Consider the following 115,343-nt stretch of genomic DNA (forward strand, 5'->3'; position numbering starts at 1 on the left):
ACGGTCAAGACCGTATTAATCGAACGTGTAAAGGTTTGCTGCAAACTCAGATTCACGATGTGTTCCAGATCGGCAAATGACTTCGGCTTGCGTTTTTTCATCTGCTCGCGTATCCGGTCAAATGTAACGATCGTATCATTTATCGAGTAACCGATTATGGTGAGAATAGCGGCGATAAAGGTTACGTCAACCTCCAGCCTTGTAATGCTGAAAAACGCGACGATAAAGAAAGCGTCATACAGCAGGGATACAATCGCGGCGATAGCCATTCTGTACTCGAAACGGATTGACACGTAAATAATGATGCCGATTGATGCAATTGCCACGGCATATAAGGCATTACGGGCCAGTTCTTTTCCGACTGTCGGCGATACCGTGCTGACATTCGGTTCAGCTCCGTATTTATCCTTAAAGTACGTTTTGATTTCAGCGATCTTTTCTTTAGATGGCTCTCCGACAAACCGGGCTGCGGCAACATGGTTCTCTTTACCCGAGAGCACGATGTTTTCCGGATCCATGCCGAGAGAGTCAAAGTCTTTTTCAACCTGCTGCGCCGTCAAGGCATGATTGCTCTGCACGTCAATCCGCGCACCGCTTGCAAAATCGATTCCCAGGTTGAGCTTAAAGACCAGCAAGATGATAATTCCCGCAACGGTTACAACGCTTGAGAAAATAAAGAAGTATTTTCGTTTGCTCGTGAAATCCCATTTCTGGAATGCCGTATGCGGTTCAGTATTTTCGTCGGTCTTCTGAATGTCCATAATGTGTTTTTTCTTGACGCCGAACCAGCCTTTTTTCCGGTCAAGCCATCTGCTTTCCACAAGAAGGGCGAGCAGGAATCTTGAAAGGAAGACAGCTGTAATAAAGCTTGTCAGTATTGACAAAATCAGCATCGTCGCAAACCCTTTTACAGAGCTTGTCCCGAAAATAAAGAGCACGACCGCTGCGATGATCGTTGTGATATTCGCATCGAAGATCGTCGCAAATGACCGTCTGTTCCCTGAACGGAAAGCCGAGCGGACGGATTTGCCGAGTTTCAGCTCTTCTTTTATCCGTTCATAGGTGATAATGTTGGCGTCAACCGCCATCCCGACACCCAAAATGAGCGCCGCAATACCCGGTAAAGTCAGCACAGCCTGCATCCAGTCAAACACTTGCAGCGTAATATACACGTATACAGAAAGCGTAATGACCGCTATGAGTCCCGGCAGTCTGTAATAAAGCAGCATAAATAAGAAAACAATTGCAATCCCGATGATGCCGGCCTCAACCGTATCATGTAAAGCCTGCTGTCCGAATTGCGCCCCTACTGAAGTAGAGTATTTTTCGGTCAGTTTCACAGGCAGTGCGCCCGCGTTTAAAATATTGGCCAAGTCCTTTGCTTTTTGAACGGTGAACTGGCCTTCAATCGTGACATCCTTTGTATTTAATTCCTGGCTCACATTCGGAGCGGATACATATTTCGGATGTTTTTTGCCGACTTCTTTTTTAAATGAATCGCCTTTTTGATAATCGAGCCAGATGACGAGCTGATTATTAGGCGCCATTTTCTTGACCTTTTTCGTCACTTCTCCGAACTTGTCCGCATCCTTCAGTTTCACGCTGACAATCGGTTCGTTCGTTGTCGGATCAAAAGTTTGCTTCGCGCCGTTTTCCACGAGATCAGAGCCGTTTAAAAGCTCTTTATCATTCGTGTCCCTGAATGAGAGCTGCGCTTCCGTTGAGAGAATTTCGCGCGCCCTGTTCTGATTCGTGACGCCCGCCAGCTGTACGCGGATGCGGTTGTTCCCTTCAATCTGAATGTTCGGCTCGCTTACGCCGAGAACGTTAGCCCGGCGGTTCAGCGCCTGCACCGTGCTGACGAGCACGTCTTTTGTGATTTTATCGCCTTTTTTGACGGGCTGCACGTCGTACAGTACTTCAAACCCGCCGCGTAAATCCAATCCTAACGTAATATTATTGGCAGCCGGTTTTGTAAAATACCCCAGCCCTGTGCCGATTAATAATACGATCAGGAAAAACGCAATCAAGCGTCCTTTTTTCATTATGTATTTCCTCCTTAAACCTATGCCGTCAAATCATTATCTCAGCAGTTCATCCAAAGCTTCCTGACCTTCATCGCTTTCCAGCCAATTAGACGACTTAAAAGCTTCAACGGTTGCATAGTTCATAAAATCGCCAATTTTAACTGATAAAATATCGCCGGCCAATTCATACAGCGGCATTTCCGTTTTCTGTTTCCACTTTTTATGTATGAGGTATGACCATAAACTCTCGTGTTCAACATCATCGTATCCAAGAATTTTGAACTCTTCAAGTTTACTGTACAAAAAAGGCCGCAAATGATCCTTATACATTTCGGCGGGATGCTTCTCCATGGGCGCTCGCTCCTTTTTCCCTTTTTCTCGAAGACTTGTCATGCTCGGACGACATCGGCGCATATCTTTATTGTATATGATTCCAGGTAGTTTGAGAAGGCAGGGGTTATAAAATGGCAAAACAGACTTTTTTAAGGGGCACTCTTATTCTCATCGCAGCCGGGATGATTACAAGAATGCTCGGCTTTGTCAATCGGGTGGTCATCGCCCGGTTTATCGGTGAAGAAGGGGTCGGATTGTACATGATGGCTGCCCCGACATTTTTCTTGGCCACCACTTTGACCCAATTCGGCCTCCCTGTTGCCATCAGCAAGCTTGTCGCTGAAGCAAGCGCCCGGGGGGACCGGCAGAAAATGAAACACATTTTAGTGATGTCGCTTACCATCACCGGGATATTAAGTCTCATCTTTACGCCGCTGTTTTTATGCTTTGCGCCGATTATGGCGGAAACGATGCTGACTGATCAACGCACGGTTTACCCGCTTCTGGCGATTACGCCCGTCGTGCCGATTATCGCAATCTCCAGCGTGCTGCGCGGTTATTTTCAGGGCAGGCAGAATATGAACCCGCTGGCATTTTCCCAAGTGCTTGAGCAGATTGTGCGGATTTCACTTGTCGCGGTCTGCACGACAGTGTTTCTGCCGTACGGGATTGAATATGCCGCAGCCGGAGCCATGATTTCGTCTGTCATCGGAGAGCTCGCCTCTCTTATTTATTTATTCATTTGTTTCAAAGCTAAAAAAACAATCAGAATCAGAAAACAATTTTTCAAATCGATTGCAAATGGAAAAGAGACCTTCCGTCAGCTGATGAGCGTATCGCTCCCGACAACCGGAAGCCGATTCATCGGAAACTTGTCTTGGTTTTTTGAGCCTATTGTCGTCGCGCAGAGCCTTGCGATTGCAGGAGTCGCCACCGCTGCTGCCACCAGCCAGTACGGGGAGCTGACCGGATTTGCCATGACGGTTTTGACGCTGCCCAGCTTTATAACCTATTCTCTGTCAACGGCCCTTGTTCCTGCGATCAGTGAAGGAATGGAGCAAAAAAAGCTGCAGGTTGTCGAATACCGTCTGGAACAGGCGATGAGGCTGTGCCTTTTAAGCGGGGGCATTTCGGTGGTTATTTTATTCTCTTTCGCTGATGAGCTGATGTCCGTCATGTACGGATCGACCAATGCGGCCGTTTTTATTAAAGTCATGGCGCCGTTTTTTCTGCTCTATTATTTTCAGGGGCCCCTTCAAGCGGTGCTGCAGGCGCTTAATTTAGCCGGAGCCGCCATGATGAACAGTTTTATCGGCGCCGCTGTTAAAACAGGCCTTATTTTTGTGCTGGCGACCAGGCCTTCTCTGGGCATTATGGGCGCGGCATTGGCGATTGTGACGGGAATGGTGCTCGTCACCCTTCTCCATGCGGCCACTGTAAGCAAAGTGCTTCCGATCAGCATTAAAATAAAAGAATACGCGCTCTGTTTTGCAGTCATATTCATCTGCGGTTATGTGAGCCGATTCATAAAGCGCGCCGTTCATTTTTCAGGGTCAGAGGCTGTTAATCTTACAGGCTGGATTGCCATGACCGTCATACTATATATCGTGCTTCTGCTGTTATTCAGGCTGATTAAAAGGGAGGAGCTGATCCGGATTCCGGTCATCGGACGGTTTGTGACGCGGTAAATCCGGTTTAAGGCTCCCCTTTTTCATTTTTGATATCAATAAAAAAAGCCCCGTCTGTAAACGTGCAGAATGATATTTCCGAAAGATCCTGATATCCTCTTTTCGCTAAGTTTTTTTCGAGCCAGTGTTTATCTTTCCCGATTCGGTCTAAATGCTCGTTTTGAACGATTCCATCGACGATGAGCGGTGTTTCCAGCTGCTTATCCTTATTGTTTTTCTTTTTGACGATTGACAGTTTTCCTGATGACTCTAAAATGGCATATGATACGTCAGAAATCCTTTCGATGTTATTCTCCCTCAGCTGCATGAGAAGATCGTCAAAATTGTAGCGCTGCGATCTCATCGCCCGTTCGTCAATTTTCCCCTGTTTTATAATAATGGTGGGTTTTCCGTCAAGCAGCTGCCGTATTTTTTGGCTTTTGAGCGAGACAAAAGCAAGGCTTACTTGAATAATCATTAAAATGACAATCGGCACAATGGTATGCAAAAGCTTATCTTCTACATTTTCAATTGCCAATACGGCAATCTCGGCAATCATAATGGAAACGACAAGGTCTAAAATGCTCAGTTCTCCGATTTCCCGTTTTCCCATCAGTCTGAAAATCACAAGAATGATAAAATAAAGCACTATCGTACGAAACGTAATAATGAAAATATCTCCCATATCGCACCTCCAACGGTCATAGCATTTGCGATCCGCTCTGTTTTATGTAAGAAATGAACTGAACATGATGCTTTTACGTCTAATCCGAACATTCAGAGAATACATTTAGAAAAAGACAGGCTCCGGCTTGTCATATGTCAGGCCGCAGAGCGGAGAGGAGATCAAAATGGAAGAAACGAAACAAGTGGGTAAAGGCGTCTTGTACGGCTTAGTGGCTATCTTTGCAGTGATGCTTCTTACGAGTCTGGCGATTTCACTGCTGCTGACGGTTACGTCAATGGAAGAGTCATCTTTCAGCTGGCTGGTCACCGCGCTTTCTTTTCTTTCTTTATTTGCCGGCGGTTTTATTTCCGGCGGCAAAGCAAAAGAAAAAGGCTGGATGATCGGAGCGTTAACCGCCGTTTGTTTCTCATTAATCATCTTGCTTTTTCAATATTTAGGGTTCGGAAAATCATTTACATCCGGTCAGCTTTTGTTTCATCTCGGCTTTTTGGGAGTCAGTATGCTGGGCGGGATTTTCGGAGTGAATTTGAAGGGAAGCAGATCAGCGTAATAAAAAAAGAGCGGAGAATCCGCTCTTTTTTAGTATGTATGAGCTTCGCTGTTATTCAGCAGAAGCTTCTCTGATTGCGCGGCGGTCAAATGTTAAACGGGTGTTATCACCTGTTTTAATGACGACCTTGCTTTCATCAATTGATTCAACAGTGCCGTGCAATCCTCCGATTGTCACCACTGAATCTCCTTTTTTCAGCTCTTCCTGCATCTGGCGTACGGCCTTCTGCTGCTTTTGCTGCGGACGGATGAGCAGGAAATAAAGCACTGCAAACATCAAAATAATAGGAACGATTGTGCCTAAAGTACCCATCTGTTTCCCTCCTTTCAAAAATGGTTTTATTTAGAAGCTTTTCGCATTTGGCTTATTATAGCCGTAACGCTCAAAGAACTCTTCTCGGAAATCACCAAGACGATCCTCTCGGATAGCTTGTCTGACCTGCTCCATTAAGTGTAACAGAAAATGAAGGTTATGGTAAGTTGTTAATCGAATTCCAAACGTTTCATTGCAGCGGATCAAATGTCTGATGTAAGCGCGGGAGTAATTTTTGCATGTATGACAGCTGCACTCTTCGTCAATCGGTCGGAAATCGCGCTCATATTTGGCGTTTTTCATGTTCAGACGCCCTTCATTCGTGAACACCGTGCCGTTTCGGGCGATCCGGGTCGGCAGCACGCAGTCAAACATATCAACGCCGCGGATGGCGCCGTCAATTAAGGCATCCGGAGAACCCACACCCATTAAATATCTCGGCTTGTCCTTCGGTAAAAGCGGAGTTGTAAACTCAAGCACTCTGTTCATGACGTGCTTGGGCTCGCCGACAGATAATCCGCCTATGGCATAACCCGGAAAATCAAGTGAAACCAGGTCTTTGGCACTTTGTGTCCGCAAGTCTTCATACTCTCCGCCCTGTACGATTCCGAACAGCCCCTGCTCATCAGAGCGCCCGTGCGCCTCCAGGCAGCGTTCCGCCCAGCGGCTGGTCCGTTCCACAGAGCGTTTCATGTAATCATACTCTGCCGGATACGGAGGACATTCATCAAAGGCCATCATGATATCAGAACCGAGGGCGTTTTGAATTTCCATCGCTTTTTCCGGAGATAAAAACAGCTTGTCTCCGTTTAAGTGATTGCGGAAATGTACGCCTTCTTCTTCTATATTACGAAACTTGCTCAATGAAAAGACCTGAAAACCGCCGGAATCCGTTAAAATCGCGCGGTCCCAGTTCATAAACTGATGAAGCCCGCCAGCTTCTTTTACAATGTCATGTCCGGGGCGGAGCCATAAATGGTACGTATTGCTTAAAATAATACCCGCATCCATAGATTTCAGCTCGTCCGGAGACATCGTCTTTACCGTAGCAAGCGTGCCGACCGGCATAAATACAGGCGTCTCAAAGGAGCCGTGGGGCGTATGAACTCTGCCCAGGCGCGCTCCCGTTTGTTTGCATTCCTTTATAAATTCATAACGTATCGGTTGTTCAGCCACTTTGTATGAGGCCTCCTGTCATTCAAATTAGATAATCAGCATGGCGTCGCCAAAGCTGAAGAAACGATATTCCTCTTCTACCGCATGACGGTAGGCGGAAAGTACATGCTCTCTGCCGGCAAGTGCAGAAACAAGCATGATTAGCGAAGATTTCGGCAGGTGAAAATTGGTGATCATGCCGTCAATCGCTTTAAATTCATATCCCGGATAAATGAAGATCGACGTCCAGCCGCTTGAAGCGGTAAATACGCCGTCATGCTCGCCGGCAATGGTTTCAAGGGTGCGCGTTGATGTCGTCCCGACCGACACGATGCGCCCTCCCGACTTTCTGATCTCGTTTAAAGAGGCGGCGGTTTCTTCCGTCATTTCATAAAATTCCGCGTGCATGTTATGCTCTTCCACATCATCCGCACTGACTGGGCGGAATGTCCCGAGTCCAACGTGCAGGGTGATAAATTCAATCCGCACACCCTTTTGCTTCAGCTCGTCCAGAATCTCTTCCGTAAAATGAAGTCCGGCAGTCGGAGCTGCGGCGGACCCGATTTCTTTTGAAAAGACGGTCTGATACCGTTCTTTATCATCAAGCTGCTCTTTAATGTAAGGAGGAAGCGGCATTTCACCGAGCGATTCAAGCACTTCGTAAAAAATCCCGTCATACCGGAATTCTATTTTCCGGCCGCCGTGATCAAGTTCCTCCGTGCAGACCGCTGTCAGCCGGCCGTCTCCAAATGTCAGGACCGTTCCTTTTTTTACGCGTTTCGCCGGCTTTACAAGCGTTTCCCATGTGTCATTCTCTTCCTGTTTTAACAACAGGAGCTCCACTTTCGCTCCCGTATCTTCTTTTGTGCCGAATAATCTGGCAGGGAGCACACGGGTATTGTTCAAGACGAGACAATCCCCTTCTTTAAAAAAGCTGACAATTTCTTTAAATGAACTGTCCGTCAGCCCGCCCGTCTGTTTGTCAAGCACCATCAGCCGCGATGCGTCACGCTCTTTCAGCGGCACTTGGGCAATGAGGCGTTCAGGCAGTTCAAAATCAAATAAATCGACTTTCATTATTTCACCTTTATTCTGTCTATTGTTATTTCATTCTGCCGAAAAAATTGAGCAGGATGGATAGTATCACACTGATTACAATACAAGTAACAACGGGAAAGAAAAATGTGACATTTCCCTTTTTAACGAAAATATCTCCGGGCAGCCGTCCGACAAAGTGCCAGACTGCGCCGGCAATAAGCAAAACAGCACCGAGAACCATGAGAACCTTCGGAAAATCAGTCACAGGCGGGCGCCTCCAATCGAAAATGCTCATACACTGCCGGGGTCACGACCCGTCCCCTCGGCGTCCTCTGAAGAAATCCGATCTGCAGCAGATACGGTTCGTACACATCCTCTATTGTATGCGGTTCTTCGCCGATTGTCGCGGAAATCGTATCAAGGCCGACCGGACCGCCGCTGAATTTTTCAATCATGCCCATCAGCAGCTTGTGGTCAATATGATCAAGGCCGAGCGCATCGACTTGAAGACGTTCGAGCGCGTCGTGAGCGATTTCTTCCGTGATGCGGCTGTCGCCGAGCACCTGGGCAAAATCTCTCACCCTTCTGAGAAGCCGGTTTGCAACCCGCGGCGTTCCCCTTGACCGTCTGGCGATTTCCAGAGCCGGCGCTTCTTCGATATCCACTTCAAATACTTCAGCCGTTCGTGACACGATATCTGTCAGCTCTTCCTGCGTATAGTATTCAAGGCGCGACAGCACCCCGAACCGGTCTCTGAGCGGTGCGGTCAATAATCCCACTCTGGTCGTCGCTCCTACCAGCGTAAAAGGCGGAAGGTCAAGACGGACGGAGCGGGCGGACGGGCCTTTACCAATGACGATATCAAGGCAGAAATCCTCCATCGCCGGGTAAAGCACTTCTTCAATTGAACGGTTCAGCCTGTGAATTTCGTCTATAAACAGCACATCACCGGGTTCGAGCGCCGTCAGAATGGCTGCCAAGTCTCCCGGCCTTTCAATGGCCGGCCCTGACGTTGTCCGCATCTCCACACCCATCTCATTGGCCACGATCGACGCAAGCGTTGTTTTTCCGAGACCCGGAGGCCCGTATAAAAGAACGTGGTCAAGCGTTTCCTGCCTCATTTTCGCCGCATCGATAAACACGCGCAGATTTTCTTTCACCTTCTTTTGGCCGATGTACTGGGCGAGATTCTGCGGCCTGAGGCTTTGCTCGATTATTGATTCATGGCTGTCTGCTTCACTTGAAACGAGCCGTTCATCCATGAACATCACCTTACTTTAATAATTTTTGCAATGCTTTTTTCACATATTGATCTGTTGAAAGCACCGTTTCCTCTTTTAAGTGAGGAAGCACTTTTTTAATTTCTTTTTCGGCGTAGCCGAGAACCCTGAGCGCTTCAAGCGCCTCGTCAAGCGCCGTTTCAGCCTCTTGTTTTTCAATGCGCGCTTCATGATTGAACAGGTTGTCAATCATTTCAGGCACGACATCGGCCAGTTTGCCTTTTAAATCAAGAATAATCTGCCGCGCTGTCTTTTTGCCAACACCCGGAAATTTCACCAAAAAGGCTTCATCTTCCTGTTCAATCGCTTCGATGACGGCTCCCGGATCACCGGAACCGAGAATGGCGAGCGCCCCTTTCGGCCCGATGCCGGTGACGTTCAGCAGCTTTGTGAAAAGCGCTTTTTCTTCCCTGGTTGAAAAGCCGTACAGAGAAAAGGCGTCTTCTTTTATATGATGATACGTAAAAATGGTCTCTTGATTGCTTACCTTATAAATAAACGGATTCGGAGTGAAGACCTGATAGCCGATTCCGCCGTTTTCAATCACGATGTATTGGGGAGATACGTAATCAATCGTCCCCTTCACGAATTCAATCACACCTATTCACCTCTTTGACTGCTTATCATTGTAACACAAAAACAGCCAAAGTCTTATAGAAAAGTTAACGTATGTTCGCTTTGCCACCTTCCGTTCAGAAAAAAAAAGACATGTGTCACATGTCTTGCGTCAAAGTCAGCCGCTGTAAGTCTTAATATGATCGATCACGCTTTCAAACTCCGCTTTTGTCCTGTACGGTATACCGTGTTCCAAATGCTTTTGCAATCGGCTTTCCAACCGCTCTAAATCAATTTGAAAGAAAGACTGGATCGGCTCCGACAGCGATCCGGGACGGCCGTGAAAAGTGGAAATCACTCCTCCGTCCGTGACACCGATATAACCGTTTACCTTACTGAGCGGAGAAATATCATCAACATGCTTACGGAAAAGGACGAAACCTTTTTTCTGCTCAACGAGCGTCCAGCCGGCGTATGCGGCCCAAAAGTCTTCCATCGCCAAAACGGTTTCATCCGTATGTTCGATGCCGACATCACCGTCAAGATAAACCTTTTCCAGCTGGACGTGCACCCGAAGCGGCCCGTAATGCTCGACCTCTGCCCCGTATGCACTGTTTCCTCCGCAAATCAGGACTGCAGCTGATAAGATAAGCATAAATAAAAGACGCCCACCGCAAATTCGTTTCACCAATAACACCTCTTTATTCAATCAAACTCTTGATGCTAGTTTGACCAAAGATGCCGGTGCTTAACCGTTTTCTTTCTTTTGACGGTTTCGCCGAAAAAAAAGCAGCCCTCTTATGAAGGCTGCCCCGCTTTATTATGCCCGGCAGGCTGATATCAGTTTCATCTGTCCGGGCGTCAGTTTGAGTCGGTATCCTCTTACAGTCAAATACACAGTTTTTGTCCCGCAGCTTTTGTCGCGCTCCGTTTTTTTCATCCCGGCTCCTCCGTTACATTTTATTTTGCTTTTATGTTAACAGCGCAATATAAAGAGCGTTTTAAGACTATGTAAAGAAATGATGAAAAAATACTGCCGGATGAAATCATCCGGCAGTCCCGTCTAACGGCTGTTTTTGTTCATGTCTTGAAGCTTTGTAAAAGTGGCGTTATCAGTAAATACTTGAATTGCGCGGCCGTCCGCGAATTTTTTGGCTGCATGTTTGACATGTTTATCATCATTTTTCGTAAAAGGATGATTTGTTCTGACGGCAATGACGACTCTCGTGTCAGTCACGACGACCTGACTATCCTGTACGCCTTTTACTTTTTTCACGCGGTTTGCAATTTTTGCCGCCATTCTGATGTTTTCGGCATTGTCATACCCATTATAAGACATAGCGGCCGGCGGCGTATTGGCGTTGCGGCCGTTATATGTGCCGTCCGTTGTTAACGGAACCCCGTTATTCGGCGCATTTCGGTAAGACACGTTTGTCGTATCCCGGCGGCCGTTTCGGTTTTCCATCATTTCGGAAACAGGTCCTTGATGGTCCATTCCGTACTGGCGTCTGCCGTTATCATTGTCATTTGAATAATACCCGACCGGACGTGTTGTCTGATTGTAGCGTCCGTCATTCATGGCATTATTTGCTCCGCATGCCGTTAAACTTGCAGTCACGGCTAAAACGCCTGCGATCGTCATCAGTTTTTTGCCCAATGGAAAAACCCCCCGTGGATTCATCGCTGTGTGAGCGTTTTCCGCTCATGTTTAGGATGTGCGGCCGGCGGCGGGTTTAAGCTTGTCAGTTATGTCCATTCTTCTTCGGACATAAAAAAAGGAACGACATACATCGTCCCGACAGATTAGTCTTCATCTTCCTCCGGCCGTCCGAATACTTGATTTGGACTCGGCTGATTCGGCGCGGCATTGGGATTTGCTCCGCCGTAAGGCATAAAATATCCGGCATTTGCGCCCATATTCGGATATGGCTGCACAGGTATATTGGCGTGATGGTGATGTGAGCCATGATGATGTGAACCGTGGTGGTGATGATGGTGATGATGCGAATCATTGCAGCCGCAATCATCGTCCTTAAATTTTCCATCGTGATGAGGCTCGTTTGCGTAATGTGATGAATAGCCGCCGTAATACGGCATATGTCCGTATGGAGCACCGCCGAAACCAGATGTAAAACCATCAAAATGCTCTGCATTTTCATGGGCCTGGTTTTCATATTCACCGTAACCAGCTTGCGGCCCAAATCCCGGATGATGGAATCCGTGATGATGGAATCCGTACGGTAACGGCATCGGCATTACCGGAAAGCCTCCATAACCTCCTCCAAAACCGCCGAAACCTCCGCCTACCGGGAAGCACGGATGGCATAATCCCGAACCCGGCAGCATCGGTGTCACCGGAACAGGACAAGGACAAGGCATGCACGGAATCGGATAATGCATAAAAGGCGGTTCAACGGCCGGCATATTCGGAAACGGGACATTCGGGATGTTTGGCATGTTCGGCAGATGATAAGCTGCGTTTTCTTCTTCCATCTTTCCGGCTTCAGGCGCCTTTGGCATATTCGGGTAATTCGCGTTTTCCATGTTGATCATTTCCTCCTGTTGTGGAATGTTATTGTCATGCTCTTTTTCTTTCGGCTCGACAAAATGTGTCACCGGTTCCTCCGGCTTAGGAGGCGACCACGGCTGAAACAGCTGATTGGTCGGATAATACTGATTCATATCAGCTTCCGGCAGCACATTTTCATGCTTTTCAGAGATCGGCGGCACATACGGAATTGACGGCTTTGGTTCTTCCGGTATGGTGTCTTCGATATCCACAACTGATTTCGGTTTTTCTTTGGCATATGGATGCTCATGCTTATGCGCAGACGTTCCGAAGTTTGCCTTTGGTTCTTTTCTGACCGGAACGGCTTCTGAAGGCACCTTTATCTTCATTCCAGGCATAATTAAGTCTGGATTGCTCAGCTGATTATTCAATTTCTTTAATTCTTCAAAATCAACTCCGTATTTTTCAGCTATTTTCCAGAGCGAATCGCCTTTTTGAACGATATGAATTTTCAACGTTTTCCCCTCCTATGCACAAAACGTGAACGGTACATTTGTCATTACAATACGTTTCTTCACACTATATGCAGGCGAGCTGGGCATGATGATAAAAAATTTGGAAAGGAGGGGAGTTTTTTATTTTTACGTATGGCTCAGCATTCTGTTCAACGCACGAAGCGCTTCTGTCCGAACCGCTTCCGGAACCTTAATGACACCCTTCGGCTCGCCTTTTTCAAGCTGCTCAAGCGACCACAATAAATGCGGAAGGTCGATTCTATTCATTGTCAGACACGGACACATATCCGGATTCAGTGATTCAATCTGTTTATCCGGGTGCGATTGAATGAGGCGCTGCACAAGATTCATTTCCGTGCCGACAGCCCACTTGCTTCCCGGCTCAGCTTGTTCAATCGTATCAATAATGAATTTGGTAGATCCGCTGTCATCACTTAGCGAGACCACTTCCCGCGAACATTCCGGATGAACGATAATGCGGATGTCAGAATCCCGCTGTCGCAGCTGAGAAATATTTTCCGCTGTGAATTTTTCGTGTACGGAGCAATGTCCTTTCCAAAGGATGACCTTAATGTTTTCCGGGTGGTCGGTAAGCAATCGGTTCTGAGCCGGATCCCATACAGCCATTTCTGTCAGCGGAATGCCGAGGTCATATGCTGTATTTCTGCCTAAATGCTGATCCGGCAAAAATAAAATTCTTTCCTTTTGTTTAAAAGCCCATTCCAGCACGCTCCGGGCATTCGAAGAAGTGACGGTTGCTCCGCCGTGCCGCCCGACGAATGCTTTAATTTCCGCCGTCGAGTTAACATATGTTAACGGAATGATGGTGTTACCGTACAGCTCTTGAAGCTCTTGCCATGCTTTATCTGTCTGCTGTATATCAGCCATATCAGCCATCGAACAGCCGGCACGCATATCGGGCAAAATGACGGTTTGGTTATCATCAGTCAGCATATCAGCCGTTTCCGCCATAAAATGCACGCCGCAAAACACAATATATTCCGCATCTTTATTTTTTTCGGCTACTTGGGCAAGCTGCAGGGAGTCACCGGCAGTATCGGCAAATTGTATCACTTCATCTTTTTGATAGTGATGTCCCGGAATGAACAGACGTTTTCCGAAGGACCGTTTAATCGCGGCGACCCGCTCCTCCATTTCTTCGGTACTCAAGTTTTTATAATGATTCGGCATCATTTCAGCTGATGCAGTTAATACGTCAAAGATAGACATTATGAAAAATCCCCCTGTTCCGCCGCCGCAACATCCATGCTGATATCGGCGCTTTTTACTGAATGAGTCAGAAATCCGAGTGAAATATATTGTACGCCTGTTCCTCTATAAGCAGGCAATGTGTCGAGCGTTATGCCTCCGGATGCTTCCGTTTTGATATGGGCCGGTGTCATGGCTGCAAAACGCCGGACGGTCGCAGGCGGACAGTTGTCAAACATAATAACGTCTGCGCCCGCTTCTATTGCCTCCAGCAGCTGCTCTTCGGATTCGATTTCGACTTCTGCCGCAAGCATCTGCCCCGCCGCTTTTCTTGCCCGCTCCATTGCCGCCTTTATCGATCCGCAGGCGGCAATATGATTATCTTTAATCATGATGCCGTCATATAGGCCGAAGCGGTGATTACAGCCGCCGCCGATCCGGACGGCGTATTTTTCCAGCATTCTGAGCCCCGGTGTCGTTTTTCTCGTATCGCAAAGCTTAATGGACGGATCATCAAGACGCCTTTTGGCCTCATCCGTCATTGTCGCAATGCCTGACATTCTTTGTATAAGATTCAGGATGACACGCTCCCCCGTAAGAAGAGCCGCCGCCGGGCCTTCCATTTCAGCAAGCACGTCCCCTTTTTTCATCCGTTCTCCGTCTTTTTTCAGAGAGCGGACGCGGATATCGTTGTTTAAAAGTTTCCATCCTTCACGGATAACGGCTTCTCCGGCAAACACACCGTCTGTTTTTGCGATAATCTCGGCCTTACATTGCTGATCCGAAAAAATCGCTTGTGACGTTACGTCACCCGTTCCGATATCTTCCTGAAAAAAATGTGTCAGCATTTGCTTCAGCTGCAGAATGTCCATATTTCCCCAATCCCTTCGTTTTTTCTGATAACTGTTCCTGATGTTGAATGAATGATTTGTTTTCCATGCCACTCTTTCTCTGTCCCGGGAAAATCAGCGCGAAAATGGGCGCCTCTGCTTTCCTCCCGGATAAGAGCAGAAGATACGGCGAGTTGTGCGGTCTGCCATAAGCAGGACAGCTCCGCTTGTTCCGTTGTGATATTCTTCACATTCATATGATGAACAGGTACTTTGTTAAGCCAGGATGCCAGCGCCTGCATGTTTTCTTTATCTCTGACGATGCCCGCTCCGGCTGTCATTTTGGCTTGGAGTATGTGAAGCGTTGTGTCCGGCACTTGTAAGATGACGTCAGATTTTTTCGAAGCTTTTTTATATCTTCCGTTTAACGGTGTTTGAATGATATGTTCCGCACACCTTTGTCCGCTTGCCAAAGCTTCCAGCAGCGAGTTGCTCGCAAGCCGGTTTGCCCCATGCAGGCCTGTGCAGGCGGTCTCGCCTATGGCGTAGAGATCAGGCACAGACGTTTTCCCCCATGTATCGGTTTTTACTCCGCCCATTAAAAAATGCATCCCCGGGGCTATGGGAATTCCGCTTTCAATATCAACGCCGGCTGTTTTACAAATTTCTGTTATGGTCGGAAAACGTTTGTTAAAATCGGCGATTCGGCTGCAATTCATGTAAACTGGATTTTCTTTCATTATTTCTTCGAAAATCGCCCGTGAAACGACATCCCTCGGCGCCAAATCTTCAAGCGCGTGTCTGCCCGTCATGATTCTGCGGCCTGAACGATCCGTTAAATATCCGCCTTCCCCTCTCACAGCTTCAGAAATCAGCCCGTACACAGTCCCGTTTTTCACAAGGAGGGTCGGATGAAACTGGGTGAACTCCATATCCGTGATCTCTGCTCCCGCACGTAAGGCAAGAGCGATGCCGTCTCCCGTTATGGCGGAATCATTTGTATGATACTGATACAGACTGCCGCAGCCGCCTGATGCAAGCACTACGCAATCCGCTCTTCTGTAAGAAACGGAGCCTGAAGCATCCTTTACGGCAACGCCCGCGCACCGTCCGTGTTCAATCAGCAGCTCAACAGCCGTTTCGTGTTCAATAATCCGTATGCCGTCCTTCAGCTGCCGAAGCAGATACTCAACCAAAATCCGCCCGGTCGCATCTCCCCCGGCATGCAGAATTCGTCTTTTGGAATGAGCGCCTTCCCTGCCGAGACAAAATGTTCCGTCTGATTTCGTATCAAATGGAAATTGACTTTCTATCAGCCTGTTTATCATGCTTTGTCCGCTTTGCAGCAAATCCCGCACGGCTGTCACGTCATTATGGCCGCAGCCCGCATACAGTGTATCGTTCACATGGGAGTCAATGGAGTCATCTTCTGCATATGAAACAGCAATCCCGCCTTGAGCATAATGCGAATTGCTGTTTGTTACGTTTCTTTTCGTTATGACGGTCACTTGGTATGACGGAGGAAATGCAGAAGCACAGGCAAGGGCCGCCGTCCCCGAACCAATGATGATAATTGTTTTTCCAGACATAATCACCCTCCTGTTATATTTACACCTGTCTTGACACCTATATTTACACAAGGATAAAATAAACTCAAGCTTTTTTTAACATAAACGGATAGGAGACGGCTTGTATGATTTATCTTGATTATGCGGCGGGAGCGCCTTTAAGCCAAAAAGCCGCGGAAGTCTTTCAGCATCTCAGTACAGAAGTTTTCGGAAATGCAAGCAGCCTTCATGATGCCGGAGGGAGAGCGGCGGATGTGCTGGAATATTGCAGACAGTCTGCAGGAAAATTGATCGGCGGAGCGGCAGACGGCATTTATTTTACAAGCGGCGGCACGGAAGCGAACATTCTGGCCGTCCAATCATTGCTGCATGGCCTTCCCTCTCACAAAAAACATTTTATTACGACCGCAATGGAACACCATTCGATCCATAATGCCGCGGCGTTTTTAGCTGATCAGGGAATTGAAGTCACTGTCATTTACCCCGACAGAAACGGCCTTATAACCGAGGACATATTGGCGGCTCATATCCGTCCTGACACGGGGCTTGTTTCTATACAGCACGCCAATTCAGAAACCGGTCTCATCCAGCCAGTGGATCGCCTGGCCGCTTTTCTTCACCATCGAAACATTTTGCTTCATTGCGATTGTGTTCAAAGTTTCGGCAAACTGCCGATTGATGCAGATCAGACGGGAATCGACGCCCTTTCCGTCTCCGGTCATAAAGTATACGGCCCGAAAGGCACCGGGGCTGTTTACATTCGGCCCGGCGTCAGCTGGAAGCCGGTTTATCCGCATACCGTGCATGAAAACGGGTTCAGGCCCGGTACCGTGAATGTACCGGCCATAGGCGCTTTTACCGCTGCTGCGGAGTATACAGTGAAACACATGGCGGAACACCGTGAGCATGCAGAGAGGCTGAGGAAATATTTTTATGAACAAATTCGGCTTCAGGGCCTCCCTATTACATTTTCGGAGGAAGAAACCGGCGGTGAATGCCTGCCCCACATTGTCGGGTGTTTTTTTCACTCCTTTGAAGGACAATATGTTATGTTAGAATGTAATCGTAATGATATTTGCATCTCAACCGGGAGCGCATGTTCCGCCGGCAGTCACGGCCCTTCTTCAGCTATGAAGGCGCTGAGAAAAACCGAACGGGAAGCGCGGCAGTTTTTCCGGATCTCATTCGGAAATGAAACAACATGTGAACAGCTCGATATGCTGATACATACATTTACGGCGCTATGGGAGCAAAAGAAAGGAGAATCAGCAATTTGACAGAAGGAACGAAGCTTACGGGGGCGAAAAGACGAGACATGCTGCTTCAATGGCTGAAAGAAGCCGGCTCACCATTAACAGGGGGCGAATTGGCCAAAAAAGCAAATGTCTCAAGACAGGTGATCGTGCAGGATATATCACTCTTGAAAGCAAAAAGCGAACCGATTATCGCAACGAGCCAAGGCTATTTATACATCAGCATGAATGCCGGCGGCGAAAAAAACGCCGAACGGATTGTCGCCTGCCTGCACGGCCCGGAGCGGACGGAAGAAGAGCTTGAACTCATCGTCGATGAAGGGGTCACCATAAAGGACGTCATCATTGAACACCCCGTATACGGCGATTTAACCGCTGCCATAAGAGTCAGCACACGGAAAGAAGTTAAACAATTCATGGATCACATTAACTCGACAAATGCCGCTTACCTTTCACAACTGACAGGAGGCGTGCATCTCCATACGTTAAGCGCACCGACGAAAGAGCGGATTGATCAAGCCTGCCAAGCCTTAGACGAGGCGGGTATATTAATAAAAGATTAAAAAAAAGCCCCCAGAAGGGCTTTTTTTATATCGAATAGGATTGATATGTTCCCAGAAGCTTGACCCGGCAGCCGAGGGCTTCCATCTCTTGAACGGCTCCGGGAATGAGCACCTGATCCATCGCCTGTTCAATATCAATGATAAAGAAATAGTTGCCGAGACCCGTTTTTGTCGGGCGCGATTCGATCTTTGATAAATTCAGGTTTCTCCATGAAAAAGCGGACAGCACCCTGTGCAGTGCGCCTGATTGGTCATCTTGGGGAAGCGTCACCATCATCGTCGTTTTCGATCTTGATGACAGTTTTGCATTCACTTCAAATGAGACGTCTTTTTCAGGCGAAAGAATGACGAATCTCGTGTGGTTATCCTGATAATCCTGAATATCCCGTTTCACGATGCTCAATCCGTATGTAGCAGCCGCCATTTCATTCGCAATCACGCCGATCGGAAGTTCCGGATGCTCACTCACATACTTAGCAGCCGCACCTGTTGACTTCGCATACTCATAAGGAACAGACGAAAAATGCCGATGAAGAAATTTGTGGCATTGCGCAATCGCATGTGAATGAGAAAAAATTTTCTCAAGCTTTTTCCACTCATTTTCTCTCGAAGGGTGAACGAGCAGGTGCTGGTAAATCGGCAGCGTCATTTCCCCCACAATCGCAAGAGGCTGCTCATGAATCAAATAGTCAATCGTTAAGTTAACCGATCCCTCCAGCGCGTTTTCCAAAGGAACAAATGCAAGATCCACTTCTCCCGCAACCGCCGCATCCATGCACGCAGGTATTGTATGATAAGGTGCTTGTGTCACGCTGTTTTGAAAGCAGGAACTGACTGCTAGATGTGTAAATGTGGCTTCTGGCCCTAAATAACCGACTCTCATGTTTCTCTTCTCTCCTTACGCGCCTGACCCTAAGATCTCAACTTTTTCTATAAAATCAAATTTTCTCAGTTTATTCATTAACGTATGAATGTTTTCTTCCATTGCGGATGTGCTGATTGAGAGCGTGACATTCGCCCTGCCCTGAAGCGGAATCGACTGGTGAATGGAAAGCACGTTGCTTCCTGAGTCAGCCACCGCCTGCAAAAGCTGGGACAACGCGCCTGACCGATCCTCCAAATGAAAGAAAAGTGTGATTATTTGTTCTTTGACCATCGTGTAAAAAGGGAAAACCGCATCTCGGTATTTGTAAAAAGCGCTTCTGCTTAAATCAACTTTCTGCACGGCATCTGCAACCGATTCAGCCTTTTTTCTGTCCAGCAGTTTTTTGACTTCAAGGGTTTTCCGCATCGCATCAGGCAGAACGTCTTCACGCACTAAATAAAATGTCTCTTCTTTCACCTGCACCCCTCCCTCTTACATCAGAGAGCCTGCATCGCAAGCTCTCCGTCTTTTTAATCAATAAATTCAAATTCAAATTCCAGAAGCCGGATGATATCGCCATCTTTAGCCCCGCGTTCTCTGAGCGCTTCATCAACGCCCATTCCGCGCATCTGTCTTGCAAAACGCTTGACGGATTCGTCACGGGAGAAGTCAGTCATTTTAAAGAGGCGTTCCAGACTGTCACCTGAAAGCACAAACGCACCGTCCGGATCACGGGTAATGTTAAATGGAATTTCTTCATCTTCCATCGTGTACATCACGCGGTTTTCCGCCAGTTCTTCTTCATCATACAGCGGGAATTCAGGCGTTGTTTCCAGCTGGTTGGCGACTTCAAACAGAAGATCGCGGAGCCCTTCTCTCGTCACCGCGCTGATCGGGAAGACAGGATGGTCATCCCGAAGCTTTTCTTTAAACGCTTTAAGATTTTCAGCCGCTTCTGGCATGTCCATTTTATTCGCAACGATAATTTGCGGACGCTCCGTCAGCCGCAGATTGTATTCACTGAGCTCCTGATTAATGGTCACATAATCCTCATACGGATCACGGCCTTCCATCGCTGACATGTCAATGACATGAACGATGACGCGCGTCCGTTCGATATGGCGGAGAAATTGGTGGCCTAAGCCGACTCCTTCGTGCGCTCCTTCAATCAGGCCGGGCAGATCCGCCATGACGAAGCTTCTTCCGTCATCCGTTTCCACCATGCCCAGATTCGGAACAAGCGTTGTAAAATGATAATCGGCGATTTTCGGCTTTGCCGATGAAACGACAGACAGAAGCGTAGATTTTCCGACGCTCGGGAAGCCGACGAGACCTACGTCTGCAAGCACCTTCAGTTCAAGCACGATATAGCGCTCTTTTCCGGGCTCTCCGTGCTCTGACAGCTGCGGTGCCGGGTTAGCCGGTGTCGCAAAACGAGTATTCCCGCGTCCGCCGCGTCCGCCTTTTGCGATGACGGCGCGCTGTCCGTGTTCAGTCAGATCGGCAATGACCTGTTTTGTATCGTCATCCGTAACGACTGTGCCGGGCGGAACTTTAACAACCATATCGTCCGCGTTTCTGCCGTGCTGGTTTTTAGACATGCCGTGCTCGCCGCGTATCGCTTTGAAATGGCGCTGGTACCGGAAGTCCATAAGCGTGCGCAATCCTTCATCAACCTCAAAGACGACGTCGCCTCCATTCCCTCCGTCACCGCCGGCAGGACCGCCTTTCGGCACATATTTTTCACGGCGGAACGCAACCATTCCGTTACCGCCGTCGCCGCCTTTTACATATACTTTCACCTGATCTACAAACATAATATCCTCCGTTCTAAACCGTAAAAAACCGCTAGTTCATTCCAATTTCGGCCACACATTCATGGCCGGTCAGCTCAAATTGCATGACATCAAAGTCCTCATACCGCGATTTGCGAAATTCATCAAACACATCTGCATTCGCAATCGTTCCATGAAAATCGAGATATACAATAAGCTGTCTGTCAGGGTGATCCGTCTGCAGCGATACGGTCAGATGATTTTCACTTTCATTGCTTACCGCCAGACCGAACAGATGAAACAGTTTTCTCATCAGGTTCGACAGCTTTTGATCATATGCCGATAAATCTTTAATTTCTCCGAGCACTTCGTATTCGAGCCTCATATAACGGGACTTCCAATTAAATGTAAGAAAGTCAAACGCCAAGTGCGGGGTTTTCAGGTTTGAGAGCTTTGACTCGTGCTTTGCATCTATGACCATTTCGTCGATTATTTCAACGACCCTGTCATACTTCTGCAAACTTAAGTTTCCTTTTATCAGCTGCAGCTTATTCATCCAATCATGACGGAAATGGCCCATTAATTGGATCAGCTCATTAATCAGAGCCGCATCGCTTACAGGTTCTTCTTGTTTCTTCGATACATCCTTCATTTTCGCACTCCCAATCGTTTAATTTCTTTTTAGGAGTCTTGATAAGTGTGTACTATGAATTATAACAGAGAAGGCTTTGTTAGAAAAACACTTGTTTTTCCTGGTTCATCATGTTCCTTTTTCGGATCGCATGCACTGCGGATGCCAGGCAGAAACATTTTTGGTATCACTGCTTGGGGAACATATCCAGTGGGTATGAGAAGCTGATGTCCTCATTCAAGGCGGGGTTCACTCACGCATCCTCTGCTTTTCATTCTTGATGTTACTCCGCTTACTGCAAAAAAAACTCCAGTCAACGACCGGAGTTTTTTGTGTCATTATTGAGCTACAGGATATACGCTCACTTTTTTGCGGTCACGGCCGAAACGTTCGAATTTAACAGTTCCGTCGATTTTTGCAAAAAGAGTGTCATCTCCTCCGCGGCCCACGTTTTCACCTGGGTAGATTTTCGTTCCGCGTTGACGGTAAAGGATAGATCCGCCTGTTACGAATTGACCGTCTGCACGTTTAGCGCCTAAACGTTTAGATTCAGAGTCACGTCCGTTCTTTGTAGAACCTACACCTTTTTTAGAAGCGAAAAACTGAAGATCTAATCTAAGCATGTAACTCACCTCCTATATTTGGTTTGCAGTCAACCGTAAGTGTTCACTGTAATCCCGCTCGATCGTTTCAAGAGAAACAATCATGCCTTCAATCAGCAGCTGCGCTTTTTGCAAAGCTTCCTGATCAGCGGCTTCAGGGAATTCAAAGTAGAAATAACCCCCGTCCTCGCCTATATCAAGAATCGGTTCGAGAGGAGCCAGCGCGATAACCGCATTGACCGCCCCGAAAACGACAGCCGTAACCCCGGCGCAAACGAGATCTCGTCCATGTTCAGCAAAATCGGCATGTCCCGTCATTTCAAAGGACAAAATGCCCCCGTCATTTCGGGATCTTCGAATTGTTGCCTCAATCATGCTTACGCGTTGATTTTTTCGATTGTCAATTTAGTATAAGGCTGACGATGACCTTGTTTTTTATGAACATTTTTCTTTGCCTTGTAACGGAAAACAGTGATTTTTTTCGCACGGCCTTGTTTTTCAACTTTAGCTGTAACTGTCGCGCCTGCAACTGTTGGGTTGCCGACTTTCACGCTGTCTCCGCCAACAAACAATACGTCTTCAAACGTCACTGTTTCACCTGCTTCAGCAGCAAGTTTTTCGATGTAAACAGTTTGACCTTCTTCAACTTTGATTTGTTTTCCGCCTGTTTTAATGATTGCGTACATTCTCTGCACCTCCTATTAGACTAAGACTCGCCAGCAACAGGGGGCTTTAAAGCTCTTATCACCTGTCCCGAGCGGTTGTAGCATTGGTGCTACATATCCATAACATTAAAAAATATATCAGACCTAAAGAGATATGTCAATCTATTTCTAGTAAGGCAGCAGCAGGTCTTCCATGGAGGAATCTGTCCGTTTATCGGCAAAATATGCATGAAGCACTTCATTTTCATCAAGCTGGCTGAGCTTCTCGCCGGCTTTTTCTATGATAATGGGATGCTTGCAGCCCCGTTTAAATTCGGCCATGACATGCTTTACTTTGGCATCGGCTGCGACAGTCAAAGGATGCAGCATGGCGACATCGCGGTTTTTACCGTAATATCTCTCTAAAAGAAACCTCAGCTGAATATAATGCCGCTTGCGGTATTCATCCCATAAAGAAGCGGCGAGAAAGACGAACAGCACCCATGCGCTGACCTGGAGGGGGACGGCCAGAACAATCCAGCAGCAGAGCAAAAGCGCAAAAACGGCTGATGTCTGCAGGCTGAGGAGATGCGCTTTTTGAAAAGCCATTTGTTTAGTGAAGTATAAAAACACGAACTTTCCGCCGTCAAGCGGCCAGATCGGCAAAAGATTGATGAAGAGAATAGAGAGATTATAAAAGGTAAACATCTCAAATGTCTGCTGACTTGTAAAGCCGGACATAAAAAGGAGCCAGGCTGCCGCCTGAAGCCACACATGCTGGAGCGGGCCCGCCAGAATGACCGCGAATTCCTCTTTAAGCGGCCGGTTTCCGTGCTCCTCCACCTCAACCGTCCCGCCGAAAGGGAGCAGAAAGACGCGTTTAATGCGCCACGAAAAAAACACAGCCAGAGCAGCATGCCCCAGCTCATGAACGGATACGACCAGCAAAAGACACAGCAGCGCTTTAATGTGCCCCGTCAGAAGACCAAGCCCCATGATAATCCAAAGAAAAGGATGGACATGAATTTTGAAGAGAAGGCTGAGCCATTTATTCATCAAATGTGATCACCTGAATCGGATCTATGAATTTATCGCCATCCTGAATCGCGAAATAATACTGTCCTTTACTTTTATCGTTAAGCTTGATTGAACCGATCTTTTTTCCTTTATCGACAAAGTCATACAATGATACGTCAACATCTTTGAGCCGGCCGTAAATGCTGCTTGTATTGTCGGCATGCTGCACCTTCACCGTCAGCCCTGTTTTTTCATCTTTGCTCACTTCCGTAATGTAGCCTTCTTTTACGCTGTCGATGGCTTCACTGGCTGTTTCAACAACGACGCCTTCTCCGTTATTCTGAAAGTTTTGCTGGATTTTCCCCGCGGCGGGAACAGCCATATCCTGGCTGACCGCTACCTGACCGTCCTTCTTTTTCGTTCCCGGGGTGAGAAAAGCGAGCGGGTTTCCGAATGAGGATACAAACCAATGATTCACGGCAGCAAACTGAAATTCTTTTTGAAAGGTTTGTGCAATCGCCGGTTTAATCTGACTCAGCGGCAGTTTGTCAGTTTTATAGGCGATAGCGGAAATCAGTACGAGACAGGCGGCCAGCAGGCATTTCAAAATAATAGAATGAGCATTGATCAACGGATGCCGTCCGTTAAATTCGGGCGGATGTTCCGTTTGATATTCATAGTCCGGAAGGAGCCTGTGCTTTTCCTGCTCCTTGACCGTCTGCCATGCGGGAGGCTTCTGCGGTCGGGCATTTTGAACGAAAGTCCGTTTTGGTTCAGGGCGCGGTTTTCTCCTTTTGGCCAGTCTTTTTCTAATTTCATCAGCTCTGTGACTCATCGCCATCATCCTTTGCAATCGTTGGGTTTGTACATCCTATGCCTTGTCCATTGCAAATATGCGCCCTGTTGAACAACAAAAAAGACCTGATAAGCTGGGCTTTATCAGATCTTTGTATTCCAGTATATTTATGAACGCACGCCGAAAAACGACTTGATTTTCGCCATCATCCCTTTTTGCTGCTCTTCAAGCACCTGCAAAGGAACGGATTCTCCTAAAATACGCCGGGCGATATTGCGGTAAGCAATGCTGGCGCGGTTTTTAGAATTCATGGCAATCGGTTCGCCGATATTTGAAGCTCTGATCACTTCATCATCGTCGGCAACGATTCCGAGGAGATCAATAGACAGATGATGAACAACCTCATCCACATCCATCGTGTCACCGTTTTTCATGAGGTGATTTCTGATGCGGTTCACGATGAGGCGCGGCGGTTCAATATCTTCCTGCTCCAAAAGTCCGATAATGCGGTCAGCGTCCCGAACCGCTGATATTTCCGGCGTCGTCACCACAATCGCCTTATCAGCTCCGGAAACGGCATTTTTATAGCCTTGTTCAATTCCGGCCGGACAATCGATAATGACATAATCAAATTCCTGCTTGAGCTCCTGCACAAGCGATTTGATCTGCTCAGGGACAACAGCCGTTTTGTCGCTTGTCTGGGCAGCCGGCATTAAATGAAGCAGATCATCAAAACGTTTGTCCTTGACAAGCGCCTGATGCGTCTTGCATCTGCCTTCAATTACATCTACTAAGTCGTAAATAATTCTGTTTTCAAGACCCATTACGACATCAAGGTTGCGCAGTCCGATATCTGTGTCTACCAGACAGACGCGCTTCCCTAAAATGGCTAAGGCGGTACCGAGGTTTGCAGATGTTGTTGTTTTACCTACTCCGCCTTTTCCCGAAGTTATTACGATAGCCTCACCCAATTTCACATTCCTCCCTCAAGCCTTGTTAGATCAGGTCTTAAATGAGCCAATTGTTGAAGGCGTTCAATGACCATATTTCCGTCAGTATCTAAATAAGCACATTCCATGTCGTTCCCTTTTTGAATGTGGTCTGGGGAGCGATTTAACACATGATTGATCCTCAATTGTGTCGGCATCATTTCGGATGCGGCGATCACAGCCCGGTTATTTCCGTTATAACCCGCATGGGCAATCCCTTTTAATGAACCGAGAACAAATATATTTCCTCCGGCTCTGATCGTACCGCCGGGATTCACATCTCCGATTAAAAGCAAATCTCCCGTTACGTGAAGCACCTGACCTGAACGGATGATTTTAGAAACAGAAACAATTTCCTGCTCCTCTTTCATCCGCTGCGCTTCTTCTTTGGCGATGACTTCACTGTCAATTGAATGCACGACTAAATCTTTCTTTGACGCGATCAGATCAGTCAGCTGCTCTGCCTGTTCCTGATACAGATACCGATGCCCGAGTTTGATATGAACACTGATTTTTTGGCCTTTGCCATCAGTATATTGTTCAATCGACAGCATATTTTGAAGACCATCGAGAAGCTCATCAAAAGAACACGCATCATCCAGATGCAATGTTAAGCCGTTTTTTGTTCCTTTTATTGTTACATATTGCTGCTTTTTGGTCTTCATCAATGTTCACCTCAACAACATACTCTTTTCGTCAAAAAAAGATAAAATCCTTTTTACTCATCTCTTAATTCTTTCTTCAGACTTATATAAAACAGCCTAAAGGGCAGGACTAATATAATGGCTCCCGCAATATTCAGCACAGCGGTCGGCAAAAACCGCTGAATGACAAAGTCGTTAAACGTCATTGTGCCGCTGCGGATTAACGTCTGAATGCCGTAAACGTAAAATTCAAGCACACATACGCTCAGCACAGCGACCAGAATGACCATCAGGGCATTTGTCTGCAGCACTTTAAACGCTTTGGCCGCCAGGTAGCATAAACCGGCAAAACCAAACATATAAACGCCTAAAACACCCGTATAATTGATGTCATAAAGAAGTCCGAAAATGAGACCGTAGATCACCGCATGCTTTTGGTTGATATAAGCGGACATAAAAATCAGCGCAAGCAAAAGAAAATGCGGAACGACCTGCTGCTCGTCGGAAACGAAAGGAAAATGCACCAGATCTGTATAGATGCTTTCCGCACAAAAGACCAAAATCATAATCAAAGGGAGAAGGAAACGTTTCACGATCCTTCCTCCCCTGTTGCTACGCTTCGATTGACAACGATGACATGGTCAAGATCATACAAGTTGGCAGCCGGTTTAACGTAAGCGATTTTCGTCAGGCCGTAAGCATCTGATTCGACATCGGTTACTTCGCCGACCGTCAGCCCTTGAGGAAATACGCCGCCCGTTCCGGAGGTCTCCACAAGGTCGCCTTTTTTCACTTCGCGTTTTTCATCCGGTTCAAGGATGGTCATTTTCAGGGTCTGTTTCTTTTTATCATACCCCTCAATTAAACCGTAGCCTTTGCTTCCCTTTTTGCCGGAGATTTTGGTGGCCACTCTGTTATTGCGGTCAACATCGCTCAGCAGCTGAACGGCTGATGTGAAACTGTTGAGTCCGCTGCTTTTGATCTTCCCGACAAGCGCACCCTTTTCGTTTGTGACCGCCATGTCCTTGGCCACTTTCTGCTTTGTTCCTTTATTGATCATGATCTGCTTGTACCATTGATCAGGATTTCTGGCGATAACGGTCGCTAAAATCGGATCATAGTCGGAAATCGATTTGACATGTCCGAGTTCATCACGCAGCTTCTTGTTTTCATCTTTGAGTTCTTGGAGCTTCGCTTCATATTGTGTCTGTCCGTCCAGCTTTTGCCTTAAGCGTTCGTTTTCTTTGTACGTGTTTTTCAGGTCTTTTATGTCCCCGAAGAACCCTGCAAAATATTCGGCAGGCGTGTGAAAAATATTTTGAAATACTCCCGTCGTATCACCGATCAGCTTTTCAGGCCAGGTGGTATTACGGCCGTTCTTCAGCGAGAATCCAATCATAGCCACCAATATGATAATACACAGAAGTAATAGCATTAACCGTTTGTTCGGCATCGTGATACACCTCTTCTATTTAACTCCTGATTATCTTGTTTTTCCTTTGAAAAGATGGATGTGCTCCAGTGCTTTTCCAGTGCCGATCGCAACACAATCCAGCGGATCTTCAGCGATAAGTACAGGCATTTTCGTTTCGTCGCTGATGACTTTGTCGAGATTGCGGAGCAGGGCGCCTCCCCCGGTTAACACAATACCTCTGTCCATAATGTCAGCGGCCAGCTCAGGCGGTGTTTTTTCAAGCGTGCTCTTCACCGCGTCAACGATTGAAAGAACTGTATCACGCAGGGCATTTGCAATTTCTGTTCCCGTGATTTCGATCGTTTTCGGCAGACCTGTCAGAAGGTCGCGGCCGCGGATTTCCATTGACGCATTTTCTTCACCGGTTTCTGCTGAACCGATTTCCATTTTAATGGCTTCCGCCGTACGGTCACCGATCATCAGATTATATGTTTTTCTGATATAGCTGATGATTGAGTCGTCCATTTCGTCACCGGCTACGCGGATTGACTGAGACGTGACAATGCCTCCTAATGAAATGATCGCCACTTCAGTTGTTCCGCCTCCGATATCAACGACCATGCTGCCCGTAGGCTCCCATACAGGAAGATTCGCGCCGATTGCTGCTGCAAACGGTTCTTCAATCGGATAAGCGTCGCGTGCGCCCGCTTGTCTTGTCGCGTCAATGACCGCCCGTTCTTCAACGGCAGTAATACCTGACGGCACACACACCATAACGTACGGCTTTCTCGCAAATAATCCTTTATTTTTCACAGCCTGATTAATGTAATATTTCATCATTGTCGCAGTTGTTTCATAATCAGCGATAACGCCGTCTTTCATCGGACGGAGCGCAACCACGTTGCCCGGAGTTCTTCCGATCATGTTTTTCGCATCGTTACCGACCGCAACGATCGATTTCGTATCCGTTTGCAGAGCAACGACTGACGGCTCTCTCACAACAATTCCTTTACCTTTAACAAACACAAGCGTATTCGCAGTTCCCAAATCTATACCAAGGTCTCTTGTACCAATTCCGAACATATGTATGTATCTTCCTTTCTTAAAGCAAAAATACCCTAAAGGGAAAAACTCATAAAATCTATTATATCTTAAATCAACGAAAAAAAAAGTGTTACAAATATCCTTTTTCCTTTAAACTCACAAATTTTTTGTCACCAATGACCAAATGATCGAGCAGCTCGATGCCGATTAAATTTCCGCACTCAAAAAGCCGCCTGGTTACCTCTATATCTTCCCTGCTCGGTGTAGGATCTCCTGAAGGATGATTGTGAACGCAAATGAAGGATGCGGCGGATCGTTTGAAAGCTTCTTTAAACACCTCCCGCGGGTGGACAATAGATGAATTCAGACTTCCGATAAAAACGGTGCGTTTATGAATGACTTGATTTTTAGTATTTAAATATAAACAGACAAAATGCTCCTGGGATAAAAAGCGCATGTCCTCCATCACATACTTCGCGCCGTCTTCGGGAGAACGGATGACCCGGTGCTCCCCTGCGGCTGTCTTATGAATACGGCTGCCCAGCTCAATTGCGGCAAGAATCTGAACGGCCTTCACCGTGCCGATTCCGGGAATGCTGGAAAGCTCCTGAGCAGAAGCGCCTTTTAACAGGCGAAGCCCGTCAAACGTCCGCAGCAGCCGGTGAGAGAGGTTCATGACGGACTCGTGTTTCGTTCCCGTCCGCAGCAGGATGGCAAGCAGTTCATTGTTAGACAGATGTTCGGCTCCGAAGTGCAGAAGCCGCTCTCTCGGTTTTTCATTTTCGGGGAAATCTCTTAATTTTAACGGCAGATCACGGATGATCAACCCCTCCTTGTTCCCCTTCCCGGTTTGAACATCAAGCTTTTATATTAAATTCTTTCAGGGCTCTCATTGTTTTAGCGACAGGAAGCCCGACGACAGAATAGAAATCACCGTCTATTTTTTTCACTAAAAGCGCGCCTTTTCCTTGGATGCCGTATGCACCTGCTTTATCCATCGGTTCTTTAGTTTCAATGTAGAGCTGTATTTCGTCTTCACTGAGCGGCCAAAACGTCACTTCCGTCGTGTCACAGAACGTTTCTTTCCGGTCATGCGTCTGAATGCTGACCGCCGTAATGACTTGATGGCTTCGGCCGGAAAGCCTCCGCAGCATGTGTGCCGCTTCTTCTCTGTCACGCGGTTTGCCGAGGCACTCGCCGTCTATGCACACCATCGTGTCAGCGCCGATAACGGCTGCATCGGGATTTTCGGCCAATACAGCACCGGCTTTTTGCTCGGCCAAACATTGGACGTTTTCTTCCGGCGAAAGGTTTCGATTTAATTTTTCATCTGTGCGGCTCGCAATAATGCTGTAAGGAATCTGAAGAAGATTAAGGAGTTCTTTTCTTCGCGGAGATTGTGATGCGAGTATTAAGCGTTTCGTCATGATTGTCATCCTTTCAGGGTTTGCTTAAGAAAAAAAAGATACTTGTCTATCCTACCAAATCAAACGGGCAACCACAATTTCAGAAAAATAACTTTTTGATGACAAAATAAAAAATCCCGCCGGATGACGGGAATTGAGAGATTATTATTTCACAACGCTTAAAAGCTGTTTTTGAGCTTTCCAGCCGGATTCGGAACCGGACGTTTCCAGTTCTTTCAGCGCTTGAAGCACGGCCTCTTTCTGCTTTTTGTCAGCTGCGTCTGCGCCGTCTGCGGCCTTGGCTGCTTCAGCCACATCCGTTTTTGAAATATCTTTGCCGGTAATCGCTTTGGCCGAGAGCTCAGATGCTTGTTTAAAAGAGCCTTCCAATCCTGAATCGACCGCAAAGCTGAGCTCTTTTCCGCCCCAAGCCTCAAAATCATGGTCTATCAGTGTCTGGCCCAATTGCTGTGATAAGCTTTTTTCCGCTGCAAGACCCGCGATCACATATGTGTACCCGTCTTCTTTTGCCAGAGAGACAGCCGAGTATCCTTTTTCAGTCAGCTGGTCAACAAGCGTTTGCGCTCCTTTTTCTGATGAAAATTTTCCGGCCTGCACCGCAAATGTTTTATAGTTTCCGTCTGACTGTTCCGCTTTTCCTGTGCCGCTTGTTTCTGATTTATCTTTTGAAACGTCTCCCGCTTTCACCGTCTGTCCTTGTGAACCTTTGTCAGCGGAGGCGGGGGCGGAGGCTTCTTTACTTCCCGACATATTTAAGGCGACAAGGCCGAGGCCGGTGCCTAAAACAGCCGCAACGGCAATTGTCGTGACCGCTTTTTTAACTGGAGAAGACGGCTGCTTCTTTTTCGGAAAATGAGGACCCGTGTTTTTCTTCTGGTATGGCGGGACGACTTTCGGATCGTCTTCAAATACCTCTTGATTCTTCTCATCATCCCAATTGAAATCTTCTTCTTTCGGATCTTCATGAGATGCTGCAATCTCCTGCTCCGCCTTCTTTGTTTCTTCCCAATTTGAAAATGTGACGGTTTTCTCCCCGCCTTCATTCACACCTTCTTGTCCATACATCGTTTCTTCTTTTCCGTTAATTGTTACTTTAAGGGCATTGTTTTTGGCTTTGCTGTTCTTTTTGCTTTTCCTTTTTTTCAACGTCTCTTCCCCCTTGCATTCGTCTTGGCCGTACCTTGAACTGATCATGGTTCACACTTTAGCATAGGCGTAAAAAAAAAGAACAAGACTTTTGTCGTCTTGTCCAAAAAACGTTCGCCAAATTTTTCAATCTCCGCCTGAAGCGAGTGTGATGTAAAACGCGAACAGCTCTTCACCGTATAAGTAACTCACGGCGCTCCCGGCTGCGATGGCCGGCGCAAACGGGAAAGGCTGCTTTTTACCAATCCTGCCTCCCGCTGCGGCGCACATACCGTATACGGACCCGATTATAACGGAAAGAAAGAATGCAATAAGGACGAGCTTCACGCCGAGCGCAAGTCCGATCACTCCAAACAGCTTCACATCACCTGCGCCGATGCCTCCTTTACTGACAAACATGATAAAAACAAGCAGAGCAAATCCGCAAACAGCTCCGGCAAACCCCGCATACCATGAATCCAGCGGAGAAAAAATACGGCCGGCGATAAAAAGCGGAAGAAAAAACAGCAGAACCTTGTCAGGAATCAGCATATATTGCAGATCCGTCACAGTAACAATCATCAGCAGAGACAAAAATAACAGCGCGATTAGCAGCTCTTTTGAGAAACCGAAATGGATACCGGCAGCCGTGAATAAACATGCCGTCCAGCATTCCGCTGCCGGATACATCACTGACAGCTTCGCACGGCAGTGTCTGCACCTTCCTCTTTGCAAGATATAGGAAACAACGGGCACAAGCTCCCCCCAGGAGAGCGGCAAGCCGCAGAACGAACAGGATGAGCGCGGCGAAATAACCGAGATTCGAAGCGGAATACGGCATGCGACTGTATAAAAAAAAGAACCGAAAATCAGACCGAGAACAAACAGAATGAAAAGCATTCAGACCACACCTTTTCTATCAATCTGGCTCAGATTGTAGCATAGAAAAATACCATGCCTGAAATGGCTGAAAATGTGTTTTCTCATAAAAACACCCGGCAAAACCGTAAAATGGCTTGCCGGGTGTTCCAGGGGCTGTCAAATCAGCCGCTTTCTCATTTCTGAAATAAAATATAGAGAACCGGTAATGATGATGACATCATCCGCTCCGTCTTTTTGTTCTATCCACTCTTTCACACTGTCCGGGTTCTCATCAAAGGTCTTATCCGCAAGACCGCTTGCATTGTAAAGGTCTTCGGCGCTTGCGGCACGCGGAAAGTCAAATGACGCAAAATGAATGGAATCTGCTTCGGTTTCAAGCTTTTTAATCATTTCCTGATACGGTTTGTCTTTTAATGCGCTGAATACGACATGGACACTTTTATCAGCAAATCGCTGCCTGACCGTTTCTGTCAGCGTATCAACGCCTTCTTCATTATGGGCGCCGTCCGCAAACACTAAAGGGCGGCTTTGAAGCCGTTCAAACCGGCCCGGCCATGAAGCTTTTTTCAGACCGTTTCGCAATGCTTCTTCAGAAATGGCAGTGATTTTCAGGCGATTCAGCCATTCAGCGGCCAATATCGCCAAGGCCGCATTCTGCCTTTGATGAATGCCGATCAGCGACGTTTGAACGTCCTCATAACATTTCGTTTCCGTTTCCAGCGAAAAGCTTTCGCCGGACGGAAGCGCCGCACCATTAAACAGTCTGCATGTTTTATATAGCGACTGGCACGGAGCCTGCTTTTCTTCGGCCTCCGCTTCAATAACGCCGAGTGCTTCCGGCTGATTGACACCCGTAATGACCGGAGTGGCATTTTTAATAATACCGGCTTTCTGCCCGGCGATCTCCTCGATGGTATTGCCTAAAATCGCCATATGGTCATGTCCGATGCTTGTAATGACCGACAAAAGCGGTTTCACAATATTGGTTGAATCGAATGTGCCGCCGAGCCCCGCTTCAAAAATGACAAAATCGATATCATCCCGCTTCGCAAAATATAAAAATGCACACGCTGTAATGATTTCAAATTCTGTCACCGTTCCGGCATCGGTTTTATCAATCTCATCGACTATCGGTTTGATTTCATTAACGAGCGCTCTCCATTCCTCATCAGAAATCGGCGTGCCGTTTACGCTGATACGCTCATTGAACGTAATGATGTAGGGAGATGTGAATGTGCCGACCGTATAACCGGCTTCTTGAAGCACGGAACGGATAAAAGAGACGGTGGAGCCTTTGCCGTTTGTGCCCGCGACATGAATGGCGCGGATGTTCTTTTCCGGATGTTCCAATTTTTCCATCAGCCTTTCCATACGGAGAAGGCCCGGCTTAACGCCGAACTTAAGTCTGCCGTGAATCCAGCTGATCGCTTCTTTGTACGTATTAAACAATGAAATCCCCTCTTTTATACAACAAGGCGGTTTCTTAGGAAACCGCCCCGCTGTTTTATCAGCCTTTCAGCTCTGCGATCCGCTGCCGGACAGCTTCGCGTTTTGCCGTGTAGTCTTTCTCTTTTGCGCGTTCTTCTTCAATGACTTGCTCAGGAGCTTTTTTGATGAATCCTTCGTTGCCGAGTTTTTTCTGAACGCGTTCGACTTCTTTTGTCAGCTTGTCGAATTCTTTTTGCAGACGGGCGATTTCCTCATCAATGTTAATCAGCCCTTCAAGCGGCAGAATCACTTCCGCTCCGGTGACGACAGCTGTCATCGCTTTGTCTGCCGCGGTGATATCCGTCCCGATTTTCAGCGTGCTCGGATTCGTGAAACGCTCAACGTAAGAACGGTTCTTCTCAAGGCGTCCGGCAATATCTTCCGTAGATGTTTTAATGTAAAGTTCAACCTGCTTGCTCATCGGCGTGTTAACTTCGCTACGGATATTGCGGACAGAACGGATTAATTCAACAAGCAGTTTCATATCCGCCGCTGCCTCTTTGTCCGTATGTTCCGGAACCGGAACAGGCCAAGAGCTGATCGTGATTGACTCGCCTTCATGAGGAAGGTGCTGCCAGATTTCCTCTGTTAAGAACGGCATAAACGGGTGCAGAAGACGCATCGTCTGGTCAAGCACGTAAGCAAGAACAGAGCGGGTTGTTTTCTTCGCCGCTTCGTCTTCCCCGTACAGCGGAAGCTTCGCCATTTCGATATACCAGTCGCACACATCGTCCCAGATAAAGTTGTACAGATGGCGTCCGACTTCTCCGAATTCATAACGATCCGCAAGCTGGGTTACGTCTTCAATCGTTTCATTCAGTCTTGTAAGAATCCACTTATCAGCAACTGATTTTTCACCAGACAGATCAAGTTCGTCACACGTCATGCCGTCCATGTTCATTAAAGCAAAACGGGAGGCGTTCCAAATTTTATTTGCGAAATTCCATGTGGATTCCACTTTTTCATAGCTGAAACGGAGATCCTGTCCAGGTGAGCTTCCGGTTGCCAGGAAGTAGCGCAGTGAATCCGCTCCGTACTTATCGATGACATCCATCGGATCAACGCCGTTCCCAAGGGATTTACTCATTTTTCTGCCCTGCTCGTCACGGATTAAGCCGTGGATCAGCACGTCTTTGAACGGGCGCTCACCTGTAAACTCAAGACCTTGGAAAATCATCCGGGATACCCAGAAGAAGATGATGTCATACCCTGTCACAAGCACATCGGTTGAGTAATAACGCTTAAAGTCTTCAGCATTTCCATCAGGCCAGCCCATTGTAGAAAACGGCCACAGCGCGGAGCTGAACCATGTATCAAGCACGTCTGAATCCTGTTCCCAATTTTCGCTGTCCTCAGGCGCTTCAAGGCCGACATACACTTCTTTTGTTTCTTTATGATACCAAGCCGGAATGCGGTGGCCCCACCAAAGCTGACGGGAAATACACCAATCACGGATGTTTTCCATCCAGTGCAGGTACGTTTTCTCGAAACGGTCAGGAACGAAGTGAACTTTCTCTTCTTTCGACTGAAGGTCAACCGCCGCATCGGCCAGCGGCTGCATTTTGACAAACCATTGTGTGGACAGATACGGCTCAACAACGGCGCCGCTTCTCTCACTGTGTCCGACTGAATGCATATGGTCTTCGATTTTAAAGAGAACGCCTGTCTCCTGAAGGTCTTTGACGAGTTTTTTGCGGCATTCAAACCGGTCCATTCCGTTATATTGCAGCGCTTTTTCATTCATTGTTCCGTCTTCATTCATGACGAGAATCCGTTCTAAATTGTGGCGGTTTCCGAGTTCAAAGTCATTCGGGTCATGGGCAGGCGTGATTTTAACGGCTCCTGATCCGAATTCCATGTCTACGTAATCATCGCCGACGATCGGAATTTCGCGGTTTGTAATCGGCAGAATCACCGTTTTTCCGATTAAGTGCTTGTAGCGCTCATCTTCAGGATGAACCGCGACAGCCGTGTCGCCAAGCATCGTTTCCGGACGGGTGGTCGCGATTTCAATTGAGCCTGAACCGTCTGCTAACGGATAGCGCAAATGATAAAACGCGCCCTGTACGTCTTTGTAAATCACTTCAATATCGGACAAAGCCGTTTTTGTGGCAGGGTCCCAGTTGATGATATATTCGCCTCTGTAAATCAAACCTTTTTCGTACAATTTGACGAATACCTCTCGCACGGCTTTGTTCAGCCCTTCATCAAGAGTAAAACGTTCGCGCGAATAATCGAGCCCGAGCCCCATTTTGGCCCATTGGCTGCGGATGAAATCAGCGTACTCTTCCTTCCACTTCCACGTTTCTTCAAGAAACTTTTCGCGGCCAAGGTCATAGCGGCTTGTACCCTGTTCGCGGAGTTTCGCTTCGACTTTTGCCTGAGTGGCAATCCCGGCGTGATCCATCCCCGGAAGCCAGAGCACGTCATAGCCCTGCATACGTTTCATACGCGTAACGATATCTTGCAGCGTCGTATCCCACGCATGACCGAGGTGCAGCCTGCCCGTCACGTTCGGCGGCGGAATGACGACAGAATACGGCTGTTTCGTTTGATCGCCGCCCGCTTCAAAATATTTTCCTTTCAGCCAAAAATCATAGCGGCCTTTTTCAATCGCAGACGGATCATATTTTGTCGGCATTGTTTGTTCGTTTGTATCCATGATAACCCTCCAGCATGTTTAGAAATGGCTGAGCAACTAAAAAAGAGCCTTCATCCTGATAAAGGACGAAAAGCTCTTTCGCGGTACCACCTTTTTTCATGAACAGATATGTTCATGCACTTAAACGGATAACGGGTGCGGCCCGAATTTCTCTACTGTATGTTCAAGAAATTATGCTCCCGGGCGACCTTCCAATGAGACGGCATAAGAAGCCTTTCAGCACAGTAGCTTCTCTCTCTTCATGCGTCTTTCTTGTACTCTTCCCGTTCAAAGCAGGTGTATTTATATCAGCTCATGATCTTATTTATTATGTTCTTTATTATAGTAAAAGTGTTTTTGTTTCGTCAATCATCTTTTCCAAAAACCGCTGCCGTCATACATAAATGGGCATGCACCCCGCCCTTTCCCTCACATACGATACAAAGAAAGGCGAATGTAAGGAGGAATTGCCGTGAGAAAAAAATTCAATTCTTATTCGCTCCCCCCGTGGGCCAGACAGGTCCGCCTTGTATCAGCGCAAGTCATTATACCGATTACGATCTTTCAGGGGATCAGGACGATTTTCTTTCCGACGACTTTTGACGTCCTGCTGCTTGCCATCCTGCTGTTTTTAGCATGCGCCCTGCATTTGGAATGGATATAAAAAAACGAGTCCCGCTATGAAGAGGACTCGTTTTCCGCCTTTCTTTTTTTCTCCTGCTCAATCTGATACACCTTCATGAGAAAAGGTTCAACATTTTTCATCTGCCAAAACGCTCTTAATAACTGCGTGCACTCTTCTTTCTCAGAACCCCTTTGGGCGGTTTGATACCGTTTCAGCACTTTGTACATGCCGCTCGGATAAGCCATATAGCTGAGGAACAGGCTGATTTCCGCTTCACGGAGGGGGAATGATTTGTGATACGTATAAAACCATTCAAGGCACTCCGGACACGCTTTCGGATAGCTTCTGAACATTCTGGAGTAAAAGCCGAGCAGATCATTTTGCGGAGGTCCGAGCCCGGCTTTCTCGAAATTTGTAAAAAAGCCCGTTCCCACATCATTATATAGAAAATGGCGGCTCGATAAGCTGCCGTGATTGATCACCGCTCTCGTTTTGTCATGATCCTTTGCCGCGTCAAACCATTCTTCCAGACGTTCAAGAGCAAAATTAACGGCTGAAACCGTTTCTGTAAGATACGTAACAGCCTGCAATTCAAAAGGAGAAAGGTACCACTCTTTTTCCGCCCGGTCGGCAAATTGTTCATAGACGAGCTTATCATTTTCCCAATCTCTTTTCGTCAGTTCATAAAAGCCGCTGATGTCTTCAGTCCGGATTTGGATGTCCCTCACGGTCGCGGAATGGAGCTTCGCCACCTCTTTAAAAAGGTAAACATGTTTTTGATCCCGTTCTTCTTCCTGATCGTACTGAAGCCAGGGCATTAAATAATAAGACGCCTCCGTCCGGCTTCCCGCAAAAAAATCGCCTGCATGCGTGCGGTAGATCGGAACAAATGAACGGTAGCCTTTCTCCTCAATCTCAATCATATAGTCCGTAAATTCACTGCTGCGGGCCGGCTTGAGCTGTTTCAAAGCAAAAATGCCGTGGTTTGAGTAGACTTTCCATACATGCGGGCTGACAGGCTCAATATACTCGGCCGCCAGCCCGTATTCCTGAAGCACTGATTGGACTGCTTCCATTCCATTCACCACATTTTTACGGCCTCTTTGTGCTTACGCATGGCTGTTATTATATTCAGGTATATACAGAAGCTGACCTTCTTCCAGCTCGTCATCAAACGATAAAGCATTCGTTCTGATGAGCTGTTGGGATGTGATGTCATATCGTTCACACACCCGGTCGATTGTATCTTGCTGCTGTACGATGCAGATTTTCATTCTTGAAAACTTTTCTTCTTCTCTGGTAAATAATTTCGTCAAATAATGAGAGTTGTCATTTTCCCTCTGCTCCGTTTTCGGTGCCGCTTCTTGATTCTCTCTTGCTTTAAGCGGCTCAGATGCCGCCGGTTCCTCAGGAGGCAGTTTGGAAAACTGAAAGGACAAATCAAGAGGCTCCCCGGTTTCCTCCTCCGGCTGCGCCATCTTCCTCACCTCAACTTCAAATCCTTCATCAGCCTGAGCTTCTTCCTCAAGAAACTTAGGTGCGCTGTAAAACTCCTCTTCCCGCGGTTCCGGAACGAACTCGCGATAAGCGGGCGCCTGCTCTTCTTCAAAAACCGCAGGCTCATCTTCGGCTTCTTCCGCCTCCTCTTGATCACTCTGACGGAGAAGCGGTTCAGCCTCAGGCTGCTCTTCTTTTTGAAGGACGGGCTGTTCCTCAATCTCTGCTTTATCGGCATGCGGGGTCAGAGTAAAAGCAGGGGAAAACGGTTCAACATCATTTGCTGTTTCTTCAAGCATTTCCGCTGAATCATCCTCAGATACAGGTTCACTCCTCTCAGCCGCCATGATTGCAGGCTCCTCAAGCTCCTCAGCCTCTTCCGGCTCTTCTTCCTCCAGGATGGCAGCGGGAGGGGGAGGCTCAGTATATGAGACAGGTTCCGGCGCCTCTTCCAGCCTCAGAACAGGGGCAGGTTCTTCAGTTTCCTCAGCCTCCTCTTCTTCCTCTTCCTCCTGCCTGAGTATAGGCGGAGTCTCTTCCTCATTCTCCCCGGCTTCTTGTGCCGCTTCTTCTGATACAGCCAGGGGTTCTTCATCTTCAGGCAGAGGTTCTTCAGGCCTCTGGCGTATCACTAATTCAGGTTCGTTTTCTTCCTCAGAGCAATGGTCAGCAAGATTGATCATTTCTTCTCTGGCAAATTCAGGCGCCACATACAGAGGGATCTCCGGCTCTTTTGGCTCGGATTCCTCAAGCAGCCCTTCAATTGCCAAATCAGCCTGAATGGTTAAAATCCTTGAATCCGTTAACTGATAATCAAAGGCATCAATAAAAACGAAAACGTCATTGAGGTGGCTCACTTTGTTTTTCGGAATCGTGATGTCCACCGGGAAGCAATGAAGGAGCTCAGCCGTGCCATCCTCCCTCGCCCTCACTTCCTCTACATGTCTCAGCTCTCTTCCAAGCTCTTCGAATTGACTGCTGTGATCTATGTTGTACTCGCCAGTAAGTTCTAATGATCCTTTAATTGAGACATAATCATTTACTTCCTGCACCCTGATATCCGGGTCTAATGAAATCGAAAGTAATTCAGAAACTTCCTGTCCTTTTTGGAAACAGATTGATTCTTCAACAGAAAATTGCAACCGGTGATTATGCGGCAAGTTCATATCCTCCTTTCATCTAATCCTTACAATTAGATGTCACTAAAGGTGTATGCCGCAATATGGATAAATATGATAAAGGAGGCATTGAAAAAAGCCGATACAAGACTTGCTTGCATCGGCTTTTCGGTATCAGCGGCTGATCGTCTGGAACACTTTCTCAGCGGCTTGAATGGTTTTTTCGATATCCTCCATTGTATGCGCAGTGGAGAGAAACAATCCTTCAAATTGAGACGGCGGCAGAAATACGCCTGCGTCAGCCATCCCTTTATAATATTTGGCGAACAGCTTTAAATCAGATGATTTGGCTGTTTCATAGTTAATGACAGGCTCGTTTGTGAAAAAGAATCCGATCATTGAACCCGCACGGTTAAACGTGTGCGGAATCCCATGTGCTTCAGCGGCTTTTGAAATGCCTTCTTCAAGCATATCGCCTTTTTTCACAAATTCTTGATAAGATTCAGGTGTGAGCTGCTGTAACGTCTCAAGTCCCGCTGTCATGGCAAGCGGATTTCCTGACAAGGTTCCCGCTTGGTAGATCGGACCGCTCGGAGCGATTCTTTCCATGATTTCGGCTTTGCCGCCATACGCACCGACAGGAAGACCGCCGCCGATGACTTTGCCGAGACAAGTTAAATCAGGCGTCACGCCGAAATATCCTTGCGCACAGTTATAGTCCACGCGAAAACCGGTCATAACCTCATCAAAAATGAGCAGCGCGCCATTTTGTTCCGTAATGTCACGAAGCCCTTGTAAAAACCCTTCCTGCGGCGGAACAACGCCCATATTGCCGGCTACCGGCTCAACAATGACTCCGGCGATATCTTCACCGTACTCCCGGAATGCGAGTGCAACGCTTTCCAAATCGTTGTACGGAACGGTAATCGTATTCATCGCAATCCCTTCAGGTACGCCCGGGCTGTCCGGAAGACCGAGTGTCGCCACTCCCGATCCCGCTTTGATCAGCAGTGAATCACCGTGGCCGTGGTAACAGCCTTCGAATTTTAAAATTTTGTTGCGGCCAGTATATCCTCTTGCCAGACGAAGGGCGCTCATTGTCGCCTCTGTGCCGGAGCTGACCATCCGCACGATTTCAACAGACGGCACACGGTCAATGACCAATTTGGCCAGTTCGTTTTCCACTTCAGTGGATGCCCCGAAACTTGTCCCGTTTTCTGCTACTTTTTTCAGGCTTTCAACGACGCGGTCATTGGTGTGGCCCAAAATGAGCGGTCCCCAGCTCAGCACATAGTCAATATATTCATTGCCGTCAATATCAAAAATTTTCGATCCTTTGCCGCGCTGCATAAAAATCGGATCCATATCAACTGATTTAAACGCGCGCACCGGACTGTTCACTCCGCCCGGCATCAGTTTCTGCGCTTCTTTAAAAGCGGCTTTTGATTTTTCATAGCTTCTCATCTGCCTCAGCTCCCGTCAAATGAAATCGTTACTCAGCAAGCCATTTTGCTGCGTCTTTTGCATGATACGTCATAATCAGATCAGCGCCTGCACGTTTCATGCTCGTTAAAATTTCAAGCACCATTTCTTTTTCTTTAATCCAGCCGTTCTGGGCTGCAGCTTTCACCATGGAATACTCCCCGCTCACATTATAAGCGACCAGCGGCAGGTGATGGCGGTTTTTCACATCACGCATAATATCTAAGTATGACATAGACGGTTTGACGATTAAAAAGTCAGCGCCTTCTGCAGCGTCTGATTCTGCCTCACGAAGCGCTTCCAGGCGATTGGCCGGATCCATCTGATAAGTTTTTCTGTCGCCGAACTGCGGCGTGCTGTCAGCCGCGTCGCGGAACGGACCGTAAAATTCACTTGAATATTTCACTGCATAAGACATGATCGGAATATTTGTGAACCCTTCTTTGTCAAGCGCTTCTCTGATCACTGTGACGAAACCGTCCATCATATTTGAAGGAGCGATGATGTCAGCGCCTGCTTTGGCCTGGCTGACGGCTGTCTGAGCCAGCAATTCAAGCGACTCGTCATTGAGGATTTCTCCGTCTTTGACGACACCGCAATGGCCGTGGTCCGTGTATTCGCAGAGGCATGTATCAGCGATGACGATCATTTCAGGATAATGCTTTTTAATTTCAGCAATCCCTTTTTGCACAATGCCGTGATCGTGAAAAGCCTGTGTTCCGCAGGCGTCTTTTTCTTCAGGCACGCCGAAAACGATGACCGATTTAATGCCGAGTGATATCAGCTCAGCCATCTCATCCTTCAATAAATCAAGGGATACATGGTAAACCCCCGGCATGGAAGAAACTTCTTTTTTTCCTTCAAGCCCTTCAACGACAAATAGAGGGTAAATAAAATCTGAAGGGTGAAGACGTGTTTCTCTTACTAAATCTCTCATCGCAGCGTTCGCGCGCAAACGGCGGTGTCTGTTAAATGTTTGATTCATCATTATCTATCCTTTCCCGACATGCTGCACATGACGTCCAGCATGCCTTCAATCGTATAAGTGTCAGGCACATGGGATGAGATCCCGTATTCCAATAGGGCTTTCTCTGTCAAAGGGCCGATGCTGATATAGCTCGCACCGCTGTTTTCCCACGCTTTTTCTCCGTTTCCGACTGCATGCATAAACGTATGCACCGCCGATGAACTGGTAAATGTAATAAAATCAAAATGAGAGCGGGATGCAGCCTGTCTCAGCTCGTCCATGCCTTGTTCATCCTGAATGGTATTGTACAATACCCATTCCCTTATTTGATAGCCAAGCGGCTTAAGCTCCGCTTTTATGACATCGCGTGATAAATTGCCCTTTATCACTGAAATGGGTTCGGCAGCTGATGCATGCCGTTTTAATGTATCAGCCAGACATTCGGCCACATACTCGTCAGGCATCGCATCCGTCCCGGCTCCCCGCTCTTTCAAGGCGCGCGCAGTCTTTTCACCGACGGCAGCGATTTTTTTCCGTCCGGAAAGCGCAAGACCGTGCCGATCAAGGTAGGAAAAAAAGAACCGGACGCCGTTTACGCTTGTAAACACAAGCCACCCCGGCTCAGAAAGGTCTTCCCGGAGACTGTCCGCGCATTCATCCGGGAGCGCTTCCTGAAAAGCGATCAGCGAAGCGGAAACAGCCGTTCCGCCGAGCGCCTCCACTTTTTTTCGAAACGGAGCGGCCTGTCTTTTGTTCCGGGTGACAAGCACGGTCTTTCCTTGTAAAGGAAGGTCATTTGCCATCCTGATCGAGCTCCTGTTTCACGCTGTCGATTAAGTCTTTCGCTCCTTTTTCAGACATCATCGCCGCACAGCGTTTCCCGATTTCTTCCGGATCATGTCCCGCCGCTGTTTCTTTATAAATCGTCTTTCCGTCCGGAGATGCAACCAGACCGACCAGCTCAACTTCATCCCTGTCATTGACGGACGCATACCCGGCAATCGGCACCTGGCAGCCGCCTTCCATCGCGTGTAAGAAAGCCCGTTCGGCTGCCACCGTGCGCTGCGTATACTCATCGGTGAATTGCGCAAACAGCTTCAAAAGCTCCTCATCCGACTCTCTGCATTCAATGGCAAGAGCGCCTTGGCCGACCGCAGGCAGACAGCGGTCCGGTTCGAGGAATTCAGATACGACATCATCTTTCCAGCCCATTCTTGAAAGACCCGCAGCAGCTAAAATAATCGCATCGTAATCCTCCGTCTCAAGCTTTTGAAGTCTCGTATCTATGTTTCCTCTGATCCACTTAATAGTAAGATCAGGACGCTCAGCAAGAATCTGGGCGCTTCTTCTTAAACTGCTGGTGCCGATAATGCCGCCTTCTTTTATGTCCTCCAGCTTTTGATGCCCCTTCGAAATCAGCGCATCACGCGGATCCTCACGTTTTGGTATGCAGCCGATGACAAGACCATCAGGCAAAACAGCGGGCATGTCTTTCATGCTGTGGACCGCCATATCAATCTCCTGATGCAGCAGCGCCTGTTCAATCTCTTTGACAAACAAACCTTTGCCGCCCACTTTTGACAGTGTGACATCGAGGATGCGGTCGCCTTTTGTGACAATCTCCCGGATTTCAAAGTTATAGGAAGGATTCAATTCCTTCAGTTTGTTAATCACCCATTTTGTTTGGGTCATAGCCAGCTTGCTCCGTCTGGAACCTACCTTAATCGTTCTCATTTTCTTTCCTCCCGAATCTGTTTGGGCGCGTGACGTTAACTGAACCAATGGAATTGCGACAGGCTTCCGAGCAGGAAGTAATTAATCATCAGCACGAGAAAACATGCTGAATTCCATAACGCCGCCACTTTTCCCTGCAGTTCCTTAATCATTCTGATATATAAATAGTAGCTGTATAAAAGCAGCACAATAAACGAGCCGAGCACTTTTGAATCAAACCAGTACAGCGTTTCCAGAGACACATACGCCCAGATCACGCCTAATATCAGGCTTAACAGCAGCATCGGGACCCCGATGACATTTAAAACGTAAGCCATATAATCAAGTTTTGACAAATCTTCAATTCTCAACAGCCATTTTCCCCATTTTTTCTTCTTTAATAAAGAATATTGAAACTGATAAAGAAGCGAAAAGACAAAAGAAAGGGAAAACGCGCCGTATGAGAGAATCGCCATTGTAATATGAATGACCAAAAGCTCTGAGACCAGCTGGCCGGAAAAGGCGGCCGAATGCTGATCCGTCGGTGAAAATGTATGGATCGCAATCATCGAGAAACCGATGACATTCGTGAAAAACACGATAAAATCAACCCGCAGGATCTGCGTGACAACAAGTGAGAGCGTGACAAGCACCCACGCATAAAAGTAAAGGGCCTCTGTAATATTTAAGACCGGAAATCTGCCCGTCTTCCACATAAAGTAAGAAAGATAGACCGTTTGCAGAGTCCAGACAATAGAAAGCAACCAGAAGGCCATTTTCCCAGCCTTCCGGTTGTGTTGAAGAAAATCTATAAAGTAAAAAAGGACGCTTATTGCGTAAATCACAATTGTCGCTTCATTAAGCCTTGCCATTGCTGTATCAATCATACAGCGCTCACTCACTTACAAGCGGACGCAAGCCCGTTTTTGTTTCTGCCTTTTGAAGCGAATGAACCGTCTGGCGGTTATCCAGGCTTTTGTCCAGCTGACGGCCGGTTTCATCCTCAATATCGAAAATCTGCATAAACAGCTTCAGCTTTTCCTCAGAATCCGCTTCAGCCGCAAGCTCTTTCGCTTTCAGAATCGGATCGCGCAGCATTTGGTTAATGATGCTCTTCGTATGTTTGCTGAGAAGCTTTTTCTCTCTTATCGTCAGATGAGGCAGCTTGCGCTCAATGCTCTGCATCGTATCGGACTGGATAGACAGCGCCTTTTCACGAAGCGCCGAAATGACCGGCACAACGCCGAGCGTATTAAGCCACTGCTTAAACTCAACAATTGCCGCTTCAATGAACAGCTCGACTTTTTCAGCAGTTTCACGGCGTTCTTGTAAGTTGGCTTCAACGATTCCTTCAAGGTCGTCAATATCGTACAGAAAAACACCTTCAAGATCGTTCAGCGCAGGGTCAAGGTCTCTCGGAACAGCGATATCCACCATAAATAATGGGCGGCCCTTCCGCTGTCTGCCCGCTCTCTCCATCATATCTTTAGACACGACAAAATCACTTGCGCCTGTCGAGCTGATTAAAATATCAGCTTCAGCAAGTGCATGTTCAAGCTGGTTTAAGCTGCGCGCTTCTCCGGAAAAACGGTCAGCAAGTTCTTTTGCCTTTAAAAACGTTCTGTTGATGACCGTTACTTTTCCTATGCCCTGGCCGTGCAGGTTTTCTGCGGCAAGCTCGCCCATTTTTCCCGCACCGATAATCAAAATGTGCTTATTTGACAGAGAGCCGAAGATTTTTTTCGCGAGTTCAACGGCCGCGTAACTGACGGATACGGCATTGGCGCCGATATCGGTTTCAGCATGCGTGCGTTTACCGACGGTCACTGCCTGTTTAAACAGCTCATTGAAAATGGTGCCGATTGTCTTTTCTGTCTGCGCTGTTTTAAAGCTCGAACGGACCTGGCCGAGGATTTGCGTTTCTCCGATGACCATGGAATCCAAACCGCACGCCACTCGGAATAAATGCTCAATCGCCGCGTCGCTCTCATAAAATTTCAGAAACGGAGACAGCTCTTCTTTCGGCAGAGAAAACCATTCGGATAAAAATGTCTTTATATAATAACGGCCGGTATGAAGCTGGTCGACCACCGCATAAATTTCAGTGCGGTTGCAGGTTGACACGATAATGTTTTCAAGAACGCTTTTTTCTTCTTTTAAACGGAGCATCGCTTCTGCAAGCTCATCCGGCTGAAAACTTATTTTTTCGCGTATTTCAATAGGGGCGGATTTATAATCTACTCCCACAACAAGAATATGCATAGCCTTTCATGCACCCCCGTACATCGCATTTTATTTATAATCATTCTAACATAGAATTTATTATTTATAATGATTATAACATAGTTTCTTCGTGAAAATGTGAACAGATTTCAAACATGTTATGCTATAGTATAAAAAGCTTCGTTTCCTCTGTAATCATCATACTAAAAATCCTTTACTGCGGGTAGGTGACAGGATGAAAAAAACATCAATTTTATTACCGGGACTTCTGCTTGCCGCTTCGTTATTCGCTTGGCTTCAGAGCGGACAGGTTCACCTGTTTGCAAATCAGGGAGAATGGCCGGTGCTCCTTATGCTTTTGGGCGCCGTACTCTTGTATCAGGGCAAAAAGGAAGCGGCGGGATCTCACGTCCTAATCGGCATGCTTTTGTTCGGTATAGGTTTGCATTTTTTCGCCAAACCTGAACTCTCATGGTGGCCGGGAGATTTTGAAATGCTGCTCTTTATATTCGGGTTCTCCTTATTTGCGGCTGCCAGAAAAGAATATGTATACGAAGCGGCTGCCATGATTGGTTTTTCCCTCTTTTTATACTTCTTTAAACAAATTACGGCGTGGCTGGAGTCCGTCCACATTCCGACCGAACATTTCAAAACATACTGGCCGTATGTTTTCATCGGAATCAGCCTTTTATTATTGTTTATCAAGCGGAACAAAACTATACGATAAAACCCAAAACGCACTGCGTTTTGGGTTTTTCATTACCGGCTGATCATTTTTTTAATGGCTCCCCACGCCTCATCTTTTCCTTTTTTTGTTTCAGAGGAAAATAAAATCAGTTCATCTTCAGGGTCCATATCAAGCGTCTGCTTGACAACCTTTAAGTGCTTGTCCCATTTTCCTTTTGGAATTTTATCCGCTTTTGTCGCAATGACGATGACGGGAATGCCGTAATACTTCAGGAATTCATACATGTTCACGTCTTCAGCAGACGGCGCGTGTCTGAGGTCGACAATCTGCACGCAGGCTTTCAGCTCTTCACGGGTCGTCATATAAGTTTCAATCATTCTCCCCCATGCTTCCCGCTCGCTTTTGGAAACTTTCGCAAACCCGTACCCGGGAACGTCGACAAAATGCAATTCATCATTGATGATGTAAAAGTTTAAGGTCTGTGTTTTCCCCGGTTTTGATGACGTTCTGGCCAGGTTTTTCCGATTGATTAATGAATTGATAAAAGATGACTTTCCTACATTTGATCTTCCCGCCAGCGCGATTTCCGGAAGCCCCCCAACAGGGTACTGCTCAGGTTTGACCGCGCTGATCACGATTTCTGACTTTGTGACTTTCATTTCTTCTCTCCTACTAAGGCATGTTCCAACACGTCATCGAGATGAGACACAAATATAAATTTCAGTCCTTCTCTGACGCTTTCAGGAATATCCTCTATATCTTTTTCGTTATCTTTAGGCGCAATAATCGTGGTCAGGCCCGCTCTGTGCGCGCCGAGCGCCTTTTCTTTCAGTCCGCCGATCGGAAGCACGCGGCCCCGCAGCGTGATTTCCCCGGTCATACCGACTTCGCGTTTTACCGCACGGTCCGTTAATGCCGATACGAGCGCAGTAGCCATCGTAATTCCCGCAGAAGGGCCGTCTTTAGGCACCGCTCCTTCAGGGACATGGATATGAATGTCATACTTCTCATGGAATTTCGGGTCGATTCCGAGCTGCTCCGTTTTCGAGCGGACATAACTGAAAGCGGCCTGCGCGGATTCCCTCATGACATCTCCGAGCTTCCCGGTCAGAATCAGCTTTCCTTTTCCCGGTGACAGTGACACTTCGATTGAAAGCGTATCTCCGCCGACCGTCGTGTACGCCAGACCCGTGACAACTCCGACTTGATCCTCGGTTTCCGCCTGTCCGTATCTGAATATCCGTTTTCCGAGATAGTCGGCCAGATTTTTCTCTGTAACGGTAATGCGTTTTCTCTCTTCAGAAACAATGGCCTTTGCAGCCTTTCGGCAAATGGCCGCAATCTGGCGTTCAAGCGTTCTCACGCCGGCTTCCCTCGTATAGTAGCGGATAATGTCAGTAATGGCCTGATCCCGAATCTGCAGGCTGCTCTTTGTGAGCCCGTGCTCTTTAATCTGTTTCGGAAGCAGGTGATCCTTTACGATCTCCAGCTTTTCGTTCTCAGTATAACCTGACAGGCTGATAATCTCCATTCTGTCTCTGAGAGGGCCCGGTATGGAACCAAGGTTATTCGCAGTCGCGATAAAAAGCACTTTCGATAAATCGAACGTCTCTTCAATATAGTGGTCGCTGAATGTGCTGTTTTGTTCCGGATCCAGCACCTCAAGCATCGCCGAAGACGGATCGCCTCTGAAATCAGATGACATTTTATCAATCTCATCGAGGAGAAAGACCGGATTTTGTTTGCCGGCTTTTTTCATTCCCTGGATAATCCGGCCCGGCATCGCTCCGACGTATGTACGCCGGTGGCCGCGGATTTCAGATTCATCGCGCACTCCGCCCAGTGAAATTCTCACAAACCGGCGTCCCATGCTCGTACTGATTGATTTTGCAAGAGATGTTTTTCCGACTCCCGGCGGTCCGGCCAGACAAAGAATCGGCCCTTTCAGCGTTTTCGTCAGCTGTTTCACGGCCAGATACTCCAGAATCCGTTCTTTCACTTTCTCTAAACCGTGATGCTCTTTGTCTAAGATTTCCCCGGCTTTTTTAATATCCAGTTTATCTTCTGTTTCATCCGACCACGGCAGGGCGATGAGCCAGTCAATATAGTTGCGGATAACAGAGCTTTCCGCTGAGCTTGAAGGCACTTTTTCGTAACGGCTCAATTCCTTAAGCGCCGTTTCTTTGACACGCTCAGGCATGCCCGCTTCTTCTATCTTTTCCGTGAGCGACTGAACTTCACCGGTTTTACCTTCTTTGTCGCCAAGTTCCTTTTGAATGGCTTTCATCTGTTCACGCAAGTAGTATTCTTTTTGGGTGCGCTCCATCGAACGTTTGACGCGCTGACCGATTTTTTTCTCAATCTCCAGCACTTCTTTTTCATTATTAATCGAACGGATGACCTTATTCAGACGTTCTTTAATATCCGCCGTTTCTAAAATGTCCTGCTTGTCCTTTAATTTCAGCGGGAGATGAGAAGCGACGATGTCCGCCATTCTGCCGGGCTCTTCAATATCAGTCACAGCCGCATACGTTTCTGCGGAGATTTTTTTTGAAATTTTTATGTACTGGTCAAAATGGTCCAGCAGCGTCCGCATAAGCGCCTCATCTTCTACGTCTTTCGAATCGTCCTCATGCATCAGCTGTATATCGACCGAAGTATAATCTTCTAGTTCGGTGTATTCAAGGATTTGCGCCCGCTGAATACCTTCTACAAGCACTCTGATCGTACCGTTGGGCAGCTTCAACATCTGTTTGATTTTTGTATAAGTGCCGACGGTGAAAATGTCGTCTTCACCCGGTTCGTCTATCGAAATATCCTGCTGAGTGGCTAAAAAAATCATATGATCATGCATCATTGCCTGTTCAAGAGCCTGAACCGACTTGTCCCGGCCTACATCTAAATGTAAAACCATCGTCGGGTATACCAATAAACCTCTTAAAGGGAGGAGCGGGATGCTGCGTTTTGTATCTTCTGCCATATGACTGACACCTCCGTGACTTTAGTATGAACCATTATAATACAACTTTTTCATCGTTGTACAATTCCGGGATCGGGCTTTAACCGGCTTACCGCCTGCCCAGTATATAAAACAGTCTCTTCGTAGTATACCCTTTCTTTCTGTTCTGAAAAAGGAAAAGATGTCCTCCATAAAAAAACCCCATTATAAAAATGGGGTTTATACGGATTCTTTATTCATTTGGATATCAAACGGTTTTTGTTCTGAAGGCGGATCAACCAATATGGCGTCAAGTACTTCCTGGAACGTTTTTACCGCCTTAATGGTGATTCCGTCTATTCGTTTCAGAATGGACTGCTGATTTTCGTAAGGAATAATGACGGTTTTAGCTCCGGCCTGTTTCGCGGCTTTAATTTTCGGGATGACGCCGCCGATCGGTTTGACAAGACCCGTCAGGCTGATCTCTCCCGTCATCGCCACCGTATGGTCGATAGGGATGCGGTGGATCGCGGAAAAAATCCCCGCAGCCATCGCGATACCTGCTGACGGTCCGTCAATAGGGCCTCCGCCCGGAAAATTGACATGAATGTCATAGTCCGAAGGTTTGATGCCCATTGTACGAAGAACCGTCAGAACGTTTTCCACCGATCCCTTCGCCATGCTTTTGCGGCGGATCGACTTCGATTGGCTGCCGATGCTCTCTTCCTCTGCAATCCCCGTAATATTCAGGCTTCCTTTGTCCTGTGCAGGCGTGACATTCACTTCGATTTCCAGCAATGCGCCGCTGTTCGGCCCGTATACGGCAAGTCCGTTCACGATGCCGACTTGCGGTTCATCGGCGATTTTCTGCTCGTTTTTAGGTGTGAGCTGACTGGAATGAACAACCCATTCTATATCTTCTGTCGTAATTTCTTTTCTGTCTTCGGTTACCGCCATGCCGGCAGCAATCTGAATCATATTGACGGCTTCACGGCCGTTTCTCGTATATGCGGTCAGTACATCGAGAGCCTCATCAGAAATCTCTTTCTGAATTTTGTCGGCCGCTTTTTTCGCTACGGTTTTAAGCTCATCCTTTTCCAGCTCACGGAAAAACACTTCAAGGCAGCGCGAACGGATGGCGGGGGGAATTTCAGTCGGCATTCTTGTCGTCGCTCCGATCAAGCGGAAATCCGCGGGAAGCCCGTTTTGAAAAATATCATGAATATGATTCGGGATTTGCGTATTTTCCTCACTGTAATACGCACTGTCTAAAAAGACTTTCCGATCTTCAAGCACCTTCAGCATTTTATTCATCTGAATCGGGTGAAGCTCACCGATTTCATCAATAAATAGGACGCCGCCGTGCGCATGAGTCACAGCCCCCTGCTTCGGCTGCGGAATGCCCGCCTGACCCATCGCTCCCGCTCCCTGATAAATCGGATCATGCACCGAACCGATAAGCGGATCGGCAATACCCCGTTCATCAAATCGCGCGGTCGTCGCATCAAGCTCAACAAAAACGGCCTGATTTTGAAATGGTGACTGTTTATGCTTTTTCGCTTCTTCCAATACCAGACGCGCCGCAGCCGTTTTGCCGACTCCGGGAGGCCCGTAAATAATCACGTGCTGCGGATTCGGACCGCAAAGCGCAGCTTTTAACGCTTTAATCCCATCCTCCTGGCCGACAATATCCTGAAAGCTTTTCGGCCGCACCTTTTCTGATAAAGGTTCTGATAAACTGATGGCGCGCATTTTGCGAAGCTGTTCCATTTCTTTTTTTGATTCTTTATCTATCGTCACTTTTTGTGTACGCTGGTTTTTGAGCAGATTCCAAAAATATAATCCGATGACTATCCCGAAAAACAGCTGTACAAATAATGCGATCCCTGTCCAACTCATGCTGGTCCCTCCTGAAAACGATTTATGTATCCAATTCATTCCTCTGTCCGCTAGTATCTCCCAGCAAAGCCCGGAATAAACATTTTCAGAAGGGTCGGGACAAGAAAAAAACCTCCTGATCAATTCGAGTCAGGAGGTTTTGTCATGTTATGCTGATGTTTTATCTTGGCCGACAACTGTGCCGTCTTTTAATACAAGACGAGGCGCTTCACCGTCTGCGACTGTCGATCCGGTAATGACACATTTTTCAATATCATCACGGGACGGCAGATCAAACATAACGTCAAGCATGATGCCTTCAATGATAGAACGCAGGCCGCGTGCGCCTGTTTTACGCTCGATCGCTTTTTTCGCAATTTCAGATAATGCCTCGCCTTCAAATTCAAGCTCAACATCATCAAGTTCTAACATTTTCTTGTATTGTTTGACGAGTGCGTTTTTAGGTTTAGTCAGAATTTCAACCAGTGCCGTTTCGTCAAGCTGCTCAAGGCTTGCAATGACAGGAAGACGGCCGATGAATTCAGGAATCAGACCGAAACGAAGCAAGTCTTCCGGAAGAACTTTAGAAAGCAGTTCTTCTTTTTCCAGGTCTGCCGCTTTATTATCTGAGCCGAAACCGATGACTTTTTGTCCGAGACGGCGTTTGATGATTTGTTCAATGCCGTCAAATGCACCGCCGCAAATGAACAGAATGTTCGTCGTATCGATCTGAATGAATTCCTGATGAGGATGTTTGCGTCCTCCTTGAGGCGGCACGCTTGCAACCGTTCCTTCAAGAATTTTCAGCAGCGCCTGCTGAACGCCTTCGCCTGATACGTCGCGTGTAATGGACGGGTTTTCAGATTTTCGCGCTACTTTATCAATTTCATCGATGTAAATAATGCCTTTTTCTGCTTTTTCCACATCATAGTCTGCAGCCTGAATCAGCTTGAGGAGGATGTTTTCTACGTCCTCACCGACATATCCGGCTTCAGTCAGAGATGTAGCGTCCGCGATCGCAAACGGAACGTTCAGAATACGCGCAAGCGTCTGAGCGAGAAGTGTTTTCCCGCTTCCAGTCGGCCCGATTAATGAAATATTACTTTTAGAAAGCTCAACATCATCCACTTTACTGTTGGAGTTGATGCGTTTGTAATGGTTGTATACCGCAACCGCAAGTGATTTCTTCGCCTGATCCTGTCCGATGACATATTCATTCAGAATCTCACGGATTTCCTGCGGCTTCGGAACGTCTTTAAATTCGACTTCTTCTTCTGTACCGAGCTCTTCCTCTACGATTTCTGTACAGAGCTCGATGCATTCATCGCATATATATACACCCGGTCCTGCAACCAGCTTACGAACCTGATCTTGCGTTTTTCCGCAGAACGAGCATTTTAATTGTCCTTTTTCCTCGTTGAATTTAAACATTCTTTCACCCCTTAATCTTGTCTCACTTTTTCTTTTACCTGAAGGGCAAAAGAAAACGGTTCTTGCTACGATCGAGTATGTATTGCATTTTACCATACTTTCCAGTAAGACGGTAACAATGTGTTTCGCGCTTGCACATTCTATATGTATGACAAAAAACAGCCCGGCAATGACTATCTTGCCCCAAGAAAAAGAGTTATATCATAATTGTACAAAACAAGGCACGAAATAATCGCGCCCTGTTTCATTATGTCTATTATTATGAACCATATTAACGGTTTTCTACAAGAAAATCAATTGCTTTTCGAACTTTTAAATCTTCTTTCATCGCGTCAGTTGAACCGATTGCCTGCTTGATGTTTTCAACCGGCATGTTGTAAGCTTCAGCCATTTTAGTCAGCTCAGCTTCAACTTCTTCGTCAGTCACTTCAAGGTTTTCAGCTTGAGCGATCGCTTCAAGAGTCAGGTTTGATTTTACGCGTTTTGCGGCATCTTCTTTCATTTGCTCTTTTAACGCGTTTTCATCTTGACCTGAGAATTGAGTGTAAAGCTCAAGGTTCATGCCTTGCATTTGAAGACGCTGTTCGAATTCTTTCAGCATGCGGTCAAGCTCAGTGTCGATCATCGCTTGAGGAACATCAGCTTCAGCGTTTTCAGATGCTTTCAGCACAAGCTCTTCACGCAATTTAGCGTCAGCTTCGTTTTCTTTCGCTTCTTCAAGGCGTTTTTTTGTTTTCTCAGTTAATTCAGCAAGCGTTTCAACTTCTTCGTCAACGTCTTTTGCGAATTCGTCGTTAAGCTCAGGAAGCTCTTTCGCTTTGATTTCATGAATTTTCACTTTGAAGACAGCCGGTTTGCCTGCAAGATCTTCAGCGTGGTACTCTTCAGGGAATGTTACTTCAACATCCTTTTCAGCTCCTGCTTCAAGACCAGTCAGCTGCTCTTCGAAGCCCGGGATGAATGAACCTGATCCTACTTCAAGTGAGTAGTTCTCAGCTTTTCCGCCTTCAAATGCTTCTCCGTCAACAAAACCTTCGAAGTCAAGAACGACTGTATCGCCGTTTTCAACAGCGCCTTCTTCTTTTACGACAAGCTCAGCCTGACGCTCCTGAAGCGCTTTAAGTTCGTTTTGTACGTCTTCATCAGTAACGGCAGTGTCATCTTTTTCGATTCCTAAGCCTTTGTAGTCGCCAAGTTTCACTTCCGGTTTTACAGTCACTTTTGCAGTGAAAATTAAGCTTTCGCCTTTTTCGATTTTTTCAACATCGATTTCAGGACGGTCTACAGGCTCAATGCCGGCTTCTTCAACCGCTTTAGGGTATTCTACAGGAAGTAAAATATCTAAAGCATCCTGGTAAAGAGCTTCAACGCCGAAACGCTGTTCGAATAAACCGCGCGGAACTTTCCCTTTGCGGAATCCAGGAATAGAAACCTGTTTTACTACTTTTTTAAATGCATCATCAAGAGCTGTTTTGAACGTTTCCGCATCAACTTCAACTGTTAATACGCCTTCGTTGCCTTCTTGTTTTTCCCATTTTACAGACATGTATTTCCCTCCAAAAATCTATTCAGGTTGTGTCGGTCTTCCATTCTAAAGCAATCCGCGGCTTTGTCAAAGAAAAAACCGCTTTGAATCAGAATCATTATGTAATGAACTGGCAGCCTGTCCAACCGTAATTCTCATTTCAGTTAAACCGCTATACATAAATACAACCACTATATTATAACATAACGCCTATCGCTTTCAACTATATGGCGTGATTTACAAATAAGAAATTTCTTCAATATCCTTAATCATCGTGCAGGCTTCTTCGAGTTCGCGGCTGTCAAACTCGTACATCATATGAAGTTCCTCCGGCTCAATGTCAATGCCGTGCATCTCGTAACCGACCTTATGAAGCGCTGCAGCCCATAAATCAGCGCTCAAAAGCTTCGGCATAAAAGGGTGCAGGACGTACAGATGCCTTCTCCACAGTTCCTCAACGGCGGCGTATAATGTAGGGTTTTCATTGCCCAGCGTTTCATCAAGCACCCGGAGAACGCGGTGCAAAATCGGCGCCGCATCAGGCTGAATTGTTTCACTCGGTATCGCGGTCATTGAATCGCCGAATTTTGTAATATGGACCGGCTTGCTGTAATCGTGCTCCGCCATCAGCGTCAAAATCATCGTCTTGATAAGCGGATGCGCGCCCGGATCTTGCAGAATCGTTTTTAAAAGACCTGTGTATTTCGCAATATTGCGGTCTTTGAGAGAATGGATCAGGTTCATTTGTTCAGCGGGGCTGTTCAGCACTTTTTCCGCATCAAGAACGTCTTCATATTCCTCCTCCCACACCTCGTCCTGCTGATCGGGATCGGTCATTTTGCGGCTGAATTCGAGCAGCCGGTAGAATTGCTCCGCACTTTCTGCGGGGAGCTGGTTTTCTTCCAGCACAGCTTCAATTGTGCTTTTGACTTCTTCATATTGTTTCAGCTGAATCAAAATGGTCATGTACACCTGCAGCACGGTAAAATAATGGCCGTACCCTTCGTTCAGCATTTTCTCGCAAACTTGTTTTGCTTCTTCCAATTCCCCGAGCTCCAGAAAACAAATCGCCATGCCTAAATGTACGTCGGACTCGGTATCACCGTGGCTTACCGCCTCTGAAAACAGTTCGAGGGCCTCCTGGTACTGTTTATCCTTCATGGCGGCCATCCCTTTATCAACCAAGCGTTCTTTCAGACGGGGGAAAGGAATGATATCAGCTTTTTTCTTGTCATGCGTCATACTCTATTTCCTTTCAGGCGCTTATTTTGTTCAAGTGTATCAACACGCGTCATGAAACACAAGAAAGGATAACGCACATGGCAAAAAAAGCCGCCGGATAAATTCCGGGCGGCTTTTTTCAGGCTTGAAGCCAAGAACTTCTTTTCGATTCAAACTGCTGAATGTCGTCCTCCAGCAGGAGCGTTAATGAAATTTCGTCATAGCCGTTAATCAGCATTTCCTTCCAGTGCGGATCGACTTCAAATGAAATTTCTCTTCCTTCACTGTCATGGATGAGCTGGTATTCCAAATCAACCGTCATATTAAGAGACTGATTTTCATATTGACCGGCGAGTTTTTTCCATTGATCATACGGCATACGGATAGGAAGCATTCCGTTTTTAAAACAGTTTTGATGAAAAATATCGGCAAATGACGGAGCAATGATGATTTTGAATCCGTAATCATCCAGCGCCCAAGGAGCATGCTCACGGGATGATCCGCAGCCGAAATTCTCTCCGGCAATTAATATGGACGCGCCCTCATAGACTTTGCGGTTTAATTCAAATTCAGGATCAGGCTCACCGTTCTCAAGGTATCTCCAATCAAAAAACGCGAATCTGCCGTATCCGGTTCTTTCAATTCTTTTCAGAAACTGTTTCGGAATAATCTGGTCAGTGTCAACGTTGATCCGGTTTAAGACGGCCGCTTTTCCGGTATGCGTTTTTAAAGGTTCCATCTTTTCGCACACTCCTTACACAACTGTTTTTTCTTGATAAAACTTTCTTACATCGACGAAATGCCCGTGAATGGCTGCCATTGCGGCCATAGCAGGACTGACAAGGTGTGTTCTCGCGCCTTTTCCCTGTCTGCCTTCGAAGTTGCGGTTGGATGTGGAAGCGCATCGTTCCCCTTCAGGCACGACATCATTGTTCATACTGAGGCACATGCTGCAGCCTGATTCTCTCCATTCAAAGCCCGCTTCAAGAAACACACGGTGCAGCCCTTCTTCCTCCGCCTGCTGTTTCACGCTTTGAGAGCCCGGCACCACAATGGCTCTGACGCTGTCGGCGACTTTTCGGCCTTTGATCATATCAGCAGCCTGGCGAAGGTCGGTCATCCGCGAATTTGTACAGGAGCCGATAAACACATGCTCGACTTTAATCTCTTCAATTTTTTGATTCGGTTCAATCCCCATGTATTCGTAGGCGCGGATGGCCTCTTTTTTATCGTCTTCAGAATCAATGGTTTCCGGCGCAGGTATTTGGGCATCGACCGGAAGAACCATGCCTGGGTTGATGCCCCAAGTTACCATTGGAGAAATCTCGCTGCCGTCTAACACGATGGAATGATCGTATACGGCGCCCGGATCGGTTTTTAACGCTTTCCATTCTGCGGCGGCTTTTTCAAATTCCTCGCCTTTTGGCGCGTATTTACGGTTTTTACAGTATTCAATCGTCGTTTCATCAGGAGCGATCAGTCCCGCACGGGCTCCCGCTTCTATTGACATATTGCAGACCGTCATGCGTTCGTCCATAGACATGTTTCTGAATACTTCCCCGGTGTATTCAATGACATATCCGGTACCGAATTTCACCCCGTATTTTCCGATGACCGACAAGATGACATCCTTCGCGGTCACTCCTTTTTGGAGCGTTCCGTCAACGCGGATTTCTAGCGTTTTCGGCCGCTGCTGCCATAGTGTCTGTGTGGAGAGAACATGCTCCACCTCACTTGTGCCGATACCGAAGGCAAGCGCCCCGAATGCGCCGTGAGTCGATGTATGACTGTCTCCGCAAACGATCGTTTTCCCCGGAAGTGTCAGACCAAGCTCAGGTCCGACTACGTGAACGATCCCCTGGTCTGCGCTGTGAAGATCCGCAAGACGGACGCCGAACTCCTCGCAATTTCTTTCAAGCGCGGTTACTTGGCGCTTTGCGACTTCATCTTTAATGTCAAAACGGTTGACGGTCGGAATATTGTGATCCATCGTCGCGAATGTATTCTGCGGCCGTCTGACTTTTCTTCCCTTCTGCCTTAATCCTTCAAACGCCTGAGGAGACGTCACCTCATGAATTAAGTGCAGATCAATATAGAGAAGGTCGGGTTTTCCTTCACCGCTTTTTACAACATGCCGATCCCAAATCTTTTCGATGATTGTTCGAGGCATCATCTTTGTTTCCTCCCTCTACCTATGAACTAAGACCGCTTTCTTTAAAGCGTCACACTATAGATTGTGTATTTGCGCCGGCTATTGCGGCTTTTACTTTTTCAGTAATGTCATGCGTTCCGGCATATTGGCCGTCCCGGGCGATATCACGTGTACGGCTGCCGTCTGCAAGCACCTTTGCAACCGCCTTTTCTACCGCCTGCGCTTCGTTTTCAAGCCCGAAAGATGTTCTCAAAAGCATCGCCGCTGATAAAATCGCCGCAAACGGATTGGCCATCCCTTTACCGGCGATGTCAGGCGCAGATCCATGCACCGGTTCAAACAAGTGAAGACCTGAACTTGATAGACTGGCTGATGGCAGCATGCCGAGCGAACCTGTCAGCATGGAGGCTTCATCACTTAATATATCGCCGAACATGTTTTCAGTTACGATGACGTCAAACTGGTTCGGAGCATAGATGAGCTGCATCGCAGCATTATCGACAAGCATATGTTCAAGCGTCACATCAGGAAATTCTTTTGCGATTTCATCTGCCGTTTCACGCCACAGCCTGCTTGAGGAAAGCACATTCGCCTTATCAACTGACGTCACTTTTCCTTTTCTGCCGGCTGCCATTTTAAAGGCTTCTCTGACAACGCGTTCGATTTCTTCTTTCTTATAAAAGAGGGTATCGACCGCTTCTTTTTCTCCCGCTTCATTGACATACTGTCTGCTCGGCTCTCCGAAGTAGAGGCCGCCCGTCAGTTCCCTGACGATTACAAAGTCAACGCCGCTGATATATTCTTTTTTCAGCGGAGATGCCTCAGACAGGCTTTCAAATACGGTCACCGGACGCAGATTGGCAAACAGGCCGAGTTTTTTTCTGATGCCGAGCAGGCCTTTTTCCGGTCTGAGCTCCGGAGGATTTTGGTCCCATTTCGGTCCGCCGACTGCACCGAGCAGGATGGCGTCAGACCTCTCGCAAAGAGCCACCGTCTCCTCAGGAAGAGGGTTTTGATGGGCGTCAATAGCCGCTCCCCCGATCAGCCCGTTTTCAAATTCAAATTCATGTCCGAATTGTTCGGCAACGCTTTTCAATACATCTGCCGCTGATTCCGCCACTTCCGGTCCGATTCCGTCACCGGGAAGCAAAGCAATGCGTTTTTTCAAATCAAACGTTCTCCTTTCTATTACGAGCCGACCGCAGTCCGTCTCTTTAATCCGTCTATATTGCAATCCAGCACTAATTGACGGTTCACAGCATTCAAATATGCTTTTGCAGAAGCTTCCAGAACATCCTGCGCAATTCCCCGCCCTGATGATTCTTTTCCGTTCACGGTCACTCTGACGTAAACCTGAGCCAGCGCGTCTTCGCCTTTTCGGTTGGATTGAATGCGGTAATCTATCAGTTCAATATCTTTATCAATACAGCGCCCGAGCGTGTTATAAACGGCTTCTACGCTGCCTGCCCCTGTTGCCGCCTCTTGCATCAGCTGTTCGTTTTCCTGATTTTTCAAAGAGACTGTTGCAGTGGGCACCTGAGACGTCCCGTAATGCACTTGCAGAGACAAAAATTCATAGCCGATTTTTTTGTCCGTCACTTTTTCTTCTAAAATAAGAGAAATCAAGTCATCATCGGTGATTTCTTTTTTCTTTTCGGTCAGTTCTTTAAACATCGTAAAATATTTATTGATCTCATCACTATCAAACTGGAACCCAAGCGTATTCAGGCGGTCTTTGAACGCATGGCGTCCGGAATGCTTTCCGAGCACGAGCGCATCCGCTGTCACACCGACAAGTTCCGGTGAAATAATTTCATATGTTGATTTTTCTTTCAGGAAACCGTCTTGGTGAATACCCGACTCATGGGCGAAAGCGTTATCTCCGACGATCGCTTTATTGCGGGGAACGGCCATTCCCGTCAGTTTGCTGACAAGATCACTCGTCCGCTTCAATTCATGAAGAGTGAGAGATGAATCAGCTTGATACGCGTCATTTCTGACATGAAGCGCAACGGCGATTTCTTCAAGCGCGGCGTTCCCGGCTCTTTCTCCTATGCCGTTAATGGCGCATTCAATTTGATCAGCGCCGTTCTCAATTGCCGAAAGTGAGTTGGCAACCGCCATTCCGAGATCATCGTGGCAATGAGCTGAGAGCTTTACCCGGCTGATATTCGGAACGTGTTCCTTCATATATTTAAAGATGTTTCCGTATTCCGCCGGCGTCAGGTAGCCTACAGTGTCCGGCAGGTTGATGACGCTCGCGCCGGCATCAATCACTTCTTCTACGATTTCAGCCAAAAACGGAAGTTCGGTGCGGCATGCGTCTTCTGCTGACCATTGAACGATCGGGAAACGTTCTTTTGCATACTTCACCATTTCAACCGCTTTTTCCTTAACCTCTTCCCTCGTCATTTTCAGCTTATGCTTCAGATGAATGTCTGAGGTGGCGATAAAGATGTGAATCCGCGGGCTGACCCCGTCTTTCAGCGCTTCCCAGGCTGCGTCGATATCACCTTTGACAGAACGGGCAAGCCCTGTTACCGAACAATTTTTAATCGTTCTTGCGATTTCCTGCACGGCTAAAAAATCACCTCGGGATGAAGCGGGAAATCCCGCTTCAATAATGTCCACCCCGAGTCTTTCAAGCTGCTTGGCTATCGCCAGTTTCTCCCGCGCATTAAGGTTGACCCCGGGAGATTGTTCACCGTCACGAAGGGTCGTGTCGAAAACGTTAATTTTGCGCAACGGAGACCACCGCTTCCTTCTTTTTACCTTGTTTGACAAACGGCATCATTTCACGAAGCTGTCTGCCGACCTTTTCAATCTGATGCTCGTTTTCACTTGCATTGATCGCATTGAAGCGAGGACGGTTCACTTGGTTTTCCACGATCCATTCTTTTGCGAATGTACCGTTTTGAATATCCGTTAATACTTGTTTCATAGATTCTTTTACCTTCGCATCGACTACGCGCGGTCCTGATACAAAATCTCCCCATTGAGCCGTATCGGAGATAGAGTATCTCATGCCCGCCAAGCCTTCTTCATACATTAAGTCTACGATCAATTTCAGTTCGTGCAGACACTCAAAGTATGCGAGTTCAGGCTGGTATCCGGCTTCTGTCAGCGTTTCAAAACCTGCTTTGACAAGCGCTGTTAAACCTCCGCAGAGAACAGCCTGCTCACCGAACAGATCCGTTTCCGTTTCTTCCTTAAATGTTGTTTCAAGAACTCCGGCACGCGCCCCGCCAATTCCTTTTGCGTAAGCAAGAGCCGTGTCTTTCGCTTCGCCTGATACATCCTGATAGATGGCAAACAATGCCGGTACGCCGGCGCCTTGTTCATATGTTCTTCTGACAAGGTGTCCCGGTCCTTTAGGGGCGACAAGGAAGACATCTACATCAGCAGGAGGCACGATCTGATGGAAATGGACGTTAAATCCGTGTGCGAATACCAATGATTTGCCCGCCGTCAATTCATCTTTGATTTCAGCTTCATATACTTTTTGCTGCTGTTCATCCGGAAGAAGAACCATAATGATGTCAGCCTGGGCAGCCGCTTCTCTTACAGAAAATACTTGGTGGCCGTCTTCTTGGGCCTGTGTAAATGATTTGCCTTGTCTGACGCCGACAATGACATCAATTCCGCTTTCTTTTAAGTTCAGCGCATGTGCGTGACCCTGTGAACCGTAACCGATAATCGCTACTTTTTTACCTGCCAATACGTTCTCTTTGATATCACCGTTATAATATACTTTTACCATTTTAATCTCTCCCTTTTTTGTGTTATACAATAGAAATTGTTTTATTGGATGACGCCTTTTGCTGGGTTCCCCTCGCAAAAGCCGTTGTGCCTGTTCTCGCGATTTCTTTAATGCCGTAAGGTTTGAGAAGCTCTATAAGGGCTTCGATTTTATCAGACTCGCCAGTGACCTGAACGACGATGCTGTCCTTTGAGACATCAACGACGGAAGCTCTGAACGGCTCAATGATTCCATTGATTTCCGTTCTGGTCGGCGGTGCAGAAACAACTTTAATCAGTGCAAGCTCACGCTGTACAATTGATTGGTTTGTAATATCCGTCACTTTCAGGACGTCAATTTGTTTGTTAAGCTGCTTTGTCAGCTGCTCAACGTCGTTTTCGCCTTCCACATGGACGACAAATGTAATTCTTGAAACACCGCTTGTTTCCGTGTGGCCTACAGTGATGCTTTCGATATTATAGTGTCTTTTTGTAAACAGGCCGGTGATCCGGTTTAATACCCCCGAGCGGTTGACCACCGTTAATGTGATAATGCGTTTCAAGGTTTCACCCCCACCATTTCATGAAGTCCTTTACCCGGCGCAATCATCGGGAATACTTTTTCGCTTTTGGCGACCCGGACGTCAATAACGGCCGGCTCTTTTGATGAAAGCGCCTTTTTCAGCTCTTCTTCCGCCTCTTCTTCTGATGTAATCCGGATGCCTTTAATGCCGTAGGCTTCTGACAATTTGACAAAGTCAGGCTGCGCCGAGAATTTGGATTCAGAGTAGCGTTCTTCATAGAAGATTTCCTGCCACTGTCTGACCATGCCCAGACATTCATTGTTCAAAATAATCACTTTGACCGGAAGATTCAGCTGCCGGATGACATCTAACTCCTGCAGGGTCATCTGAAAACCGCCGTCTCCGAGGATGGCAACGACCGTGGCGTTACGATCAGCCAGCTGCGCTCCGATAGCCGCCGGAAGGCCGAAGCCCATTGTGCCGAGCCCTCCCGAGGTCACCCACTTATCAGCCTTTCGGAAAGGATAAAACTGAGCCGCCCACATCTGGTGCTGACCGACATCCGTCGCCACAATCGCCTCTCCGTTTGTGAATTGGTGAATATACTCAATCAGCTTTTGGGGTTTTAAGCCCTCTTCACTGTCGTCTGTATACCAGAGCGGATATTCTTCTTTCCATTCGGAAAGCTGCTGTTTCCATTCAGCTGACTGTCCCTGTTTTCCGTTTTGCTTCAATAGTTCCTGAAGGACGATTTTACTGTCGCCGACCACCGGGATCTGCGTTTCGATAATTTTTCCGATTTCAGCCGGATCAATATCGATGTGCGCCACTTTGGCCGATTTTGCAAAATGCTTCAGATTTCCGGTCACACGATCATCGAACCGAGCTCCGATGCTGATCAGCAAGTCACAGTGGTAAAGCGCCATATTCGCTGTGTATGTGCCGTGCATTCCCGCCATTCCCAGAAAGAGAGGATGGTCTGCCGGGAAACCGCCCAGACCGAGAAGCGTGTGGGCTACCGGTATTTGCTGCTGTTCGGCATAATTTTTTAAATCTTCTGAAGCTTTACCGTGCAAAACACCCGCTCCGGCTAAAATAACCGGCTTTTTCGCACTGCTGACAGCTTCTACGAGCTTTCGGATCTGCAGATAGTTAGGCTCTTTTACCGGCTGATAACCCGGAAGATTGATCTCATGATCATATCTGAATTCCCCTTCAAATGCTGCGACATCCTTCGGAATATCAATTAATACCGGACCCGGTCTTCCCGTCGTGGCGATATGGAAAGCCTCTTTGATCACACCGGGAAGATCCTCCGGACGGCGGACCTGATAGCTGTGTTTCGTAATCGGCATCGTAATTCCTAAAATGTCGGCTTCCTGGAAAGCGTCGCTGCCGATGACTGAAGTGGCCACCTGGCCGGTAAACACTACGAGCGGCAGTGAATCAATCATCGCGTCCGCAAGACCGGTCACTAAATTTGTCGCTCCGGGTCCTGAAGTAGCGATGACAACCCCCGGCTTCCCCGAGACTCTCGCATACCCTTCGGCCGCATGAATCGCGCCTTGCTCGTGCCGGGGCAGGATGTGAACCAATCCTGATTGATAAAGCTTATCGTAAATCGGAAGAACGGCTCCCCCCGGATATCCGAAGATCATTTCGACTTTTTCTTTCTTTAATGATTCAATCAGCATCAGAGCCCCGTTCATTGTCTTTGTACAATCGGCAGACGTAGTATCCGCCTGTACATTTGTGCCCATTTTCAGTTCCTCCTTTTCAATGTTCCCTTCTAAAATCAAATTCATAAAACGCAGCGCCGGCTGACGCAAATAAAAAAGCCTTCCCACCCACATTCAGCCAAGCATTTCATGCGATAGCCAAAAGGGGCGAAAAGGCTTTGCTTTCCGCGGTACCACCCTTGTTTACGGTCATATGAAGACCGTCTCATGGATAATTACTATCCGTTTTGATAACGAGTAAACGTTGCGTTCACTCGGCCGAGTCCTACTCTTCACATTTCAGACCGGCACTCTGAGGTGAGTTCACTTTGCTTTGTTTTTACCGGCTCTCAGCGTTACCGGCTCTCTGTAAAAAACTTCTGCAAAGCTACTTATCCTCTTCTGCGCTTTTTATTATGGCGGCTCTTTTATTTAAAAAAAGAACCCTCATTTGTTTGTTTTTCAGTGTTTTATGATTTTTCTTTTTAGTGTGAATCATTTATTTATTTTTGTTTGAACTCATATTACGCCCGTTTGCAGACAGTGTCAACAGCATTTTTATAATTATTAGACAATTTAGATTAATCAATCTACTTTGTATACGCTTTCATTACTGGTACAAAGGGATCTGTAAATGTTAAAAGTTTTTATCATTTTTTTGTTAATCTCTCAAGATTACATGAAATTTTTCCGTTCTTATACGATTATGTCACATTTTATTACACAATTTTTCATGTTCTTTTCGGTCTGCTTGTCAGATATTCCGTTCAGATTGAACAGGCTCTTTATACAGACATACGCATACACTGTTCTTATCTCGTGAAGAAATGAGTGATGTCATGAATAAGATGTTATCAGGCATGCAAGGCCTGCCTCCCGGATTTCCGCCTTTACCGGTTCTGCCGCCGCAGTCTTATTATCCTCCGGCACCAATGCATACAGCTCCGTTTCAGGGCGGCCCTTCTTTTCAGCAGGGATTTCCATCATACGGATACGGACAGCAGACCCCGCAAAGCTCGCTGTCATTCGCCGGGCAGCAATTCGTCCCATACCCTTATACAAGCGGGTACTACGGTCAAACCTTCAGTGATGTCGGCGGAAGCCTCGGCGCAGGGTCCCATCCCGGCGCGCTCGGGGGCGGTTTCAGCGGCCATGCCGGGGGCTTCAGCGCTCCGAGCGGATTCAGATAATATAAAAACCGGTCTCCCACGGCCGGTTTTTTCTTACTTACAGTGTATAACGGTCATTCCATTGATTCATTTCCTGCTCCGTATCGTAATCAGCCTTTGAAACCTCAACAATGATTAAACCGCATTGAGTCATTAAAAATTGTTTCAGTTCCTCAAACAGCTCGTCTTTTCCGCAAAAGATCGTTTCTATCCTGTCATTTTTATATGCAAATGCGTACTTCAAAAGCTAATTCCTCCCGCTGTCTTTCTATCAACTATTAACAAAATAAATAATAGAAATCAGATATTTTATCACTCAAGGGCGCCTTAAGTATCTTTATACATATATTTCTTACGGTAAATATTTCATTAAGTTTCATTTATATTAAAATTTCTTTACAATTTTCATTAAATACAGGACTTTTATTTCATAAAACAAAAACAAATACAAAAAAACCTCAAACCCATTGTCAGGGCTTGAGGTTTTTTATTATACGTCCCAGGAGAGATTCGAACTCCCGACCGACGGCTTAGAAGGCCGTTGCTCTATCCGGCTGAGCTACTGGGACATGAAAATCAAATCGTACTGCTGATCATTTTACCATGATGTCAGCGAATTGACAATATGGTCATCCGATAAAAAAGGCCAGCGTCATCAGTTTTCACTCTGATGTCACCAGCTCTTTTTTTTGTACGTCCCAGGAGAGATTCGAACTCCCGACCGACGGCTTAGAAGGCCGTTGCTCTATCCAGCTGAGCTACTGGGACAGGTTTTGCTTTATGTATCAGCGACAAGATTTATTATATACAGGTTCATATCATAAGTCAATATTTTTTTAGAAACTTTTGATGGGGAAGAAAGAAATCTCCCCCATCAAATGTTAAAAGCTGATTGTATTCCCCAAGTCCTTCAATTCCTGACCCGTTTCGTCGTAAAACGTCACAGTGCCTTCACTTTCTGTAAGAGTAAGAATGGCATAGCTTTTCACATTGCGGACTCTCGGAAGGCGAATGCTGCCAGGGTTAATCAAAAGCTTGCCCCGAAGCACTTCACTCCCGGCAATATGCGAGTGGCCGAAGCAGACGATATCCGCCCCAAGCTCTTCCGCCCGGTAAAAAACAGTTAAAAGTGACTGTTTAATGCCGTGAAGATGTCCGTGTACGGCCAGAATTTTCTTTGAACCGGCGTCCAGCAGGAGCTCCTCCTGAAACCCGACGCCAAAGTCGCAATTGCCTTTCACCGTGTGATACGGCACAAGCGCGGGATGTGCGGCATCAAGCTCTGAATCACCGCAATGAATCATCAGATCCGCTTCGGCTTCGTGCCGCTTCGAGATCGTCTCCAATTCGTCTTCGAGGCCGTGACTGTCACTTATTATCAGCACTTTCATTGCATTACGCTCCCCCTTACGCGTCAAGCAGCTTTGACAGTTTCTTGAGCGCCTCCGCCCTGTGGCTGATTTTGTTTTTCTCAGCGCTTGTCAGCTGAGCCATTGTTTTATCTTTATCCTTTACAATAAATATGGGATCATAGCCGAACCCGTTATCTCCTTCGGGTTCTTCCGCAATATACCCTTCAACATGACCTTCAACCGTTTTTGTTTCCTGCCCCGGCATGCTGACGGCAAGGGCGCAGCGGAAACGGGCCGTACGCTGCTCTTTTTCGATGCCTTTTAATTCTGACAGCACCTTGTCCATATTCGCCTTATCATCTTTTGCTTCGCCGGCATAACGGGCTGAATAAACGCCCGGTCTGCCTCCAAGGTTGTCCACTGATAAACCGGAGTCGTCTGCAATGACCATTTTGTTTATGGCTTTTGCCACGGCTTCCGCTTTTAAGATGGCGTTTTCTTCAAAGGTATGCCCGGTTTCCTCAATTTCTTCCGTAAATCCGATTTCCGCCAAAGAAGAGACGCTGTAGCCTTTCGGTTCGAGTATTTCCTTAAATTCTTTTACTTTTCCCGGATTGTGTGTCGCAATAATAGCTTCTTTCACGCTGATCAGGCCTCTCTTTCTTTATTTCAGTTCAGGCAATGTTTCTCCCAGCACTTCTTTTTGCTTTTGAATAAGCGTCTGGATTCCTTTTTCGGCAAGGCTTAACAGTCCGTTTAAATCTTCACGGGAGAATGTGGCTTCTTCGCCCGTCCCTTGAAGCTCAACAAAACGTCCGCTTCCCGTCATGATGATATTCATGTCGACTTCAGCCGTTGAATCTTCTTCATAATTCAGATCCAAAAGCAGACCTTCTTCTTTATCCATCCCGACAGAAATGGCCGCAAGATAATCTGTCACGGGAGAAGTTTTGATAACGCCGCTTTTCACGAGTTTTCCGGCCGCAATGGCCATTGCCAAGAAGGCGCCTGTAATGGAAGCCGTTCTTGTTCCGCCGTCCGCCTGAATGACGTCACAGTCGATCCAGATCGTCCGTTCGCCGAGCTTTTCCAAATCAACGACGGCCCGAAGCGCACGCCCGATCAGACGCTGGATTTCCATCGTTCTGCCGGAGACCTTTCCTTTTGAAGATTCTCTTATCGTTCTTTGATTCGTGGCGCGGGGAAGCATGCTGTATTCCGCTGTGATCCAGCCTTTTCCTCCGCCGCGCAAAAATGGCGGCACCCGGTCTTCCACAGATGCATTACAGATAACCTTTGTATTTCCCGCTGTAATTAAAACAGAGCCCTCCGGGTGAGTGATAAAATCCAAATCAAATGTGATAGGGCGCAGCTCATCGTGCTGTCTTCCGTCGTGTCTCATATTTTACCTCCGATTATATGTACATAAACCTTTTGTTCCGGATTGTGAATAAAGAAAGAGGCAGCCCGGATCGCTAACCTCTTTTTTACTAGTATATCAAAAATCACAAATTAAAAACTACCCGTATTCACTTGTGACGGTCTCGAAACGGGTTTTGAAAGGGATTCACCCTTTTCATTCACCAGTTCTGATTTTCCGTTTACTTTTATAGAAACACTTTTTATCGACGGCTGTTCGGTTAATGTGAGAACGATGCTGTCCAGTACGCCCGATGATACCATTTTTGTTTTTTCATCAGCGCTTCCGTAAATAGAGCTGTTAAAGTCAAGTGTAACCCGGCCGTCTTTTACTTCCGGCTTGCTGAGCAGCTTAACATCGTTATTAAAGTCCGTCAAAAGCCCGCTTGCTTTGCCCGGCCCGTCGGCGAGCTGTTCAACGGCAGCGGTGATGTCATTTGTTTCCGAATTGTCAATCCGCTTTGTGACAGGCACGTAATATTCGCTCGTCTCTGTTTCCGCCAGATAGTATACAGTCAGCGGATGGGTGTCTGTCAGATCATTCACTCCGGCGGTTTCAATATTAATTCCGTCTTTTCTGCTTAAGTCGCCCGTAATCGGCGTGCCGCCTACAGGCATTTCTTTCAGTTCATGCCCGTTCATTCTGATTTTGACTTTATCTATGGAGCTGAATTGGGTAAGCGTCCATGTAATCGATTGCAGGATTTTTTGTTCGTCTTCTTTTTTATAGTTTTTAAATTCCTTCGAAAAATCAGCGACGGCGGTACCGTCTTTTTTAATGTCAACATTTACCGTCGTATCCGCAGGAAGCACCGCTCTGAATCCGTTTGGCAGGATTTCTGAGACAGGCCCCCCCTGAACCAAATACTCAAGGGCCTGCTTTGCGGTTCCCTCACTGTTCGGAAGAGGCAGTGTCTGTGCTGCGACATAGCCGTTTTTATCAATCAGATACAGCTCTCTCATGACTGTATTGGCCGGCTGGTCGGCTTTAGACGTGCCGTTTTTTTCTGATTGCTTTGATTTTGCCTGTATCCCCGCTTCACCCTTTACATATGAAATGTCTTGAGGCGGGTCAATTTCCCCGGCTGTTTTATCGGATTGAAACAAACCGCATCCTGATAATACAAAAGCCGAAGTAAGACATGTTGCAGCAATGACTGCAGGTCCTTTTTTCAGCATACTTTTCCCTCCTAAGGCTGTTTGTACTATGATGTATACGAGCCCTGTCCGGGAAATAGACCGGGATGCGCAAAAAAACCCGCCGTAAACAGCGGGTTTTTTTGATTTATTTTCTGATCGGCTCTTGAAGGGAGATGCTCTCGACATGGCCGATTTCATGGCCGAACCAGTCTTCGGCAATTTTTGCGAAACCGTTCCGCTCTCCCGTTGTAAGAAACTGATACTCCGGTGCACGATTCGATTGGTTTAACAAACCTTTATAAGACAAGATGGTGCTCACTTCTCTCGCTGTCTCGTCACCGGAGGAAATGATTTTCACATGATCTCCCATATAGTCCTGAATCGGTTCTTTCAAAATCGGATAATGCGTGCATCCCAGAATCAAGGTATCAATTGCTGTACCTTTTAAAGGCTCAAGCGATGCTCCGACCGCTTCCTCCGCCGATTCCTGCAGAAACCGTCCGCTTTCCACAAACGGCACCAGCAGCGGACAAGCCGTGTTCTCGACTTGAAGGTCTGCATTTAATCCGAGCAGCGCCTGCTCATACGCTCTGCTTTTAATGGTATTTATCGTGCCGATGACGCCGATATGCTGGTTTTTCGTCACCTTTATCGCCGTTCTCGCACCCGGCTGAATGACCCCGACAACCGGAATATCCGTTTTGCGCTGAATATCCTCCAAAGCAATGGCCGTGGCCGTATTACAAGCGATCACGAGCATTTTGATATGGTGGTTTTCCAGCAGGTAATCGGTCATTTCCCACGTGTATTGAAGAACTTCTTCTTCAGGACGCGGGCCGTACGGGCAGCGTTTTGTATCTCCCACATAGATGATATTTTCCTTCGGTAGCTGTCTCATGATTTCCTTAGCAACGGTTAACCCGCCAACCCCGGAATCAATGACTCCTATCGGCTGTTCCAACAAAATCGCCTCATTTTCTTTTCATTTCATGCTGCAGTTTCAATAATGATTTTTCGAAGACGGCTGTTTCTTCTTCGGAAAATGTCTCAAACATATCCCGCAAATATGCCTGCCTTTTTAAAATCACTTCCTGAATAATGCGCTCTCCTTCAGCGAGAAGATGAATTCTGACGACCCGTCTGTCAGCAGGGTCTTTCACCCGTTCGACAAGCTTATTTTTTTCCATGCGGTCTATCAGATCCGTCGTCGTGCTGCAAGCCAAATACATTTTGCCTGATAATTCGCCTATTGTCATATCCCCCAATTCATAAAGCCATTGAAGGCCTACGAATTGCGGCGGTGTAATTGCATATTGGTTAAGGATTTCTCGTCCTTTTTGTTTAATGATCGCAGCGATATGGCGGAGTGATTTTTCGATATCCGCAACATGCTCTACAGATTTTGATGTCATTTGTCCATCCCTCACTCAAGGATCTTTCTGGGCTATTCACGCTCCGTGTCTATTTTCCTTCTTTTTTTAAGAAAATGCAAGACTGACGGAGAAAAAGGAAAAACCGGGATTTTCATCGCATGCCTATCACCCGGGCGCCAACACAAATAACCGGCTCCTTCTCGTAAAGAAGGAAGACCGGCAAGAATCAGAGCTCTAGCTCACCCATTCTAAGAAGCTCGACAACAGCTTGCGAACGCCCTTTCACACCTAACTTCTGCATGGCATTTGAAATGTGATTCCGTACAGTTTTTTCACTGATAAATAGCTCGCTTGCAATTTCTTTTGTTGTCTTGTCTTGAACGAGCAATTCGAATACTTCTCTTTCTCTTTTGGTCAGCAGCGGCTTTGATTGAAAATCTTTCTCCTTCAAGTATTGTAACCCTCCTTGCTAAGGTGAGAGCGAATCTGAAACGAATGGGTTTATATAGTCAAGATATCATATGTAAAAGCCGCTTCGGAGGTGACGTCACTTAAAGAAATAGTTATCCGTTCAGGCGAGCAGAATACCTTTCTCCCGCTCCGTCCAGCTGACCGCTTTTCCGCTTGTCTTTGATACTTGTACCATAACGACGGAACCGGTAAAGCACGGCAGGCCTGACTCGTTTTCTCCAAGGTAATGAAGGGTGACGGACGCATTTCCGACAGAGCTTGCTTTGACATAAATCCGCAGATTTTCATACGGCATCACCTGACGCATATAGTCACACTGCTGGCTTGCGACGACTGTCATCCTTTCCGCATTTTGCGCTTCCATGCCGCGCTGCTTAAAGTAAGCGATCCGGGCTTCTTCAAAATAGATGAAAGGGGTTACATTATTCATATGGCCGAACATATCCGTTTCTGAAAAGCGAACCGACACTTCAGTAAAGAAAGAAAACGACTGTCTCCATTCTTCAAACGGGATGTCAATGTATTGCGGTTGTTTCATCACCTTCAGCTCCTTATAAAAAAAACCTCTCCCGTGCGGAAGAGGCTCTTTTTCTTTATCTTATACTCTGTCGCTTCCGAAGAAATTGCGAAATGCTTGTAAGTTGGTATCTCTGTTCAAAGCAGCGATTGAAGTCGTGAGCGGAATGCCTTTCGGGCAGGATTGAACACAGTTTTGTGAATTCCCGCAATCTCCGAGACCGCCGTCTGTCATTAAAGCTTCTAAACGTTCTGACTTGTTCATCGCGCCCGTCGGGTGGGCGTTAAACAGACGAACTTGCGACATCGGGGCAGGCCCCATGAATTTCGATTTGCTGTTGACATTCGGGCAGGCTTCGAGGCAGACGCCGCAGGTCATGCATTTAGACAACTCATATGCCCACTGGCGGCGTTTTTCCGGCATTCTCGGTCCCGGTCCCAAATCGTAAGTCCCGTCAATCGGCACCCATGCTTTCACTTTTTTCAGTGAATCAAACATTCTGCTGCGGTCAACCTGAAGGTCACGGACAACCGGGAATGTTTTCATCGGCTTCAGACGGATCGGCTGTTCCAGCTTATCAATCAGCGCCGTACATGACTGGCGCGGTCTGCCGTTGATGACCATGGAGCAGGCGCCGCATACTTCCTCAAGACAGTTCATGTCCCATGCGACCGGAGTTGTTTTCTCCCCTTTTGCATTCACGGGATTTCTGCGGATTTCCATCAGGGCGGAAATCACGTTCAGATTCGGGCGGTAATTGATTTCAAATTCTTCATCGTATGGCGCGCTTTCGGGCGTATCCTGGCGTGTAATGATAAACCGTATCTTTTTCTCACTCATGATTATTTCGCCACCTTCTTCTTCGAGTAGTCGCGTTTACGGGGCGCAATCAGTGATACATCGACATCCTGATATTCAAATTCCGGAGCTTCAAACGGACCGGCATGTTTAGCCATTGTCGTTTTGAGCCACTCATCGTCATTTCTTTCAGGAAAATCCGGTTTATAGTGCGCTCCCCGGCTTTCATTTCGGTTGTATGCGCCGAGCGTGATGACTCTGGCAAGCTGAAGCATATTGGAGAACTGGCGGGTGAACATCGCCCCTTGGTTGCTCCATTTTGTCGTATCATTAATATTGATTTTCTTAAAGCGTTCCATCAGCTCTTGGATTTTATCATCCGTTTTCAAAAGCTTGTCATTGTGGCGGACCACCGTTACGTTGGCCGTCATCCATTCTCCGAGTTCACGGTGAAGTACGTAGGCATTTTCATCGCCGTCCATCTTCATGATGTCTGCCCATTTTTCTTCTTCTTTTTTCACGTAGGAATCAAATAATGAAGAAGACAGATCTTCAGCCGATGTTTCAAGTCCGGCAACATATTTCACTGCATTCGGACCGGCAACCATTCCTCCGTAAATGGCGGAAAGCAGAGAGTTTGCCCCTAAACGGTTTCCTCCGTGCATTGAATAATCACATTCACCCGCCGCGAACAGTCCGCGGATGCTTGTCATCTGATCATAATCAACCCACAGGCCGCCCATTGAATAGTGAACGGCAGGGAAAATTTTCATCGGAAGCTTACGCGGGTCATCTCCCATGAATTTTTCATAGATTTCGATAATGCCGCCAAGCTTAACGTCAAGCTCTTTCGGATCTTTGTGCGAAAGATCGAGATACACCATGTTTTCTCCATTGATGCCGAGTTTCTGATTCACGCACACGTCAAAGATTTCGCGTGTCGCAATATCCCGCGGCACGAGGTTTCCGTAAGCCGGATATTTTTCCTCGAGGAAGTACCAAGGTTTTCCGTCTTTGTACGTCCAGACTCTTCCGCCCTCGCCGCGCGCCGATTCACTCATCAGACGGAGTTTATCGTCTCCGGGAATGGCAGTCGGGTGAATTTGAATAAATTCGCCGTTAGCGTAGTAAGCACCCTGCTGATAAACGATTGATGCGGCAGATCCCGTGTTGATCATGCTGTTTGTTGATTTGCCGAATACGATTCCGGGTCCTCCCGTCGCCATAATAACGGCGTCAGAACGGAATGACTCGATTTGCATATTGGTCAGATTTTGGGCTACGATACCGCGGCACGTGCGCTCATCGTCAAGAACGGCGCCGAGGAATTCCCAGCCTTCGTATTTTGTGACGAGACCCGCTACTTCATATCTGCGCACCTGCTCGTCCAGTGCGTAAAGAAGCTGCTGACCCGTCGTCGCTCCCGCGTATGCGGTTCTGTGATGCTGTGTACCCCCGAAACGGCGGAAGTCCAAGAGCCCTTCCGGCGTTCTGTTAAACATAACCCCCATGCGGTCCAATAAGTGGATAATGGACGGCGCCGCTTCACACATCGCTTTTACAGGCGGCTGGTTTGCTAAAAAGTCGCCTCCGTAAACCGTGTCATCAAAATGCTCAAACGGAGAGTCTCCTTCCCCTTTTGTGTTGACAGCTCCGTTTATCCCGCCCTGCGCGCAGACCGAGTGAGAGCGTTTGACCGGAACGATGGAAAACAATTTAACGGCCGTGCCTGATTCCGCTGCTTTAATTGTCGCCATGAGGCCGGCAAGACCCCCGCCGACTACGATAATGCTTGATTGACTCATGATAGCCCCTCTCCCTCTAGTAATCTAGTTCTCTTACACAAACGCAAAAATCGCTTTTAGACCCACGTATGAAAGCGCTAAAAATATAATCAGCGTCACGTAAGTCGAAATTCTTTGAGAACGCGGCGTGACCGTGATCCCCCATGTGACCGCAAAAGACCATAAGCCGTTTGAAAAGTGAAAAATGACTGATAAAACGCCTACAATGTAAAATCCGAGCATAAACGGCGAGCTCAGAATATTCGCCATCATATCGAAGTTGACTTCAGCGCCCATCTGTGCGGCAATCCGCGTCTGCCACACATGCCAGCTGACGAAAATAAGGGTGAGAATACCGGTGACACGCTGAAGCACAAACATCCAGTTTCTGAAATAGCTGTAGTGGCCAGCGTTGTTTTTCGCAGTAAATGCTATGTACACACCGTAAACCGCATGATAAATTAAAGGTAAGAAAATAATAAAAATTTCTAACGCATACCTGAACGGCAGACTGTCCATAAAGCCGGCCGCCTTGTTAAACGCATCCGCTCCCCTTGCGGCAAATTGGTTGACGACTAAATGCTGGATCAAAAAGATGCCGACCGGAATCACACCGAGCAAGGAATGCAATCTTCGAAAATAAAACTCTCTGTTCCCAGACATTACTTTACCCCCTGTTTGATTTAAGTGCGAAATGTGCTAAAATCTCTGCCCCCACTTCGTTTCAATTGTAAGCACTTTATTAAAATTTATTGACAATTTCATTTTACTCCTCCCTCAAAAGGGCGTCAAGAAAACGTGTACATAAATTATAATTTTCGGAATTGATTATTTGACGTGAAAATTTTATTTTCCTGCAATACCTTTCTCACTTTTTTTCACGTGTTTTATAGGATCATCCTGTAATCCTCCCCCCTGTTTAAGCTATAATAAACGAAGGAGAGAGGGGAATACATAATATGAAGAATAATTATGAAGCAGCTTTAGAACCTTTAACTGAACTCGGCGTCAGCGCATACGGCTACGAATTAATCCGGGAAATCGTGCTTCCGGATATCCTCGGCCCGGAGCATTCATCCATGATGTATTGGGCGGGAAAACGCCTCGCCCGCAAATTTCCTCTTCAATCGTGGGAAGAAATCCCCGCCTTTTTTGAAAAAGCCGGCTGGGGAACTTTGACAAACACAGGATCAAAAAAGCAAGAGCTGGAATTTGAGCTGGAAGGACCGCTCGTATCCAGCAGGCTCAAACACCAGAAAGAGCCGTGCTTTCAGCTTGAAGCCGGTTTTATAGCCGAACAGATTCAATTGATGAACGATCAGATTGCAGAATCTTATGAACAGGTCAAAAAGAGAGCGGATAAAGTCGTCCTGACCGTGAAATGGGATATGAAGGACCCTGTATAATTGAAAAAAGGCGGTGACTAAAAGTCCCGCCTTTTTGCCTGCCCGTTTATACGGCAGACGGCTGTTTAGAAAGCTCAAACGCATCATGAAGCGCTTCGACGGCTTTCACCATATCATTGTCACTGACAACCGCTGATACTTTTATTTCAGATGTGCTGACCATTTTGACTTGTACATTTTTTTCCGCCAGTACGGCAAACATGTCCGCGGCGACGCCGGGATTGGAGACCATGCCTGATCCGACAATGGATACTTTCGCCAGCTTTCTTTCAGTTTCGATTTTTTCATAGTCAAGCGCGTTTTTATATTCTTCAAGCACAGCGACCGTTTGCGCGGAATCTTCCGTTTTCACGGAGAAAGAAATGTCTGCTTCCCCATTATCCGCTTGTGCCTGAATAATGATGTCAACGTTGATGTTTCGTTTCGCCAGCGCGGTGAAGATCGTTGAAAGTGTTGTCAGTCCGCTTGTCAGGCCCGTGACGGACACCCTTGTAATCTGGTCTTCAAATGCAATTCCTCTGACGATTAAATTCTGCTCCATTGATGATTCCTCCTCAATTAATGTTCCAGCTTCATGTTCCGTGCTTGACCGCACTTCCAAAGGCACTTGATAGTTTTTCGCGAACTCAACCGCCCGCGGGTGAAGAACACCCGCTCCGAGATTTGCAAGCTCCAGCATTTCATCATAAGAAATTCCCGCCAGTTTTCTCGCTGACCGGACGTACCGCGGATCTGTCGTAAACACGCCCGGAACGTCCGTGTAAATGTCGCATTTATCCGCTTTTAAAGCTGCGGCAAGAGCGACCGCCGTCGTATCGGAACCGCCCCGTCCGAGCGTCGTGATGCCGCCGTCTTCGGTTACTCCCTGAAAACCGGCGACAACTGTAATCCTGCCTTCTGCAAGCTGCGCCTGAATTGCAGTGATATCAATATCCGTAATTCTCGCATTGCCGTGGACGGCCTCCGTGCGGACACCCGCCTGCCAGCCCGTATAAGAGACGGCGTCATATCCTTTTTCCTGAAGCGCCATGGCCAAAAGCGAAATCGTGACCTGCTCTCCCGTAGACAGAAGCATATCCATCTCGCGTCTGCTTGGCTCAGATGTAATTTCCGCCGCCAGATTGACGAGCGCGTCGGTTGATTTTCCCATTGCCGAAACGACGACAACGACGTCATGGCCTTTTTTCTTTTCAGCAATAGCGCGATTTGCGGCATTTTGAATTTTTTCGGCAGACCCGACGGAAGTGCCTCCGAATTTTTGTACGATAAGACCCATACTAGACCACCCTTTACATTTTGGTTCGTGCGGGTGAGGAGAAAAGAGCGTTGTGTCCACAATAAAAAAAGCAATGAGAGGAATAGCTCTCATTGCTTTTTCATATCATTACGATTGATTATGAACAACGAGATAGCCCTCCAAGAAAATGAATTCTTGACAGCTTTACATTTATTTAATGCAAAGCCAGCAAAGCACACCGATGGGATGTGTTTCACTTCGGCGAACTCCCCTTTCAGCCTTTTTCGCAGAATCCATCATTCTCCAAAGGCATACTATTGAAGTTCGCACCTCTATCTTCACCATATAACACGATCTTATGAAATTAGTTCACATTCTAGCAGACTTTTCAGAAAAGCACAATACTATTTTTTCAATTTTTCAAACAGCAGCTGAGCGGCCGCAGCCGGCACACCGGCTTTTTTGATATCGTCAAGACTTGCTTCCTTCATCTTTTTGACAGAACCGAAATGCTTTAAGAGCATTTTTTTGCGTTTTTCGCCGATCCCCGGGATATCATCCAATACGGATTGAAAGGCGCTTTTTCCCCGGATCTGTCTGTGAAAGCTGATCGCAAAACGGTGAACTTCATCCTGAATGCGCTGAAGCAGGTAAAATTCCTGGCTGTTCCGCTCCAGAAATACTGGTTCTAGCGGGTCGCCGATCAGAAGGTTGGATGTTCGGTGTTTATCATCTTTCGCCAATCCCGCTACCGGGACATCAAGGCCGAGCTCATTCTCAAGCACGTCGCGCGCCGCGTTAATCTGCCCTTTTCCGCCGTCAATGATGATTAAATCCGGCAGCGGGAGATTTTCGCGGAGCACCCTCGAATATCTTCTTCTGACGACTTCTCTCATTGATCCGTAATCGTCAGGCCCTGTTACGGTTTTAATTTTATATTTGCGGTATTCCTTTTTATTCGGTTTTCCGTCAATAAAGACAATCATAGCCGATACAGGGTTTGTGCCTTGAATATTGGAGTTGTCAAACGCTTCAATCCGGTGCGGCGTGTAAATGTTCAATGCTTCGCCGAGCCGTTCGGCTGCTCCGATTGACCGTTCCTCATCCCGCTCGATTAATGAGAACTTTTCCCGCAGGGCGATTTTCGCGTTTTTGTGAGCAAGCAGAAGCAGTTCTTTTTTCGGGCCTTTTTTCGGCTGATGCACGGCGGTTTCCAAAAGCTCGCTGATCATGTCTCTGTCAACGCTGTCAGGCACCAGAATTTCCTTAGGCAGAAAGTGATTGTTTTTCGAATAGAACTGGCCGATGTAGGTCAGAAATTCTTCATCCGCTTCCTGGTACATCGGAAACATGCTGACATCGCGTTCGATCAGCTTTCCTTGGCGTATGAAAAAGACTTGGACGCACATCCAGCCTTTATCGTACGCATAAGCGAACACATCGCGGTCCAGAAGGTCATTCATGGTCATTTTCTGCTTTTCCATCGTCGATTCGATGTAAGCAAGCTGATCGCGGAATTCTTTAGCCCGTTCAAATTCAAGCTTTTCCGCCGCCTCTGCCATTTTCTCTTCAAGCTCTTTTTTGACCTCGTTATGCCCTCCCTTTAAAAAGCGGGTGATGTCTTCCACAAGCTCGCGGTTTGTCTCCTCGGAAATATCCTTTACACATGGAGCGAGGCATTGTCCGAGATGGTAATAGAGACAGACACGGTCCGGAAGATTCGAGCACTTCCTGAGCGGATAAAGGCGGTCCAGCAGTTTTTTCGTTTCCCGCGCCGCCTGTACATTCGGGTACGGGCCGAAATAGCGCCCTTTGTCTTTTTTGACATTGCGGGTGACAATAAGCCGCGGATGGCGTTCATGGGTGATTTTAATAAAGGGATAGGTTTTATCATCTTTCAGCATGACATTGTATTTCGGATCGTATTTTTTAATCAGATTCATTTCCAAAATAAGCGCTTCAAGATTGGAGGAAGTCACGATATATTCAAAGTCCTCAATCTCCGTCACAAGCCTTTGGGTTTTTGCATCGTGAGAACCGGTGAAATAGGATCTCACCCTGTTTTTCAGCACTTTCGCTTTCCCCACGTAGATGACTGTTTTCTGACGGTCTTTCATTAAATAACAGCCCGGCTGATCGGGAAGGAGGGCCAGCTTTTCTTTCAGTTGTTTATTCATACGTTACCCTTCCTTACATTCATTTCTTGTGTCCATTCAGTGTATCACGAACATTTGTTTTTCTCCATTCTCAGCTTTTGGAAGATCAAAAAAGGCGATCCCTTTTAAAGGAATCGCCCTGCCGCAGCCGTAACGGAAACTTTCGGCTTACAGATGTTTGTTTACAAGCTCTTCAAGGGCTTCTTTCGGTTTGAAGCCGACAGATGTTTCAACCACTTCTCCGTCTTTTAACACAAGAAGTGTCGGGATGCTCATGACGCCGTATTTACCGGCAGTTTCTTGGTTTTCATCCACGTCGATTTTGACGATTTTCAGTTTGTCTCCCATTTCTTGATCAAGCTCTTCAAGAACGGGCGCGATCATTTTACAAGGTCCGCACCAAGGAGCCCAGAAATCAGCTAATACGACACCTTCACTTGTTTCAGCTGAGAACGATTGATCAGTTGCTTTTACGATAGCCATTTGTTATTCCTCCAATGTCAAATGATGATTTTTAGTATAGCATCTCCCATTCGTTCATGCTAATTTAATGCTTATATTATTTTCTCCCGAACCCGCCGAAAATAATCTTATTTATAGAATGTATGATAACCGATCAGCAGGCGTTCAAAACTTAAGATGGACCCGCCGGCAGCGTGATTAATACAACCGCCATCGGAGGAAGCTCCGCCTCCAGGTTTCCGCCCTTCTGCGTAAACCCGGAAAACGGCTTCGGTTTGACGTTTTCCGGGCTGCTGAATGTATTGCGGGCATTCATTTTTTCAGCATGCAGAATCGTCGCGGAAGGCTTCCCAATCTTTTTCATGCCCCGCAGTTCAATCTTCACGTCAGCTTTGTGCAAATGATCGATATTGCAAATGCTGATATGTATGCCGCCGTTTTTCTGTTTGGACGCCGAAATGCTGACTTGCGGGAGCCGGCCGTCTTTCCATTCGTATTCGGCCGCTTTTGTTTCTGCGGCCAAAAGAGAAGCGTCCTGATGAACCTTAAACATATCAAACACATGATATGTCGGCGTCAGCAGCATATTTTTCCCTTCTGTCAGGATCATTGCTTGAAGGACGTTGACTGTTTGCGCGATATTGGCCATCTGCACACGGTCTGCGTGCTGATGAAAAATGTGAAAATGTGTGGCAGCGACAAGCGCGTCGCGGATCGTATTTTGCTGATACAAAAAGCCCGGATTCGTGCCAGGCTCAGGATCAAGCCATGTGCCCCATTCATCAATGATCAGACCGACTCTTTTTTCCGGATCGTACTGATCCATAATGGCGCTGTGCCTTGTAATCAATTCATCCATATGGGCCGCTTTTTTCATCGTGATGAACCATTCATCTTCCGTAAACTCCGTCGCTGACCCTTTTCCCTCCCAGAAGTCGCCCGGTATTGTGTAATAATGCAGGCTCAGCCCGTCCATGAGATCAGCGGCTTTTTTCATTAATGTTTCTGTCCAGCGGTAATCATCGACATTCGCACCGCCGGCAATTTTATAGATTTCATTCCCGCTGTAATTGCGGACATAGGTTTGAAAGTTCCGGTAAAGGTCGGCATAATACTCAGGATGCATGTTTCCGCCGCAGCCCCAGTTCTCATTTCCTATACCGAAATATTTGAGCTTCCACGGTTTTTCCCGCCCGTTTTCCTTTCTCCAGTCGGACATCGGCGTGCCCGCTTCAAACGTCATGTATTCAATCCAATCAGCCATTTCCTTAACCGTTCCGCTGCCGACGTTTCCGGCGATGTACGGTTCGCAGCCGAGCAGTTCACAAAGCATCATAAATTCATGCGTGCCGAATTCGTTTGAATCAATCGTTCCGCCCCAATGGGTATTCAGCATGGTTTTTCGTTCCCCTACGCCGTTTGCCCAATGATATTCATCAGCAAAACAGCCGCCGGGCCATCTGAGAACGGGAATCTGGAGCTGTTTGAGGGCGGAGGCGACATCCGTCCTGATTCCGCCGGTATTCGGAATATCGGAATCTTTTCCGACCCAGATGCCCTCATATATGCCTCTTCCTAAGTGTTCCGCGAAATGTCCGTATATGTTTTTGTTAATGGTTCCCCGTGTGATATCCGTTTGAATGACTGCCGTATTGTGAGACATACTTGATCATTCCTTTCCCTTAATAAGAATGAAAGCACTACAGCCAATCTATGTATCTGGGATGTATGCTGAAAGGATAAGTTTGTAAGCGCTTTACCGAAAGCTTATTATATTGGTTCGTACATCTCAATCTGTTATTTTGCCAATACATAATTTGTGCGAACCAATCATCACAAACCAAAACCCTCTGACAAATGAAGCCAGAGGGTTTTGATTATGAATGAATATTGGCCTTTTTAAATTCCTGAGTCAGGAGCGGAACCACTTCGAACAAATCGCCGACAATTCCGTAGTCCGCTATTTTGAATATTTCCGCTTCCGGGTCTTTGTTGATGGCAACGATCACTTTACTGTTTGACATCCCCGCCAAGTGCTGAATCGCTCCGGAAATCCCGCAGGCAATATACAAATCCGGTGTAACGACTTTCCCCGTTTGGCCGATTTGAAGAGAATAGTCGCAATAATCCGCGTCACACGCGCCGCGCGAAGCGCCCACCGCTGCTCCCAGCACTTCGGCAAGTTCTTTTAACGGTTCAAACCCATCTTTACTTTTTACCCCGCGACCGCCCGCAACGATGATTTTCGCTTCTGATAAATCCACGCCGTCCGCTGTTTTTTTAACTACTTCTTCAATGACCGTCCGCAAATCTGCCGGCGGGACCGCAAGCTCTTCAATATCACCCGTGCGGCTTGCATCTCTTTCTAATGCCTGAATGTTATTCGGACGGATTGTCGCCAAGATGAAAGGATCGGTTGAAATCACCTGTTCAAAGGCTTTGCCGGAATAGATCGGTCTTGTAAAAACGATGTTGTCTCCGGTAACGCTTACATCCGTGCTGTCTGAAATCAACCCCGTTTCAAACCGGGCCGCAAGCTTCGGTGACAAATCTTTTCCCATAGAAGTATGGCCGAAAATAACCGCATCGGGCTTTTCATTTTCGATCAGATCCCCGAGAACCGCGGCATATCCGTCCGCCGTATACTGAGAAAGTCCCGCTGCATCGGCCGTAAATACTTTATCGGCGCCGTACTGAATGAGTTCTGATGCTGCATCAGCCGCGCCTTTTCCCAACAGCACGCCGATGACATCTCCTCCGCCGGAAATGGTTTTGCCTGCGGCTATGGCTTCAAAGGTGACGTTCCGTAAGGCGCCGTCACGAATTTCTCCGAGTACGATCACTTTTTTTCCCATTCTGACATCCCCCAGTTTCTTTAATATCAGTTTATACGACTTTGGCTTCTTTTCTCAGCAGTGAGACAAGCTCCTTCGCCTGCTGAGCGGCTTCTCCTTCGATCAGTTTGCCCGCTTCTTTTTGCGGCGGGAGAAAACGTTCGATCGTTTTGAGTTTCGGTGCAGCATCATCTTCATCAATGCCGAGGTCATCGAGCTCAAGCTCTTCCAGCGGTTTTTTCTTCGCCTTCATAATGCCCGGAAGCGACGGATAGCGCGGCTCGTTTAAGCCTTGCTGTGCCGTGATGACTAGAGGAAGTGAGGTTTTAATGACTTCGGTATCCCCTTCGTTGTCTTTCTCTGCCACAGCTTCATCGCCGCTGATTGTCAGTTTTGTAATCGTTGTGACGCAAGGAATGTTCAACAGTTCGGCAAGCCTTGGCGCCACTTGGCCGGAACCGCCGTCAATCGCGACATTTCCGCCGAGAATCAGATCATATTCCCGGTCCTTGAAATAGTGATATAAGATCGTGGAAATGGAGTATTGGTCGGGATCGCTCAGGTCATCCTCAATATTGATTAATACCGCCTGGTCGCACCCCATCGCAAGAGCGGTGCGGAGTTCTTTCTCCGCATCTTCTCCGCCGACGGTTACGGCGGTAACGGTTCCGCCATGCTCTTCTTTCAGCTGAATCGCTTCTTCAATGGCGTATTCATCATACGGATTAATGATAAACTCGGCTCCGTCTTCCTGAATCTTTCCTGCTTCAATGACGATTTTCTCTTCTGTGTCAAACGTCCGTTTCATCAGTACAAATAGATTCATATTCTTATCCCCTTTATCTTCGCCCACCGAATTGAGGCTTTCTTTTTTCGAGAAATGCCTGAATGCCTTCTTTTGCGTCTTCTGATGCAAATGCTTCCCCAAAGCGCTTTGCTTCGAGCTTTAAGCCGCCGTCATAAGAATAGACTTTGTTTGAATAAAGAAGCTCAAGCAGGGAAGCCATCGACTGCGGGCTTTTTTCCGCAAACTTGCCCGCTAGCGTTTTCGCCTTTTCCAGCAGCTCCTCTTCATTTTCGGCGCCTATTGTGACAAGCCCGAGGCTGAGCGCTTCTTCTCCGGTCACAGGTTCTGAAGTGCCGATCATCTCAAGCGCTTTCGCCGTGCCGACGTACCGGGGCAGGCGCTGCGTCCCGGCAAAGCCCGGAATAATGCCGAGATTCAGCTCGGGCAGGCCGAGCTTTGCATCCAATGTGGCGATTCTGATATGGCAGGCCATGGCAAGCTCCAGACCGCCGCCGAGCGCAGCGCCGTGAATCGCCGCGATAACGGGCTTCGGAAACCCTTCAATTCTTTCCATCAGCTGCTGGCCTTTATCCGCCATGGCAGAGGATTGCTCAAGATCATCAAGCGACGTAAATTCCTTTATATCGGCGCCCGCCGAAAAAAATTTTCCCTCACCGCGAATGATGATGCTTCTGACGCTGTCATCTGTTTCACACCGGTCGAACAGACCGGATAATTCAGCTAAAACCGCACCGGACAGCGCGTTGGCCGGCTGATGATTGATGGTGATCACCGCGACAGATTGTTCAACCGCCACTGAAAGGCTGTTCATCCGTCAACCCCCTTTAGTTTTGATGAATCCCTGACACCAACAGTTCCAATACCTTGTCTGACAAATCCGGAAGATCATATTTCTGATCGTTCATCACCCATGTTGTCACTGTTTCATCTATCGTCCCGAATATCATCTGCCGGGCGAGGCGGACGTCGAGATTGTCTTTCCATTCGCCCGACTCGATTCCTTCGGTCAAAATGGTGTCCAGCATGTTTAAATAACCTTTTAAAATATCATTGATTTTCAGGCGCAGCTTGATATTCGACTGTCTGAGCTCAAGCTGGGTCACAATCGCGAGGTGGCGGTCATTGCCGAGCAGTGTGAAGTGCTGCTTAATGACGAGAGCGAGTTTTTCTTTTGCCGTCGTTTTTTCTTTTACTTCTTCTTCCATGCGTTCAATGAACTGGCCCATCTTTTCTTTAAAAAGAGAAATGAGTATATCCTCTTTGTTTTTAAAATATAAATAGATGGTGCCGTCCGCAACGCCGGCCTGCTTGGCGATTTTGGACACCTGTGATTGGTGATAGCCGTTTTCCGCTATGACTTCTACTGCTGCATCAATAATCTGCATATACTTTGGCCGTTTTTGGTTCAATGTCATCGTTCCTTCCTTCAATAAATGAATGACTATTCATTCATAACTTCATGATAAAAAGGATTCCCGGTTTTGTCAAGTTTTTCTTTTAAGGCACCTTGTTTTCATGAGAAGCATCTTCCTCTTCGACGAGACGCCTTCTTAATATCTTTCCGACGGCCGTTTTCGGAAGCTCTTTTCTGAATTCGTACAGCTTCGGGACTTTGTACGGCGCAAGCCGCTCTCTGGCAAACGCATCAAGCTCATCGGCATCCGCTTCGGCGCCTTTTTTCAAAACGACAAATGCTTTCACCGTTTCCCCTCTGTAAGAATCAGGAACGCCCGCTACGACGATTTCCTGAACGGCTTCATGCTCATACAGCGCCTCTTCCACCTCACGAGGGTAAATGTTGTATCCCCCGGCAATGATGATGTCTTTTTTTCTGTCGGCGATGTAGAAAAATCCTTCCTCATCCATATATCCCATGTCTCCGGTAAACAGCCAGCCGTCTCTGATGACACGGGCCGTCTCCTCCAGCTTGTTCCAATAGCCTTTCATAACCTGCGGGCCTTTTACGATCAGCTCGCCGTGTTCATACGGCTCCGCAAGCCCGCCTTTTTCTTCTGAATAGATTCCGGCGTCGGTATTGGGCCAGGGACAGCCGATACTGCCGGGCTTATTTTTTCCCCAGATGAAATTTGAATGGGTCACCGGTGATGCTTCGGATAATCCGTAGCCTTCCACAAGCTTTCCGCCGGTCACTTTTTCAAATTTCTGTTTGACTTCGACCGGGAGCGCCGCTGAACCGCTCGGACAGCTTTTTATGGAGGACAAATCATATTGATTTAGTTCCGGATGATGCAAAAGCCCGATGTAAATCGTCGGAGCTCCCGGAAAAACTGTCGGCTTTTGCCTGTCAATTGTTTTCAAGGTATCCAAAGGATTGAATTTAGGAAGCAGAATCATTTCATACCCCTGCATGATGGAGAAATTCAGCACGGCGGTTAATCCGTACACATGAAAAAAAGGTACGATGCCGAGCACTTTTTCGGCTCCCTTTTTCATTTTGTACATCCAGGCGGCGCCCATCTCTGTATTGGCCTGAATGTTTTTGTGCGTGAGCATGACGCCTTTCGGATAGCCGGTTGTTCCGCCCGTGTATTGAAGCACGGCGATGTCATGCTCAGGATCAATATCAAATTCCTCCGCCTTCTCCGCTTTTTCATTTTTTAAAATGTCCGCTAAGCTGTGAAACTGTTCATGTCCGTCATAATCGATATGCACTTGTTTTTTTTGCGTGAGTGTATAAAGCATATTTTTCGGAAACGGCAAAAAGTCTTTGATACTGGTTGTAATAATGCGTTCAATGATTGACAACGTTTTCATTTTTATCACCTTCGGAAACAGCATATCGAGGGTGATGATCACGCGCGGCGAACTGTCTTGCAGCTGATACTCAAGCTCGTGTTCCGTGTAGAGAGGATTGGTCTGAACGACTATGCCCCCGGCGAACAATACGCCGTAAAATGCGATGACCGACTGCGGACAATTGGGCAGCATAATGGCGGCTCTGTCGCCTTTTTTCAGGCCTGTTTTGCGTAAAAAAGCGGCTAGCTTTAATGAATCTGTGAGAACGTCTTGGAATGTGAGTTTTTTTCCGAGAAAATAAATGGCGGTTTGGTTCGGGAATTGAGCTGCGGAGTTTGTCAGATTGGATGGCAGGGTTTGACCGGTAAATTCAAGCTCATGCGGAATCTCTTCGGGATATTGAGAAAGCCATGGCTTTTCAGACTGCATAAAACCTCTCCCTTCTGTTTTCCTATACGCTATTATTATAGCAGAAGGCTGATTGGAATTGGAAAGCGTTTCATGTGATTTTTCGAGTTCAGGAGGTGTTGAGTTTGCTGGAAACACTGTATTTTGAAGAGGGAGTTCCTATCCTGCGCCAGCTGCCGAAGCCGTTTACTTCAGCCGCCTTTTTGCTTCATCCCTTTGTCCGAATGCCGGATGGGTGGGAAGCGCAAAAGCGCAAGCGGCCTTTTGAGCATATCTATCCGAGTGATGAGGAGATCATCGCAACGGGCAGACCCGTTTCCTGGAAAACCGCCATGACCATTTGCGGACTGCGCTCTGAAAAAGAGATGGCGCTTCTCCTTATGACCGCTGTCATGGCACTGCGGGATGAATATGCACATCCTGAATCCGCCGAGCTGTTAAATCGGCTTCATCATCCCGATCTGTACTTGCCGAGCGATGATGTCACTTCGCCATTTTTGATACCGGGACTCTTGGACGTGTTTCGTTCAAAAGGCATTGAGCGCTGCACTTTTTATGAGCCGATCGAAGCGGAAGGCCTATTTTCGCTCAAGCAAACGTCGCCTTCGGATGTATGCGGACTGCTGCAGGCTGACATGATGATTGCCGATGTAAAGCGGCGCGCCGCTTTTATGAGTGTGTACGATTCTTTCACAACACTCTTTCTCATGGAGGATCAAGACATGCTGTCTGTTATCCGCGCCATGAATTGGGAAGCCGTCATTTGCTCTGATACGATGAGCATGAACTGGTATTCTCAATAAAAAGACTGCCGATTTCAATTCGGCAGCCCTTTTTCAGTATTAAGATGTCATGACCAGATAAATAAGTCCGATGAACAGAAAAATTCCCGCTGCCGACAGCAGCACTTTCGCAAGCTTCTCCATTTTTCCCCGTCCCCTTAAATCCCGGCGGCCACCACAAATGACAGGCCGACTGAGATGACAAATGAAATAAAGCCGACAGCTCTGTTATCTTTTTCAATTTCTTTATCAATTTTAAACCGGGGCGTCAGAAATTCAAAGATAAAATAGCTGATTAAAAGCATAATAAATCCGTATACGCCCCAGCCGATCATTTGCAAAAGCGAATTATGCTGGGCGATGCTGTGCTGAAAGACATTCGCGATACCGAGAATTTTCCCTCCGGTCGCCATTGCCACCGCAAGATTGCCTTTTTGGATTTCCACCCAGTTTTTATAGGATGTCACCAATTCAAACACGGTCAGAAAAATGACGAGACACAAGACGGCCACACTGTAATAAGCCGCGATTTCAACAAGCTCATTTTCCCAAAAAGCATTCATGACGTTTTCTCCCTTTTTATTTTAGTTCGACAATCGTTACGCCTGATCCTCCTTCTCCCGCTTCCCCGAACCGTGCGCTTTTCACGCTGCGGTGGTTTTTCAGAAGATCCTGCACCCCTTTTCTGAGGGCGCCCGTGCCTTTTCCGTGAATGATGGACACTCTCGGGTAGCCGGCAAGCACCGCGTCATCTAAATATTTTTCGACGCGGCTGAGGGCATTTTCGTAACGCTCTCCCCTGAGGTCAAGTTCAAGGGATACGTGATAATCCTTCCCTTTTACGGCGGTGATTGCTTTTTCTTTTTTCGGTTCAGGAGCCGATTTGAGAAACTCGAGATCTTTTTCCTTCACCTTCATTTTGAGGATGCCGATTTGGACGTTCCATTCTTTCTCGCCGGTTTTTTCAAGAAGCGCCCCTTTTTGTCCGAATGTGAGCACCTTTACTTCGTCGCCCGGCTTCAGCTCGCGTTTTTTCTCTGTTTTTCTTTCCGGCTGCTTTGATTTTTCAAAAGCCGGCATCGCGTCTCCGAGACGTTTTTTGGCATCAATCAGCTCGTGTTCCTTAAAGGATCTGTGTTCTTGCTTGATGGACCGGAGCTCGCGGATGATCTGTTCGGCTTCATTTGCGGCGGCTTCCAGTTTTTCCGCCGCTTTTTGTTCGGCTTCTTCCATCATTTTATCTTTTTGGGCGTTCAACTCAATGATTTGCTGCTGAAGCTCTTTATGCAGTTTTTCTGCTTCTTTTCTGATTGATTCGGTTTCAGAAAGCTCTTCATCCGCTCTTTTTTTGCTTTTTTCAAGCGATGCGATCATCAGATCGACTTCGTTGTGTTCGGCGGTCATTTCTGACTTCGCCTGGCCGATGATATGCTCCGGCAGGCCGAGGCGTCTTGAAATTTCAAATGCGTTGCTTCGGCCTGGTACTCCGATCAGGAGCTTATAGGTAGGCGAAAGTGTTTCAATGTCAAATTCAACGCTGGCGTTCATGACGCCTTGCCGGTTATATCCGTATGCTTTCAGTTCCGGATAATGGGTTGTCGCAAGCACTCTGGCGTTTGTCCGGTGGACTTCGTCAAGAATGCTCATGGCAAGCGCCGCCCCTTCCTGCGGGTCTGTTCCGGCACCGAGTTCATCAAACAGCACAAGGCTGTTTTCAGACACTTCTTTTAAAATACTGACGATATTGACCATGTGGGATGAGAACGTACTCAGACTTTGTTCGATCGACTGTTCATCTCCGATATCGGCAAACACATTGTCAAATACGGCGGCTTCTGATCCCTCATCAGCCGGTATGTGCAATCCTGCCTGCGCCATTATCGTCAGCAGCCCGAGTGTTTTTAACGTAACGGTTTTACCGCCCGTATTCGGGCCCGTGATGACGATCGTTGAATAATCTCCGCCCAGTTCAATATCGTTGGCGACGACTTGATCTTGGGGCAGCAGCGGATGGCGCGCTTTTTTGAGACGGATAAAGCCGTCTCCGTTCATGAATGGTTTTGTCGCCTTCATCGCTTTTGCGTATCTCGCTTTGGCGAAAATGAAATCCAATGTCTGCAGCACTTCTACATTTTTAGCGATTTCATGTGTGTGTTCAGCCGTATGCTCCGTCAGCATCCGGAGAATCCGTTCGATTTCCTGTTTTTCTTTTACCTTCGCCTGCTGAAGCGAGTTGTTCATATCTACGATCGCCTGCGGTTCAATAAAAAGTGTCGCACCGGATGAAGATGTATCGTGAACAATTCCGCCGTAGCTTGATCTGTATTCCTGTTTGACCGGAATGACAAAGCGGTCATTCCGGATCGTAACAATGGTGTCAGACAGCATTTTTGAAGCGGAAGATGAACGCAGCATCGATTCAAGTCGGTCTCTCACTCTTGATTCAAGCGTCCTGAGCTGCGTCCGGATTCCTCTTAGGGCGGGGGATGCATGATCTAGCACTTCGCCGTGATCATCAATGCAGGAGTTAATCTCCCTTTCCAAATCGCCCAATGTAATCAGTTCTTCTGCATGGGCCTGTATCAGCGGAATGCTGACGCCGTCTTCTGTCATTTGGCTGATAAAGTGCTTCATTTGTTTAACGGCATACAGCAGCCCGGACAATTCGGTAAATTCCGTCGGAGTCAGCACACTGCCGATTTCCGCCCGCCGCAAAGCCGATCTTATATCGGTCAGCCCGCCGAACGGGGCATGGCCTCTTAAGCGCATGACCGCGGATGCTTCTTCGACTTCATCCAGCTGTTTTTGGATGTCGGCGAGATCCGTTAAAGGCTTCAGCTGCAGAAGCTTTTCCCGGCCGAGCGATGAGGCGGCATGTGCGGTAATCTGTTCTTTTACTTTATGAAATTCAAGTGATGATAACACTTTTTGCTGCACGGTTTTATGGTCCTCCTTACTTAATCATTGCGCGTCAGAAATGCTTTGACCTCATGTAACGGCCGGGCGTTTAACACATTCTTTGTTTCAGTCCAGCCTTTGCGCGCAGCGGTCACGCCCGTTTTCATGTCATCGAGCATTTCTATATTATGGGCATCCGTATTAATGACCAAAGTCACGCCTTTTTCGTTTGCTTTGATCAGATGCTCAGTCCGTAAATCGAGACGCGCGGGGTTTGCATTCAGCTCAAGCGCCGTATTTGTTTTGGCTGCGAGCTCAATCAGCATGTCGATGTCGACTTCATAGCCGGCCCGTCTGCCGATCAGGCGGCCCGTCGGGTGGGCGATAATGTCCACGTGCTTATTCGTCAGCGCCTGTTCAAGCCGTTTCATAATGACATGCTCCGGCTGGCTGAAGCTTGAATGGATAGATGCGATGACAAGATCCATTTCAGACAGAACACTGTCATCATAATCAAGCGAACCGTCGGGGAGAATGTCCATTTCTACGCCTTTAAAAATATGAAAGTTTTCAAACTCAGCGTTTAACGCGTCAATTTCTTCCGCTTGTTTTCTGAGCCGTTCGGCCGTTAACCCGTTGGCTACCTTTAAATATTGGGAATGGTCGGTGATCGCCATGTACTGATAGCCTTTTGCCATACACGCTTCTGCCATTTCCCTGATGGAAAATGCGCCGTCACTCCAGGCTGAGTGCATGTGGAGATCGCCTTTTATCGCTTTATGCTCCACAAGGTCCGTTTCTTCCCGGTACGTGTCGACCTCCTGCCCGCTTTCTCTGAGCTCCGGAGGAATAAACGGCAGACCGAAGTGGGCGTAAAAGGCTTCTTCACTCGGAAACGTTTTGACTTCTCCCGTTTCTATGGTTTCTACCCCGTATTCGCTGATCCGTTCGCCGCGCTCTTTCGCCAGCTGGCGCATCTTAATGTTGTGATCTTTCGAGCCGGTAAAATGATGCAGTGTGGTCGCAAACTGCTCCTCTGTCACAAGCCGGAAATCCACACTCGTCTCATATTCAAAGGTCAGGGTGACTGATACCTTTGTATCCCCGCTCGCTATCACGTCTTTTACGTTCGGCAGGGACAGAAGCTGATCTCTGACAGCCTCCGGATGATCTGTAGCGATAATGTAATCGAGATCTTTTACAGTCTCCCGCGCTCTTCTGAGACTGCCGGCCCGGGAATATTTCTGAATATCCGTCAGCCGGTCCAAATGTTCTTCAATTACTGAAGCAATGCCGAGCGCATAGCCGATCGGAAAACGTTCCGGCTGTTTTCCGGCTTCTCCGAGAGCCTGAAGGATTTTCTCCTCCGTTTTTTTTCCGAAACCGGCGAGCCCCTGCACCTTTTGCTGCTCGCATGCTTCTTTCAGCGATTCCGCGTCATGAACGCCAAGCTCCTGATACAGTTTGGCGATTTTTTTGCCGCCTAGGCCCGGAAGCTTCAAAAGAGGAACCAAGCCTTCCGGGACTTCTTTCTGCAATTGGAGAAGCGTGCTGGACACACCTTCCTGCATATATTCACGAATGACGCCGTAGGTGCCTTTTCCGATTCCGGATAAAGACATCATGTCGTCGATTTCCGACAGGCTGCGGTCATCCTGCTCAAGCGCCGCTGCCGCTTTTCGGAAGGCTGATATTTTAAACGGGTTGTCCCCTTTCAGTTCCATATAGACCGCAATCGTTTCAAGCAGCCTGATGATATCTTTTTTATGCATACTGTTAACCCCCAGTCGTTTCCTGCTTTTCATCATACAAATTTTTCTTCTCCGGCACAACTGACGCAGAGCTTGAAAAAAACTTCTCCGGTCAAGAGAAGTTTTTTATGCCCCGTACTGGGCCCACAGTTCTTGCAGGAGCCCAGACAGATACGGCGTATGATGCGTGATGATATTTGCAAGCGTCGATTGTGCGAGCATATCCTGAAGCGCGCTTACCGGCAGTACGGATGCGACGTATAACAGGATAAACGCAAATAAATAGACTTCCAGAAACCCGAGCACCCCGCCAAGCAGTTTGTTGATCTGTTTAATGACCGGAATGCTTGCGATGATATTAAGCGCCGCTCCGATAATCCGAAGCAGAATCTTTGCAATGATAAACAAAATGACAAACGCGATCGCGTTGTAATAAGCCGTCTCTACGTTTCCTTTAATAAAAGAAAAAGCCGCCTGCCCGCCGGAAAAATCAGGCGCGGGTATAAAACTTAAATGCGGGGCCAGGTTTTTGTAAAAAAGCGCCGCAAACGCAATCGAGAGGATGAAACTCGTTAAATATATAAATTGGAGGATAAATCCTCTTTTCAATCCAAGCAATGTGCCCATCAAGAGCAAAACTAAGATGATGATATCTATCATATGGTGTTCATTCCTTTTCTTTAAGCTGCCGCTCCAGTAATTCATATTTTTCTTGCAGTTTCATATAATCATGCACGACATTGACCGCAGTCAAAACAGCGAGCTTATTTATATCAAGATATGGATTTTTCTCATTGATTTCTCTCATTTTATCATCAACCATTCCGGCCACATGACGCATGTGCGCTTTGCTTTCTTCCCCAATAATGGTGAAGTGCTGGCCGTAAATGTTTACTGTCGTTTTGGTTTTTTTGCCGTCAGACAACGTTTCTCCTCCATTCCGCGAGAATCCTAGTTCCTATCATACCACGATTATCGATTGAATGGAAAGACGAGCCTCAGGCTGTTATGATACACTGGTATATACAGTGAAAAGTGCCAAAAAAGGAGATTATATCGTGTCCCATTCTGTTATAAAAGTATCCGCTTCCGCTATAGAACAAATGAAACAATCCTATGCCGGCTCCCTTACTCCGGCCGTTCCGCAGGGCGCCGTCTTCCAGGCTAAGCCGCCGGGCTGTACCATTACAGCCTACCGTTCGGGCAAGGTTCTCTTTCAAGGAAAAAACGCCGGCACAGAAGCGGCCCGCTGGGGAACGGCTGAGGCGCCGAAAGCAAAGAAAACCGTCAAAAAAGCGGCCGACCCGCTCTACGCTCCCCCGGCGGGCATTGCGTCCATGTCGGTAATCGGCTCAGATGAGGTCGGAACAGGCGATTACTTCGGACCGATAACGGTTGCCTGCGCCTATGCCGACAAAACAAAGCTTTCTTTAATGAAAGAACTGGGCGTGAAGGATTCGAAAGATTTAAAAGATCCGCAGATTATTGAAATCGCCAAACTGTTAATTAAAACTATTCCTTACAGCCTGCTTGTGTTAAAAAATGAAAAATACAATCAGATGCAGGAAAAAGGCCTGAGCCAGGGGAAAATGAAGGCGCTCCTTCATAATCAGGCGATTTCCAATCTGCTGAGGAAAATGAACGGCGTCAAACCGGAAGCAATTCTGATTGACCAATTTGCAGAGCCCGGCATTTATTTTAAGCATCTTTCCGGGCGGGATATCGTAAAAGAAAAAACGTTTTTCAGCACGAAGGCGGAAGGCATACATCTTTCCGTCGCCGCAGCCTCTATCATCGCGCGGTATTCTTTCTTAATTGAAATGGATAAGCTTTCCCGGGAAGCCGGGATGACGATTCCGAAAGGCGCGGGGCCGCACGTCGATGAAGCTGCCGCCAAGCTGATCATCAATAAAGGAGAAGATGCGCTCAGGACGTTCACTAAACTGCATTTTGCCAATACGCAAAAAGCGAAACGCCTTGCAGAACGGAAAAGGTCATAACAAAAAAGCTTGCAGAGTGATCTGCAAGCTTTTTCTTTATCCTCTTAATACGGCCTGATATGTTTCTTCCAGCGCTTTCAGCACGTTTTCGTGGACTTTTGTCACTTCTTCTTCTGTCAATGTTTGTTCAGGGTTGACATATTGGAGCGAGAAGGCGACGGATTTTTTGCCCTCTTCCATATGCTCACCTTCGTACACATCAAATACGGTGACTTCTTTCAATAGCGCGCCGCCGGCTTCTTTGATCACGGCTTCGAGCTGTCCGCTTGTGACGGTTTTATCTGCAACAAGCGCAATGTCGCGTGTGACGGACGGGTACTTCGGAATCGCCGTATACACGACAGGTTCTGTTTCCTCGGTCAGAAGCGCGTGAAGATCAAGCTCGAACACATACGTTTCTTTAATATCCAGCTCTTTTTCTATTGCCGGGTGCACTTGTCCGATAAATCCGGCAAGTGAGCCGTTCAAAAGAATGTTTGCGGTCCGGCCGGGATGCATGTTTTTGCGTTCTGACTGGACAAATTCAATCCGGTCTGACACATTCAATTGATGCAGCAGGCCTTCAACGATTCCTTTGACGACGAAGAAATCAACCGGCTTTTTCTCACCCTGCCATAGGTTTTTGCGCCATAATCCGGTTACGGCTCCGGCAACCCGTTCTTTTTCAACCGGTTTTGTGTTTTCTTCCTTCGTCAGAAATACAGAACCCGTTTCGTATAAAGCAACGGAATCAGTCTGTCTGGCCAGATTGTATGAAACGGCTTCAAGCAGATTCGGCACGAGGCTGTGTCTGAGAATGCTTCTTTCTTCGCTCATCGGCAGAGCAAGCATCGTATTGAATGATTTTTCGATCGCAAAAGCGGCCGCTTTTTTATCATTCGTCAATGAATATGTGGTCGCTTGTGAAAGACCCGCTCCTTCAAGGAAACGTCTCACTTTCCGGCGTTTTGCCTGATACGGTGTCAAGCCGCCTGTCGTGCCGGCCGTTTCCGGAAGCGTGGACGGAATATTGTCATACCCGTACAGTCTTGCCGCTTCTTCAATCAGGTCCTCTTCGATTTTAATATCTCCGCGGCGTGACGGCACCGTTACGACCAGAACGTCTTTTGCTTCACCGACTGCAAAACCGAGGCGCTTGTAAATGCTGATGATTTCTTCTTTAGTGATTGTCATGCCGAGCACGGCGTTCACTTTGTCAACAGATACATGAATGTTGTTCGCTTCGATTTCCAGATGGTTTTCTTCGACCGTGCCTGAGAGCACTTCTCCGCCGGCATACGCCTGAATGAGGCTGCAGGCCCGTTCAGCCGCCAGCAGAACGCGTGCCGGGTCAATGCCTTTTTCATATCTGGCGCTCGCTTCGCTTCTCAGCCCGAGGTCTCTCGACGCTTTGCGGACGGTCTGTCCGTCGAAATAAGCGGCTTCCAGTAAAATCGTGGTGGTGTCTTCACGGACTTCAGATTCTGCTCCGCCCATGACTCCCGCAACGGCTTGCGCTTTTTCTCCGTTCGTGATGACCAAATGGCTGCTTGACAGCTTGCGCTCCTGTTCATCCAGCGTCACGATGGTTTCGTTTTCCGCCGCTTTTCTGACGACGACTTCTTTTGAACCGAACCGGTCGTAATCGAAAGCGTGAAGCGGCTGGCCGTACTCAAGCAGGACGAAGTTTGTGATGTCCACAACGTTATTGTGCGGGCGGATGCCTGCATTCATCAGCTTCGTCTGCATCCAAAGCGGAGACGGGCCGATTTTGACGTTTTTAATGATTTTTGCGGCGTAATGCGGATTGGCCTGCGTATCTTCAATCTTGACGGAAACAGCATCCGCCGCTTTTTCTGCTGCTTTTTCATATGAAGTCTCCGGAAGCTTCACCTCGGTGCCGAGAATAGCCGCAACTTCATAAGCCACGCCAAGCATGTTCATTGCGTCGGCGCGGTTCGGCGTTAAGCCCAATTCTAAAATCGCATCATCAAGCTGAAGGGCTGCCATTGCGTCAGCTCCCGTTTCAGCATCATTCGGAAACACGAAAATGCCTTCCGCATATTCTTTCGCCACGAGCTTGCTTTCAATGCCGAGCTCCTGGAGAGAACAGATCATGCCGTGAGACGCTTCGCCGCGCAGCTTGGCTTTTTTAATTTTGAAATTGCCGGGAAGCACGGCACCGACTGTTGCAACGGCAACCTTCTGTCCTTTATCAACATTCGGGGCGCCGCAGATAATCTGAACAGGTTCCTCCGCACCGATATCGACAAGGCATTTGTTGAGTTTGTCGGCATTCGGGTGCTGTTCACGCTCAAGCACGTGTCCGATGACAACGCCTTTTACGCCTTCCCCTTTATACTCGATACCCTCAACTTCAATACCGGCTCTCGTAATTTTTTCTGCAAGCACGGCCGGGTCGATTCCCTGCAAGTCAACGTAATCTTCTAACCATTTATATGAAACAAACATGTGTATCCTCCTCTTACGCCTGTTTAAACTGCGAAATGAATCTGACATCATTGGTATAGAAATGGCGGATATCTTCAATGCCGTATTTCAGCATTGCGATACGTTCCACACCCATTCCGAAAGCAAAGCCCTGGTATTCCTCAGGATTGAATCCGGCCATTTTCAGCACGTTCGGGTGAATCATGCCGGCGCCGAGAATTTCGATCCAGCCCGTTTTTTTGCAGACGGAACAGCCTTGTCCGCCGCACTTAAAGCAGGTCACATCCACCTCGACAGAAGGTTCAGTGAATGGGAAAAAGCTCGGACGGAGCCTGATTTCACGGTCTTGGCCGAACATTTTTTTGGCGACCAATTCAAGCGTGCCTTTCAGATCGCTCATGCTGATTTTGCGATCCACGACGAGACCCTCAATCTGCATGAACTGGTGGGAATGTGTCGCGTCATCGTTGTCGCGGCGATACACTTTTCCGGGACAAATGATTTTGACGGGGCCTTTGCCTTTATGCTTTTCCATCGTGCGCGTCTGCACCGGTGACGTCTGCGTTCTCATCAGCATTTCTTCTGTAATGTAAAAGCTGTCCTGCATGTCGCGGGCCGGGTGCTCCTTCGGCAGGTTCAGCGCCTCAAAGTTGTAATAATCCGTTTCCACTTCAGGACCTTCTTCGATGGTATACCCCATGCCGATAAATAAATCTTCAATTTCTTCAATAACGACCGTCAGCGGATGGCGCCCGCCGATGTTTACCTGACTGCCCGGCAATGTGACGTCAATCGTCTGGCTGCTGAGTTTTTTATTCATCTCTTCTTGTTCAAGCTGTTCATTTTTCGCCGTAATGGCTGCTGCAATGCGCTCTCTCACTTCATTGGCGAGCGCTCCCATTTTCGGGCGTTCTTCGGCGGACAGTTTGCCCATGCCGCGGAGAACTTCTGTAATCGGCCCTTTCTTTCCGAGATATTGCACCCGAATGTCGTTAACTTCTTTTAATGAACCTGCCGCTTCTACTTTTTCTGCAGCTTCCAGTTCGAGCTGTTTAAGCTTCTCTTCCATCATGCATCCTCCTTTTATGTAAACCAAACCGTTCTATGCCTTTTTCAGAAAACAAAAAAACCCGCCCCTTGAGAGAAGGGACGAGTTGTGGCCGCGGTACCACCCTTTTTAAGGCAGACTTCATCTGCCGACAGCTTCATTGACATAACGGAAACGATCGTTCCGGTTCACCTTTACGCGCGTTTGGCGCGGTCCCGGTGACAACTCGAGAGGTGAAAATCAATTTCTGTGCTGCGATAAAAATGCTTTCAGTCGGCGGCATTTTCTCCCTGGAAGGCAGCTTGTGAAAAAATTGACGTCCTCTGTCACGGTTTTTACATTATTGCTATCTATTATAGTGAAATTCGCAGCTTTGCGCAACCTATCCTCTGAGATGATAGACGAGGATGGCAGCCGCCACCGCCACATTCAGCGACTCCGCCTGTCCGTACAGCGGAACGTACAGGTTGAGATCCGTTTTTTGCAGAAGGCCGGCGTCCACTCCCGCCCCCTCGTTCCCGACGATTAACGCGAACGATTCTTCAGGCTTCACGCTTTGATAAGCCGCACCGTTTTCAAGCGCCGTGCCGTAGATCGCGACGCCTTGCGATTTCAGCTCATCGGTAAACTCGTCGAGCGGACGTTTCAAAATGGGAATATGAAAGTGAGATCCTTGGGCTGAACGCAGCGTTTTTCCGTTGTATGGATCTGCCGTTCCCTCACCGAGGACAACGGCGTCAATCCCCGCCGCATCTGCCGTTCTGATCATTGTTCCTAAATTCCCCGGATCCTGCACGGCATCAATCAGAAGCAGCCGCTTCAGCCGGTCAGGCTTCTCGTCCGGCATATGGCAGACTGCGGCGATCTGCTGCGGCGTTTCCGTTTCCGTCACGGCTGAAAACGCATCTTCGCTCAGCACATAGCACGGAATGCTCATGTCCAGATCGGCCGGGATGACGCTCTCATCTTTTACGAGAATTTCTTTTACCGTTCCCTTTGACTTGAGCGCTTCTTCTGCCAGATGCTCTCCTTCTATCAGAAATGTATTCGTTTTATGTCTCTCTTTTTTTGTGTGAAGTTTTTTCCAGTCCTTCACTTTTTGGTTTTTTGCCGAGTCAATTCGTTTCACTTTATTTCTGCGCTCTCCTTTTTTCATGCATGTTGTTATTATATCTCAAGAACAGCACATAATAAACCGCGTGCGCGGTAAGAATATGCGTATCACATTCAGGAAAAAAGGAGCGGTTGTAATGGATCTTAATTTACGCAACGCCGTTATTGCCAATGTGACCGGCAATAACCAGGATCAGCTGGAGCATACTATCGTTGACGCCATCCAAAGCGGTGAAGAAAAAATGCTTCCGGGTCTCGGTGTCTTATTCGAAGTTCTTTGGCAGCATGCGTCAGACTCAGAAAAAAATGAAATGCTCAAAACACTTGAAGGCGGATTAAAACCTGCGCAATAAGCATGAAACCGGGTGATGGCACACCCGGTTTTTTTTGTATAATAATGGCGAGGGGGATCGCCAATGCAGTTACAGCCGGAACTGGCAAAAAAATTGATTGCCGAAGTCAAACATATGTACAGCCGCGAAGTGATTATTGCCGATACAAAAGGAATGATCATCGCGGGCACCAACGCTGCGCGCGCCGGATGTTTTCATGAAGGAGCTCTTATCTGCGCGCGGGAAAAACGGAATGTCATCATTACGAAAGAAGATGAAAAACGGCTCGAGGGCGTAAAAGCAGGATTGAACCTCCCCGTTTTTTCGGGTCATGAGGTGATCGGAGTATTCGGTCTGACAGGAAACCCTGACGATATCCTGCCTTTCGGGGAATTGCTCAGAAAAATGACGGAACTTTTTATAAAAGAAACGCGCCACCTGGAAGAAGTGCAATGGCGTGAGAGAATGCTTGAATCCTTTATGGTGGATTGGCTGCAGTTAAAAGAATGGTCGCCGGGTTTTTTAGAAAAAGCAAAGCTCCTTGCAGCAGACCTTCATGCGCAACGCCGAATCATACTCATTCAAGGCCGTTATGAGCAATATGAAGCAGAAGAGCTCGGGCGCCTCTGGCAAAGTGAATACCCTGAAGACCTGTTTGTCCGCTGGGGAAATGAACGTATTCTCATTAATCATGAAACAAACTCGGATTCTAAGGAGAAGCTCGTCAAAAGAATGAACACTGTTTTTGGGCAGCCTGTCACGGCCGGCATTGGGCGGATCGTTCCGGGAGAACGCCTGACGGAATCATACGGACAGGCGGAGAAAGCTCTTTCGGCGGGCGCTATTGACAAGCAGGCCGTCTTTGAAGAAGATTTAAAACTGGATATGTGTCTTGCCGATATTGCGCCCGGCACACGGTCTGAATTTTCACGGCGGGTTCTCGAGCATGTGCTCGGCCGTGAAGAACTTCTGGATACGCTGCGCGCCTTTTTCGACCGGCAGTTATCGTTAAAGCGCACCGCTGATGACATGCATATTCATATTAATACGCTGCGCTACCGTCTTTCCAAACTGGAATCGCTGACAAATATGAAGCTTGACCGCCCTGAAGACATAACGGCTTTTTATTTGGCGCTTCGCTTTTTAGATCAACATACAAAAATCACGTGATATCACCATCATTTTTCATCTATTTCTCCATAGTTTACGAAATCATTTTTATTTACAATTAAATGAAAACGCTTTTCTAATCGGGAGGTTGGGAGAATATGATTTCACGAGAGGCAAAGGAACAGTTCATCCGGGCGGTCGGGAAGGAGAATTATGATGATTCGGCGGCTGGCCGTCTTGTGTATTCGTACGATGCAGCCCCTCAGCTGCAAGCCATGCCGGATGCGGTAATCGCCCCCCGCTGTTCGGATGACGTGTCCCGTATATTAACGATTTGCAGCAGGCATGACATTCCGATCGTGCCGAGGGGTTCAGGCACAAACTTATGCGGCGGCACATGTCCGTCTGAGGGCGGTCTTGTTCTTTTATTCAAACATATGAACCGAATTCTTGAAATTGATGAGGAAAATTTGACGGCAACCGTCCAGCCGGGCGTGATCACGCAAGATATGATTCATGCGGTTGAACGGAAAGGGTTATTTTATCCGCCTGATCCGAGCAGCATGAAAATATCGACGATCGGCGGAAATATTAATGAAAATTCCGGCGGACTGCGCGGCCTGAAGTACGGTGTCACCCGGGATTATGTCCTCGGCCTTGAAGCCGTCTTGGCTTCAGGCGATATCATCCGCACAGGAGGAAAGCTGACAAAGGATGTCGCCGGTTATGATCTGACCCGGCTTTTCGTCGGATCAGAGGGGACGCTCGGTGTTGTGACGGAAGCGACTTTAAAGCTTGTTCCGAAGCCGGAAACGAAAAAAACGCTGCTCGCACTCTATGAACATATTGAAGCGGCTGCAGAATCGGTTTCTGCCATCATCGCTGAAAAAATCATTCCGGCGACACTCGAATTTCTGGATCAGCCGACACTGCAGGTCATTGAAGATTACGCCAAGATCGGGCTTCCGACAGACGCAAAAGCCGTACTGCTGATCGAACAGGACGGTGACAGCGGCACGGTCAGACGCGATATGGAAAAAATCGAAGCCATCTGTAGAAACGGAGCCGCCGTATCCGTCCAAACGGCTGAAACCGAGGAGGAAGCATTCGCCCTTACAGAGGCCAGACGGTCCGCACTATCAGCCCTTGCCAGACTGAAACCGACGACGATTCTGGAAGATGCCACCGTGCCGAGATCACAAATTGCCAATATGGTCAGAGCCATTAACGAGATTGCAGAAACATACGGCTTGTCCATCTGCACATTCGGCCATGCAGGCGACGGCAACCTCCATCCGACGTGCACCACCGATATCCGAAATACAGAGGAGATAGAACGTGTCGAAAAAGCCTTTGCCGCCATTTTTGAGAAAGCGATTGAGCTGGGAGGAACGATAACGGGTGAACATGGGGTCGGCATCGTAAAAGCGCCGTATTTAGAAATGAAGCTGAAAACAGAAGGCATCACCGCCATGAAAGCGATCAAACAAGCGCTCGATCCCCAAAACCTGCTGAATCCGGGAAAAATATTCGCCAATGCGTCAAGGAAACGCGTGGTGGTGATGAAATGACAACGGCTAAAGAGCAGAAACAAATTCAAACAGAATTCAAAAACCGCATGGATGAAGGTGAATTGCTGAACTGCATGCGCTGCGGCTTCTGCCTTCCTTCCTGTCCGACCTATATCGAATCAGGATTTCAAGAATCCCATTCGCCGCGCGGCCGGATCGCCCTGATGAAAGCCGTCACAGACGGACTGATCGAGCCGGATGAAGATGTCGAGCGCTCACTTTCGCTGTGTCTCGGCTGCCGGGCATGCGAGCCCGTTTGTCCGGCAGGAGTCAATTACGGACAGCTGCTTGAAGAAGCAAGGGATATCATTCATCAAAATAAAAAACATAAGCCGGGCGTGCGCCTCTTGCGGAAAGCGGCATTTACCGGGCTTTTTCCCCATCAAAACCGCATGCGGACAGCGGCGAATCTTCTCGGGATATACCAAAGATCAGGACTGCAGACCGCCGTCAGAAAAACCGGTATGCTGCGCGTTTTGCCTGAGCATCTGCGCACGATGGAACAAGTGCTCCCGCCCGTCCCGAAACGGAAAGACATGAAGGAACGGCCGCGTTTTCTTCCCGCCTCGGGTCCTGTTCAAAAACGGGCCGCTTTTTTCTCGGGCTGTTTAATGGATACGATGTTTTTAGCAACAAATCATGCGACAACAGCGCTTTTACAGGCGGCCGGATGTGAGATCGCGGTTCCGGAAGGTCAGGCGTGCTGCGGCGCGCTTCACGGGCACAGCGGAGAAAAAGAGACGGGAAAAGAACTGGCCAAGCGGAATATCGCGGCTTTTGAAGCGCTTGACGCAGATTATATCATTACAAACGCCGGCGGATGCGGCGCCTTTCTTCAGGAATATCCGCATTTACTGAAGGATGAACCTGAATGGGCGGACCGTGCCGAACAATTCGTCCGGAAGCTCAAAGACTTTTCATCCGTACTGGTTGAACTGAAGTTCCATCAAAGGAACCTTCAGGCGCAATCCCCTCATATCGTCACATATCAGGACTCCTGCCATCTCCGCAATGTGATGCATACGTCAGAGGAACCGCGCATGCTTTTGAAAAGCATTAAAGGGGCCGAGTACAGAGAAATGGAAAAGGCCGACAGTTGCTGCGGGTCGGCGGGAATTTATAATATAACAGAGTCAGAGATGTCTATGAAAATATTAGACAGCAAGATGAAAGCCGCCGGAAAAACGGAAGCAACCGTCATCGTGACAGCCAACCCCGGATGCCTTTTGCAAATGCAGCTCGGCATTTTGCGCGAAGGATTAACAGACCGTGTCCGCGCGGTACATTTGGCGGATTACCTTTTGAAAGCGGCGGATTTGTCATAAACGGAAAAAGCAGAGAGACCGAACGGCTCTCTGCTTTTATGATGCTGCAAGTTTTACAGTTCGGGGCGGATTTATCCGGGTATTGAAGCTTCCAATCTGGCACTCGGATCACGCCAAATGTTTGCCCATTTTTTCACAGCCGCCATGATAATCACAAGCCCGAGAATGAGCATGATAATAGATAAAACGCCATTCAGCACATTGTATCCCGCCGCTTCGGGATTCAAATACACATACCGCACCATCCAATAACCCGCATAGTTGACGGTCACGTACAAATAAGCGAGAGGAATCAGGCATGTCAGCATATAATGCCGCTTATCGGCTATCTTCAATACGACAGTCGCACCGATGATTAATCCGACGGACGCCATAAGCTGATTGGACACGCCGAACAGCGCCCAAATGGAGCTGATGTCGCCCGAATACAGAAGATAGCCCCACAGCAGGCAGGCGAGCGCGCTTGAGAAAATCGAGCCCGGCAGCCAGTCTGTTTTTTTCAGAGGCTTATACACCTCTCCGAAAAACTCCTGGATCAAGTAGCGGGCGACACGGGTTCCCGCATCAATCGCCGTTAAAATAAACACCGCTTCAAACATAATGACAAATTGAAAAAAGTATGAAGCCAAATGACTGAAAAACGGAATCTCCGTAAAGATATACGTCATTCCGACGGCAAGCGTAACAGCGCCGCCCGTTCTTCCTTCCAGACTGAGACCGATTTCTTTGCTCAATTCAGGCAGATGGACGACGTTCATCCCAAGGGCGCGGAAAATTTCCGGCGTGCTGTTAATGGCAAAATAATCGGCTGGCTCAAGTGCGGCGGCTGCTATGAGCGCCATAATCCCGACGAGACATTCGACAAGCATCGCTCCGAAAGCAACCGGCTTGATATCACTCCATTTATCCAGCATTTTCGGCGTTGTGCCGGAACCGACAAACGCATGAAAGCCTGAAATGGCGCCGCAGGCAATCGTTATTGAAATAAACGGCCAGACAGGTCCTGCGATCACCGGTCCGCCGCCGTGAATGAACTCCGTTACGGCCGGGAATTTAACGGCGGGATTGACGAAAAAGACGCCTGCGATCAAAGCGGCAAAAACCCCGATTTTCATAAAACTGCTTAAATAGTCACGCGGGGCAAGCAAAAGCCAAACCGGAAGCGCCGCGGCGAAAAAAGCATAGACGGGAAGCGCCACCGCGAGTGTTTTCGCATCCAACGTCAGCATGTCGCCGAGAGCCGTTGTCTGCAGCCGCGGCCCGATCACAACGCCGGCCATTAACAAAAGAAAACCGACAGTTGATGCAAGTTTGAGATTGCCCGTTTTTTTATAGTAGACGCCGACCCCCATCGCGATCGGAATCGTAATCCCCACCGCAAACGTTCCCCACGGGTTTTTCTCAAGTGCGTGCAGCACAACCATGGACAGCCCCGCCATCGTGATCGTAATGATAAACAGCATCGAAAGACCCGTGCAAAAGCCCGCTACCGGGCCGAGCTCTTCTTTGGCGACTTCAGAAAGCGTTTTCCCATTTTTCCGCATAGATGCAAACAATACGACAATATCGTGCACGGCTCCCCCGATCACCGCCCCGATTAACAGCCATAAAAGCCCGGGCAGATAGCCGAACTGAGCTGCGAGAATCGGTCCGACAAGCGGGCCGGCAGCGGCGATTGCCGCGAAATGGTGGCCGAATGACACCCATTTATTCGTCGGCACATAATCTTTCCCATCCTCAAGCACATGGGCCGGAGTCGGTGTCTGATCATTGATTTTTAATACTTTGACCATCATAAAGGTACCGTAAAGCCGATAGGCGATCGCCAAAATGCATATAGACGCTATGACGATTGTAATCGCATTCATTTAATCCCAGCCCCTTTTCTCTTTTTCTAAATATTATCACAATTATCAGATAACGGGAGATGATTTTTGCGTAAAAAAAGCCGGCGGCACAGCCCGGCTTTTCGGAACATTATTTTCCTGATAAACGGATGACATTCCATGACAGCGGCGTAAAATGAGCCGTTATCCCTTCAGCGTTTGCGGAAGACGTTCCGTTTGAGTGAGGCATAACTTCTTTTCTGTTTTTTTGATTGGTCGCTTTCATATTCTGATGCTCCAGCACGATATGCTCAATGATGCGGTAATCTTCAAACCCTCTCAGTTTAATCTCCGTTTCTATCGGTTCCTTGCTTTTGTTGACCGCAAAAATGGTCAGGGCTTCATCCTCTTCACGGTAAACGGCTGCGGCATCAACATACGGCACATCCGTAAAATCCGCTGAGTCGTATTTCAGGGAGGTAATCAGCAGCTTCATCGAAGTCCCTCTCCCGTAGACAGAGGCGTGCATGTAAGGATAAAAGATCGGCTGCCTCCATGCTTCTCCGCCCTTTTCAGTCATGATAGGCGCAATCACGTTGACAAGCTGGGCAAGACAGGCGATCTTTAGTCTGTCCGCATGCTGCAGCATCGTAATCAGCAATGAACCGATCAACAGCGCATCTTCAAAATTGTAGATGTCTTCCAGAATCGGCCGGGCCGTAATCCACGGCTCCACTTTTTTATCCGCTTCATTGGAGTGATACCATACATTCCACTCATCTAAAGAAAGGTGAATCGTTTTTTTGCTCCGTTTTTTCGCTTTCATATAATCACATACGGCTGTGACGGATTTGATAAAATGGTCTAAATCCATCGACTTCGCCAAATAGTTTTCAAGATCATTTTCATGGTTGCCGTAATACGTATGCAGTGAGATGTAATCCACATGCTCGTACGTATGCTCAAGCACCTCCGCCTCCCATTCGATGAAGGTCGGCATGCTGCTGTTTGAGCTTCCGCAGGCCACCAATTCGATCGTCGGGTCCGTCCATTTCATCACTTTTGCCGTTTCAGCGGCGAGCCGTCCGTATTCATGCGCCGTTTTGTGCCCGATCTGCCAAGGGCCGTCCATCTCATTTCCTAAGCACCACGTTTTTATGCCGTAAGGTTTTTCATAGCCGTGCGATTTTCGCAAGTCGCTCCAGTATGACCCTTCAGGATGGTTGCAGTACTCGACGAGGTTCCGGGCGGCATCAATTCCTCTCGTCCCGAGATTGACCGCCATATTCACTTCGGCGTTCACTTTTTTTGCCCACGTTAAAAATTCATTCGTCCCGACTTCGTTCGTTTCTGTCGTCTGCCATGCCAGATCAAGCCTCCGCGGTCGGTCCTTCACCGGTCCGACGCCGTCTTCCCAATTGTAGCCCGAGAGAAAATTCCCGCCCGGATAGCGGATGAACGGCACCTGTAATTCTCTGATCAGCTCCTGTACGTCTGTTCTGAACCCGTCCTTGTCGGCTTTCGGGTGTCCGGGCTCATAAATGCCTTTATACACCGCCCGGCCCATATGTTCTATAAATGATCCGTACATCCGTTTGTCCACTTCACCGATGATATATTCTTTATCTGCTGTAATTCCCGCTTTTTTCATTATGTTTCCTCCCTCTCTCTATCCCTTCACTCCGCCGACTGTCAGGCCGGAAATAAAGTATTTTTGGAAAAACAAGAATATGATAATCACCGGCAGTATCGCAAAAACGGAACCGGAGATCAGCATGTCATAGTTGTTGCCGTACGGACTCAGCAGCCCTGACAGTCCGATTGGAAGCGTAAACATTTCTTTCGACCGAAGCACGATCAGCGGCCATAAAAAGTTATTCCAGCTGTTTAAAGATTGGAGAATGATCATTGCTCCGAATGCCGGTTTCATGAGGGGCGCCATAATTCTGAAGAAAATGCCGAATTCCGTGCAGCCATCCATTCTCGCTGAATCGAGCAGATCCCTCGGGAGGCCGAGTGCGTATTGCCTGAAAAAGAACACGGCGACAGGCGACACAATAAACGGCAGAATCACCCCCGTATAAGAATCAATCAAATGAAGCCCCACCGTCAGTTTAAATAACGGAAGCATCATCACTTCCAGAGGCACCATCATAATGATCAGCACAAGAACGAAAATAACATTTCGGCCTTTAAACTCGTACACACCGAGTCCGTAGCCGATCATTGAGGAAAAAAACAGCGTGAGCACCGTGGTGAGAACGCCGAGCAGCAGGCTGTTAAAAAACCACTTAAAATAAATGCTTCCCCCGTTGAACAAATACGTGTAGTTATCAAGGCTCATCACATCCGGATCAAGACGCAGATTCAGTCCGATGCGCATCAGCTCAGATGACGGCTTTAATGAACCGAGCAATAGGCAGATCATCGGAAAGATATACAGCAGGCTCAGCATGATAAAAAACAAGGTAAACGCGACTCTGTACACGGAAAACATGTGATTGTTACGCACCATCTATCCCTCCCCTTTAAACGAACCGGACAGTTTCAGCGACACAAGGCTGACAAGTAAGATGACAAGCAAAAGGACAATTCCGATGGCGGCCCCGTATCCCATTTCGTTGTACGCAAGCCCCTGCTGATATAAATAACCGACAAGCGTGAGGCCGATATTGCCCGGGGAATTATTCTGCCAAAGCACATAGCTTTCCTCAAACATTCTGAAACCGCCGATAATACTGATCGTTAACACATAAACCGATACCGGCTTTAAAAACGGGAGGGTAATATGCCGGAACTTTTTCCACGTACTCGCCCCGTCAATTTCAGCCGCCTCGTATAATTCTTTCGGCACGTTTTGCAATCCGGCCAGAAAATAAAGAATGTTAATGCCCATCCATCTCCATGATGCAAGCAGCACCATTAAAAACATGCCGGTTCCTTTGTTATTGAGCCAGTTTTGAGGCGATACGCCAAGCTTCATCATCAGCTCGTTTGCCAGCGACGTATTCATTTCTCCGAACATCAGCCGGAATATAATCCCCGCGACGATCGTCGATGTCAAAGCCGGTACGAACAGTGCCGATTTAAACACATTTCTGAATCTGACGAGCTTCGAATTCAGAATCACCGCCAAAAGAAGCGGCACCGGAATCAGCACGATCAGCGTCCAGAAGGTATATTCCAAGGTATTAAACAGTGCGGTGTAAAAGGTTGGATTAAGAAGAGAGGTGTAATTGGAAAACCCGACAAATGCAGCTTCTCCCGGCAGTATCCGCTGAAAGCTCATGATACACACGCTGATGATCGGATACAAAAAGAAAACGAGAAACGAAATGATAAAAGGCGCCGTAAAAAGATAAGGCGCCGCTTTTTTGGAATACAGCACATTGCGCCGGCGCGGCTTCTTCCGGGCTGCGGAAACGGTTTGCGCTGCCTCTGTCTTTACAGGTCTCATAAAAGCTCCCCCGCTTTCTCCGTTAAAATGGGCGGCTTCTTATTTTTCCAATTGCTGTGCCGCCTCGTCCAAGGCTTCCTTAGGTGTTTTTTCCTGCGTCTTCAGCGCATCGAACAGCACCTGTCTGACGACGAGATCAGCCGCTTTAGAAAAGTCTTCATGCAAATAAATCGGATTGATCTCATCTTTTACTTCAAGGAGCGTGGAAAAAATGGATGTACCGTTCCGGAAGAAATCCGTGTACTTGTTTTTCTCCTTCAATTCTTTTGAATCCCACACGTCCCAGCGGAGCGGATCAAAGCCGAGCACCGTCCACAGCTTAATATTTCCTTCCTTTGAACCTTTCGCAAATCCGAGAAATTCTTTCGCGAGCTTCAGATGTTCGGCCTGTTTCGGTACGACGGTGGCTGTTCCGCCCAAGCCCGCTGATCTGTCGCCGCCTTTTTTCCAGGCCGGCATAGGGTAAATCGCCATTTTCCCTTTTAAATCAGGCATATAATCGATAAACCGTCCCATGTACCAGATGGGCATCAGCACTGACGCTGCCCCGCCCTGATTCATAAAACCGTAGTATTCTTCACTGTGATGGCCGCCGCCGGGAGCCGGCAAAAGGGTTTTATCATTTACCATGTCCTTTAAGTCATTCAATGTGTCTATATTCGTTTTATTGTTCAGAATCAACTTTCCGTTTTTGCTGAAGTAGCCTGATCCTTGCTGTGAAATCATGGAAAGAAATGTGGCGGAATCATTTGTTTCAACCGTTCCCATCGGTTTCCCCGCGATTTCGCGCACTTTTTTCCCCGCCAGCCGGTAGTCCTCCCATGTCTTAATCGATGCGGGATCAACGCCGGCCTTTTTCATAATATCCATGTTGTAAAACATCACGGTCGTCCCTACATGTGTGTCAAGGCCGTACAGTTTGCCGTTTTTGCTGTATAAGGCCAGGCGCGCTTCCACAAACTTATCGCGATCTTTTTCAATCAGCGGAGTCAGATCGGCAAGCGGGATATCCTTCCCCTTCAGAAAATTCGAGAACCGGCTTAATTCCACGTCGGCTATATCAGGAAGCCCTTCCCCCGCGATCAGGGAAACGGATAGATTATCATGCATTTGTCCATAAGGATAAACAACGGTATTCAGCTTAATTTTGCGCTCCGGATATTTCTGATTCCATTCTTTGGCCATTTCCTGATAAAACTGTTCGTGCAGTCCGTTAAACGTCCAAAATGTCAGCTCCGTTTCTCCCGCCCTGCCGGCAGTCCGTTCTTGTGAACAGCCGGCGGTAAATAATAAGAACATCATCAGCGCCAAACATGCAGCGGTCGTTTTTTTCATGTCATTCCCCCTTCCGCTTCAGGCCGTGCGGCGAATGATGTGCAAAGAGCGCGACATTTTCATTTATGATGGTTAAGCCGGTATAACGGTCTCGCAGTGTGTGTGCGTGCTTAAGGGCGTCGCTGACAAGGTCCTGTTTTACACCGATTTCATCAAAACTGGCGGGACCTCCGGCAGATGTGAGCCACCCGGCAATTGTTTTGCCGTCAGGAAGCCCTTCATATGCTGATTGAACCGCCTCGCGAAAGTGCGTCGGAAGTTCTGCAAGCTTTTCGTGGCAGGCCAGATCTTTGTAAATATCACTCAGCACCACGCATGCGCAGCCCACCTTCGCACCGTGGAGAATCGGGGGCTGTTTCGTCTTCAGCAGTTCCATCTCAATCCAATGCGAGATGTGATGCTCTCCTCCTGAGGCGGGACGGGAGTGATCAAGGGCAAGCATGACAAGACCCGAAACGATCAGCGCTTCCATCAGGATGCGAATGCCGGCCTCTGTTCCCATGGCAATGTCAGCACGGTGATCAATGCACTGCCAAAGCGCGTCTTTCACAAGTTTCGCCCCGGCTTCTGAGTACGGCTCATCCGCAAGCCTATGGGAGATCTCCCAATCTGCCAGCGAAGTTATTTTTCCGAGCATGTCTCCGAAGCCCGCGGCTGTCATTACGCGCGGCGCTTCTTTTAATAGATTCGTATCCGCAAATAAGGCGATCGGCGCTTTCGTTTGAATCGTCGTTTTGATGCCGTTTAATATGAGCGGGGCTCCAGCCGATGTAAATCCGTCGACTGAAGGAGCGGTGGGGAATGAGATAAACGGCAAACCGCGCTGGCAGGCGGCAAACCGCGTAATGTCGTGAATCGTTCCTGACCCGGCCGCAATGATGACATCCGTCTCTTCCGCGATATTGATCAGCGTATAGATCAGTGTCCTTTCATCAGCCGCAGCGGTTCCTGTTTCATGCTCCGGAATGATGATCTTTGCCGCTTTGATTCCGCCGGCCTTCAATTCGTCCGCAAGCATCCCTCCCGCCGCTTCGTCAGTGTTCCGGTCACAGACGATCGCCGGATGTTTCCAGCATTTTTTTTGAAGAAATCTGAAAAGCTCTTCTTTTGCATCCGCTCCGATGATGATGTCTTCTATTTGAATAGGAGAGCGGCTGCCTCCTTCCTTATTAAACTCGGATTGAATGTCCGCCGGAGAAAGTTTCATAAAAGGATTCCCTCCTTCGCTAATTCTGTCAGGTCTTTAATAGAGTCGAGCACGATGTCAGGCTCATAGAGACGGGTCTCCCCAAGTTTTGCCGATCCCGTCAGAACCAATACGCTTTTCATCCCGTACAGCCTTCCCATTGCGATATCTGATTCGAGGCCGTCTCCGATTATTGCGCATTCTCCCGGAGAAAGCCCGAGCGCTTCACATGCTGCCTCAGCCATCAGCCAAGACGGTTTGCCGACGACAAGCTCCGTTTTTACTCCGGCAGATGCCTCAATGGCCCCGATCATTCCCGCAACGTCCATAGCATGGCCGCCTTCATTCGGAAACGAGCGGTCCCGGTTCGTGGCGATGATGCGCGCGCCGGAGGAAGCTGCCTGAAAAGCGAGATTCAGATCCTCATAGGTGACAGTTTCATGCAAAGAGATAACAAGCCAGTCTGCCGCCTCCGGTTTTTGCGCCATGGTGACACCCGCTAAAGCGAGTTCATCCGTCAGCCCTTTCTCTCCTAACACCCACACCTTTGACAAAGGATAATGCTTCTTTAAAAATGATGCCGTCACACTGGAGGATAGCACGATGCTCCGTTCATCCGTCCGGATACCGGCACCAAGCAGTTTCTTTTGGCACATGGCTCTTGATAGATTGCCGCGGTTGCTTAAAAAGACAACGGCTTTGCCCAGGGACTGAAGAGTATGAATGGCTTCTGTTGCGCCGTCAATCAGCTCCTGCCCCCTGAATACGGTTCCGTCTAAATCAATCAGAAACCCGGATGCGTCAAGTTTGGCCATAATAAGCATTCGCCCCGTGTTTTCTGTAAAAATGCTTATCATGCAGCACTCTGTCTATCGGGCTGAGCTGTTTGTTCAGCATAAGCGAATGGTAGGCCATTTCCGCCACGGTTTCGAGCACTACAGCGTTATGCACGGCATTCAGCGCGTCCGTTCCCCAGCAGAACGGACCGTGGCTGTGGACAAGAACACCCGGATTTTGTTCATACGATTCATTTTGAAAGGTTTCCGCTATGACTTTGCCTGTATGATATTCGTAATCTTTCACAATTTCTTCTTCATACATTTTCCTCGTACAAGGTATAGCGCTTTCAAAATAATCCGCGTGAGTCGTTCCGAGCGCGGGAATGTCTCTTCCTGACTGCGCCCAGCTCGTCGCCCAGCGGGAATGCGTATGAACGATTCCGCCGATAGCGGGAAAGGCTTTATACAGATAAAGATGGGTCGGCGTGTCAGAAGACGGCTTCAGCGAGCCTTCCAGAATGTCTCCGTCCTCATTCAGGACGACCAGTTTGTCTGCGGTCAGCTCACTGTAATCGACACCGCTCGGTTTAATGACGATTCTCCCGCTTTCTCTGTCAATGCCGCTGACATTCCCCCATGTAAACGTGACAAGATTATGTTCCTCAAGCTTCAGATTGGCGGCGAGCACTTCTTCTTTTAACGCTTCAAGCATGGCGGCTCTCCCCTTTTGCGAACTCACGGTTTTTAATGGCTTTCAGGCGTTTCATGACATTGTTTTCTTTGCCGAAGTAGTGAACGAGCTCTTTGTATTCCGCATATAAGCTGTCATAAATCTCAGCTCTTCCCCGATTCGGGACATAAGAGCCGTCTTTTAATTTCCCCATATGTGCGCAAGCCTCAGCAATATTGGAGAAACCCCCGTTTTCCCGTCCCGCAGCGAGCGCTCCGAAAATCGCGGAGCCCAGTGCCGGCGCCTGCGGAGACCCGGATAATTTAATGTCCATATTTGTGACGTCTGCATAAATTTGCATGATAAATGGATTTTTCTCAGCGATTCCTCCGGCTGCGTGAAGCTCCTCGACCGGTACGCCGTTTTCGCGGAACGTTTCGATAATCATCCTCGTTCCGAACGCCGTCGCTTCAATCAATGCCCTGTAGATTTCTTCCGGTTTCGTGTGCAGCGTCATGCCGAGCATCATGCCCGTCAAATCGGCGTCCACCAAGGTTGACCGGTTTCCGTTCCACCAGTCAAGCGCGAGAAGACCGCTTTCCCCCGGAGCAAGCTCTGCTGCTTTTTCGCTTAAAAGCTCGTGAATATCGATCTGTTTTTCCTCGGCTTCCTTCTCATAGTCTTTCGGAACGCACGTTTTAACAAACCAATCAAAATGGTCGCCGACACAGGACTGCCCCGCTTCATATCCCGCATATCCAGGCAAGATGCCGTTATTGACAACTCCGCACATACCGGGGACGATATGTTCTTCCTCGCCGAGCAGCACATGACAGGTGGACGTCCCCATGATCATCAGCATTTTCCCCGGCTCTGTAATGCCGACCGCTGGCACTGATACGTGAGCGTCAACATTTGCGACGGCAACGGCCGTCCCCGGCAAAAGCCCGGTCAGCTCCGCCATTTTTTCGGTCAGTCCTCCTGCCTTTTCTCCGACTGAATAAATGGTTCCGCTTAATTTATCATTTGTAATCGTTTTCATTAACGGGTTGAGCCTTTCGAAAAAATGATCAGGCGGATATCCCGTCTCCTCATTCCAAATTGCTTTGTAGCCGGCCGTGCAGTTGCTCCGCTTCAATGAACCGCACAATTGATAGACGATCCAGTCTGCCGCTTCCACAATCCGATCTGCCGCCTCGTATATATGCGGCGCTTCTTCCGCAATTTGCATGATTTTCGGGATCATCCATTCGGAAGAAATTTTACCGCCGTATCTTTTGAGAAATTCTTCTTTTGTGTCTTCGGCAATCGCGTTCAAACGGTCTGCATGCTTTTGAGCCGCATGATGCTTCCACAGCTTCACATAACTGTGAGGCTCCCGTTCAAATTCCGGAAGCATACAAAGCGGCTGTCCCGCGCCGTCTACCGGCAAAATGGTGCAGGCCGTAAAATCAATTCCTATGCCGATCACATCTTTTGGATCAGCGCCCGACTGCTGAAGCAGGCTCGGAATCGCCGTTTCCAAAACTTCAATATAATCGGCGGGATCTTGAAGCGCCCAGTCACGAGGGAGCTTTTCCCCCGTTTTCGGCAGCGTACGGTCGATAACAGCATGAGTGTATTCTTTGACCGCGGAGGCGATTTCTTCTCCTGTCCGGACATTGACAAGCACCGCCCTGCCGGACAATGTGCCGAAATCTACACCAATTGTATACGCCATATCAATTTCCTCCCAGCCGGTATAATGCGTCATTCCACTTCAGCTCTTTTTTCAGCTCGCGTATTTCGGTATTGCGGGAAATAAAGACGCTTTCAATGCCTGCCATTTCAGCCCAGTCAAGCATCTGTTCAGCCGTAAGCCGGAAGGACATACAGGTATGATGGGCGCCTCCCGCCAAAATCCATGCTTCCGCAGCTGTTTTCAGCGATGGCTCAGGCTTCCACAGCACCCGCGCCACAGGCAGATTCGGCATGTCATGTTCAATTTCCGTGCCTTCCGCTTCATTCAGAATGAGACGGAACCGCCCTCCGATGTCAATGATACTTGCGATGATGGCTGAACCGCCGATTCCGTTAAAGACCAATCGGGCGGGATCTTCCTTTCCTCCGATTGAGAGAGGATGGACTTCGATTTTCGGCCGATCAAGGGCAATTGTCGGACATACTTCAAGCATATGTGATCCGAGAATCATCGCACGCCCCGGCTCAAAATGGTACGTGTAATCTTCCATGAAGGAGGTTTGTTTTCCGTCCGCCATTATTTTCATCATTCGCACCAAGGCAGCAGTTTTCCAATCGCCTTCGCCGGCAAATCCGTACCCTTTTTCCATGAGACGCTGAACGGCAAGCCCCGGAAGCTGCTTCATTCCGTGCAGCACCTCAAAGGAGGTCGAAAACGCTGTATATCCGCCCCGTTCAAGAAAAGCCATTAACCCAAGTTCGATTTTCGCCTGTTCTTTAATGGAAGAAACTTTTGCTTCATCCTGTTTCGTTTCGTCGCTGATGACATACAATTTGTCGTATTCTTCATAAAGCGCTTCAATTTCTGCATCGGTGACATTGTTCATCACCTCGGTAAGATCACCGATTCCGTACCCGTCAACCTGCCAGCCGAATTGAATGTGGGCGCCGACTTTGTCTCCGTCAGTAACGGCTACATTCCGCATGTTGTCGCCGAACCGGGCTACTTTAATATGCCTGCTTTCATTCCAAGCGGCAGCAGTATTCATCCATTGTGAAATGTCACGTTTAACTTCTTCATCATCCCAATAGCCTGCAATGACTTTTCTCGTCTGCCCCATTCTTGACTGGATATATCCGTATTCCCGGTCTCCGTGGGCAGATTGGTTGCTGTTCATAAAATCCATATCAATCGTTTCCCACGGAATGTCGCGATGATATTGGGTATGCAGATGAAGCATCGGCTTTTGAAAGGCGGAAAGACCTTCAATCCACATTTTCGCCGGAGAAAATGTATGCATCCACGTGATGATCCCGGCGCAGTTTTCTTGATATTGCGCTTCCCGCAAAACCGCTCTGATTGTTTCAGATGACGTAACAACCGCTTTATGCCTGATCTTGTATCTTGATGACACCCCGCTGAGACCGTCACATATCCCTTTTGCGTGTTGATCGACAAGCTGAAGCGTTTCCTCTCCGTATAAGTGCTGGCTTCCCGTCACAAACCAAAATTCATAATCTTTGTTCTGAAGCACATTCATTTCCCCTTCCTGTCAAAATAAAGCGCTTGCATTTAAAAATATACGTATAAATTAAAATATTAAACTTTTAACTTTTTATTTGTACGAACAATTTTATTATAGTTAAGGAGGAATCAAACTGTCAATCTTTTATTGCAAGTAAAAAGCCGGACACACATGCCCGGCTGCTCAATTAATAGGATGGCCACCCTGAACTCCAATCGATATCATTGATGAGCATCTTCGGGATTCCGCTGTTTTCGGCATCATACGCATGGCGCACTAAAATATTTCCGTTCACAATGTCTTGGCCGCCCGGGCCTTTCCAGCGGTCATTGCCGGAATCAAGAATCGTCCCTCCGCCTTCTGACATGCTTTTCCCGCTTTTATCAAGATATGGACCGGTGATGCTTTTGGATCTTCCATAAGCAATTTTGTACGTACTATTCACGCCTGAACAGCATTTATCAAACGACACCATTAAGTAATAGTAGCCGTTCTGATAGGTGATGGCAGGCGCTTCCAAAGCTCCTCCGTTATTCGGTCTTGAGGCGATGGAATAAAGGGATCCGGTCGGTTTCATTGTGTTTTTATCAAGCTTTGTCAGCTTAATGCCGCTCCAAAAAGAACCGAAGGCAAGCCATGGATTTCCGTCTTTATCAATTGTCAGCTCCGGATCAATTGCATTGTAGTTATTGGCGCTTGTTGAACGGATGATGAGCCCTTCGTCCTTCCAGTTTCCCGAACTGAGGCTTGTAGATGATGCAAGACCGATCGCGGAGGTATTTTTGCCGAATGAAGAAACGGCATAGTAAAGCCAATACTTTCCGTTATAATATTGAACATCGGGGGCCCATTGATTCAGCCCGTAATTCGGCACGTAATTGCCCCACCAAGACAGCGGGGAAGTAAAAATTGATTTCTGAACGGTCCACACGCCGCCGCTGCCCGCCTTTAAGACACGA

Annotated in this window: 111 protein-coding genes, 2 tRNA genes, 1 riboswitch and 3 other annotated features (2 of these 117 cut by a window edge); of the genes, 14 read left to right on the forward strand and 99 right to left on the reverse strand. The window is 47.7% G+C overall.

Features of this window, described 5'->3' with window-relative positions:
• Both secDF and AD710_RS01375 read right to left on the reverse strand, forming a co-directional pair.
• Positions 1 to 2,045, reverse strand: partial view of a protein translocase subunit SecDF gene (gene secDF, locus AD710_RS01370; protein ID WP_049627104.1) — the 5' portion only. The gene continues 175 nt to the left of window position 1, outside the view; the window shows 2,045 of its 2,220 coding nt (coding positions 1-2,045); the start codon lies at positions 2,043 to 2,045; the stop codon falls past the left edge of the window.
• Between the two features lie 36 nt (positions 2,046 to 2,081).
• Positions 2,082 to 2,378, reverse strand: a complete 297-nt coding sequence (locus AD710_RS01375; RefSeq protein ID WP_045926489.1) for a post-transcriptional regulator — start codon at positions 2,376 to 2,378, stop codon at positions 2,082 to 2,084.
• 113 nt (positions 2,379 to 2,491) lie between these two features.
• On the opposite strand from AD710_RS01375, the gene spoVB reads away from it, so the two are divergent.
• Complete coding sequence (spoVB, locus tag AD710_RS01380; RefSeq protein ID WP_016938807.1) at positions 2,492 to 4,048, forward strand: stage V sporulation protein B; 1,557 nt, start codon at positions 2,492 to 2,494, stop codon at positions 4,046 to 4,048.
• Positions 4,049 to 4,055: 7 nt separating this feature from the next.
• On the opposite strand, the gene AD710_RS01385 is transcribed toward spoVB, so the two are convergent.
• Positions 4,056 to 4,712, reverse strand: coding sequence for a DUF421 domain-containing protein (locus AD710_RS01385; protein ID WP_049627105.1), 657 nt, complete (start codon positions 4,710 to 4,712; stop codon positions 4,056 to 4,058).
• A 166-nt stretch (positions 4,713 to 4,878) separates the two neighbouring features.
• Here AD710_RS01385 and AD710_RS01390 point away from each other — a divergent pair, with 166 nt between their 5' ends.
• Positions 4,879 to 5,265: a TIGR04086 family membrane protein gene (locus AD710_RS01390; RefSeq protein WP_016938805.1), complete on the forward strand. Its 387-nt coding sequence runs from the start codon at positions 4,879 to 4,881 to the stop codon at positions 5,263 to 5,265.
• A gap of 51 nt (positions 5,266 to 5,316) precedes the next feature.
• On the opposite strand, the gene yajC is transcribed toward AD710_RS01390, so the two are convergent.
• The 13 genes from yajC to nadB all read right to left on the reverse strand — a co-directional run bounded on the left by yajC (position 5,317) and on the right by nadB (position 16,257).
• Positions 5,317 to 5,577, reverse strand: coding sequence for a preprotein translocase subunit YajC (gene yajC, locus AD710_RS01395; RefSeq protein ID WP_012118091.1), 261 nt, complete (start codon positions 5,575 to 5,577; stop codon positions 5,317 to 5,319).
• 30 nt (positions 5,578 to 5,607) lie between these two features.
• The gene (tgt, locus tag AD710_RS01400; protein ID WP_016938804.1) at positions 5,608 to 6,753 is read right to left on the reverse strand and encodes a tRNA guanosine(34) transglycosylase Tgt; all 1,146 of its coding nucleotides are present in this window, start codon (positions 6,751 to 6,753) and stop codon (positions 5,608 to 5,610) included.
• Positions 6,754 to 6,780: 27 nt separating this feature from the next.
• A complete protein-coding gene (queA, locus tag AD710_RS01405; protein WP_047475550.1) occupies positions 6,781 to 7,809 on the reverse strand; it encodes a tRNA preQ1(34) S-adenosylmethionine ribosyltransferase-isomerase QueA in 1,029 nt (342 codons plus the stop codon).
• 25 nt (positions 7,810 to 7,834) lie between these two features.
• Positions 7,835 to 8,035, reverse strand: coding sequence for a DUF2905 domain-containing protein (locus tag AD710_RS01410; protein ID WP_003152687.1), 201 nt, complete (start codon positions 8,033 to 8,035; stop codon positions 7,835 to 7,837).
• On the reverse strand, positions 8,028 to 9,032 hold the full coding sequence (gene ruvB / locus AD710_RS01415; protein WP_045926484.1) for a Holliday junction branch migration DNA helicase RuvB: 1,005 nt from the start codon (positions 9,030 to 9,032) through the stop codon (positions 8,028 to 8,030). Before ruvB ends, AD710_RS01410 begins: the two co-directional genes overlap by 8 nt.
• Positions 9,033 to 9,042: 10 nt before the next feature.
• The gene (gene ruvA / locus AD710_RS01420) at positions 9,043 to 9,648 is read right to left on the reverse strand and encodes a Holliday junction branch migration protein RuvA (RefSeq protein WP_049627106.1); all 606 of its coding nucleotides are present in this window, start codon (positions 9,646 to 9,648) and stop codon (positions 9,043 to 9,045) included.
• Between the two features lie 135 nt (positions 9,649 to 9,783).
• On the reverse strand, positions 9,784 to 10,260 hold the full coding sequence (locus AD710_RS01425; protein WP_032864880.1) for an intercompartmental signaling factor BofC: 477 nt from the start codon (positions 10,258 to 10,260) through the stop codon (positions 9,784 to 9,786).
• A 165-nt stretch (positions 10,261 to 10,425) separates the two neighbouring features.
• Entirely contained in the window at positions 10,426 to 10,545 is a 120-nt protein-coding gene (locus tag AD710_RS19930) for a hypothetical protein (RefSeq protein WP_016938800.1), read from the reverse strand.
• A 123-nt stretch (positions 10,546 to 10,668) separates the two neighbouring features.
• Entirely contained in the window at positions 10,669 to 11,262 is a 594-nt protein-coding gene (locus AD710_RS01430; protein ID WP_016938799.1) for a YhcN/YlaJ family sporulation lipoprotein, read from the reverse strand.
• 146 nt (positions 11,263 to 11,408) lie between these two features.
• Positions 11,409 to 12,629 carry a SafA/ExsA family spore coat assembly protein gene (gene safA, locus AD710_RS01435; protein WP_049627107.1) on the reverse strand — a complete coding sequence of 407 codons (1,221 nt, stop codon included), beginning with the start codon at positions 12,627 to 12,629 and terminating at the stop codon, positions 11,409 to 11,411.
• Between the two features lie 126 nt (positions 12,630 to 12,755).
• Entirely contained in the window at positions 12,756 to 13,859 is a 1,104-nt protein-coding gene (gene nadA / locus AD710_RS01440; RefSeq protein ID WP_049627108.1) for a quinolinate synthase NadA, read from the reverse strand.
• A complete protein-coding gene (gene nadC / locus AD710_RS01445) occupies positions 13,859 to 14,710 on the reverse strand; it encodes a carboxylating nicotinate-nucleotide diphosphorylase (protein ID WP_049627109.1) in 852 nt (283 codons plus the stop codon). Before nadC ends, nadA begins: the two co-directional genes overlap by 1 nt.
• On the reverse strand, positions 14,692 to 16,257 hold the full coding sequence (gene nadB / locus AD710_RS01450) for an L-aspartate oxidase (protein ID WP_049627110.1): 1,566 nt from the start codon (positions 16,255 to 16,257) through the stop codon (positions 14,692 to 14,694). The genes nadC and nadB overlap by 19 nt, the downstream gene beginning before the upstream one ends.
• Before the next feature lie 104 nt (positions 16,258 to 16,361).
• Here nadB and AD710_RS01455 point away from each other — a divergent pair, with 104 nt between their 5' ends.
• Together AD710_RS01455 and AD710_RS01460 are read left to right on the forward strand one after the other, a co-directional pair.
• Complete coding sequence (locus AD710_RS01455) at positions 16,362 to 17,513, forward strand: IscS subfamily cysteine desulfurase (protein ID WP_049627111.1); 1,152 nt, start codon at positions 16,362 to 16,364, stop codon at positions 17,511 to 17,513.
• Entirely contained in the window at positions 17,510 to 18,052 is a 543-nt protein-coding gene (locus AD710_RS01460) for a transcription repressor NadR (protein WP_047475543.1), read from the forward strand. The genes AD710_RS01455 and AD710_RS01460 overlap by 4 nt, the downstream gene beginning before the upstream one ends.
• 25 nt (positions 18,053 to 18,077) lie before the next feature.
• On the opposite strand, the gene pheA is transcribed toward AD710_RS01460, so the two are convergent.
• The 20 genes from pheA to AD710_RS01560 form a co-directional block, all read right to left on the reverse strand.
• The gene (gene pheA, locus AD710_RS01465; RefSeq protein WP_016938791.1) at positions 18,078 to 18,935 is read right to left on the reverse strand and encodes a prephenate dehydratase; all 858 of its coding nucleotides are present in this window, start codon (positions 18,933 to 18,935) and stop codon (positions 18,078 to 18,080) included.
• 15 nt (positions 18,936 to 18,950) lie between these two features.
• Positions 18,951 to 19,394: a transcriptional regulator ThrR gene (thrR, locus tag AD710_RS01470; RefSeq protein WP_016938790.1), complete on the reverse strand. Its 444-nt coding sequence runs from the start codon at positions 19,392 to 19,394 to the stop codon at positions 18,951 to 18,953.
• A gap of 53 nt (positions 19,395 to 19,447) precedes the next feature.
• On the reverse strand, positions 19,448 to 20,734 hold the full coding sequence (gene obgE / locus AD710_RS01475) for a GTPase ObgE (protein ID WP_049627112.1): 1,287 nt from the start codon (positions 20,732 to 20,734) through the stop codon (positions 19,448 to 19,450).
• 31 nt (positions 20,735 to 20,765) lie between these two features.
• Positions 20,766 to 21,344, reverse strand: coding sequence for a sporulation initiation phosphotransferase B (locus AD710_RS01480; protein ID WP_003152664.1), 579 nt, complete (start codon positions 21,342 to 21,344; stop codon positions 20,766 to 20,768).
• A gap of 317 nt (positions 21,345 to 21,661) precedes the next feature.
• Positions 21,662 to 21,946: a 50S ribosomal protein L27 gene (gene rpmA, locus AD710_RS01485; protein WP_003152662.1), complete on the reverse strand. Its 285-nt coding sequence runs from the start codon at positions 21,944 to 21,946 to the stop codon at positions 21,662 to 21,664.
• Positions 21,947 to 21,958: 12 nt separating this feature from the next.
• Positions 21,959 to 22,300, reverse strand: a complete 342-nt coding sequence (locus AD710_RS01490) for a ribosomal-processing cysteine protease Prp (RefSeq protein ID WP_012118103.1) — start codon at positions 22,298 to 22,300, stop codon at positions 21,959 to 21,961.
• Between the two features lie 2 nt (positions 22,301 to 22,302).
• Entirely contained in the window at positions 22,303 to 22,611 is a 309-nt protein-coding gene (gene rplU / locus AD710_RS01495; RefSeq protein WP_016938787.1) for a 50S ribosomal protein L21, read from the reverse strand.
• Between the two features lie 13 nt (positions 22,612 to 22,624).
• Positions 22,625 to 22,698 (reverse strand) — a sequence feature (ribosomal protein L21 leader region).
• 60 nt (positions 22,699 to 22,758) lie between these two features.
• On the reverse strand, positions 22,759 to 23,625 hold the full coding sequence (locus tag AD710_RS01500; protein WP_047475540.1) for a M50 family metallopeptidase: 867 nt from the start codon (positions 23,623 to 23,625) through the stop codon (positions 22,759 to 22,761).
• A complete protein-coding gene (locus AD710_RS01505; protein ID WP_016938785.1) occupies positions 23,618 to 24,421 on the reverse strand; it encodes a M23 family metallopeptidase in 804 nt (267 codons plus the stop codon). Before AD710_RS01505 ends, AD710_RS01500 begins: the two co-directional genes overlap by 8 nt.
• Before the next feature lie 128 nt (positions 24,422 to 24,549).
• A complete protein-coding gene (gene minD / locus AD710_RS01510; protein WP_016938784.1) occupies positions 24,550 to 25,353 on the reverse strand; it encodes a septum site-determining protein MinD in 804 nt (267 codons plus the stop codon).
• A 2-nt stretch (positions 25,354 to 25,355) separates the two neighbouring features.
• Positions 25,356 to 26,036: a septum site-determining protein MinC gene (minC, locus tag AD710_RS01515; RefSeq protein WP_016938783.1), complete on the reverse strand. Its 681-nt coding sequence runs from the start codon at positions 26,034 to 26,036 to the stop codon at positions 25,356 to 25,358.
• 53 nt (positions 26,037 to 26,089) lie between these two features.
• The gene (mreD, locus tag AD710_RS01520) at positions 26,090 to 26,608 is read right to left on the reverse strand and encodes a rod shape-determining protein MreD (protein ID WP_016938782.1); all 519 of its coding nucleotides are present in this window, start codon (positions 26,606 to 26,608) and stop codon (positions 26,090 to 26,092) included.
• Complete coding sequence (gene mreC, locus AD710_RS01525) at positions 26,605 to 27,468, reverse strand: rod shape-determining protein MreC (RefSeq protein WP_016938781.1); 864 nt, start codon at positions 27,466 to 27,468, stop codon at positions 26,605 to 26,607. Before mreC ends, mreD begins: the two co-directional genes overlap by 4 nt.
• Positions 27,469 to 27,498: 30 nt before the next feature.
• On the reverse strand, positions 27,499 to 28,512 hold the full coding sequence (mreB, locus tag AD710_RS01530) for a cell shape-determining protein MreB (RefSeq protein ID WP_003152647.1): 1,014 nt from the start codon (positions 28,510 to 28,512) through the stop codon (positions 27,499 to 27,501).
• A gap of 91 nt (positions 28,513 to 28,603) precedes the next feature.
• Complete coding sequence (gene radC, locus AD710_RS01535; protein WP_016938780.1) at positions 28,604 to 29,299, reverse strand: RadC family protein; 696 nt, start codon at positions 29,297 to 29,299, stop codon at positions 28,604 to 28,606.
• Positions 29,300 to 29,330: 31 nt separating this feature from the next.
• Complete coding sequence (locus AD710_RS01540) at positions 29,331 to 29,900, reverse strand: Maf family protein (protein ID WP_016938779.1); 570 nt, start codon at positions 29,898 to 29,900, stop codon at positions 29,331 to 29,333.
• Positions 29,901 to 30,044: 144 nt separating this feature from the next.
• Positions 30,045 to 31,046 (reverse strand): SPOR domain-containing protein, encoded by a 1,002-nt coding sequence (locus AD710_RS01545; RefSeq protein ID WP_049627113.1) that lies wholly within the window; start codon positions 31,044 to 31,046, stop codon positions 30,045 to 30,047.
• A gap of 126 nt (positions 31,047 to 31,172) precedes the next feature.
• Positions 31,173 to 31,925 (reverse strand): prepilin peptidase, encoded by a 753-nt coding sequence (locus AD710_RS01550; protein WP_049627114.1) that lies wholly within the window; start codon positions 31,923 to 31,925, stop codon positions 31,173 to 31,175.
• A gap of 138 nt (positions 31,926 to 32,063) precedes the next feature.
• The gene (locus AD710_RS01555) at positions 32,064 to 33,356 is read right to left on the reverse strand and encodes a bifunctional folylpolyglutamate synthase/dihydrofolate synthase (protein WP_049627115.1); all 1,293 of its coding nucleotides are present in this window, start codon (positions 33,354 to 33,356) and stop codon (positions 32,064 to 32,066) included.
• Between the two features lie 58 nt (positions 33,357 to 33,414).
• Positions 33,415 to 36,057 (reverse strand): valine--tRNA ligase, encoded by a 2,643-nt coding sequence (locus tag AD710_RS01560; protein ID WP_049627116.1) that lies wholly within the window; start codon positions 36,055 to 36,057, stop codon positions 33,415 to 33,417.
• Between the two features lie 58 nt (positions 36,058 to 36,115).
• Positions 36,116 to 36,337 (reverse strand) — a binding site (T-box leader).
• 171 nt (positions 36,338 to 36,508) lie between these two features.
• On the opposite strand from AD710_RS01560, the gene AD710_RS01565 reads away from it, so the two are divergent.
• Positions 36,509 to 36,700: a hypothetical protein gene (locus tag AD710_RS01565; RefSeq protein WP_045926471.1), complete on the forward strand. Its 192-nt coding sequence runs from the start codon at positions 36,509 to 36,511 to the stop codon at positions 36,698 to 36,700.
• A gap of 14 nt (positions 36,701 to 36,714) precedes the next feature.
• On the opposite strand, the gene ysxE is transcribed toward AD710_RS01565, so the two are convergent.
• The 8 genes from ysxE to hemA form a co-directional block, all read right to left on the reverse strand.
• Positions 36,715 to 37,737: a spore coat protein YsxE gene (ysxE, locus tag AD710_RS01570; RefSeq protein ID WP_029575361.1), complete on the reverse strand. Its 1,023-nt coding sequence runs from the start codon at positions 37,735 to 37,737 to the stop codon at positions 36,715 to 36,717.
• Between the two features lie 33 nt (positions 37,738 to 37,770).
• The gene (locus AD710_RS01575; protein ID WP_049627117.1) at positions 37,771 to 39,318 is read right to left on the reverse strand and encodes a LysM peptidoglycan-binding domain-containing protein; all 1,548 of its coding nucleotides are present in this window, start codon (positions 39,316 to 39,318) and stop codon (positions 37,771 to 37,773) included.
• Between the two features lie 132 nt (positions 39,319 to 39,450).
• Positions 39,451 to 40,740: a glutamate-1-semialdehyde 2,1-aminomutase gene (gene hemL / locus AD710_RS01580; protein WP_045510112.1), complete on the reverse strand. Its 1,290-nt coding sequence runs from the start codon at positions 40,738 to 40,740 to the stop codon at positions 39,451 to 39,453.
• A gap of 28 nt (positions 40,741 to 40,768) precedes the next feature.
• Positions 40,769 to 41,743, reverse strand: coding sequence for a porphobilinogen synthase (hemB, locus tag AD710_RS01585; protein ID WP_029575360.1), 975 nt, complete (start codon positions 41,741 to 41,743; stop codon positions 40,769 to 40,771).
• A gap of 2 nt (positions 41,744 to 41,745) precedes the next feature.
• Positions 41,746 to 42,528, reverse strand: coding sequence for a uroporphyrinogen-III synthase (locus AD710_RS01590; protein WP_049627118.1), 783 nt, complete (start codon positions 42,526 to 42,528; stop codon positions 41,746 to 41,748).
• Positions 42,518 to 43,459 (reverse strand): hydroxymethylbilane synthase, encoded by a 942-nt coding sequence (gene hemC, locus AD710_RS01595; protein WP_049627119.1) that lies wholly within the window; start codon positions 43,457 to 43,459, stop codon positions 42,518 to 42,520. The genes AD710_RS01590 and hemC overlap by 11 nt, the downstream gene beginning before the upstream one ends.
• Before the next feature lie 35 nt (positions 43,460 to 43,494).
• On the reverse strand, positions 43,495 to 44,325 hold the full coding sequence (locus AD710_RS01600; RefSeq protein WP_016938767.1) for a cytochrome c biogenesis protein: 831 nt from the start codon (positions 44,323 to 44,325) through the stop codon (positions 43,495 to 43,497).
• A 7-nt stretch (positions 44,326 to 44,332) separates the two neighbouring features.
• A complete protein-coding gene (gene hemA / locus AD710_RS01605; RefSeq protein ID WP_049627120.1) occupies positions 44,333 to 45,700 on the reverse strand; it encodes a glutamyl-tRNA reductase in 1,368 nt (455 codons plus the stop codon).
• Positions 45,701 to 45,896: 196 nt separating this feature from the next.
• Here hemA and AD710_RS01610 point away from each other — a divergent pair, with 196 nt between their 5' ends.
• Complete coding sequence (locus AD710_RS01610) at positions 45,897 to 46,388, forward strand: hypothetical protein (protein ID WP_045926469.1); 492 nt, start codon at positions 45,897 to 45,899, stop codon at positions 46,386 to 46,388.
• A 32-nt stretch (positions 46,389 to 46,420) separates the two neighbouring features.
• Here AD710_RS01610 and yihA read toward each other — a convergent pair whose 3' ends face one another.
• From yihA to ilvB, 13 genes are all read right to left on the reverse strand, one after another.
• A complete protein-coding gene (gene yihA / locus AD710_RS01615; RefSeq protein ID WP_016938764.1) occupies positions 46,421 to 47,008 on the reverse strand; it encodes a ribosome biogenesis GTP-binding protein YihA/YsxC in 588 nt (195 codons plus the stop codon).
• Positions 47,005 to 49,329, reverse strand: coding sequence for an endopeptidase La (lon, locus tag AD710_RS01620; protein ID WP_016938763.1), 2,325 nt, complete (start codon positions 49,327 to 49,329; stop codon positions 47,005 to 47,007). The genes yihA and lon overlap by 4 nt, the downstream gene beginning before the upstream one ends.
• 198 nt (positions 49,330 to 49,527) lie before the next feature.
• Positions 49,528 to 51,186, reverse strand: a complete 1,659-nt coding sequence (gene lonB / locus AD710_RS01625) for an ATP-dependent protease LonB (protein WP_047475531.1) — start codon at positions 51,184 to 51,186, stop codon at positions 49,528 to 49,530.
• A gap of 147 nt (positions 51,187 to 51,333) precedes the next feature.
• Entirely contained in the window at positions 51,334 to 52,596 is a 1,263-nt protein-coding gene (clpX, locus tag AD710_RS01630) for an ATP-dependent protease ATP-binding subunit ClpX (protein ID WP_016938761.1), read from the reverse strand.
• 271 nt (positions 52,597 to 52,867) lie between these two features.
• Positions 52,868 to 54,142, reverse strand: a complete 1,275-nt coding sequence (tig, locus tag AD710_RS01635; protein WP_047475527.1) for a trigger factor — start codon at positions 54,140 to 54,142, stop codon at positions 52,868 to 52,870.
• Between the two features lie 216 nt (positions 54,143 to 54,358).
• Positions 54,359 to 55,363 carry a DNA damage checkpoint antagonist DdcA gene (ddcA, locus tag AD710_RS01640; RefSeq protein ID WP_045926467.1) on the reverse strand — a complete coding sequence of 335 codons (1,005 nt, stop codon included), beginning with the start codon at positions 55,361 to 55,363 and terminating at the stop codon, positions 54,359 to 54,361.
• A gap of 118 nt (positions 55,364 to 55,481) precedes the next feature.
• Positions 55,482 to 56,081: a 3-isopropylmalate dehydratase small subunit gene (gene leuD, locus AD710_RS01645; protein WP_049627121.1), complete on the reverse strand. Its 600-nt coding sequence runs from the start codon at positions 56,079 to 56,081 to the stop codon at positions 55,482 to 55,484.
• 15 nt (positions 56,082 to 56,096) lie between these two features.
• Positions 56,097 to 57,515 (reverse strand): 3-isopropylmalate dehydratase large subunit, encoded by a 1,419-nt coding sequence (gene leuC / locus AD710_RS01650; protein WP_045926466.1) that lies wholly within the window; start codon positions 57,513 to 57,515, stop codon positions 56,097 to 56,099.
• A 49-nt stretch (positions 57,516 to 57,564) separates the two neighbouring features.
• The gene (gene leuB / locus AD710_RS01655) at positions 57,565 to 58,662 is read right to left on the reverse strand and encodes a 3-isopropylmalate dehydrogenase (protein WP_049627122.1); all 1,098 of its coding nucleotides are present in this window, start codon (positions 58,660 to 58,662) and stop codon (positions 57,565 to 57,567) included.
• A gap of 20 nt (positions 58,663 to 58,682) precedes the next feature.
• Complete coding sequence (locus AD710_RS01660) at positions 58,683 to 60,239, reverse strand: 2-isopropylmalate synthase (RefSeq protein ID WP_049627123.1); 1,557 nt, start codon at positions 60,237 to 60,239, stop codon at positions 58,683 to 58,685.
• On the reverse strand, positions 60,226 to 61,254 hold the full coding sequence (ilvC, locus tag AD710_RS01665; RefSeq protein ID WP_007408142.1) for a ketol-acid reductoisomerase: 1,029 nt from the start codon (positions 61,252 to 61,254) through the stop codon (positions 60,226 to 60,228). Before ilvC ends, AD710_RS01660 begins: the two co-directional genes overlap by 14 nt.
• Before the next feature lie 22 nt (positions 61,255 to 61,276).
• Positions 61,277 to 61,795 carry an acetolactate synthase small subunit gene (gene ilvN / locus AD710_RS01670; RefSeq protein WP_016938753.1) on the reverse strand — a complete coding sequence of 173 codons (519 nt, stop codon included), beginning with the start codon at positions 61,793 to 61,795 and terminating at the stop codon, positions 61,277 to 61,279.
• Positions 61,792 to 63,516 (reverse strand): acetolactate synthase large subunit, encoded by a 1,725-nt coding sequence (gene ilvB / locus AD710_RS01675; protein WP_049628746.1) that lies wholly within the window; start codon positions 63,514 to 63,516, stop codon positions 61,792 to 61,794. The genes ilvN and ilvB overlap by 4 nt, the downstream gene beginning before the upstream one ends.
• Before the next feature lie 119 nt (positions 63,517 to 63,635).
• Positions 63,636 to 63,888 (reverse strand) — a binding site (T-box leader).
• 425 nt (positions 63,889 to 64,313) lie between these two features.
• Between ilvB and AD710_RS01685 the strand changes: the two genes are divergently transcribed.
• Positions 64,314 to 64,664, forward strand: coding sequence for a hypothetical protein (locus tag AD710_RS01685; protein WP_047475519.1), 351 nt, complete (start codon positions 64,314 to 64,316; stop codon positions 64,662 to 64,664).
• Positions 64,665 to 64,701: 37 nt separating this feature from the next.
• Here the strand turns inward: AD710_RS01685 and AD710_RS01690 are convergent, their stop codons facing one another.
• The 14 genes from AD710_RS01690 to sdhC form a co-directional block, all read right to left on the reverse strand.
• Positions 64,702 to 64,887: a hypothetical protein gene (locus tag AD710_RS01690; protein WP_047475517.1), complete on the reverse strand. Its 186-nt coding sequence runs from the start codon at positions 64,885 to 64,887 to the stop codon at positions 64,702 to 64,704.
• A 251-nt stretch (positions 64,888 to 65,138) separates the two neighbouring features.
• A tRNA-Arg gene (locus AD710_RS01695) sits at positions 65,139 to 65,212 on the reverse strand.
• A 125-nt stretch (positions 65,213 to 65,337) separates the two neighbouring features.
• A tRNA-Arg gene (locus AD710_RS01700) sits at positions 65,338 to 65,411 on the reverse strand.
• 113 nt (positions 65,412 to 65,524) lie between these two features.
• A complete protein-coding gene (locus AD710_RS01705) occupies positions 65,525 to 66,034 on the reverse strand; it encodes a YfcE family phosphodiesterase (RefSeq protein WP_049627124.1) in 510 nt (169 codons plus the stop codon).
• 16 nt (positions 66,035 to 66,050) lie between these two features.
• The gene (locus AD710_RS01710) at positions 66,051 to 66,647 is read right to left on the reverse strand and encodes an XTP/dITP diphosphatase (RefSeq protein ID WP_116746198.1); all 597 of its coding nucleotides are present in this window, start codon (positions 66,645 to 66,647) and stop codon (positions 66,051 to 66,053) included.
• A gap of 12 nt (positions 66,648 to 66,659) precedes the next feature.
• Positions 66,660 to 67,397, reverse strand: a complete 738-nt coding sequence (gene rph, locus AD710_RS01715) for a ribonuclease PH (protein ID WP_016938746.1) — start codon at positions 67,395 to 67,397, stop codon at positions 66,660 to 66,662.
• 110 nt (positions 67,398 to 67,507) lie between these two features.
• Positions 67,508 to 68,593, reverse strand: coding sequence for a GerMN domain-containing protein (locus AD710_RS01720; RefSeq protein ID WP_049627125.1), 1,086 nt, complete (start codon positions 68,591 to 68,593; stop codon positions 67,508 to 67,510).
• Between the two features lie 106 nt (positions 68,594 to 68,699).
• Positions 68,700 to 69,518 (reverse strand): glutamate racemase, encoded by an 819-nt coding sequence (gene racE, locus AD710_RS01725; RefSeq protein WP_156132990.1) that lies wholly within the window; start codon positions 69,516 to 69,518, stop codon positions 68,700 to 68,702.
• Positions 69,519 to 69,525: 7 nt separating this feature from the next.
• Positions 69,526 to 69,966: a MarR family winged helix-turn-helix transcriptional regulator gene (locus AD710_RS01730; protein ID WP_016938743.1), complete on the reverse strand. Its 441-nt coding sequence runs from the start codon at positions 69,964 to 69,966 to the stop codon at positions 69,526 to 69,528.
• A 187-nt stretch (positions 69,967 to 70,153) separates the two neighbouring features.
• Positions 70,154 to 70,378 (reverse strand): spore germination transcription factor GerE, encoded by a 225-nt coding sequence (gene gerE / locus AD710_RS01735; protein WP_003152579.1) that lies wholly within the window; start codon positions 70,376 to 70,378, stop codon positions 70,154 to 70,156.
• Positions 70,379 to 70,498: 120 nt separating this feature from the next.
• Positions 70,499 to 70,936: an acyl-CoA thioesterase gene (locus tag AD710_RS01740; protein ID WP_045925256.1), complete on the reverse strand. Its 438-nt coding sequence runs from the start codon at positions 70,934 to 70,936 to the stop codon at positions 70,499 to 70,501.
• A 60-nt stretch (positions 70,937 to 70,996) separates the two neighbouring features.
• On the reverse strand, positions 70,997 to 71,755 hold the full coding sequence (gene sdhB, locus AD710_RS01745) for a succinate dehydrogenase iron-sulfur subunit (protein ID WP_045925255.1): 759 nt from the start codon (positions 71,753 to 71,755) through the stop codon (positions 70,997 to 70,999).
• 2 nt (positions 71,756 to 71,757) lie between these two features.
• Positions 71,758 to 73,518, reverse strand: a complete 1,761-nt coding sequence (gene sdhA, locus AD710_RS01750) for a succinate dehydrogenase flavoprotein subunit (RefSeq protein WP_016938664.1) — start codon at positions 73,516 to 73,518, stop codon at positions 71,758 to 71,760.
• 33 nt (positions 73,519 to 73,551) lie between these two features.
• Positions 73,552 to 74,160, reverse strand: coding sequence for a succinate dehydrogenase cytochrome B558 (sdhC, locus tag AD710_RS01755; protein ID WP_003152571.1), 609 nt, complete (start codon positions 74,158 to 74,160; stop codon positions 73,552 to 73,554).
• Between the two features lie 296 nt (positions 74,161 to 74,456).
• Here sdhC and AD710_RS01760 point away from each other — a divergent pair, with 296 nt between their 5' ends.
• Complete coding sequence (locus AD710_RS01760; protein ID WP_016938662.1) at positions 74,457 to 74,903, forward strand: YslB family protein; 447 nt, start codon at positions 74,457 to 74,459, stop codon at positions 74,901 to 74,903.
• A gap of 46 nt (positions 74,904 to 74,949) precedes the next feature.
• Here AD710_RS01760 and AD710_RS01765 read toward each other — a convergent pair whose 3' ends face one another.
• From AD710_RS01765 to AD710_RS01805, 9 genes are all read right to left on the reverse strand, one after another.
• Positions 74,950 to 76,179: an aspartate kinase gene (locus tag AD710_RS01765; RefSeq protein ID WP_049627126.1), complete on the reverse strand. Its 1,230-nt coding sequence runs from the start codon at positions 76,177 to 76,179 to the stop codon at positions 74,950 to 74,952.
• A gap of 125 nt (positions 76,180 to 76,304) precedes the next feature.
• A riboswitch (Lysine riboswitch) is annotated at positions 76,305 to 76,483 on the reverse strand.
• Between the two features lie 61 nt (positions 76,484 to 76,544).
• On the reverse strand, positions 76,545 to 78,317 hold the full coding sequence (gene uvrC, locus AD710_RS01770; protein ID WP_049627127.1) for an excinuclease ABC subunit UvrC: 1,773 nt from the start codon (positions 78,315 to 78,317) through the stop codon (positions 76,545 to 76,547).
• Between the two features lie 147 nt (positions 78,318 to 78,464).
• Positions 78,465 to 78,779, reverse strand: a complete 315-nt coding sequence (gene trxA / locus AD710_RS01775; RefSeq protein ID WP_003152560.1) for a thioredoxin — start codon at positions 78,777 to 78,779, stop codon at positions 78,465 to 78,467.
• 151 nt (positions 78,780 to 78,930) lie between these two features.
• The gene (locus AD710_RS01780) at positions 78,931 to 80,421 is read right to left on the reverse strand and encodes an alpha-N-arabinofuranosidase (RefSeq protein WP_049627128.1); all 1,491 of its coding nucleotides are present in this window, start codon (positions 80,419 to 80,421) and stop codon (positions 78,931 to 78,933) included.
• A 214-nt stretch (positions 80,422 to 80,635) separates the two neighbouring features.
• The gene (locus AD710_RS01785; protein ID WP_045925249.1) at positions 80,636 to 81,613 is read right to left on the reverse strand and encodes an electron transfer flavoprotein subunit alpha/FixB family protein; all 978 of its coding nucleotides are present in this window, start codon (positions 81,611 to 81,613) and stop codon (positions 80,636 to 80,638) included.
• A gap of 31 nt (positions 81,614 to 81,644) precedes the next feature.
• Positions 81,645 to 82,418 carry an electron transfer flavoprotein subunit beta/FixA family protein gene (locus AD710_RS01790; RefSeq protein WP_049627129.1) on the reverse strand — a complete coding sequence of 258 codons (774 nt, stop codon included), beginning with the start codon at positions 82,416 to 82,418 and terminating at the stop codon, positions 81,645 to 81,647.
• A gap of 13 nt (positions 82,419 to 82,431) precedes the next feature.
• Entirely contained in the window at positions 82,432 to 83,211 is a 780-nt protein-coding gene (locus AD710_RS01795; RefSeq protein ID WP_016938656.1) for an enoyl-CoA hydratase, read from the reverse strand.
• A gap of 13 nt (positions 83,212 to 83,224) precedes the next feature.
• Complete coding sequence (locus tag AD710_RS01800) at positions 83,225 to 83,809, reverse strand: fatty acid metabolism transcriptional regulator FadR (protein WP_014470798.1); 585 nt, start codon at positions 83,807 to 83,809, stop codon at positions 83,225 to 83,227.
• A gap of 88 nt (positions 83,810 to 83,897) precedes the next feature.
• A complete protein-coding gene (locus AD710_RS01805; RefSeq protein ID WP_049627130.1) occupies positions 83,898 to 85,586 on the reverse strand; it encodes an AMP-binding protein in 1,689 nt (562 codons plus the stop codon).
• A 104-nt stretch (positions 85,587 to 85,690) separates the two neighbouring features.
• On the opposite strand from AD710_RS01805, the gene AD710_RS01810 reads away from it, so the two are divergent.
• Complete coding sequence (locus AD710_RS01810; protein WP_049627131.1) at positions 85,691 to 86,368, forward strand: DUF2711 family protein; 678 nt, start codon at positions 85,691 to 85,693, stop codon at positions 86,366 to 86,368.
• A gap of 137 nt (positions 86,369 to 86,505) precedes the next feature.
• On the opposite strand, the gene AD710_RS01815 is transcribed toward AD710_RS01810, so the two are convergent.
• The 5 genes from AD710_RS01815 to zapA all read right to left on the reverse strand — a co-directional run bounded on the left by AD710_RS01815 (position 86,506) and on the right by zapA (position 91,921).
• Positions 86,506 to 86,910: a DUF350 domain-containing protein gene (locus tag AD710_RS01815; protein WP_003152541.1), complete on the reverse strand. Its 405-nt coding sequence runs from the start codon at positions 86,908 to 86,910 to the stop codon at positions 86,506 to 86,508.
• 16 nt (positions 86,911 to 86,926) lie between these two features.
• Positions 86,927 to 89,284 (reverse strand): endonuclease MutS2, encoded by a 2,358-nt coding sequence (locus tag AD710_RS01820; protein WP_049627132.1) that lies wholly within the window; start codon positions 89,282 to 89,284, stop codon positions 86,927 to 86,929.
• A gap of 20 nt (positions 89,285 to 89,304) precedes the next feature.
• Positions 89,305 to 91,017: a DNA polymerase/3'-5' exonuclease PolX gene (polX, locus tag AD710_RS01825; protein ID WP_049627133.1), complete on the reverse strand. Its 1,713-nt coding sequence runs from the start codon at positions 91,015 to 91,017 to the stop codon at positions 89,305 to 89,307.
• Between the two features lie 105 nt (positions 91,018 to 91,122).
• The gene (locus AD710_RS01830; protein ID WP_049627134.1) at positions 91,123 to 91,656 is read right to left on the reverse strand and encodes a CvpA family protein; all 534 of its coding nucleotides are present in this window, start codon (positions 91,654 to 91,656) and stop codon (positions 91,123 to 91,125) included.
• 7 nt (positions 91,657 to 91,663) lie between these two features.
• Complete coding sequence (zapA, locus tag AD710_RS01835) at positions 91,664 to 91,921, reverse strand: cell division protein ZapA (protein ID WP_016938650.1); 258 nt, start codon at positions 91,919 to 91,921, stop codon at positions 91,664 to 91,666.
• Between the two features lie 133 nt (positions 91,922 to 92,054).
• Between zapA and rnhC the strand changes: the two genes are divergently transcribed.
• Positions 92,055 to 92,996, forward strand: coding sequence for a ribonuclease HIII (gene rnhC, locus AD710_RS01840; protein ID WP_049627135.1), 942 nt, complete (start codon positions 92,055 to 92,057; stop codon positions 92,994 to 92,996).
• 36 nt (positions 92,997 to 93,032) lie between these two features.
• Here the strand turns inward: rnhC and pheT are convergent, their stop codons facing one another.
• From pheT to AD710_RS01855, 3 genes are all read right to left on the reverse strand, one after another.
• A complete protein-coding gene (gene pheT / locus AD710_RS01845) occupies positions 93,033 to 95,447 on the reverse strand; it encodes a phenylalanine--tRNA ligase subunit beta (RefSeq protein ID WP_049627136.1) in 2,415 nt (804 codons plus the stop codon).
• Between the two features lie 13 nt (positions 95,448 to 95,460).
• Positions 95,461 to 96,495 carry a phenylalanine--tRNA ligase subunit alpha gene (gene pheS, locus AD710_RS01850; RefSeq protein WP_016938647.1) on the reverse strand — a complete coding sequence of 345 codons (1,035 nt, stop codon included), beginning with the start codon at positions 96,493 to 96,495 and terminating at the stop codon, positions 95,461 to 95,463.
• A gap of 361 nt (positions 96,496 to 96,856) precedes the next feature.
• Positions 96,857 to 97,603 carry a TrmH family RNA methyltransferase gene (locus tag AD710_RS01855; protein WP_049628747.1) on the reverse strand — a complete coding sequence of 249 codons (747 nt, stop codon included), beginning with the start codon at positions 97,601 to 97,603 and terminating at the stop codon, positions 96,857 to 96,859.
• 121 nt (positions 97,604 to 97,724) lie between these two features.
• Between AD710_RS01855 and sspI the strand changes: the two genes are divergently transcribed.
• The 4 genes from sspI (at position 97,725) to AD710_RS01875 (ending at position 101,925) form a co-directional block, all read left to right on the forward strand.
• Positions 97,725 to 97,940: a small acid-soluble spore protein SspI gene (gene sspI / locus AD710_RS01860; RefSeq protein WP_003152527.1), complete on the forward strand. Its 216-nt coding sequence runs from the start codon at positions 97,725 to 97,727 to the stop codon at positions 97,938 to 97,940.
• A 63-nt stretch (positions 97,941 to 98,003) separates the two neighbouring features.
• Positions 98,004 to 99,089, forward strand: coding sequence for a CdaR family transcriptional regulator (locus AD710_RS01865; RefSeq protein ID WP_049627137.1), 1,086 nt, complete (start codon positions 98,004 to 98,006; stop codon positions 99,087 to 99,089).
• Positions 99,090 to 99,187: 98 nt separating this feature from the next.
• Positions 99,188 to 100,600 carry a glycolate oxidase subunit GlcD gene (glcD, locus tag AD710_RS01870; RefSeq protein WP_049627138.1) on the forward strand — a complete coding sequence of 471 codons (1,413 nt, stop codon included), beginning with the start codon at positions 99,188 to 99,190 and terminating at the stop codon, positions 100,598 to 100,600.
• Positions 100,597 to 101,925, forward strand: a complete 1,329-nt coding sequence (locus tag AD710_RS01875; RefSeq protein WP_049627139.1) for a (Fe-S)-binding protein — start codon at positions 100,597 to 100,599, stop codon at positions 101,923 to 101,925. Before glcD ends, AD710_RS01875 begins: the two co-directional genes overlap by 4 nt.
• A 71-nt stretch (positions 101,926 to 101,996) precedes the next feature.
• Here AD710_RS01875 and cstA read toward each other — a convergent pair whose 3' ends face one another.
• The 11 genes from cstA to AD710_RS01930 form a co-directional block, all read right to left on the reverse strand.
• Positions 101,997 to 103,793, reverse strand: a complete 1,797-nt coding sequence (cstA, locus tag AD710_RS01880; RefSeq protein WP_049627140.1) for a carbon starvation protein CstA — start codon at positions 103,791 to 103,793, stop codon at positions 101,997 to 101,999.
• 109 nt (positions 103,794 to 103,902) lie between these two features.
• Positions 103,903 to 105,402, reverse strand: coding sequence for an arabinosylfuranosidase ArfA (gene arfA, locus AD710_RS01885; RefSeq protein ID WP_049627141.1), 1,500 nt, complete (start codon positions 105,400 to 105,402; stop codon positions 103,903 to 103,905).
• Between the two features lie 18 nt (positions 105,403 to 105,420).
• A complete protein-coding gene (locus AD710_RS01890; protein WP_049627142.1) occupies positions 105,421 to 106,266 on the reverse strand; it encodes an arabinooligosaccharides ABC transporter permease AraQ in 846 nt (281 codons plus the stop codon).
• A complete protein-coding gene (locus AD710_RS01895; RefSeq protein ID WP_049627143.1) occupies positions 106,267 to 107,208 on the reverse strand; it encodes an arabinooligosaccharides ABC transporter permease AraP in 942 nt (313 codons plus the stop codon). It lies immediately after the preceding gene.
• A 39-nt stretch (positions 107,209 to 107,247) separates the two neighbouring features.
• Positions 107,248 to 108,543 (reverse strand): arabinooligosaccharides ABC transporter substrate-binding protein AraN, encoded by a 1,296-nt coding sequence (locus AD710_RS01900; protein ID WP_049627144.1) that lies wholly within the window; start codon positions 108,541 to 108,543, stop codon positions 107,248 to 107,250.
• 1 nt (position 108,544) lies between these two features.
• Positions 108,545 to 109,750: a sn-glycerol-1-phosphate dehydrogenase gene (locus AD710_RS01905; protein ID WP_049627145.1), complete on the reverse strand. Its 1,206-nt coding sequence runs from the start codon at positions 109,748 to 109,750 to the stop codon at positions 108,545 to 108,547.
• Positions 109,747 to 110,553, reverse strand: coding sequence for a sugar-phosphatase AraL (locus AD710_RS01910; protein ID WP_442853068.1), 807 nt, complete (start codon positions 110,551 to 110,553; stop codon positions 109,747 to 109,749). The genes AD710_RS01905 and AD710_RS01910 overlap by 4 nt, the downstream gene beginning before the upstream one ends.
• Complete coding sequence (gene araD, locus AD710_RS01915) at positions 110,531 to 111,220, reverse strand: L-ribulose-5-phosphate 4-epimerase (protein ID WP_049627147.1); 690 nt, start codon at positions 111,218 to 111,220, stop codon at positions 110,531 to 110,533. Before araD ends, AD710_RS01910 begins: the two co-directional genes overlap by 23 nt.
• The gene (gene araB, locus AD710_RS01920) at positions 111,213 to 112,898 is read right to left on the reverse strand and encodes a ribulokinase (protein ID WP_049627148.1); all 1,686 of its coding nucleotides are present in this window, start codon (positions 112,896 to 112,898) and stop codon (positions 111,213 to 111,215) included. Before araB ends, araD begins: the two co-directional genes overlap by 8 nt.
• Before the next feature lies 1 nt (position 112,899).
• A complete protein-coding gene (araA, locus tag AD710_RS01925; RefSeq protein ID WP_049628748.1) occupies positions 112,900 to 114,393 on the reverse strand; it encodes an L-arabinose isomerase in 1,494 nt (497 codons plus the stop codon).
• A gap of 178 nt (positions 114,394 to 114,571) precedes the next feature.
• A protein-coding gene (locus tag AD710_RS01930) for an arabinan endo-1,5-alpha-L-arabinosidase AbnA (protein WP_049627149.1) crosses the window boundary here: on the reverse strand, positions 114,572 to 115,343 show its 3' portion. Its footprint extends 191 nt past the window's final position; only the last 772 of its 963 coding nucleotides appear in the window; its start codon lies beyond the right edge, outside the window — the gene reads right to left on this strand; it ends in the stop codon at positions 114,572 to 114,574.

The organism is Bacillus sp. JFL15 (assembly GCF_001184225.1).
In the GTDB taxonomy this organism is placed as follows: domain Bacteria; phylum Bacillota; class Bacilli; order Bacillales; family Bacillaceae; genus Bacillus; species Bacillus siamensis.

Bases quoted from the DNA above. Each gene is read 5' to 3' on its own strand.
- AD710_RS01375 (WP_045926489.1), bottom strand. From the start codon at position 2,378: ATGGAGAAGCATCCCGCCGAAATGTATAAGGATCATTTGCGGCCTTTT.
- spoVB (WP_016938807.1), top strand. From the start codon at position 2,492: ATGGCAAAACAGACTTTTTTAAGGGGCACTCTTATTCTCATCGCAGCC.
- AD710_RS01385 (WP_049627105.1), bottom strand. From the start codon at position 4,712: ATGGGAGATATTTTCATTATTACGTTTCGTACGATAGTGCTTTATTTT.
- AD710_RS01390 (WP_016938805.1), top strand. From the start codon at position 4,879: ATGGAAGAAACGAAACAAGTGGGTAAAGGCGTCTTGTACGGCTTAGTG.
- yajC (WP_012118091.1), bottom strand. From the start codon at position 5,577: ATGGGTACTTTAGGCACAATCGTTCCTATTATTTTGATGTTTGCAGTG.
- queA (WP_047475550.1), bottom strand. From the start codon at position 7,809: ATGAAAGTCGATTTATTTGATTTTGAACTGCCTGAACGCCTCATTGCC.
- ruvB (WP_045926484.1), bottom strand. From the start codon at position 9,032: ATGGATGAACGGCTCGTTTCAAGTGAAGCAGACAGCCATGAATCAATA.
- AD710_RS01425 (WP_032864880.1), bottom strand. From the start codon at position 10,260: ATGCTTATCTTATCAGCTGCAGTCCTGATTTGCGGAGGAAACAGTGCA.
- AD710_RS19930 (WP_016938800.1), bottom strand. From the start codon at position 10,545: ATGAAAAAAACGGAGCGCGACAAAAGCTGCGGGACAAAAACTGTGTAT.
- nadA (WP_049627108.1), bottom strand. From the start codon at position 13,859: ATGTCTATCTTTGACGTATTAACTGCATCAGCTGAAATGATGCCGAAT.
- nadC (WP_049627109.1), bottom strand. From the start codon at position 14,710: ATGGACATTCTGCAGCTGAAGCAAATGCTGACACATTTTTTTCAGGAA.
- nadB (WP_049627110.1), bottom strand. From the start codon at position 16,257: ATGTCTGGAAAAACAATTATCATCATTGGTTCGGGGACGGCGGCCCTT.
- AD710_RS01455 (WP_049627111.1), top strand. From the start codon at position 16,362: ATGATTTATCTTGATTATGCGGCGGGAGCGCCTTTAAGCCAAAAAGCC.
- pheA (WP_016938791.1), bottom strand. From the start codon at position 18,935: ATGAGAGTCGGTTATTTAGGGCCAGAAGCCACATTTACACATCTAGCA.
- obgE (WP_049627112.1), bottom strand. From the start codon at position 20,734: ATGTTTGTAGATCAGGTGAAAGTATATGTAAAAGGCGGCGACGGCGGT.
- AD710_RS01480 (WP_003152664.1), bottom strand. From the start codon at position 21,344: ATGAAGGATGTATCGAAGAAACAAGAAGAACCTGTAAGCGATGCGGCT.
- rpmA (WP_003152662.1), bottom strand. From the start codon at position 21,946: ATGCTTAGATTAGATCTTCAGTTTTTCGCTTCTAAAAAAGGTGTAGGT.
- AD710_RS01490 (WP_012118103.1), bottom strand. From the start codon at position 22,300: ATGATTGAGGCAACAATTCGAAGATCCCGAAATGACGGGGGCATTTTG.
- rplU (WP_016938787.1), bottom strand. From the start codon at position 22,611: ATGTACGCAATCATTAAAACAGGCGGAAAACAAATCAAAGTTGAAGAA.
- AD710_RS01500 (WP_047475540.1), bottom strand. From the start codon at position 23,625: ATGAATAAATGGCTCAGCCTTCTCTTCAAAATTCATGTCCATCCTTTT.
- AD710_RS01505 (WP_016938785.1), bottom strand. From the start codon at position 24,421: ATGAGTCACAGAGCTGATGAAATTAGAAAAAGACTGGCCAAAAGGAGA.
- minC (WP_016938783.1), bottom strand. From the start codon at position 26,036: ATGAAGACCAAAAAGCAGCAATATGTAACAATAAAAGGAACAAAAAAC.
- mreC (WP_016938781.1), bottom strand. From the start codon at position 27,468: ATGCCGAACAAACGGTTAATGCTATTACTTCTGTGTATTATCATATTG.
- mreB (WP_003152647.1), bottom strand. From the start codon at position 28,512: ATGTTCGGAATTGGTACAAGAGACCTTGGTATAGATTTGGGAACTGCG.
- AD710_RS01540 (WP_016938779.1), bottom strand. From the start codon at position 29,900: ATGACGAAACGCTTAATACTCGCATCACAATCTCCGCGAAGAAAAGAA.
- AD710_RS01550 (WP_049627114.1), bottom strand. From the start codon at position 31,925: ATGCTTTTCATTCTGTTTGTTCTCGGTCTGATTTTCGGTTCTTTTTTT.
- AD710_RS01560 (WP_049627116.1), bottom strand. From the start codon at position 36,057: ATGGATACAAACGAACAAACAATGCCGACAAAATATGATCCGTCTGCG.
- ysxE (WP_029575361.1), bottom strand. From the start codon at position 37,737: ATGGAAGCAGTCCAATCAGTGCTTCAGGAATACGGGCTGGCGGCCGAG.
- hemL (WP_045510112.1), bottom strand. From the start codon at position 40,740: ATGAGAAGCTATGAAAAATCAAAAGCCGCTTTTAAAGAAGCGCAGAAA.
- hemB (WP_029575360.1), bottom strand. From the start codon at position 41,743: ATGAATCAAACATTTAACAGACACCGCCGTTTGCGCGCGAACGCTGCG.
- AD710_RS01590 (WP_049627118.1), bottom strand. From the start codon at position 42,528: ATGGCAAATGACCTTCCTTTACAAGGAAAGACCGTGCTTGTCACCCGG.
- hemC (WP_049627119.1), bottom strand. From the start codon at position 43,459: ATGAGAACGATTAAGGTAGGTTCCAGACGGAGCAAGCTGGCTATGACC.
- AD710_RS01600 (WP_016938767.1), bottom strand. From the start codon at position 44,325: ATGATTGATACAGCAATGGCAAGGCTTAATGAAGCGACAATTGTGATT.
- hemA (WP_049627120.1), bottom strand. From the start codon at position 45,700: ATGCATATTCTTGTTGTGGGAGTAGATTATAAATCCGCCCCTATTGAA.
- AD710_RS01610 (WP_045926469.1), top strand. From the start codon at position 45,897: ATGAAAAAAACATCAATTTTATTACCGGGACTTCTGCTTGCCGCTTCG.
- yihA (WP_016938764.1), bottom strand. From the start codon at position 47,008: ATGAAAGTCACAAAGTCAGAAATCGTGATCAGCGCGGTCAAACCTGAG.
- lon (WP_016938763.1), bottom strand. From the start codon at position 49,329: ATGGCAGAAGATACAAAACGCAGCATCCCGCTCCTCCCTTTAAGAGGT.
- lonB (WP_047475531.1), bottom strand. From the start codon at position 51,186: ATGAGTTGGACAGGGATCGCATTATTTGTACAGCTGTTTTTCGGGATA.
- clpX (WP_016938761.1), bottom strand. From the start codon at position 52,596: ATGTTTAAATTCAACGAGGAAAAAGGACAATTAAAATGCTCGTTCTGC.
- tig (WP_047475527.1), bottom strand. From the start codon at position 54,142: ATGTCTGTAAAATGGGAAAAACAAGAAGGCAACGAAGGCGTATTAACA.
- ddcA (WP_045926467.1), bottom strand. From the start codon at position 55,363: ATGACGCATGACAAGAAAAAAGCTGATATCATTCCTTTCCCCCGTCTG.
- leuD (WP_049627121.1), bottom strand. From the start codon at position 56,081: ATGGAACCTTTAAAAACGCATACCGGAAAAGCGGCCGTCTTAAACCGG.
- leuC (WP_045926466.1), bottom strand. From the start codon at position 57,515: ATGATGCCTCGAACAATCATCGAAAAGATTTGGGATCGGCATGTTGTA.
- ilvC (WP_007408142.1), bottom strand. From the start codon at position 61,254: ATGGTAAAAGTATATTATAACGGTGATATCAAAGAGAACGTATTGGCA.
- ilvB (WP_049628746.1), bottom strand. From the start codon at position 63,516: ATGGGCACAAATGTACAGGCGGATACTACGTCTGCCGATTGTACAAAG.
- AD710_RS01685 (WP_047475519.1), top strand. From the start codon at position 64,314: ATGAATAAGATGTTATCAGGCATGCAAGGCCTGCCTCCCGGATTTCCG.
- AD710_RS01705 (WP_049627124.1), bottom strand. From the start codon at position 66,034: ATGAAAGTGCTGATAATAAGTGACAGTCACGGCCTCGAAGACGAATTG.
- rph (WP_016938746.1), bottom strand. From the start codon at position 67,397: ATGAGACACGACGGAAGACAGCACGATGAGCTGCGCCCTATCACATTT.
- AD710_RS01720 (WP_049627125.1), bottom strand. From the start codon at position 68,593: ATGCTGAAAAAAGGACCTGCAGTCATTGCTGCAACATGTCTTACTTCG.
- AD710_RS01730 (WP_016938743.1), bottom strand. From the start codon at position 69,966: ATGACATCAAAATCTGTAGAGCATGTTGCGGATATCGAAAAATCACTC.
- AD710_RS01740 (WP_045925256.1), bottom strand. From the start codon at position 70,936: ATGAAACAACCGCAATACATTGACATCCCGTTTGAAGAATGGAGACAG.
- sdhB (WP_045925255.1), bottom strand. From the start codon at position 71,755: ATGAGTGAGAAAAAGATACGGTTTATCATTACACGCCAGGATACGCCC.
- sdhA (WP_016938664.1), bottom strand. From the start codon at position 73,518: ATGAGTCAATCAAGCATTATCGTAGTCGGCGGGGGTCTTGCCGGCCTC.
- sdhC (WP_003152571.1), bottom strand. From the start codon at position 74,160: ATGTCTGGGAACAGAGAGTTTTATTTTCGAAGATTGCATTCCTTGCTC.
- AD710_RS01760 (WP_016938662.1), top strand. From the start codon at position 74,457: ATGAAGAATAATTATGAAGCAGCTTTAGAACCTTTAACTGAACTCGGC.
- AD710_RS01765 (WP_049627126.1), bottom strand. From the start codon at position 76,179: ATGGGTCTTATCGTACAAAAATTCGGAGGCACTTCCGTCGGGTCTGCC.
- uvrC (WP_049627127.1), bottom strand. From the start codon at position 78,317: ATGAATAAACAACTGAAAGAAAAGCTGGCCCTCCTTCCCGATCAGCCG.
- trxA (WP_003152560.1), bottom strand. From the start codon at position 78,779: ATGGCTATCGTAAAAGCAACTGATCAATCGTTCTCAGCTGAAACAAGT.
- AD710_RS01780 (WP_049627128.1), bottom strand. From the start codon at position 80,421: ATGTCTCACAATACGGCAGTCATTCAAACGGATATCACACGGGGAACC.
- AD710_RS01785 (WP_045925249.1), bottom strand. From the start codon at position 81,613: ATGGGAAAAAAAGTGATCGTACTCGGAGAAATTCGTGACGGCGCCTTA.
- AD710_RS01790 (WP_049627129.1), bottom strand. From the start codon at position 82,418: ATGAATCTATTTGTACTGATGAAACGGACGTTTGACACAGAAGAGAAA.
- AD710_RS01795 (WP_016938656.1), bottom strand. From the start codon at position 83,211: ATGAACAGCCTTTCAGTGGCGGTTGAACAATCTGTCGCGGTGATCACC.
- AD710_RS01805 (WP_049627130.1), bottom strand. From the start codon at position 85,586: ATGCAGTCTGAAAAGCCATGGCTTTCTCAATATCCCGAAGAGATTCCG.
- AD710_RS01815 (WP_003152541.1), bottom strand. From the start codon at position 86,910: ATGAATGCTTTTTGGGAAAATGAGCTTGTTGAAATCGCGGCTTATTAC.
- polX (WP_049627133.1), bottom strand. From the start codon at position 91,017: ATGCATAAAAAAGATATCATCAGGCTGCTTGAAACGATTGCGGTCTAT.
- AD710_RS01830 (WP_049627134.1), bottom strand. From the start codon at position 91,656: ATGATAGATATCATCATCTTAGTTTTGCTCTTGATGGGCACATTGCTT.
- pheT (WP_049627136.1), bottom strand. From the start codon at position 95,447: ATGTTTGTTTCATATAAATGGTTAGAAGATTACGTTGACTTGCAGGGA.
- pheS (WP_016938647.1), bottom strand. From the start codon at position 96,495: ATGGAAGAGAAGCTTAAACAGCTCGAACTGGAAGCTGCAGAAAAAGTA.
- sspI (WP_003152527.1), top strand. From the start codon at position 97,725: ATGGATCTTAATTTACGCAACGCCGTTATTGCCAATGTGACCGGCAAT.
- AD710_RS01865 (WP_049627137.1), top strand. From the start codon at position 98,004: ATGCAGTTACAGCCGGAACTGGCAAAAAAATTGATTGCCGAAGTCAAA.
- glcD (WP_049627138.1), top strand. From the start codon at position 99,188: ATGATTTCACGAGAGGCAAAGGAACAGTTCATCCGGGCGGTCGGGAAG.
- AD710_RS01875 (WP_049627139.1), top strand. From the start codon at position 100,597: ATGACAACGGCTAAAGAGCAGAAACAAATTCAAACAGAATTCAAAAAC.
- cstA (WP_049627140.1), bottom strand. From the start codon at position 103,793: ATGAATGCGATTACAATCGTCATAGCGTCTATATGCATTTTGGCGATC.
- arfA (WP_049627141.1), bottom strand. From the start codon at position 105,402: ATGAAAAAAGCGGGAATTACAGCAGATAAAGAATATATCATCGGTGAA.
- AD710_RS01890 (WP_049627142.1), bottom strand. From the start codon at position 106,266: ATGGTGCGTAACAATCACATGTTTTCCGTGTACAGAGTCGCGTTTACC.
- AD710_RS01895 (WP_049627143.1), bottom strand. From the start codon at position 107,208: ATGAGACCTGTAAAGACAGAGGCAGCGCAAACCGTTTCCGCAGCCCGG.
- AD710_RS01900 (WP_049627144.1), bottom strand. From the start codon at position 108,543: ATGAAAAAAACGACCGCTGCATGTTTGGCGCTGATGATGTTCTTATTA.
- AD710_RS01905 (WP_049627145.1), bottom strand. From the start codon at position 109,750: ATGAAACTTTCTCCGGCGGACATTCAATCCGAGTTTAATAAGGAAGGA.
- AD710_RS01910 (WP_442853068.1), bottom strand. From the start codon at position 110,553: ATGCTTATTATGGCCAAACTTGACGCATCCGGGTTTCTGATTGATTTA.
- araD (WP_049627147.1), bottom strand. From the start codon at position 111,220: ATGCTTGAAGCGTTAAAAGAAGAAGTGCTCGCCGCCAATCTGAAGCTT.
- araB (WP_049627148.1), bottom strand. From the start codon at position 112,898: ATGGCGTATACAATTGGTGTAGATTTCGGCACATTGTCCGGCAGGGCG.